General features: G+C 68.5%; 108 protein-coding genes and 2 pseudogenes (2 of these 110 running past the window's edge). 48 read left to right on the top strand and 62 right to left on the bottom strand.

The window, feature by feature from the left end:
* Positions 1-233: the 5' end (the start) of a YggS family pyridoxal phosphate enzyme gene (locus tag F784_RS0101200; RefSeq protein ID WP_019584859.1), read on the bottom strand. 412 nt of this gene lie to the left of the window's left edge; 233 of the gene's 645 nt are visible here — the first part of the coding sequence; its start codon is at positions 231-233; the stop codon falls past the left edge of the window.
* A gap of 207 nt (positions 234-440) precedes the next feature.
* Here F784_RS0101200 and F784_RS0101195 point away from each other — a divergent pair, with 207 nt between their 5' ends.
* From F784_RS0101195 to F784_RS0101170, 6 genes are all read left to right on the top strand, one after another.
* Positions 441-2,990, top strand: coding sequence for a BamA/OMP85 family outer membrane protein (locus F784_RS0101195; protein WP_019584858.1), 2,550 nt, complete (start codon positions 441-443; stop codon positions 2,988-2,990).
* A gap of 183 nt (positions 2,991-3,173) precedes the next feature.
* Positions 3,174-4,724: an Rqc2 family fibronectin-binding protein gene (locus F784_RS0101190; RefSeq protein ID WP_019584857.1), complete on the top strand. Its 1,551-nt coding sequence runs from the start codon at positions 3,174-3,176 to the stop codon at positions 4,722-4,724.
* 29 nt (positions 4,725-4,753) lie between these two features.
* Positions 4,754-5,116 (top strand): aspartate 1-decarboxylase, encoded by a 363-nt coding sequence (gene panD, locus F784_RS0101185; RefSeq protein WP_019584856.1) that lies wholly within the window; start codon positions 4,754-4,756, stop codon positions 5,114-5,116.
* A gap of 119 nt (positions 5,117-5,235) precedes the next feature.
* Positions 5,236-5,586 (top strand): roadblock/LC7 domain-containing protein, encoded by a 351-nt coding sequence (locus tag F784_RS0101180; RefSeq protein ID WP_019584855.1) that lies wholly within the window; start codon positions 5,236-5,238, stop codon positions 5,584-5,586.
* A complete protein-coding gene (locus F784_RS0101175) occupies positions 5,583-5,924 on the top strand; it encodes a roadblock/LC7 domain-containing protein (RefSeq protein ID WP_019584854.1) in 342 nt (113 codons plus the stop codon). The genes F784_RS0101180 and F784_RS0101175 overlap by 4 nt, the downstream gene beginning before the upstream one ends.
* A complete protein-coding gene (locus tag F784_RS0101170) occupies positions 5,921-6,220 on the top strand; it encodes a roadblock/LC7 domain-containing protein (protein WP_019584853.1) in 300 nt (99 codons plus the stop codon). Before F784_RS0101175 ends, F784_RS0101170 begins: the two co-directional genes overlap by 4 nt.
* A 214-nt stretch (positions 6,221-6,434) precedes the next feature.
* On the opposite strand, the gene F784_RS0101165 is transcribed toward F784_RS0101170, so the two are convergent.
* From F784_RS0101165 to F784_RS0101150, 3 genes are all read right to left on the bottom strand, one after another.
* On the bottom strand, positions 6,435-7,406 hold the full coding sequence (locus F784_RS0101165) for an ion channel (RefSeq protein WP_019584852.1): 972 nt from the start codon (positions 7,404-7,406) through the stop codon (positions 6,435-6,437).
* Between the two features lie 37 nt (positions 7,407-7,443).
* On the bottom strand, positions 7,444-8,274 hold the full coding sequence (locus F784_RS0101160) for a PIG-L deacetylase family protein (RefSeq protein WP_019584851.1): 831 nt from the start codon (positions 8,272-8,274) through the stop codon (positions 7,444-7,446).
* Between the two features lie 254 nt (positions 8,275-8,528).
* On the bottom strand, positions 8,529-8,756 hold the full coding sequence (locus F784_RS0101150; protein ID WP_019584849.1) for a hypothetical protein: 228 nt from the start codon (positions 8,754-8,756) through the stop codon (positions 8,529-8,531).
* A 31-nt stretch (positions 8,757-8,787) separates the two neighbouring features.
* On the opposite strand from F784_RS0101150, the gene gluQRS reads away from it, so the two are divergent.
* The 3 genes from gluQRS to trpA are packed head-to-tail and all read left to right on the top strand — an operon-like array spanning position 8,788 to position 11,837.
* Complete coding sequence (gluQRS, locus tag F784_RS0101145; protein ID WP_019584848.1) at positions 8,788-9,705, top strand: tRNA glutamyl-Q(34) synthetase GluQRS; 918 nt, start codon at positions 8,788-8,790, stop codon at positions 9,703-9,705.
* A 57-nt stretch (positions 9,706-9,762) separates the two neighbouring features.
* The gene (gene trpB, locus F784_RS0101140) at positions 9,763-11,040 is read left to right on the top strand and encodes a tryptophan synthase subunit beta (protein WP_019584847.1); all 1,278 of its coding nucleotides are present in this window, start codon (positions 9,763-9,765) and stop codon (positions 11,038-11,040) included.
* Entirely contained in the window at positions 11,037-11,837 is an 801-nt protein-coding gene (gene trpA, locus F784_RS0101135; protein ID WP_019584846.1) for a tryptophan synthase subunit alpha, read from the top strand. The genes trpB and trpA overlap by 4 nt, the downstream gene beginning before the upstream one ends.
* Before the next feature lie 59 nt (positions 11,838-11,896).
* Here trpA and F784_RS0101130 read toward each other — a convergent pair whose 3' ends face one another.
* Both F784_RS0101130 and F784_RS0101125 read right to left on the bottom strand, forming a co-directional pair.
* Positions 11,897-12,406: a YciE/YciF ferroxidase family protein gene (locus F784_RS0101130; protein WP_019584845.1), complete on the bottom strand. Its 510-nt coding sequence runs from the start codon at positions 12,404-12,406 to the stop codon at positions 11,897-11,899.
* A 102-nt stretch (positions 12,407-12,508) separates the two neighbouring features.
* Positions 12,509-13,738, bottom strand: coding sequence for a sugar efflux transporter (locus F784_RS0101125; RefSeq protein WP_019584844.1), 1,230 nt, complete (start codon positions 13,736-13,738; stop codon positions 12,509-12,511).
* Positions 13,739-13,788: 50 nt separating this feature from the next.
* Between F784_RS0101125 and F784_RS0101120 the strand changes: the two genes are divergently transcribed.
* Positions 13,789-14,637: an MBL fold metallo-hydrolase gene (locus F784_RS0101120; RefSeq protein ID WP_019584843.1), complete on the top strand. Its 849-nt coding sequence runs from the start codon at positions 13,789-13,791 to the stop codon at positions 14,635-14,637.
* Positions 14,638-14,713: 76 nt separating this feature from the next.
* Here F784_RS0101120 and F784_RS0101115 read toward each other — a convergent pair whose 3' ends face one another.
* Positions 14,714-17,797, bottom strand: a complete 3,084-nt coding sequence (locus F784_RS0101115) for a hypothetical protein (protein WP_019584842.1) — start codon at positions 17,795-17,797, stop codon at positions 14,714-14,716.
* Between the two features lie 332 nt (positions 17,798-18,129).
* Between F784_RS0101115 and F784_RS0101110 the strand changes: the two genes are divergently transcribed.
* The 9 genes from F784_RS0101110 to F784_RS0101070 all read left to right on the top strand — a co-directional run bounded on the left by F784_RS0101110 (position 18,130) and on the right by F784_RS0101070 (position 27,738).
* Entirely contained in the window at positions 18,130-19,431 is a 1,302-nt protein-coding gene (locus F784_RS0101110; RefSeq protein ID WP_026332171.1) for a 3-isopropylmalate dehydratase large subunit, read from the top strand.
* Between the two features lie 50 nt (positions 19,432-19,481).
* The gene (locus tag F784_RS0101105; RefSeq protein WP_026332170.1) at positions 19,482-20,735 is read left to right on the top strand and encodes a hypothetical protein; all 1,254 of its coding nucleotides are present in this window, start codon (positions 19,482-19,484) and stop codon (positions 20,733-20,735) included.
* Positions 20,736-20,770: 35 nt separating this feature from the next.
* Positions 20,771-21,280 (top strand): 3-isopropylmalate dehydratase small subunit, encoded by a 510-nt coding sequence (locus tag F784_RS0101100; RefSeq protein WP_019584839.1) that lies wholly within the window; start codon positions 20,771-20,773, stop codon positions 21,278-21,280.
* Complete coding sequence (gene leuB, locus F784_RS0101095; RefSeq protein WP_019584838.1) at positions 21,273-22,328, top strand: 3-isopropylmalate dehydrogenase; 1,056 nt, start codon at positions 21,273-21,275, stop codon at positions 22,326-22,328. The genes F784_RS0101100 and leuB overlap by 8 nt, the downstream gene beginning before the upstream one ends.
* A gap of 136 nt (positions 22,329-22,464) precedes the next feature.
* Positions 22,465-24,306 (top strand): N-acetylmuramoyl-L-alanine amidase family protein, encoded by a 1,842-nt coding sequence (locus F784_RS0101090; protein WP_019584837.1) that lies wholly within the window; start codon positions 22,465-22,467, stop codon positions 24,304-24,306.
* 11 nt (positions 24,307-24,317) lie between these two features.
* Complete coding sequence (locus tag F784_RS0101085) at positions 24,318-24,662, top strand: VOC family protein (protein ID WP_019584836.1); 345 nt, start codon at positions 24,318-24,320, stop codon at positions 24,660-24,662.
* Between the two features lie 135 nt (positions 24,663-24,797).
* The gene (locus F784_RS0101080; RefSeq protein WP_019584835.1) at positions 24,798-25,316 is read left to right on the top strand and encodes a hypothetical protein; all 519 of its coding nucleotides are present in this window, start codon (positions 24,798-24,800) and stop codon (positions 25,314-25,316) included.
* A gap of 11 nt (positions 25,317-25,327) precedes the next feature.
* A complete protein-coding gene (locus F784_RS0101075; RefSeq protein WP_019584834.1) occupies positions 25,328-25,843 on the top strand; it encodes a hypothetical protein in 516 nt (171 codons plus the stop codon).
* Positions 25,844-25,908: 65 nt separating this feature from the next.
* Positions 25,909-27,738 (top strand): arginine--tRNA ligase, encoded by a 1,830-nt coding sequence (locus F784_RS0101070; RefSeq protein ID WP_019584833.1) that lies wholly within the window; start codon positions 25,909-25,911, stop codon positions 27,736-27,738.
* A 319-nt stretch (positions 27,739-28,057) separates the two neighbouring features.
* Here F784_RS0101070 and F784_RS0101065 read toward each other — a convergent pair whose 3' ends face one another.
* Genes F784_RS0101065 through F784_RS0101045 form a run of 5 tightly spaced genes read right to left on the bottom strand, consistent with a single transcriptional unit; the run spans position 28,058 to position 32,766 of the window.
* Complete coding sequence (locus F784_RS0101065) at positions 28,058-28,915, bottom strand: alpha/beta hydrolase family protein (protein ID WP_019584832.1); 858 nt, start codon at positions 28,913-28,915, stop codon at positions 28,058-28,060.
* A gap of 53 nt (positions 28,916-28,968) precedes the next feature.
* Positions 28,969-30,060 carry an acyltransferase gene (locus F784_RS0101060; RefSeq protein ID WP_019584831.1) on the bottom strand — a complete coding sequence of 364 codons (1,092 nt, stop codon included), beginning with the start codon at positions 30,058-30,060 and terminating at the stop codon, positions 28,969-28,971.
* Positions 30,061-30,114: 54 nt separating this feature from the next.
* Positions 30,115-31,227: a prephenate dehydrogenase gene (locus F784_RS0101055; protein WP_019584830.1), complete on the bottom strand. Its 1,113-nt coding sequence runs from the start codon at positions 31,225-31,227 to the stop codon at positions 30,115-30,117.
* 10 nt (positions 31,228-31,237) lie between these two features.
* Positions 31,238-32,047 carry an aminoglycoside adenylyltransferase domain-containing protein gene (locus F784_RS22115; protein ID WP_040382225.1) on the bottom strand — a complete coding sequence of 270 codons (810 nt, stop codon included), beginning with the start codon at positions 32,045-32,047 and terminating at the stop codon, positions 31,238-31,240.
* Positions 32,048-32,106: 59 nt separating this feature from the next.
* Positions 32,107-32,766 carry a glycosyltransferase family 2 protein gene (locus tag F784_RS0101045; RefSeq protein ID WP_019584828.1) on the bottom strand — a complete coding sequence of 220 codons (660 nt, stop codon included), beginning with the start codon at positions 32,764-32,766 and terminating at the stop codon, positions 32,107-32,109.
* 189 nt (positions 32,767-32,955) lie between these two features.
* On the opposite strand from F784_RS0101045, the gene F784_RS24345 reads away from it, so the two are divergent.
* Positions 32,956-33,414 (top strand): SRPBCC family protein, encoded by a 459-nt coding sequence (locus F784_RS24345; RefSeq protein WP_019584827.1) that lies wholly within the window; start codon positions 32,956-32,958, stop codon positions 33,412-33,414.
* Positions 33,415-33,659: 245 nt separating this feature from the next.
* Here F784_RS24345 and F784_RS0101035 read toward each other — a convergent pair whose 3' ends face one another.
* The 7 genes from F784_RS0101035 to rpsB all read right to left on the bottom strand — a co-directional run bounded on the left by F784_RS0101035 (position 33,660) and on the right by rpsB (position 40,413).
* Entirely contained in the window at positions 33,660-34,778 is a 1,119-nt protein-coding gene (locus F784_RS0101035; RefSeq protein WP_019584826.1) for a M50 family metallopeptidase, read from the bottom strand.
* Positions 34,775-35,941 (bottom strand): 1-deoxy-D-xylulose-5-phosphate reductoisomerase, encoded by a 1,167-nt coding sequence (gene dxr / locus F784_RS0101030; protein ID WP_019584825.1) that lies wholly within the window; start codon positions 35,939-35,941, stop codon positions 34,775-34,777. Before dxr ends, F784_RS0101035 begins: the two co-directional genes overlap by 4 nt.
* A 91-nt stretch (positions 35,942-36,032) precedes the next feature.
* A complete protein-coding gene (locus tag F784_RS0101025; RefSeq protein WP_026332169.1) occupies positions 36,033-36,863 on the bottom strand; it encodes a phosphatidate cytidylyltransferase in 831 nt (276 codons plus the stop codon).
* A 358-nt stretch (positions 36,864-37,221) separates the two neighbouring features.
* Entirely contained in the window at positions 37,222-37,773 is a 552-nt protein-coding gene (gene frr / locus F784_RS0101020) for a ribosome recycling factor (RefSeq protein WP_019584823.1), read from the bottom strand.
* An 86-nt stretch (positions 37,774-37,859) separates the two neighbouring features.
* Entirely contained in the window at positions 37,860-38,582 is a 723-nt protein-coding gene (pyrH, locus tag F784_RS0101015) for a UMP kinase (protein WP_019584822.1), read from the bottom strand.
* A 141-nt stretch (positions 38,583-38,723) separates the two neighbouring features.
* The gene (gene tsf / locus F784_RS0101010) at positions 38,724-39,527 is read right to left on the bottom strand and encodes a translation elongation factor Ts (RefSeq protein ID WP_019584821.1); all 804 of its coding nucleotides are present in this window, start codon (positions 39,525-39,527) and stop codon (positions 38,724-38,726) included.
* A 91-nt stretch (positions 39,528-39,618) separates the two neighbouring features.
* A complete protein-coding gene (gene rpsB, locus F784_RS0101005; protein ID WP_019584820.1) occupies positions 39,619-40,413 on the bottom strand; it encodes a 30S ribosomal protein S2 in 795 nt (264 codons plus the stop codon).
* Positions 40,414-40,973: 560 nt separating this feature from the next.
* Here rpsB and F784_RS0101000 point away from each other — a divergent pair.
* The gene (locus tag F784_RS0101000; RefSeq protein ID WP_019584819.1) at positions 40,974-41,807 is read left to right on the top strand and encodes a hypothetical protein; all 834 of its coding nucleotides are present in this window, start codon (positions 40,974-40,976) and stop codon (positions 41,805-41,807) included.
* A gap of 12 nt (positions 41,808-41,819) precedes the next feature.
* Here F784_RS0101000 and F784_RS0100995 read toward each other — a convergent pair whose 3' ends face one another.
* A complete protein-coding gene (locus tag F784_RS0100995; RefSeq protein WP_019584818.1) occupies positions 41,820-42,647 on the bottom strand; it encodes an aminoglycoside phosphotransferase family protein in 828 nt (275 codons plus the stop codon).
* Positions 42,648-42,728: 81 nt separating this feature from the next.
* Here F784_RS0100995 and F784_RS0100990 point away from each other — a divergent pair, with 81 nt between their 5' ends.
* From F784_RS0100990 to tsaD, 5 genes are all read left to right on the top strand, one after another.
* A complete protein-coding gene (locus F784_RS0100990; protein ID WP_019584817.1) occupies positions 42,729-43,553 on the top strand; it encodes an undecaprenyl-diphosphate phosphatase in 825 nt (274 codons plus the stop codon).
* A gap of 30 nt (positions 43,554-43,583) precedes the next feature.
* Positions 43,584-44,594 (top strand): heme-dependent oxidative N-demethylase subunit alpha family protein, encoded by a 1,011-nt coding sequence (locus tag F784_RS0100985; protein ID WP_019584816.1) that lies wholly within the window; start codon positions 43,584-43,586, stop codon positions 44,592-44,594.
* 35 nt (positions 44,595-44,629) lie between these two features.
* Positions 44,630-45,073, top strand: a complete 444-nt coding sequence (locus F784_RS0100980; protein ID WP_245557731.1) for a guanyl-specific ribonuclease — start codon at positions 44,630-44,632, stop codon at positions 45,071-45,073.
* On the top strand, positions 45,073-45,468 hold the full coding sequence (locus F784_RS0100975) for a barstar family protein (protein WP_019584814.1): 396 nt from the start codon (positions 45,073-45,075) through the stop codon (positions 45,466-45,468). The genes F784_RS0100980 and F784_RS0100975 overlap by 1 nt, the downstream gene beginning before the upstream one ends.
* Positions 45,469-45,744: 276 nt before the next feature.
* On the top strand, positions 45,745-46,746 hold the full coding sequence (tsaD, locus tag F784_RS0100970) for a tRNA (adenosine(37)-N6)-threonylcarbamoyltransferase complex transferase subunit TsaD (RefSeq protein WP_019584813.1): 1,002 nt from the start codon (positions 45,745-45,747) through the stop codon (positions 46,744-46,746).
* A 231-nt stretch (positions 46,747-46,977) separates the two neighbouring features.
* On the opposite strand, the gene F784_RS24340 is transcribed toward tsaD, so the two are convergent.
* Together F784_RS24340 and F784_RS22100 are read right to left on the bottom strand one after the other, a co-directional pair.
* On the bottom strand, positions 46,978-47,166 hold the full coding sequence (locus F784_RS24340; RefSeq protein WP_019584812.1) for a PIN domain-containing protein: 189 nt from the start codon (positions 47,164-47,166) through the stop codon (positions 46,978-46,980).
* Positions 47,166-47,417: a type II toxin-antitoxin system Phd/YefM family antitoxin gene (locus tag F784_RS22100; RefSeq protein WP_083939138.1), complete on the bottom strand. Its 252-nt coding sequence runs from the start codon at positions 47,415-47,417 to the stop codon at positions 47,166-47,168. The genes F784_RS24340 and F784_RS22100 overlap by 1 nt, the downstream gene beginning before the upstream one ends.
* A gap of 133 nt (positions 47,418-47,550) precedes the next feature.
* On the opposite strand from F784_RS22100, the gene secA reads away from it, so the two are divergent.
* The 4 genes from secA to F784_RS0100940 all read left to right on the top strand — a co-directional run bounded on the left by secA (position 47,551) and on the right by F784_RS0100940 (position 53,759).
* Positions 47,551-50,160 carry a preprotein translocase subunit SecA gene (gene secA, locus F784_RS0100955; RefSeq protein WP_019584810.1) on the top strand — a complete coding sequence of 870 codons (2,610 nt, stop codon included), beginning with the start codon at positions 47,551-47,553 and terminating at the stop codon, positions 50,158-50,160.
* 318 nt (positions 50,161-50,478) lie between these two features.
* Entirely contained in the window at positions 50,479-51,738 is a 1,260-nt protein-coding gene (locus F784_RS0100950) for an ABC transporter ATP-binding protein (protein ID WP_019584809.1), read from the top strand.
* A 189-nt stretch (positions 51,739-51,927) separates the two neighbouring features.
* Positions 51,928-52,683 (top strand): ABC transporter substrate-binding protein, encoded by a 756-nt coding sequence (locus tag F784_RS0100945; RefSeq protein WP_019584808.1) that lies wholly within the window; start codon positions 51,928-51,930, stop codon positions 52,681-52,683.
* Between the two features lie 332 nt (positions 52,684-53,015).
* Positions 53,016-53,759, top strand: coding sequence for an amino acid ABC transporter permease (locus tag F784_RS0100940; RefSeq protein ID WP_019584807.1), 744 nt, complete (start codon positions 53,016-53,018; stop codon positions 53,757-53,759).
* 70 nt (positions 53,760-53,829) lie between these two features.
* Here F784_RS0100940 and F784_RS0100935 read toward each other — a convergent pair whose 3' ends face one another.
* On the bottom strand, positions 53,830-56,001 hold the full coding sequence (locus F784_RS0100935) for a TRAP transporter permease (RefSeq protein ID WP_026332165.1): 2,172 nt from the start codon (positions 55,999-56,001) through the stop codon (positions 53,830-53,832).
* Positions 56,002-56,079: 78 nt separating this feature from the next.
* On the bottom strand, positions 56,080-57,036 hold the full coding sequence (locus F784_RS0100930; RefSeq protein ID WP_019584805.1) for a TAXI family TRAP transporter solute-binding subunit: 957 nt from the start codon (positions 57,034-57,036) through the stop codon (positions 56,080-56,082).
* A gap of 274 nt (positions 57,037-57,310) precedes the next feature.
* Here F784_RS0100930 and F784_RS27740 point away from each other — a divergent pair.
* Together F784_RS27740 and F784_RS0100925 are read left to right on the top strand one after the other, a co-directional pair.
* Positions 57,311-57,769, top strand: a pseudogene (locus F784_RS27740) (HIT family protein).
* Positions 57,766-58,551, top strand: a complete 786-nt coding sequence (locus F784_RS0100925) for an amino acid ABC transporter ATP-binding protein (RefSeq protein ID WP_019584804.1) — start codon at positions 57,766-57,768, stop codon at positions 58,549-58,551. Before F784_RS27740 ends, F784_RS0100925 begins: the two are co-directional and overlap by 4 nt.
* A gap of 71 nt (positions 58,552-58,622) precedes the next feature.
* Here F784_RS0100925 and F784_RS0100920 read toward each other — a convergent pair whose 3' ends face one another.
* From F784_RS0100920 to F784_RS0100915, 3 genes are all read right to left on the bottom strand, one after another.
* Positions 58,623-59,861, bottom strand: a complete 1,239-nt coding sequence (locus tag F784_RS0100920) for an MFS transporter (protein WP_019584803.1) — start codon at positions 59,859-59,861, stop codon at positions 58,623-58,625.
* A gap of 202 nt (positions 59,862-60,063) precedes the next feature.
* Positions 60,064-60,336, bottom strand: coding sequence for a DUF4279 domain-containing protein (locus tag F784_RS27735; protein WP_157464930.1), 273 nt, complete (start codon positions 60,334-60,336; stop codon positions 60,064-60,066).
* A 17-nt stretch (positions 60,337-60,353) separates the two neighbouring features.
* Entirely contained in the window at positions 60,354-61,997 is a 1,644-nt protein-coding gene (locus tag F784_RS0100915) for a chloride channel protein (protein ID WP_019584802.1), read from the bottom strand.
* A 317-nt stretch (positions 61,998-62,314) separates the two neighbouring features.
* On the opposite strand from F784_RS0100915, the gene F784_RS0100910 reads away from it, so the two are divergent.
* Positions 62,315-64,117 carry a proline--tRNA ligase gene (locus F784_RS0100910; RefSeq protein ID WP_019584801.1) on the top strand — a complete coding sequence of 601 codons (1,803 nt, stop codon included), beginning with the start codon at positions 62,315-62,317 and terminating at the stop codon, positions 64,115-64,117.
* Positions 64,118-64,163: 46 nt separating this feature from the next.
* Here F784_RS0100910 and F784_RS0100905 read toward each other — a convergent pair whose 3' ends face one another.
* The gene (locus F784_RS0100905; RefSeq protein ID WP_019584800.1) at positions 64,164-65,621 is read right to left on the bottom strand and encodes an alpha-amylase family glycosyl hydrolase; all 1,458 of its coding nucleotides are present in this window, start codon (positions 65,619-65,621) and stop codon (positions 64,164-64,166) included.
* A 52-nt stretch (positions 65,622-65,673) separates the two neighbouring features.
* Positions 65,674-66,060, bottom strand: a complete 387-nt coding sequence (locus tag F784_RS0100900) for a MerR family transcriptional regulator (protein WP_019584799.1) — start codon at positions 66,058-66,060, stop codon at positions 65,674-65,676.
* 131 nt (positions 66,061-66,191) lie between these two features.
* On the opposite strand from F784_RS0100900, the gene F784_RS0100895 reads away from it, so the two are divergent.
* Positions 66,192-66,659: a DMT family transporter gene (locus F784_RS0100895; protein ID WP_019584798.1), complete on the top strand. Its 468-nt coding sequence runs from the start codon at positions 66,192-66,194 to the stop codon at positions 66,657-66,659.
* A complete protein-coding gene (locus tag F784_RS0100890; protein WP_157464929.1) occupies positions 66,656-67,123 on the top strand; it encodes a DMT family transporter in 468 nt (155 codons plus the stop codon). The genes F784_RS0100895 and F784_RS0100890 overlap by 4 nt, the downstream gene beginning before the upstream one ends.
* A gap of 3 nt (positions 67,124-67,126) precedes the next feature.
* Here F784_RS0100890 and F784_RS0100885 read toward each other — a convergent pair whose 3' ends face one another.
* On the bottom strand, positions 67,127-69,601 hold the full coding sequence (locus F784_RS0100885) for a phosphoenolpyruvate carboxylase (RefSeq protein WP_019584796.1): 2,475 nt from the start codon (positions 69,599-69,601) through the stop codon (positions 67,127-67,129).
* 3 nt (positions 69,602-69,604) lie between these two features.
* The gene (locus tag F784_RS0100880) at positions 69,605-70,396 is read right to left on the bottom strand and encodes a TIGR00282 family metallophosphoesterase (protein WP_019584795.1); all 792 of its coding nucleotides are present in this window, start codon (positions 70,394-70,396) and stop codon (positions 69,605-69,607) included.
* Positions 70,397-70,547: 151 nt separating this feature from the next.
* Here F784_RS0100880 and F784_RS0100875 point away from each other — a divergent pair, with 151 nt between their 5' ends.
* Positions 70,548-71,603, top strand: a complete 1,056-nt coding sequence (locus F784_RS0100875) for an HD-GYP domain-containing protein (RefSeq protein ID WP_019584794.1) — start codon at positions 70,548-70,550, stop codon at positions 71,601-71,603.
* Positions 71,604-71,624: 21 nt separating this feature from the next.
* On the opposite strand, the gene F784_RS0100870 is transcribed toward F784_RS0100875, so the two are convergent.
* A complete protein-coding gene (locus tag F784_RS0100870) occupies positions 71,625-72,242 on the bottom strand; it encodes a hypothetical protein (protein WP_019584793.1) in 618 nt (205 codons plus the stop codon).
* A gap of 130 nt (positions 72,243-72,372) precedes the next feature.
* Between F784_RS0100870 and F784_RS0100865 the strand changes: the two genes are divergently transcribed.
* Positions 72,373-73,473, top strand: a complete 1,101-nt coding sequence (locus F784_RS0100865) for an N-acetylmuramoyl-L-alanine amidase family protein (protein ID WP_026332164.1) — start codon at positions 72,373-72,375, stop codon at positions 73,471-73,473.
* A gap of 85 nt (positions 73,474-73,558) precedes the next feature.
* Here the strand turns inward: F784_RS0100865 and F784_RS0100860 are convergent, their stop codons facing one another.
* From F784_RS0100860 to F784_RS0100835, 6 genes are all read right to left on the bottom strand, one after another.
* Positions 73,559-74,131, bottom strand: a complete 573-nt coding sequence (locus F784_RS0100860) for a cob(I)yrinic acid a,c-diamide adenosyltransferase (protein WP_019584791.1) — start codon at positions 74,129-74,131, stop codon at positions 73,559-73,561.
* Between the two features lie 75 nt (positions 74,132-74,206).
* Positions 74,207-75,721: a 4-alpha-glucanotransferase gene (gene malQ / locus F784_RS0100855; RefSeq protein ID WP_019584790.1), complete on the bottom strand. Its 1,515-nt coding sequence runs from the start codon at positions 75,719-75,721 to the stop codon at positions 74,207-74,209.
* Positions 75,722-75,925: 204 nt separating this feature from the next.
* Positions 75,926-76,396, bottom strand: a complete 471-nt coding sequence (locus F784_RS0100850) for a transcription elongation factor GreA (protein ID WP_019584789.1) — start codon at positions 76,394-76,396, stop codon at positions 75,926-75,928.
* Positions 76,397-76,457: 61 nt separating this feature from the next.
* Positions 76,458-77,534, bottom strand: coding sequence for a type IV pilus twitching motility protein PilT (locus tag F784_RS0100845; protein WP_026332163.1), 1,077 nt, complete (start codon positions 77,532-77,534; stop codon positions 76,458-76,460).
* Positions 77,531-78,385: a pantoate--beta-alanine ligase gene (gene panC, locus F784_RS0100840; RefSeq protein ID WP_019584787.1), complete on the bottom strand. Its 855-nt coding sequence runs from the start codon at positions 78,383-78,385 to the stop codon at positions 77,531-77,533. The genes F784_RS0100845 and panC overlap by 4 nt, the downstream gene beginning before the upstream one ends.
* Positions 78,386-78,393: 8 nt before the next feature.
* Complete coding sequence (locus F784_RS0100835) at positions 78,394-78,762, bottom strand: phage holin family protein (protein ID WP_019584786.1); 369 nt, start codon at positions 78,760-78,762, stop codon at positions 78,394-78,396.
* 102 nt (positions 78,763-78,864) lie between these two features.
* On the opposite strand from F784_RS0100835, the gene F784_RS0100830 reads away from it, so the two are divergent.
* A complete protein-coding gene (locus F784_RS0100830; RefSeq protein WP_019584785.1) occupies positions 78,865-79,314 on the top strand; it encodes a GNAT family N-acetyltransferase in 450 nt (149 codons plus the stop codon).
* Between the two features lie 51 nt (positions 79,315-79,365).
* On the opposite strand, the gene F784_RS0100825 is transcribed toward F784_RS0100830, so the two are convergent.
* From F784_RS0100825 to F784_RS0100815, 3 genes are all read right to left on the bottom strand, one after another.
* A complete protein-coding gene (locus F784_RS0100825; RefSeq protein ID WP_019584784.1) occupies positions 79,366-80,976 on the bottom strand; it encodes an alpha-amylase family glycosyl hydrolase in 1,611 nt (536 codons plus the stop codon).
* Positions 80,977-81,042: 66 nt separating this feature from the next.
* On the bottom strand, positions 81,043-81,402 hold the full coding sequence (locus F784_RS0100820) for a hypothetical protein (protein ID WP_019584783.1): 360 nt from the start codon (positions 81,400-81,402) through the stop codon (positions 81,043-81,045).
* Between the two features lie 59 nt (positions 81,403-81,461).
* The gene (locus F784_RS0100815) at positions 81,462-82,061 is read right to left on the bottom strand and encodes a septum site-determining protein MinC (RefSeq protein WP_019584782.1); all 600 of its coding nucleotides are present in this window, start codon (positions 82,059-82,061) and stop codon (positions 81,462-81,464) included.
* 187 nt (positions 82,062-82,248) lie between these two features.
* On the opposite strand from F784_RS0100815, the gene F784_RS0100810 reads away from it, so the two are divergent.
* The 3 genes from F784_RS0100810 to F784_RS0100800 all read left to right on the top strand — a co-directional run bounded on the left by F784_RS0100810 (position 82,249) and on the right by F784_RS0100800 (position 85,789).
* On the top strand, positions 82,249-82,635 hold the full coding sequence (locus F784_RS0100810) for a S1 RNA-binding domain-containing protein (protein ID WP_019584781.1): 387 nt from the start codon (positions 82,249-82,251) through the stop codon (positions 82,633-82,635).
* Positions 82,636-82,783: 148 nt separating this feature from the next.
* A complete protein-coding gene (locus tag F784_RS0100805) occupies positions 82,784-84,445 on the top strand; it encodes an FAD-binding dehydrogenase (RefSeq protein ID WP_019584780.1) in 1,662 nt (553 codons plus the stop codon).
* Between the two features lie 57 nt (positions 84,446-84,502).
* Positions 84,503-85,789, top strand: a complete 1,287-nt coding sequence (locus F784_RS0100800; protein WP_019584779.1) for a S1C family serine protease — start codon at positions 84,503-84,505, stop codon at positions 85,787-85,789.
* Between the two features lie 52 nt (positions 85,790-85,841).
* On the opposite strand, the gene F784_RS0100795 is transcribed toward F784_RS0100800, so the two are convergent.
* From F784_RS0100795 to F784_RS0100770, 7 genes and pseudogenes are all read right to left on the bottom strand, one after another.
* Positions 85,842-86,120 carry a hypothetical protein gene (locus F784_RS0100795; protein WP_019584778.1) on the bottom strand — a complete coding sequence of 93 codons (279 nt, stop codon included), beginning with the start codon at positions 86,118-86,120 and terminating at the stop codon, positions 85,842-85,844.
* Between the two features lie 264 nt (positions 86,121-86,384).
* Positions 86,385-87,188: a [LysW]-aminoadipate kinase gene (locus F784_RS0100790; RefSeq protein WP_019584777.1), complete on the bottom strand. Its 804-nt coding sequence runs from the start codon at positions 87,186-87,188 to the stop codon at positions 86,385-86,387.
* Positions 87,189-87,263: 75 nt separating this feature from the next.
* Positions 87,264-88,460: an MFS transporter gene (locus F784_RS22095; RefSeq protein WP_051086914.1), complete on the bottom strand. Its 1,197-nt coding sequence runs from the start codon at positions 88,458-88,460 to the stop codon at positions 87,264-87,266.
* Between the two features lie 70 nt (positions 88,461-88,530).
* The gene (locus tag F784_RS0100780) at positions 88,531-88,842 is read right to left on the bottom strand and encodes a GNAT family N-acetyltransferase (RefSeq protein WP_019584775.1); all 312 of its coding nucleotides are present in this window, start codon (positions 88,840-88,842) and stop codon (positions 88,531-88,533) included.
* A 16-nt stretch (positions 88,843-88,858) separates the two neighbouring features.
* Positions 88,859-89,203: a DUF84 family protein gene (locus F784_RS22090; RefSeq protein ID WP_019584774.1), complete on the bottom strand. Its 345-nt coding sequence runs from the start codon at positions 89,201-89,203 to the stop codon at positions 88,859-88,861.
* A gap of 82 nt (positions 89,204-89,285) precedes the next feature.
* Positions 89,286-89,357 (bottom strand): annotated as a pseudogene (locus F784_RS27460) (DUF84 domain-containing protein); the annotation flags it as partial.
* Between the two features lie 80 nt (positions 89,358-89,437).
* On the bottom strand, positions 89,438-89,848 hold the full coding sequence (locus F784_RS0100770) for a DinB family protein (protein ID WP_019584773.1): 411 nt from the start codon (positions 89,846-89,848) through the stop codon (positions 89,438-89,440).
* Positions 89,849-89,975: 127 nt separating this feature from the next.
* On the opposite strand from F784_RS0100770, the gene F784_RS0100765 reads away from it, so the two are divergent.
* Positions 89,976-90,422: a response regulator gene (locus F784_RS0100765; protein WP_019584772.1), complete on the top strand. Its 447-nt coding sequence runs from the start codon at positions 89,976-89,978 to the stop codon at positions 90,420-90,422.
* Between the two features lie 7 nt (positions 90,423-90,429).
* Here F784_RS0100765 and argC read toward each other — a convergent pair whose 3' ends face one another.
* Positions 90,430-91,479: an N-acetyl-gamma-glutamyl-phosphate reductase gene (gene argC, locus F784_RS0100760; protein WP_026332162.1), complete on the bottom strand. Its 1,050-nt coding sequence runs from the start codon at positions 91,477-91,479 to the stop codon at positions 90,430-90,432.
* Between the two features lie 269 nt (positions 91,480-91,748).
* Positions 91,749-93,662: a malectin gene (locus F784_RS22085; RefSeq protein ID WP_019584770.1), complete on the bottom strand. Its 1,914-nt coding sequence runs from the start codon at positions 93,660-93,662 to the stop codon at positions 91,749-91,751.
* A 255-nt stretch (positions 93,663-93,917) separates the two neighbouring features.
* On the opposite strand from F784_RS22085, the gene F784_RS0100750 reads away from it, so the two are divergent.
* Entirely contained in the window at positions 93,918-94,547 is a 630-nt protein-coding gene (locus F784_RS0100750; RefSeq protein ID WP_019584769.1) for a LysE family translocator, read from the top strand.
* A gap of 39 nt (positions 94,548-94,586) precedes the next feature.
* Here F784_RS0100750 and purB read toward each other — a convergent pair whose 3' ends face one another.
* Positions 94,587-95,894: an adenylosuccinate lyase gene (purB, locus tag F784_RS0100745; RefSeq protein ID WP_019584768.1), complete on the bottom strand. Its 1,308-nt coding sequence runs from the start codon at positions 95,892-95,894 to the stop codon at positions 94,587-94,589.
* A gap of 172 nt (positions 95,895-96,066) precedes the next feature.
* Here purB and F784_RS0100740 point away from each other — a divergent pair, with 172 nt between their 5' ends.
* A complete protein-coding gene (locus F784_RS0100740) occupies positions 96,067-96,612 on the top strand; it encodes a hypothetical protein (protein ID WP_019584767.1) in 546 nt (181 codons plus the stop codon).
* A gap of 54 nt (positions 96,613-96,666) precedes the next feature.
* Here F784_RS0100740 and F784_RS0100735 read toward each other — a convergent pair whose 3' ends face one another.
* Complete coding sequence (locus F784_RS0100735; RefSeq protein WP_019584766.1) at positions 96,667-97,314, bottom strand: hypothetical protein; 648 nt, start codon at positions 97,312-97,314, stop codon at positions 96,667-96,669.
* 36 nt (positions 97,315-97,350) lie between these two features.
* Here F784_RS0100735 and F784_RS0100730 point away from each other — a divergent pair, with 36 nt between their 5' ends.
* Complete coding sequence (locus F784_RS0100730) at positions 97,351-98,142, top strand: inositol monophosphatase family protein (protein WP_040382274.1); 792 nt, start codon at positions 97,351-97,353, stop codon at positions 98,140-98,142.
* Complete coding sequence (locus tag F784_RS26530) at positions 98,143-98,319, top strand: hypothetical protein (RefSeq protein ID WP_019584764.1); 177 nt, start codon at positions 98,143-98,145, stop codon at positions 98,317-98,319.
* Here the strand turns inward: F784_RS26530 and F784_RS0100720 are convergent.
* A complete protein-coding gene (locus tag F784_RS0100720; RefSeq protein WP_019584763.1) occupies positions 98,316-99,011 on the bottom strand; it encodes an HAD family hydrolase in 696 nt (231 codons plus the stop codon). The two genes, F784_RS26530 and F784_RS0100720, sit on opposite strands and share 4 nt — an antisense overlap.
* A 90-nt stretch (positions 99,012-99,101) precedes the next feature.
* Between F784_RS0100720 and F784_RS0100715 the strand changes: the two genes are divergently transcribed.
* Positions 99,102-99,899: an SDR family NAD(P)-dependent oxidoreductase gene (locus tag F784_RS0100715; protein WP_019584762.1), complete on the top strand. Its 798-nt coding sequence runs from the start codon at positions 99,102-99,104 to the stop codon at positions 99,897-99,899.
* A gap of 86 nt (positions 99,900-99,985) precedes the next feature.
* Here F784_RS0100715 and F784_RS0100710 read toward each other — a convergent pair whose 3' ends face one another.
* The 9 genes from F784_RS0100710 to F784_RS0100670 all read right to left on the bottom strand — a co-directional run bounded on the left by F784_RS0100710 (position 99,986) and on the right by F784_RS0100670 (position 111,955).
* The gene (locus tag F784_RS0100710; RefSeq protein WP_019584761.1) at positions 99,986-100,423 is read right to left on the bottom strand and encodes a disulfide bond formation protein B; all 438 of its coding nucleotides are present in this window, start codon (positions 100,421-100,423) and stop codon (positions 99,986-99,988) included.
* 12 nt (positions 100,424-100,435) lie between these two features.
* Entirely contained in the window at positions 100,436-101,125 is a 690-nt protein-coding gene (locus F784_RS0100705) for a DsbA family protein (protein ID WP_026332161.1), read from the bottom strand.
* Between the two features lie 64 nt (positions 101,126-101,189).
* Positions 101,190-101,897 carry a hypothetical protein gene (locus tag F784_RS0100700; protein WP_019584759.1) on the bottom strand — a complete coding sequence of 236 codons (708 nt, stop codon included), beginning with the start codon at positions 101,895-101,897 and terminating at the stop codon, positions 101,190-101,192.
* Entirely contained in the window at positions 101,894-104,905 is a 3,012-nt protein-coding gene (gene uvrA / locus F784_RS0100695) for an excinuclease ABC subunit UvrA (RefSeq protein ID WP_026332159.1), read from the bottom strand. The genes F784_RS0100700 and uvrA overlap by 4 nt, the downstream gene beginning before the upstream one ends.
* A 399-nt stretch (positions 104,906-105,304) precedes the next feature.
* Positions 105,305-107,287, bottom strand: a complete 1,983-nt coding sequence (locus tag F784_RS0100690) for a beta-galactosidase (protein WP_019584757.1) — start codon at positions 107,285-107,287, stop codon at positions 105,305-105,307.
* A gap of 25 nt (positions 107,288-107,312) precedes the next feature.
* Positions 107,313-108,206: a carbohydrate ABC transporter permease gene (locus F784_RS0100685; protein ID WP_019584756.1), complete on the bottom strand. Its 894-nt coding sequence runs from the start codon at positions 108,204-108,206 to the stop codon at positions 107,313-107,315.
* Positions 108,203-109,066: a carbohydrate ABC transporter permease gene (locus F784_RS0100680; RefSeq protein WP_019584755.1), complete on the bottom strand. Its 864-nt coding sequence runs from the start codon at positions 109,064-109,066 to the stop codon at positions 108,203-108,205. The genes F784_RS0100685 and F784_RS0100680 overlap by 4 nt, the downstream gene beginning before the upstream one ends.
* A 123-nt stretch (positions 109,067-109,189) precedes the next feature.
* Positions 109,190-110,500: an extracellular solute-binding protein gene (locus tag F784_RS0100675; RefSeq protein WP_019584754.1), complete on the bottom strand. Its 1,311-nt coding sequence runs from the start codon at positions 110,498-110,500 to the stop codon at positions 109,190-109,192.
* A 342-nt stretch (positions 110,501-110,842) separates the two neighbouring features.
* Positions 110,843-111,955, bottom strand: coding sequence for a BMP family lipoprotein (locus tag F784_RS0100670; RefSeq protein ID WP_019584753.1), 1,113 nt, complete (start codon positions 111,953-111,955; stop codon positions 110,843-110,845).
* 231 nt (positions 111,956-112,186) lie between these two features.
* On the opposite strand from F784_RS0100670, the gene ligA reads away from it, so the two are divergent.
* Positions 112,187-112,207: the beginning of an NAD-dependent DNA ligase LigA gene (ligA, locus tag F784_RS0100665; protein WP_019584752.1), read on the top strand. 2,016 nt of this gene lie beyond the right edge of the window; only the first 21 of its 2,037 coding nucleotides appear in the window; the start codon lies at positions 112,187-112,189; its stop codon lies off the right edge, out of view.

Raw genomic sequence — 112,207 nt, 5'->3', positions numbered from 1 at the left:
ATGTAATGCCACTCCACCTCCGGCATCTGCGCCGCCTTGTCCCGCAACTCCTGCGCCCGCCCCTCGCCCAGCGGAAAGCCGCCCGGCTGGAGGCCCGCGTGGGCCAGCACGTGGGTGCGGATCGCCTCCAGGTCCTGCCCCTTCGTCACGGCGACCAGGCGCACGCTGCCCGGGGGGCGGCCCGCCTCCGTTTCAGCGGCGCGGATGCCCGCCAGAACCTCCGGCAGACTCAAGGCCCCCTCCTCCCTCTGCGTCTCACGCCGCGCATTGTGGCACCCCAACTTTGAAAGAGGTAGCCAGGGCAGGTGAGCCCTTCAGGTGGAGACTCCGTCAAGTTTCCTTCACTCTTCTCAGGGCGGAAACGAGAAAGGTTATGGGCAGCATTCGGAGCTGGTGTTTTCCAACGGGAGTCCCCAGCTCTGTGCCACACTAGGAGACGCATGCGACACCCTCATACACTCGCGCTGACCCTCCTGCTCGCTGCCCCGGCTGCCCTCGCGCAGCAGGCCGGAACGGTGCAGGACGTGGTCGTCAACGGCACCACTGACGTGCTTTCGAACTTCGTCAGGGCCACGCTGAACGTGCAGCCCGGCACCGCGCTCTCGGGCGTGAACCCGCGCCAGGTCGAGCAGGAGGTGCTGGCGACCGGCTACTTCCGCACGGCGAGCGCCGAACTGCGGACGGTCGGCGGGCGCGATACCCTGGTCATTACTGTCACGCCAAACGCCACCATCAAGACAGTGGACGCCACCGGCCTGACCTTCCTGCCTGCCGAGGCCTTCAAGAAGAGCATCGCCGAACTCCTGAACATCGCCCCCGGCGCGACCCTCAACACCCAGCGGCTCGACCAGGCCAAGCAGGCCCTGTCGCAGAACTACCGCACGGAGGGCTTCCCCTTCACGCCCAGCATCAGCACCCAGACGAAGACGAACGCCGACGGCACCGTGGGCGTGACCTTTGTGGTGGACGAGACGGCGCCGATCAGCCGTGTGGAGGTCGAGGGCGTGACCCTGCTGCCCACCGGGACGGTCACCAACCTCTTCAAGCCGCTGTACGACGCCAGGAAGTTCACGACCGCCGCCTACTACGGGGCGGTGGAGGCCCTCCAGCAGGCCTACGACGAGGCCGGGTACGTCCAGAGCGGCGTGGACGTGCGGGCGACCACCCTGCAAAACGGCGTGCTGAAGGTGCGCGTGATCGAGGGCCGCGCGGCCAGCGTGAACTTCCAGGGGATCGAGGGCGCCGGGGTTCCCCTCCAGACGCGGGTGGGCCAGCCCCTCGCGCTGGAGCGCCTGCGCGCCGACGTGCGGACGCTCTCCAACCGCACGGGCAAGCCGGTGGGCTTCGCGCTGCAATCCGACCCGCAAAACCCCGCCCAGGTCGCGGTGTTCTTCGGCGTGGCGGACGCGGCGAGCGGGCCGGTGCGGACCATCACCTTCGCGGGCAACACCCAGGTGCCCACCGCAACGCTGACCGCCGCGGTCAGGACCAAGGTGGGCGACGTGTACTCGCCCCAGCTCGCGCAGGAGGACTTCCTCGCCATCCGCGACGCCTACCGCAAGGCCGGGTACGAGATCAGCACGCGCGACGCGGTGACCTTTAACAACGGCACCCTGACCTTCAACATCCGCGAGGTGCGCCTCGCCGGGTACGAACTCCAGTGGCAAGGCAAGCACCGCACCCAGGACCGGGTGATCCTGCGCGAGCTGCCCGCCGCCGGGGGCCTCTTTAACCTCAACGAGCTGCGCGCCGGTTTGAGCCGGGTGAGCCGCCTGGGCTTCGTGCAGGTGGTCGGCGAGAATGTCCGCAGCGATCCCCAGAACCCCGAGAACGTGACCTACGTGCTCACGGTGGCCGAGAGCAGCCAGGGCATCCCGGTCAGCCTGGGCCTGGAGTACGACACCCTCAAGGGCTTCGCGGGCGACGTGCAGTATTCCAACCCCAACGTCTTCGGGCTGGGCCAGAACCTCAGCGTCAGCCTGGGGGCGCAGCAGAACGACGCGAGGCAGAACTTCGTGGGGAGCGTGTCGTACACGATTCCCTGGCTGGACCTGAACTTCCTCGACTTCCGCACCAACCGCACGAGCTTCAGCACCAGCATCGGCACCTCGGTGTCGGGCAACTTGCCCCTGACCACCGGCAGCGGCAGCGCCACCGCGGACACCGGCCGTCAGTACACCGTCCGCAACACCGGCTTCAGCGTCAGCGCCGGGCGGAACATCACCACCAACCTGGCGGCCTCGGTCGGCGTGGGCTACTCCTACCGCACGTACTACCTGGAGCCCCTCAAGGGTGACGAGACGAGTGCCAGTTACCCCGACACCCCCGCGGGCAACGCGGCGGCGGCGGCGCTCCTCACGCCCACCACCCGCACCACGAGCGTGCGCGGCAGCCTGAACTACGACACGACCGACAACGCCGAGTTTCCCAGCCGCGGCGTGCGTGCCAACACCGAACTGTCCTACAACTTCGGTGCCTCGGGCAGCACGCCCGTCGCCTGGACGGACACGCAGGCGGGGGCGAGCACCTACTTCGGCCTGGGCCGCACGCTCGACAAGGGTCAGGGTGTTCAGACCCGTCAGCAGGTCTTCGCGGTGCGTGCCAACGTGGGCACGATTGCGGGCAGCCCCCCTGCTGGCACCGGCTACGCCATCGGGGGCGGCTCCACCCCCATCGCGGCGTACCAGCTTCGTGGCTTGGACAACAACCAGCTTTTCGGCACGAAGTACCTGACCGCCAGCGCCGAGTACCGCTACGACTTCAATCTCAGCAACTCCTTCACCCAGGGCCTGTACGGGGTGGCCTTCATTGATGCGGGCGATGCCTGGAACGACAGCAAGGACTTCGGCCTGAACTACGGCGTGGGCGCGGGTCTCCAGCTCAACCTGGGCTTCGGCGGCGCCCGGTTGCCCAGCCTGCGCTTCGACTACGGCTACAGCCCCCAGAACGGCAACGGCAAGTTCTACTTCCGCATCGGGAACTTCTTCTAAGTCAGGGCAAAAGGGGAGAGGTGGGCCTTTCGGGGCCTGCCTCTCTGCTTTCTGGGGATGGGGAACGCGCCCCACTTTTGGCTGGACAGCCGGTGGGGGTGGTGCGAGGCGCGGTTTCTGAACAGCCACAACCCGCTACCATGCCTCGGTGAACCGCCGATGCTCCCCCCACAAGGACCACCCATGGAAGGGCTGATGCTCGCGCGGGTGCTGCGGGACCTCTCGGGGCACCTGCCCGCCCGCACCCTGGGCTGGGCCTTTCCCGACGAGACGACCGCCGCCCTGCTGCTCGAAGGGGTGGGCAACCTCGTTCTGTCGTACCGCCCACCGCAGCCCGTGGTGTTCGTGTCGCGCGAGCGGCTGCGGGGCGAGCCGCATAACCCCTTCCAGCGTTACCTGGCGAACCGGGTGCGCGGCGACCTCGTGAAGGCCGAGCAACTCAAGCTTGACCGGGTCTTCGCGCTGCACTTCGGGGGCGAGACGGGCTTCGTGGATCAACCGCCCACGCGACTCCTCTTTGAGGTGACGGGCCGCAACGCCAACCTCCTGGTGCTGGAGGCGGGGGGGGGGTTCGAGGGCCGCATCCTCCAGGCCGCCCGCGAGATTACGGGGAGCCGCAACCGCTTCCGCACCGTTCGGACGGGGGGTGTGTACACCCCGCCGCCACCCTACGAGAAACTCGACCCACGCAGCATGACCGAGGAGGAAGCCCGAACCCTCGCCGTCCTCCCCATCGGCAAGTGGCGCGAGCGGGTGGACGGGATCGGGCTGCTGCTGGGAGCGGAACTCGCGCGCCGGGCAGGGGTGGCCGCGAACGAGGCACCAGGCGACCGTTGGCCGCAGGCGTTCGCCGCGCTGCGCTCTCTGGTCGACGACCCCACCGTCTCCGAGGGCGTGATGCAGGAGGGGGCGCGCGAGGCGGCCCGGGCGGAAAAGGCCGCGCAGCTTCGCAAGGCGCTGCGCGAGCCGCTGGAAAAACGCCTGACCCTCGTCACCAACCAGCTTGCCGATGTGGCCCGTGCCGAGGCCGGGCTGGACGCCGCCGCCCAGGACCGCACGGAGGCCGACCTCCTGATGGCCTACGCGCACACGGCCCAGCCCGGCACCGCCTCCGTCCTCCTGCCCGCCTTCGACGGTAGCGGGGAGGTCCCGGTCAGCCTCGACCCGCAGCTTTCGGCCGTGCAGAACGCGGAGAAACGCTACACCCGCGCCCGCCGCCGCGAGGAGGTGTACGAGCGGCTGGCCGAACGCGAACCCGCCCTGCGCGCCGAGCTGGCCGAGGCCCAGGAACGCCTGGCCCAGCTCGACGCTGCGAGCCTGGAAGACCTCGAAGCCCTCTCGGAGACCCTCCAGGCCGAGCGGCCCGAGAAGAGCCCGTACGGGACGCGCTTCACCACCCCGGGCGGCTTCGAGGTGCTGGTGGGCCGCAACAACAAGGAGAACGCGACCCTGACCCACCGCGTCGGGCGCAGCCTGGACTACTGGTTCCACGCGCAGGGCTACCCCGGCAGCCACGTGCTCGTCCGCTCGGGGGGGCGCGACCTGGCCCTGCCGGACATCCTGTACGCCGCGCGGCTGGCGGCGGCCCACTCCCGGGCCCGCGGGAGCAGCAACGTGCCGGTGGACTACACCCGCGTCAAGCACGTGTGGCGGCCCCGGGGCGCCCCCGCTGGCCAGGTGCATTACACCGACCAGAAGACGGTGTTCGTGGACGGGACGCTGCCGGAGGGGTAGCGTCTTTCTCCCGAGTACAATGCCCCGCTGTGGAACGCATCATGTTCAGGGCCAAGATCCACCGCGCGACCGTCACGCAGGCGGACCTCGATTACGTCGGGAGCGTCACCATCGACCAGGACCTGCTGGACGCGGCGGACATCCTGCCCCACGAGCGGGTGGACATCTACAACATCACCAATGGCAACCGGTTGAGCACCTATGCGCTGAGGGGACCGCGCGGCAGCGGCGTCATCGGCATCAACGGGGCGGCGGCCCACCTCGTGCAGCCGGGCGACCTGGTGATCATCGCCGCCTACGGCCACTTCACCGAGGAGGAGGCCCGCACCCTGGAGCCGCGCGTGGTGCTGGTGGACGCGGGAAACCGGGTGCTGGACCTGCAACCGGCCTGAGGGCTCGACCATATTCCGCCCCTCCCCGGGCATGGGAAGGGGCGCCCTGTTGCCCGCGGGGAAGGGCTCCTCCCTTCTGTGAGAGTTTTGCGTGACCCCGCCGCCTATCATCGGCGCTGATGCTGCCTCATCTCACACAACTGGTGGCCGACGTGGACGGCGCTTGGGCCGCGGCCATCGGCGGGCTCGACGGCCTGCTGGTCGAGGGCCACACCGCCACCGCCACCGACCTGAACCTTCTCGTCGCCGAACACGCAGGCCTGCTGCGCGGGGCGAACGCCGCCTACGGCGAGACGCTGGGGGGCGGACAGGCGCGCGAGCTGTACCTGCGCGGCGAGCGCCTCAGCGTGTACCTGCACCCCATCACCCCCGAATTCTTCCTGCTGCTGGCCCTGGACGGCCGCAGCAACCTGGGCCAGGCCCGGCTGTACGGCCGCGACGCCGCCCGCAAACTGGAGAGCTACCTGTGAGGCTCGACCCCCTGCGCGCCGTGCCGGGCGTCGTTGCCAGCGCCCTCGTAGGTCCCGACGGCCTGTTCATCGAACTGATCGGCGAGGCGGGCGACGCGCTGGCCGCCGAACTCGCCGCTCTGCGGGTGGTCCTGGACCGTGTGGGCCGCCGCCTGGGCGCGGGCAACGTCACCCGCGTCGCCTTTACCAGTGAGCGCGTCGAGGTGGTCGCCGTGACCAGCGGTGACTTCGTCCTCGGGGTGGCGTTGACGCGCGGGCACGACACCCGGGCCGCCCAGCAGCTGCTCGCCCGCCTGGCGCTGGAGCTCACCGATCTGCCCCGGCCGGAGGTCGCATGATCGTGCAACTGCTGGAGGTGCGCGGCATCCGCCACGTCGCCCTGATCGACGCGCAGGGCGGCATCGTGTCGAGTGCCGGGGGCGGCTCGGATATCAGCGTGGTGCAGGCGGGGCGCGCTGTGATCGGGAGCCTCCAGGCCGCGCTCGGCCAGAGCGGATGGCAGGACCTGCTGCTCGACGTGGGGGACGGTCCGATTCTGCTCACTCCCCACGGCGACCAGGTGCTGCTCACCGCCTTCGACGACGTGGCGAGCCTGGGCCGCATTCGCTTCGCCGTGAGGCGGCTGCTCAGCTAACGCGCAGTTCGGAGGGCCGTGGTGGCGAGCGCCCGCTTATCCTGCGGATGGGCCCTGAATCGGCTCCCGATTGGCCTCTGACGCCCGGCCCGTTCACCCCCTCTGCAAGCAGCTCTGCGAGTCCCAACCTCCCCCCTCCAGGGGGAGGAGCTTTTTTGTCGTCTCAAACAGCTTTTCTTTTGGAGCCTCCCGTGCATCGCCCAGGCCGAAGGGCTCAGGTAGAGGGTACAGGCTCGATCTGGCTCAGGCGCCGGACATCGACCGTGACCGGGCGGCCCGGCCGCCGCACGAACATGTCGGTGAAGCGGGCGTGCCAGCGGATATCGTCCACCTGGTAGCTCGTCCGCGCCCGCACGGTGCCGTACACCACGTCGTCCAGTCCCCGGATGTTGACCATCACCTCGCTCTCGGCGGCCCGCATCCGCTCGGGGGTGACCTGCCACAGGGGGCTGTCCTGGGTGATGGGGTGGACCACCGTCCAGGCCAGGGGAAAAAAGGCCACGTTGTCGCGCTCCAGCTTCAATCGGGTGAACTGGCGCACCGGCCGCCCCTTCACGTCCCGGAAGTAGGCCAGCGTGACCTCCGCCTCCAGCTCGATGAGCTGGGTGCGCTGGCCGTTGACGAGCCGGAACATCAACCCCCAGCCGCCCCGGTACGGCGCGACGACCGCGCACTCGCTGAACAGCACCCGGGGCTTGGGCCGGGAGAAGCGGGCGAAGATCATGCCTGTCGCCAGCGCCACCCCCAGCAGCCCGACGAATGCCTCCAGCGTGACGATCACGTCCGCCGCGAAGCTTTTGGGATATACGTGCCCGAAACCGATGGTGCCGAAGGTCTGCACGCTGAAGAAAAAGCAGGCCCAGAAGCGCCCGGCAGGGTCGGTGGGCATATCGGACAGGGCGCCCGGCCCCGCCGCCAGGTAGGCCAGGGCGAAGGCGGCGTTGAGCAGCAGGTACGCCACGCCCAGCAACGTGACGAACACCGGCCACGAGATGCCGATCAGGTCGTAGTACAGGTTCAGCGAGTGCCAGAACCCCAGCCCGCTGCGCTGGAGGTTGAAGCTCCCGTCCCGGTTCACCACCCGCTGGTGGCTCTCCTGCGACACCACCCGCCCCAGCCCCAGGTCATTCCCCAGCGGTTCGACCGGCCCCTGGGCCTGCTCGCTGCCGGGAGAAGGAGCCGTCATGAGGAGAAGTTTAACAGCGTGCGGCAGAGCTTTTCCCTCAGTCCAGTTCCTCGAACCCCGGCACCCCGTCGAAGAGGCCGCGCAGGGGATAGCTCGCCAGGGCCGTACGCGTGCCGCCGATGCTGAAGTTCTCCGTGCCCAGCAGGCGGCTCTCCATCGCCTCGCGCTCCTCCGGGGTCATGCGGCCCAGCAGGCTCTGCTCGCCCGTCTGGGTGCCGTGGGCCCGGAGCGCCGCCCTCTTGTTCTCCGCGTAGGCGGCGACGTTCATGCGGACCGCGACGGTCCCCTCGCTCACCCCATACACCAGGGGGTCGAGGTTCTGGCCCATGCGCGAGATCCCCTCGGCGGCCTCGTGGGTCAGGGCCGTGTAGTACAGCCGCTGCGGTCCGCCGCCCGGCAGGTGCCCAGTGCTGAAGAAGGCCGCCACCGCCGCCCGGTGAATCTGGAGGTGGTCGATATGCCCGTAGGCGCCGTGCGGGTCGAAGGTGATCATGACCTGCGGCTGAACGTCGGCGATCAGGGCGCGCAGTTTCACCTCCACGGCGAGCGGGTTCACGTTCATTAGCGCGAGGGGGTCGTCGTAGCGGGTGCGCTCGAAACGGCCGGAGTCGTGGTAGTCCAGGAAGATGGGCTCGGAAATCTCCAGGGCGCGGCAGGCCTCGCGCAATTCATGCTCGCGCTGCTGCCCCAGGTCGTCGACCGTCATGCCCGGCACGGTGATCTTGCCCGCCTCGCCGCGGGTGGCACAGGCCAGGAGCACCCGCACCCCCTTGCGCGCGTAGTGCGTCAGGGTACCGCCGACGCCGAACGCCTCGTCGTCGGGGTGGGCGAACACGGCCAGGAGGGTGGGCTGCTGCGGGGAAGTCATGCGCGGCAGTGTACGCCGGGAACGGCTGGGTCTGGCGCACGTAACGGCAGCATGAAAGCGATGCCGGGGGCGCTCTGGACCCTGCTCGTCCAACTGTTCCTGGGGGTGATCAGCCAGCCCGTGCCGGGTCGGGCGGCGGAGGACCGGGCGCGTAAGCTCAGCTAAAGCGAGCGGATTCGGGCCGGGACCGAACGGGCCGGAGTCCTCGCCGCCCTGCGAGCGGTGACGCGCGAGGCGTTCCTCGCCCCGATCGGTCAGCCCTCGCCCGAGCCGCGCTCCGCCTCCTCCAAACGGAGGCCGCGCTTGTAGAAGTCCCAGAGTTCGTCCGTCCATGTGAGGTAAATGCGGCGGCGGTTGGTGAGGTCGGCGGCTTCCAGCGCGTCCCCGAGCGCCCGGTAGAAGCGGCTGCCCTGCTCGCGCATCGCCAGCACCGTCCAGTACGGCTCGGAGTGGAGGAGGGTTGGCAGGCGGTCGTCGGTCACGGCGTCATGATGCCGCGCTAGCCTGGGCGGCATGACCTCCCCGCCCGCCCCGGTCGTGGGCCGCTTCGCCCCCAGCCCAACCGGGGCGATGCACCTGGGCAATGCCCGGACGGCGCTGCTCGCCTGGTTGCACTCGCGGGCGCTGGGCGGGCGGCACCTCCTGCGTTTCGAGGACCTCGACACGGAGCGCGTTCGTTCCTGGGCCTTCGACACCACCCGGCGTGACCTGGAATGGCTGGGTCTGGACTGGGACGCCGAATATGTCCAGTCGCAGAGGCTTGACGTGTATGCGGACGCCCTCATGCGGCTGACAGCGGCGGGGGAGACGTACCCCTGCACCTGCACCCGCCGCCAGATCGTGCAGGCGATTCAGGACAGCGCGGGTGCGCCCCACGGAGCCGAGCCCATCTACCCAGGCACCTGCCGCGTGCATCCGGCCCATCCCGGCCGTCCCGCAGCCATTCGCTGGCGTGTTCCGGACCGAGTCGTCTGCGCGCACGACGCCCTGACGGGGGAAACGCTCTGCCAGAATCTCCCCGCCGAGGTGGGCGACTTCGTGTTGCGGCGCAACGACGGGGTGTTCGCCTACCACCTCGCGGTCGTGGTGGACGACGCCATGACTGGCGTGACGGACGTGCTGCGCGGCGCGGACCTCTGGCCCGCCACACCCCGGCAGGTCGCCTTGCAGGGGGCGCTGGGTTACCCCACTCCACGATATCTGCATGTCCCGCTGATGACAGATTTCCAGGGACAACGGCTCGCCAAGAGAGGAGGCGCGCCACCCGTGCAGGCGTTGCGGCAGGGGGGAGAGGCGGCGGGCCGGGTCCTCTCCTCCCTCGCCCGTTCTCTCGGCTGGGACGTGCCGGAGGTTGTCACGGTCAATGATCTGCTGCCACTATGGCGTCTCCGGCTGGCCCAGGCTGAATTCCTCCCCACCTCACAAACTTAGACCGCTTGTCTAAGTTTACCCAGCCGCCGTTCAGGCTGGCGCTCTACCCTGAGGATCATGTCCCTCAACCTCCCCAGCTACCCGCAGCCGGACGGACGCGGGCGATACGGGCGCTTCGGCGGGCGGTACGTCCCCGAGACGCTGATCCCCGCGCTGGATGAACTCGAACAGGCGTATGGCGCCGCGAAGCAGGACCCGGAGTTCCTGAACGAACTCGACCGCCTGTTCAAGGAATTCGTGGGCCGCCCCAGTCCCCTCTACCTCGCCCAGCGCCTTACCGACCATGCGGGCGGCGCGAAGATCTACCTCAAGCGCGAGGACTTCAACTACACTGGCGCGCACAAGATCAACAACTGCCTCGCGCAGGCCCTCCTCGCCAAGCGGATGGGCAAGCAGCGGGTGATCGCGGAGACGGGCGCCGGGCAGCACGGGGTCGCCTCGGCCACCGCGGCCGCCCTGCTGGGCCTGGACTGCATCGTGTACATGGGCGCCGAGGACATCCGCCGCCAGGTGATGAACGTCTTCCGCATGAAGCTGCTCGGTGCCGAGGTCCGTGAGGTCACCTCCGGCACCAGCACCCTCAAGGACGCCACGAACGAGGCTATCCGCGACTGGGTGACCAATGTGCGCGACACCTTCTACATCCTGGGCAGCGTGGTCGGCCCGCACCCCTACCCCGCGATGGTCCGCGACTTCCAGAGTGTGATCGGCGAGGAGGTCAAGGTGCAGCTTCAGGCACTGGAGGGCCGCTCGGCACCCGACGCCATCGTTGCCTGCGTGGGAGGAGGTTCCAACGCCATCGGCATCTTCGCACCGTACGCCTACCTCCCGGAGGACCAGCGCCCCCGACTCATCGGCACCGAGGCCGCCGGGGAGGGTGTGGAGAGCGGCAAGCACGCCGCCTCCGTCGCGGGGGGACGAATCGGCGTCCTCCACGGCTCGATGATGTACCTGCTCAACGATGACGAGGGCCAGATCGTCCCCCCGCACTCCATCAGCGCGGGCCTGGACTACCCCGGCATCGGCCCCGAGCACTGCCACTACTCCCAGACGGGCGTGGCCGAGTACGTCCCCGTGACCGACGCGCAGGCGCTCGAAGCCCTGCAACTCCTCACCCGCCTGGAGGGCATTATCCCCGCCCTGGAGAGCGCCCACGCCGTCTACCACGCGGTCAAGCTGGCGAGGGAACTTGGGCCGGACGGGATCATCGTCGTCAATCTCTCCGGGCGCGGCGACAAGGACGTGGCGGAAGTCATGCGGCTGCTGGAGATGGAGCGGGATGAGGGGCTGCTGGACAAGGACCCGGAGCGGGTCATCGAGGGGGTTCTGGCATGACGGCGACGCTGACCAGGGGAGCCGAACGCATCCACGCCGCCTTTGACCGGGCGAAGGCAGCGGGCCGCGCCGCCTTCATCCCCTTCATGACGGCCGGGTATCCGACCGCAGAGGCCTTTCCCGCCGTGGCCGACGCGCTGCTTGAGCACGCGGATCTCCTCGAAGTCGGCATCCCCTACTCCGATCCCCTCGGCGACGGCCCCACCATCCAGCGGGCGAGCGAGCAGGCGCTGGCGGGCGGCACGAGTACCCGGCGCACGCTGGCGCTCGTGAAGGAACTGCGGGCGCGACATGACACGCCCATCGTGATCATGACCTACGTCAACCCGATCTACGCCGTGGGTCCCCGCGAGTTCATGCGCCTGGCGGCCGACGCCGGGGTGGACGGCCTGATCCTCCCCGACCTGCCGCCCGACCAGGACATCGAGATCGCGGACCTCGCCGCCGAGTACGGGCTGGCCGTCACCTTCCTGATCGCGCCGACAAGCACGCCGGAGCGGGTGAAGCTCGTGGCGCAGGCCTGCACCGGCTTCCTCTACGCGGTCAGCGTGACGGGCGTGACGGGCGCCCGCGAGGGCGCGGCACTTGGTGAGGTGCCCGCCATGCTGGCCCTGGCCCGTGAGCATGCGCAGGTGCCCGTCGCTGTCGGTTTCGGAGTGAAGGACGCGGCGACGGCGCGGCAGGTCGCGCAGGTGGCGGACGGCGTGGTCGTCGGGAGCGCCTTTATCAATGCCATCCGCGAATGGCGGGATGTGGGCGCCCTGGCAGTGGAGATCGCGCGGGGCTGCCAAAGATAGGAACGGCGAAGAGGAGGGGCCGTGGGTGACTCGCTCACGGCCCCTCCTCTTCGCCTGCCTCAGCTCATCGCTTCCATGTTGATGGAGCGCGCCAGACCCGTCAGCTTCAAGTCGTTGGCCTTTTCCTCGTCCTCGCTCGTCCGCAGGAGGTCCATGTCCTGTGAGCGGCCCAGGATTTCCGCGTAGGTCCGCAGGGTGCCGTAGGCCGAGATTTCGTAATGCTCGGCACGCTGGGCCGCCGCGAGCAGGCTGGCGTCGCGCACGGCAGATTCGCTCCCCTTCTCGATAATCTCCTGCCCCTCGGCGATCAGGCCCTGCATCCCCTTGCAGGGCTTGCCGCCCGGCTGCGCGCCCAAGTCGCCCAAAATCTGCTCCAATCGCCCGATCTGCCCCGCCGTCTGCTCGCGGTGCTGCTCGAAGCCCTGGCGCAGCCCGGAGTTGCTGACGGCCCCCGCCATCTGTGATAGGGCCTCCAGCTGTTGCTCCTCGGCGGAGTACATGTACTGGAGCCCTTCCAGATAGAGGTCTTGCAGGTCCGTCATCCTCATGCTCATGCCGCCTGACGTCATCGGTCCCCTCCTGCGCCCACCCCGGTTCGGTGGGATGCCCCGTCAGTGTTCGCTCCCGCCTCCCACAGGGGATGGGGCACCCGTGAACCCCACTTCATCCGCTCAGGCGTTCGCTGAAAGCGTGCGCCGCCGGGCAAAACTCTGCATCACCAGCCAGGCGCCCAGGGTGAGCAGCCCGCATAGCAGGAACACCGCCCGGTAGCCGAAGAGCTGCGCGCAGGCTCCTGACACGATCCCGGCGAGCATCGACCCGACGTTCGTGGTATTGGCGAAGAGGGTGGTGGCGGCCCCGATCCGTCCCGGCATCAGCTCCTGGAAGTACGCCATCCCCAGCCCCGCCGTGACCGCGAGTACGGCCGCCCGCACCGCCTGCGTCACCACCAGGAGCGGCATGCCCTGCGACAGGTACACGAGCGCGAAGTGCAGCGCGAACAGGGCGAGAGCGTACTTCACCATGCGGGCCAGCGGGGGCAGCCGCCGGGTCACCGCGAAGGCCAGCATGAACGGGATTTCCAGCAGGGCACAAAGTCCTACCAGGAACCCGACCTGACTGTCCGTGCCGTGCAACACTTTGGTAATGAACAGCGGAAACATGCTCATGCCCATGCTCATGCTCATGCCGTAGAGAACAAAAGCGAGCGCCGGGCGGAAGAAGGGTTGCCGGGCCGCCGTCTCCTCCTGCGGATCGGCGGGCGAGGGTGGAGCCGGTGCCTCCACAGGGGCGCGTGGCACCCGCAGGATGGGCAGGACCGCCAGCACGAAACACCCCGCCGCCAGCAGGAACAGTCCCCGGAAATCCAGCCGCGCGAGAACGAGCGCCCCCACCCCCGGCCCCACCACCCAGGCGAGGGAGAAGATGGAGCGCAACACGGTGATGGCCCGGTCGGGCAGCGCGCCCGCCACCCCCACGAACTGCGCCCGCGCAAAGGCGAACACCTGCGGAAAGGCGGCGGCCCCGGTGCCCAGGAACACGGGGCCGATGAGCAGCAGCGCCGGGTAGGACCGCGCGACACTCAGCAGGCTGTACCCCACCATCGCGGCCCCTAGCGTCAGAAACACCAGCGGCTTGCGGTCGGGCAGGCGGTCCGACAGGCGGGCCAGCCCGGTGCTGATGAGCACTCCACTCACCGCGTTCACCGTCAGGAAGATGCCCAGTTGCAGCGGCGTCATGTGGACCTGGTTCACCCCGAACAGCGCCATATACGGGAAGGCCAGGGACGTGGCGAGGCCCAGGAACAGCACCGAGACGGCCAGCCCGAGCACGTGCGGCAGCCGCCAGACATCCGCGAGCCGGACGGAGGGGGGATTGGAAGTGGGGGCGAGTTCCGTCACCGCGCCACCCTACCTCTCCACGCTCCCGAAGTATGGGTATTCTCCCCTTTATGTCCTGGACCCGGCACCTGAAAGTCGGCGACGCCGACGTATATTCCCTCACCGACGGCCAGTTTCGCCTCGACGGCGGCGCGATGTTCGGCTCCGTCCCCAAGGTTCTATGGGAGCGGGTCGCCCCTGCCGACGACCTCAACCGCATTCGCCTCCGCATCAATCCCCTCCTGATCCGTTTGGGAGGCCGCAATGTCCTCGTTGAAACCGGCTTCTGGGATCAGGGGGGCGAGAAGTTCGAGGGCATGTACGCGCTCGACCGTGACGAGACGATCTTCCGCGGCCTCTCGGACCTGGGTCTCTCGCCGGACGATATCCACCTTGTCGTGAACACCCACCTGCACTTCGACCATGCGGGGCGGAACGTCACCCTGTTGGGCGAGCCGACCTTTCCGAACGCCCGCTACGTGGTGCAGAAACAGGAACTCCACGACGCGCAGCACACCCACGAGCGCAGCCGGGCGAGCTACGTCCCCGGCTCCATCGACCCCATCCTTGACGCGGGCCTCTTTGAGATCGTGGACGGCGAACATGAGTTGCTGCCCGGCCTGAGCGTGCTGCCCCTGCCCGGCCACAACCTCGGCCAGCAGGGGGTGGTGCTGCGTCGTGGCGGTGAGGTCCTCGTGTATGCCGCCGACCTGCTCCCCACCCTGGCCCACACGCCCTACCCGTACATCATGGGCTACGACCTCTACCCAGTAACCACGCTGGAAACGCGCAGGAAATACCTCCCCCAGTGGTTCGAGGAGGGAGCGGTGATCTGCACACCGCACGACCCCGAGACGGCCTTCGCGCGGCTGGAGGAGGGGAAGAGGGGGGGGTTTGTGGGGGTGCCCGTCGAGCCTTGAGGCTGAGGTAAAGCAGACAGCAGGACCGCGGGCTCGTTTTGGAAGCCCGCGGTCCTGCTGCATGAGTGGAGAAGACTTACCGAATCAGGCTGGTGTAGGAACTCCTCACCGTGCTGTCCGCCCAGGTCTTCCAGATGCCTCCAGACAGATTCAGGACGAAGTTCTGGGCGCTCCCGTAGCCCAGTTCCAGGCTCCTAGATGTGGTTGCCGTCTTCGGATCGAAAGCCTTGACGACATTGTTGTAGTTGCCCGCGCCCCACAGCAGCCCCTGGTCGTCAAAGCCGAAGGTGAGCACCGAGTCGCCGAACGAGAAGGGATACAGGCTCAGGGTCCCGTCCCCGTTGACCCGGCCAACCTGCATGTTGTAGTCCGAGCTGCGGCCATAGACCCAGGGCGTCCCCGAGGCATCAACTGCAACGGCTGTAATGCTGCTTAGGCCGGGGAGGGGCAGGGGCGTCACTATTCCGCTGGCTGTCTCCACCCGGAGGAGGCGAGCATTGCTGCCGTCGTACAGGAACAGGGCCGTGCCGTCGGCGTTGCGGACAAGGGGCGCGTAGTTAGCGTTGGTGGGCAAACTCACGCCCGGCAGGGTCTCGACCTTGCCGCTGGCGGCGTTCAGCCGCTTGAGGCGGTATTGGTTACTTGCGCTGTCGTAGCCCACGAAATACAGGCGCTGCTTGTTATCGGCGGCGACAGGGGAAGTGCTGCCTTGGTCCATGGACCAGCTCTGCACCTGCCCGCCACCATAGAGATAGGCCCGCCCTCCCCCGAGTACCCATACTTCCCCACTGGGGGCTGTGGTGAGCGGCCAGGAGTAATAATAAGAATAGGCGCCGGGCAGAGTGACCTCATCCACCACATTCGTGCCGTCGAAACGGGCCAGCTTGATGCTCGCCCCGTATTGTTCGTAAGCCTGGCTGGTAAACCAGAACCCGCCGTCCCGCGCGGGGGTCGTGGACTGGACATTCACCTGGCCCAGCAGGAAACGCTTGGGCTGCAAGCTGATGGTCGTCGTCCCACTCGCGCTGACGTTCGTGCCGCTCGCGGTCAGGGTAATCTGAGTGGAGGGGACGATCCCCAAGTTCTCGGCGCCGCTCAGCGGCAGCAGGGCGCTGACCGCCCCACCACGCGGCACCGTCACCGTCACGGGCATGGCCGTCACCCCTACGGGGAGGTCCGCCGCCGTCACCGTCATGGGTCCCTCGAAACCGTACTCGCTCGTCACCGTTACGGGCAGATTCGCCGTCTCGCTGCCATAGAGCGTCACCGACTGGGCCGCGACCTTGACGGACGGGGCTTTGACCACCACGCTGAGCGACCCCACCCGTTCGGTTCCGGCGGCGTGCGTGGCCCGAACCGTGAGGTTATAGGTACCGGGAGCCGTGCTGCTCGGCACGGTGACCGTGAAGGGCACGCTCCGACTGTCCGTCCCCAGAGTGACGGGACTACTTTCACCCGAGATGCCCGACGCGGCGTCGCTCATACTCAGGCGCACCTCGCCGGTGAAGCCACCCTCCGGGGTGACCAGAGTCGTCAGTGTGCCAGTATCCCCGACACCCAGAGTGATGCTGGACACGTTGTAATAGCTGTCGCGGAAGTCCGTACGCACACCGGGGCCAGTGACGTTGACGTACACCGTTGCCTCCGTCTGCTGCTCACCGTATTTGAAGCGTAGGCGCAGCGCTTGGGGGCCGCGGTAACCGGTATTGGTGCGCTCAGCCTCCAGAGTGGTCTGAATGGTGATGTTCGCGGAACGGGTGGACTCGGGGTGAACCGAAATGCTGCTCGGCTGACTGCCCAGGGTCCGGCCACGCTCCAGAAGCCGCACCACGCCGGACTTCTGCGAGACGGCATTTCCCACTGCACCGGTAGGAAGACTGCTGGTACTCAGGCTGAAGCCCACCGGGGGATCAACTAGCTCCACCCCAACATCGCTGCCAGCGTCATCCGGCACGGTGACTTGCACCCCGACCGTGAAGCTCTCGCCACGTTTGACCTCGGCGTAGCCCGTGTTCAATTGCACGCGGAGGGGCTGCGCTATAAGGGAGAACTGGATGGTGGGGGCGCCGCCCGTATACGTTCGCAGGGCGCCCGCCACTACTTGCCCGTTGCTCACCGTGTCGACCGCGAACTCCACCGCGTTCCACCCGGCTTTAAGGTTTAGATCGACCGTGATGTTCCCCCCATTGCACACGAGCTGCCCGGTGACCCGCGCGGCGGCGGAAGCGTAGAACCGCATCAGCTCACGCCGCCCGCTGCCGTCCGCCGCGCCCTCCTGCACCACCTCTTGCACGGTACCCAGCGTGTCGCTGCCCTGGGTGACGGGGTAGATATTCGTGTACACAAACCGGGTATCAGCCGGGCTGACCGTCGGTTGAACCCGGCAGCCCTCGCCCGGGAAGGCGAAAAGTTGGCTGGCCGGGAGGGTGGCGGGCAACTGGAGCCTGAACTGGCCGTCCGCCGTCACGGCAGCTTGCGCCAGACTCGCCCCATAGGAGAGGCCGTAGGCAGAGATGATCGCCGGGCCGGATTTGTAGGGCGTCAGTGTGCCCGCCACCACTTCCGGGGGCAGGGCAGGTGCAGCTGCCGTGTACGTCAGCGTCACCATCTTGTCCGCATCCAGCGTGACTGTCTGGGCCGCAGGGGCAGTAAAGCCATTCGCCGTCCCCCCCTCGATCTTGAACACGTCCCCCGCCGTCAGCCCGCCGAACGTCTTGCTCCCCTCCAGCATCCCCTGGAAAAGCTGCGTGTTCGTGGTCGTGTTCGTGACTGTCATGGGTACGCTGCTGGCCCCCTCCACCTTGACTGTCAGGCTGTGGGAGGTGGTAGGCGATTGAGCCGCCTTGTATGTCAGCGTCACCGTCTTGTCTCCGTCCAGCGTGACCGTCTGCACGGCAGGAGCAGTTTGACCGTTCACCGCGCCGCCCTCGACCTTGAACACGTCCCCCGCCTTCAGGTCCCCGAAAGCTTTGCTGCCCTCCAGCGTGCCGCTGAAGATCTGCGCTTTTGTGGTGGTGTTTGTCACCGTGACAGATGCAATAGTCACGCCTTCCAATTTGATGGTGAGCGTGTGGGTGAGCGTAGGAGTGTCGTTCCCCCCGCAGGCTGTGAGCAGGGCCGTGAGGCCGAGAATGGCGCCGAATAGATGAGGCTTCTTCATGTCCGCTCAGAATTCTAATGGATGCTTTCTGCCCTGTTCTGCGAGAATGAGGTGCTCTTCCCCTTCATTAAGCCTGCGTCAGGTTAAGAGCAAGAAAAGTTGCCTCTCATCCCGCCGCCCCTGCCCGTCTACACGTCTGCCCCTCCCGTATGACCCGTGCGCTAGACTTCCCCCGATGTTCACCCTTCCCTACGGAACCGAGAACGCCCGCGTGGCGCTTCTTCTTCGTTGGGGGCGGTGAGCGCAGCCCGGCGTTCGCTCATCCGCCCCCGAAGCTCCCCACGGCTTCGGGGGTCTTGTTTTGAAGGGCAGTTCAGAAAGGGGACAGGCAGATGGGAATGACGATTGCGGAGAAAATTCTGGCGGCCCACTCGGGGCATGAATCGGTGGTGCCCGGCCAGCTCATCGAGTGCGAGACCGACTGGGTGCTGTGCCACGAGATCACCACGCCCGCCGCGCTGCGGATGCTGGAGGAACGCGGCATGGACCGCGTGTTCGATCCCTCGCGTATCGTGGCGGTGCCCGACCACTCCGTCCCGGCCATGAACATCAAGGCCGCGAAGATGTACCAGAAGCTCAAGTCCTGGGTGCAGGAGAAGGGGATCGAGCACTTCTACGACGTGGGGCGCGGCGGCATCGCCCACGTGGTGCTGGAGAACACCGGCCTGATCAAGCCCGGGCAGACGCTCGTGAGCGGCGACTCGCACACCTGCAACGCGGGCGCGCTGGGCTGCTTCGCCACAGGGGTGGGCAGCACCGACCTCGCCGGGGCGATCTACGCGGGTAAGGTGTGGTTCAAGGTGCCCGAGACCATGCTCATTCGCGTGACGGGCCAGATGCAGCCCGGCGTCACGCCCAAGGACCTCGTGCTGGAGGTGATCAAGCGCATCGGGGCGGACGGCGCGAACTACCTCGCGATGGAGTGGGTGGGTGACACCATCGACCGGATGGACATGGAGGGCCGCTTCACCCTCACGAACATGGCGATTGAGGCGGGCGGCAAGACGGGCATCGTGGCCGTGGACGACACGACGCGGGCCTACCTCGCCGAGCGGGGTGTCACGCGGGATCAGTACACCGAGTACACCTCTGACCCCGACGCGAACTACAAGGTGGTCATCGACCTCGATGCCTCCGCAGTGGAGCCGACCGTCGCCTACCCCCACATCCCCAGCAACGGGCGGGTGGCGGGGAGCGACCGTATCGCCGTCACGCATGCCTATGTGGGAAGTTGCACGAACGGGCGCATCGGTGATCTGCGCGATGTGGCCCGCATCCTGAAGGGCCGCAAGGTCGCCGACGGCGTGCAGATGATCGTCGTCCCCGCAACCCAGGCGATCTGGAAGCAGGCGGCGCAGGAGGGCCTACTGGAAATTTTCGTCGAGGCGGGCGCGAGCGTCAGTTACCCCAGTTGCGGCGCCTGTCTGGGGATGCACTCGGGCGTGCTGGGGCCGGACGACGTGTGCATCTCGTCGAGCAACCGCAACTTCGTGGGCCGCATGGGCGATCCCACCGCCCAGATTTACCTCGCCTCCCCCGCGACGGTGGCGGCCAGTGCGGTGGCTGGATACATCTCCGACCCGCGCCAGTACAACGCGGAGGGGCCGGGCGGCGAGACGGAGGCGGCGGACTAAGGGTCCAGCCAGACCTCCTCCCGCCACTTCCGTGATTGACTAGTGCTGCTATGGGTGAAGCCAAAAGGCGCAAACAACTCGGGCTGATGCCCACCATTCACTCCTTCGAGGCGCGGATGGACGTGGACGGCAACGTCACGGTGACGCATGGGCCGGAGGACGGGGAACTGCGCGGTCGGATCGGGGCGGCGCTCCGGGACTCGCAGCCCTCTGGAACAGGATGGGAGAGCGCGTACCGCACGGCCTATGTGATGGCGGGGCGTCCCGAGCGCCGCTTGGAGACGCTGGAGGACGTGCAGGCCATTCCAGTACCCCCCTACCGGCGTTTTACCGGCGACCTCGTGCTCGGGCAGGCAAGCAGTGCGGCCCTGAGCGTCCCGGCAGGGGAGGGCGGCAGCCTGCGCCTGCGGGAGCAGCTTCACTCCTTCGACGGCTTGCGCTGGGAGGGCTTTGCCACCGACCGCGACCCCCAGGAGGTGCTGAGGGACCTGCTGTCCCACCCGGCCGCGCGGCTGCGGGGCGAGGAATTGGGCGCCTTCCGGGTCGAGCAGTGGCAGGAGGGCCGCATTGACATCGAGCCCGAGCCGCCCGAAGAGTTACTGGAGCCCATCGAGGCCGTCGCGCGGGAGTGGCACGGCGCAACGCCCGAGGAGTGGGCGCAGGGCCACCACGACCTGCTGGAGGAGGAAGGGGAGGACGTGCCCGTCGCCCGCCGCCTGCTGCTCGAACTGCGGCGACCCGCGCCCCTGCAATCGCCCCTCAACCCCGCCTTCGCCATCGTGGGCGACGTGGAGTTCTATCCCAACCCGGACGGCTCCAGCTACACCCTCGACGGCGAGACCTGGCTGCCCTACGGTGACCCGGACGCCGCGCCGGAGGATGAGAACGGCGACCTGGGCGACCTGATTGCCCAGATGCTCGACGTGCAGACCGTGCCCGTGACCGTCTGGCAGGACGGGCGGGTGGAGTGGGAGGAGGGAAGCGTGCCGGACGAACACGCCGAACGTCTGCGCTCGGAGTTGCTGGCCGCCACCGGGGCTGGCGAGCCGCAGGAGTGGGCGGAATGGACCCGCGCCCTGCTCGCCGAGACCTTCGCGGACGAGGCGCCCTATCTGGTGGACGTGCCGAACCTGCCCCCCGTGCAGGGGGTGCGCCTCGACATCCCGACCGACGCCCTGACCGACCCTGACGACCCGGCCCAATACTTCATGGAATCGGAATTCACCCTCGACGGCGAAACCTGGCACGACCTCTACGGCGAGGAAGTGCCCGAGGAACTGGAGCGGCTGCGGCCCTCGAACTGATCCCCCGCTCGCCGCTCAACCATTCAGGAGGACCCATGCCCACCGTTCATGTCTTCGCCCGCGACCACATCAACACCGACGAGATCATCCCCGCCCGCCACCTCACGACCGACGTGGAGGCCGAGTTGGCGAAGTACGCGATGGAAGACTACGACAGGGATTTCGTGCGCCGGGTCAAGCCGGGCGACATCATCGTGGCGGGGGCTGACTTTGGGTGCGGCTCCAGCCGCGAGCATGCCGTCTGGGCACTGCGCGGGGCGGGGGTGGCCGCCGTGATCGCCCCCAACTTCGCGCGCATCTACTACCGCAACTCGATCAACAACGGCTTCCTGGCGCTGGAGTGCGAGAACGTTGTCGAGACCTTTATGGACGGCGACGAGGCCAACCTCGACCTGGGGGGCGGCACGATCACCAACGAGCGCACCGGGCAGACGCTGACCTTCGTGCCCGTGCCGCAGTTCGCGCTCGACATCCAGAAGGCCGGGGGCTGGCTGGAGTACATGAAGGCCCGGGAAGAGGCCGTGAAGGAGGAGCAACATGCCTAAAGTCGTCAGCCTGCCGGGGGACGGGATCGGCCCGGAAGTCACTGCCGCCGCCGTCGAGGTTCTGCGTGAGGTCGCCCCGGATGTGACCATTGAGGAACACGCCATCGGGGGAACCGCCTACGACAACTACGGTGATCCCTTCCCCCAGGTCACCCGCGACGCCGTGAAGGAGGCCGACGCGGTACTGCTCGGCACCGTGGGCGGCCCGCAGAACAGCCCCTGGAACAGCCTCCCGCGCCACCTGCGCCCAGAGAGCGGCCTGCTCGCCCTGCGGAAAGCCCTCGGTTGTTACGCGAATCTGCGGCCTGTGCGTGTACAGCCCGGCCTGGAACACCTCTCGCCCCTCAAGCCCGAGCTGGCACGTGGGGTGGACATCCTGATCGTGCGCGAGCTGCTGGGTGGCCTCTACTTCGACGGGGACCGCCAGATCGAGGGAAACACCGCGTACAACACCATGCGCTACACGACCCCCGAGGTCGAGCGGGTGGCGCGGGTCGCCTTCTGGGCCGCTGAGCAGCGACGGGGCCGCGTGACGAGCGTGGACAAGGCGAACGTGCTGGAGGTCTCCGAGCTGTGGCGGCGCGACGTGCAGGCCCTGCGGGACCGCGAGTACCGCAACGTCCACCTGAACCACGAGTACGTGGATTCCGTCGCCATGCTGATCGTCGCCAATCCCAGCCGCTACGACGTGATCGTCACGGAGAACCTGTTCGGCGACATCCTCTCCGACCTCGCCGCCGTGATTCCGGGCAGCCTGGGCCTGATGCCCAGCGCCAGCCTGGGCGACGGCCCCGGCCTCTTCGAGCCCATCCACGGCAGCGCCCCCGACATCGCCGGGCAGGGGATCGCCAACCCCGCCGCCGCGATCATGAGCACCGCGATGCTGCTGCGGCACGGCCTGGACCGGCCCCAGGTCGCCAACCAGGTGGACCGCGCGGTGGCCCTGGCCCTGCGAGAACAGCCGACCCGTGACCTGGGCGGGAAGGCCGACACCCGGACCTTTACCCACGCGGTGCTGAACGCGATGGGCAGCCCGAGCGTGGGGTAGGGTAGGGAGCTGGAGGGGAGGGGGCCGGGGCCATGACGTGCCCGGCCCTTCTCGTTGGGGGAAGGCGGGACGGCCCAGGACCACGCCGGGCGGCGCCGCTCATCCCCCCTCCCAGACCCCCGTGCTAGACCTCGCTATGCCGCCCCGCCGCGCCGCCTTTGCCCTCTCCCTGCTGACCGCCTCCGCCCTGGCCGGGGCAGGGGCCACTCCCCAGGTGTTCGTCGCCTACCCGCCCGAGGGGCACCGGGTGGCCTTCGACCACGTTCTCCTGGAAGGCAGCGTGCCGCCCGGCGCGGGGCTGAGGATCGGGGGAAAGGCGGTGCCGGTCGGTTCGGACGGCCTCTTCATCCTGTGGTGGCCGCTCAGGGTAGGCACGAACGACCTGCGCCTGAGCGCCACGCTGGGGGGACAGACGGGCACCCGGACGCTGCACGTGACTCGCACAGGGGTGGCCCTCCTCCCTGCCACCCCCACGCGGATCGACCGCGAGAGCCTGACGCCCCGGGAGCCGCTGGAATTCTGGGACGCGGCGGGGGACACGCCTGCTGAACGGACGGTGACGGTAGCCTTCCGGGGATCGCCCGGCGGACGGGCCGCGGTCAGAGTGGCGGGAGGTTCCCCCCAGCTCATGCGGGAAGTGAGCGCGGGGTGGTACGAGGCGGCCTACGAGGTGCCCGTCCCGGCCCGGCTGGAGGGAGCGCCCGTGGCCGTCACCCTCAGCGGGCGTGATGGCCGGACCGTCACGGCGACTGCCCGGGGAACCCTCTCCAGCACTGCCTCTGGCACACGTGCAGGCATCCAACGCCCCGGTACCGTGCCCGGACTTGGCCTGAACGACTCGGGCAACGTGACCACGGCGCTGGACGGCGCCCCCTTCCTGCACCCCCGGGGCGGCATGACCTTCAGGCTGGTGGGTCGCCAGGGGGGGGACGTGCGCGCCCGCCTCGCGCCGGGGGTCAGCGTGCTGATCTCGGAATCGCAACTCGACGTGCTGCCGGGAGTGCCCCTTCCGGGAATGGGCGGGGTGGTCCATCTGGATAGCCCGGTCGCCGCTTTGTCTCCCCTCGCGGCGGCCCTGGTGGCGCGGCCCACCACCCTTCCCGCGGACGACCTGCGGGTCAGGGTGCCGCTGGGCGGGGCACGGGTGCCCTTCACGTTGACTCAGGACCAGGAGGGCCGCCGCCTCACACTCACTCTGTACGGGCTGGAGACGGCGCCCACCCTGCCCGTTCCCCTCGCCGACCCGCTGCTCGCCGGGGCCGAGGTGCAGCCGGTCGGGCTGGGCGTGACCCGGCTGACCCTGGATCTCACCGCCGCCCAGGCCTGGGGCTACACCGCGAACTATGACGGGGACGACCTGCTGCTCACGGTGCGCCGCCCACCCACCCTCGACCCGGTGCGCCCCCTGGCCGGGCGGGTCATCGTGCTCGATCCGGGGCATGGGGGAACGCAACTCGGGGGGGCGGGCGGACTGCGCGTGCCGGAAAAGAACCTGACCCTGCCCATCGCCCGGCGCGCCGCCGAGCTGCTGCGCGCGCAGGGTGCCCAGGTCGTCCTCACCCGGGAGGCGGACGTGACCCTGGGCCTGTACGAGCGGGGCCTGACGGCCGAGGCGGTGCACTCGGATCTGCTCGTGTCCATCCACGCCAACGCCCTGCCCGACGGGCGCGACCCTCGCGGCATTCGCGGACCCGAGGTGTACTTCACGCACCCGCAGGCGCAGGCTCCAGCCGCCGCCATCCTGGCCGCGCTGCGCCGCACCCTGCCCGACCTCGGCCCCGGGGCGGGCCTCAGGCCGGGCGCTGACCTCGCCCTGACCCGGCCCACCACCCAGCCCAGCCTGCTCGTCGAGACGGCCTACCTGACCGACCCCGGCAACCTCCGCGTCCTGATGGACCCCGGCGGCCGTGAGCGCCTCGCGCAGGCCATCGCGGCGGGCATCGCCGACTTCTACGTGGGGCAGGTGGGCGGACATTGAGAGGAGAAGCCATGCCCACCAGTCTCCAGCCCCTGTTCAGGAAGGTGGACTGCCTTCAACTTCCCGTGCCCGGCCTGGAGGCTGGCCTGGGGTTCTACCAGGGCGGTCTAGGCCATGAATTGCTCTGGCAGACAGCCGCTGCCGGATTACGAATGCCGGAGACCGACACCGAACTCGTCCTCCAGACCCAACGTCCCGAGCCCGAGGTCGATCTGCTCTTCGTCTCCGCCGACGCCGCGGCAGACTCGATCCGGCAAGTCGGGGGACAGGTCGTGGAGCCGCCCTTTGACGTTCAGGTGGGCCGCTGCGCCGTCCTGCTGGACCCCTGGGGAACCCCTTGGTGGTGCTGGACCTGAGCAAAGGCCTCCTGGTGACCGATGAGCGGAAGAACGTGACGGGGACCGAACTCTACTACTGCCGAACCATCAACCCGCACCCCATCCCCCGCAACTGTTCAGCCTCCCGTCATGCCCACCGGGTACGCTCACCCCATGTCCTCCCGCGTTCTGGCCCTCGCGGCCCTGCTGGCCCTGCCGTTTTCCGTCGCCGCGCAGCAAGTTCCGCCCGGCTCCACGAACAGCACGGGGACTTCTCCGGCGACGACGCTCACAACCACGCCTGCCCCGCTGAGCGGCGTGACCGCCACGCTCGCCGCTCCCCGCAACGTGACCGGGTCCATTCCCCTCACCCTGACGCTGAAGAGCAGCCTGGCCGGCCCAATCACATTCGGCGTGGGGCGTGACAATGACCAGAACTGCGCCTTTGCGCCGACCGTGCGCGTCCTGCGGGTGGGCACCCGCGAGGTGGTGTACCCGGCGCCCGGGGCGGAACCCCGCATCTGCACGCAGGAACTCATGACCAAGACCGCCCCGGCGAATGGCAACGTGGTCTTTACCCGTGACCTCGACCTGCCCGCTGGGGACTACATCATCGAGGGGTGGTTCGGGGGCTTCGCGGATGACACGCGCGTCAAGGTGCCCGCCCAGCCTGTGCGCGTCACCGTCCAGTAAGGAGGTCCGAGATGAGGCGTGTGCTCCTGGCCTTGCTGCCGTGCCTGCTGGGAAGCTGCGCGCTGCTCGGCACGTTTCCTGAACGCCATCCTGCGCCCTCCTCCCCGGGCCAGTCCTCTTCTGCCGCCACGACCACGGAGGGTGGAGCCCCCCTCGCCGCCCAGGCGGAGGCGACGGCGACCGGGCGGGGTGTGACGGTGGCCCTCACCCTGATCAACGTGGACCGGCGGCTCCTGACCCTGCGGTACGCCGCGGAGGTCAACTGGGGAGCCTGCGGCCTGCCTCCCTACGTCGCCCTGTCCCGCGAGGGAGGTCCGGCCGTCGCGGGTCCCGCCCCCAAGGGCCGCCTGAACTGCCCGGAACTCCAGTTCACCCGCACCCTCCGTCCCGGCGAGACGTTGACGCTGCGGCGCACCCTGCCGTCCCTGCCGCCCGGCGCCTACACCCTGACCGCCTGGTTTGACGGGGAGGTGGGCGGCAAGACCGTGCGCGTGCAGGCCCCGGCGGTGGCGCTGGAGGTGCGGTAGTCGGCCCGGACAGGACTGACCCCTAACTCCCCACCCCCTCCCGCTCGCTGTTAGAATTGCCCGTTATGGACCTCAAGGCCGAACTCAAAGCCGCCGTCGAACGGGCCGCCGCTGACCTCGGCGCTCCTGTGGACGTGGCGATTCAGGAAACCCCGGCGAACAAGCCCGGCGACTACGGTACGCCTGCCGCCTTTCAGATCGCCAAGGCGCTGGGGCAAAACCCCGCGCAGGTCGCGGCACAACTGGCCGAGAAGGTCGAGCTTCCCCAGGGCATCTCCCGCGTGGAGGCCGCCGGGCCTTTCCTGAACTTCTTCGTGGATGTGGGGACGTTCGTGCGTCAGGTCGTGGAGGAGCCGACCCTGATCCCGGCCAAGGGTGGCAAGGTCGTCATCGAGCATACCTCCGTCAACCCCAACAAGGAACTGCACGTCGGTCACCTACGGAACGTGGTGCTGGGCGACTCCATGGCCCGCATCTTCCGGGCGGCGGGGCATACGGTCGAGGTGCAGAACTACATCGACGACACCGGGCGCCAGGCCGCCGAGGCTCTCTTTGCAGTTAGCCACTACCACCGCGTCTGGGACGGCGTGCAGAAGTACGACCACTGGCTGGGGGAGGGCTACGTGCGCCTGAACGCCGACCCGGAGAAGCCCAGCCTCGAAGAGGGCATCAGCGCCGTCATACACCGTCTGGAGGCCGGGGAACTCCGCTCCGAGATTGAAAAGGTCGTCCGCGCGCACCTGGAAACCTGTTTCCGGCTGGGTGCCCGCTACGACCTGCTGAACTGGGAGTCGGACGTGGTGGGCAGCGGCTTTCTCGCGCAGGCGATGAACATTCTGGAGGAGAGCCGCTCCACCTCGCACCCCACCGAAGGCAAGTACGCGGGCGCCTTCGTGATGGACGTGTCCGAGTTCATGCCTGGCCTGGAGGAGCCGAACGTGGTGCTGATGCGCTCAGACGGCACGGCGATGTACGCGGCCAAGGACATCGGCTACCAGTTCTGGAAGTTTGGCCTCTTCGAGGGGATGCGGTTCAAGCCGTTCATCCAGGACCCCGAGGGCAAGACCGTCTGGACGAGTGCCCCCGACGGCCAGCCCGACACCGAGCGCCGCTTCGGCCACGCGCAGGAGGTCATCAACGTGATCGACTCGCGCCAGGAGCACCCGCAGAAGATCGTGAAGGCGTCCCTGGGCGTGGCGGGCCACCCGGAGGAAGAGGAACGCAGCATCCACCTCTCCTACGCCTTCGTGACCCTGGAGGGGCAGACCATCAGTGGGCGGAGGGGCATCGCCGTCAGCGCGGACGAGGCGATGGACGAGGCGCAGAGGCGGGCGCTCGTCGAGCTGGAAAAGCTCAACCCTGAGCTGGCGGGACGGGACGACGCGGGGGAAATCGCCCGCCGCATCGGCATCGGCGCCATCCGCTTCGCCATGCTCAAGGCCGAGCCGACGCGCAAGATCGACTTCCGCTGGGAGCAGGCGCTCGCGCTCAACGGCGACACGGCGCCCTACGTGCAGTACGCCGCCGTCCGCGCCGCGAGCATCCTGCGAAAAGCCCAGGAAGCCGGGTATGCCATTGATGGGACCGGGGCGGATTGGAACGCGATGCCCGACCTCGACCTCGCCCTCGCCAAGATGGTCGCCAAGCTGCCCGAGATCGTCGAGCAATCGGTCCGCATCCACTCGCCGCACGTGATTGCCCAGTACGCTCTTGACCTCGCCACCGCCTTCAATGCCTGGTTCAATGCCCGTGACAAGGCCGGGAAGTCCGCGACCAACGTCCTCCATAGCCCCGAGGGACTGCGCGAAGCCCGCCTCGCCCTCGTCGGCCGCCTCAGGAAGGGCTTTGAGGAGACCCTGGCCCTGATCGGGATTGAGGTTCCAAGCGCGATGTAAAGGGCGTGCAGGAGGAATAAAAAGTCCCTCCTCTTGAGGGGGGCTGGGACTCGCAGAGCTGCTTGCAGAGGGGGTGAGCAGTCTCGACCTGCGGCGCGGTGAGGAGATGAGGCAAGCCCTCTTGCCAGCGGTGAAGCTACTCACGCGCCCCCTCACCCCGGCCCTCTCCCGCGGAGCTGTACCAGGCTGCAAGCAGTTCTGCGAGTCTCCCACGAGGGGAGAGGAGAAAGGCCGCGCCTCCACTGGGTTTTGTCTTGTTTCCAACAACCAACAGGCTCCGGGAGGCACGTTTCCCGGAGCCTTTGCCTTTGCCCCCGACCTACCGCCGGGCCTGCTCCTGCGCCCGGACCTCCAGCCGCTCGAAAAAGGCGGCGAGATGCCGGGCGACGGTGGGCGAGAAGCGGTTGCCCCCCAGGTGCGGGCCGCTGACCTTCACGAACTCGCTGACGCCGGGCTCGGCATGGGTGAACAATGGCTCGCCGTTGCTGCCCATGGGCACGACCTTGTCGTCGGGGCTGGCGACCACGAACAGGGGGAGGGGGGACCTGGCCCGGAGGAGCGGCAGCGGATTCAGGGTGGCGAGGTTGCTCCCCGAGCCGTAGGCATCCTCCACCTCCGTGCGGCGGCCGTCCCCGGTGTTCCAGGCGCCCTCCAGGTCGGCCCAGGCGTCGATCAGCGCCACGCCCGAAACGCGGTAGGGGCTGCCGGGCAGGGCGCTCCTCAATGCGAGCAGGCCGCCCATGCTCAGGCCCAGGGCGTAGGTGCGGCCGTTCCAGGCGAAGTTGCTCACGGCCTCCTCGCGCAGGCCCGCGACCTGTTCGAGCGCGGCCGGGCTGCCCCAGGTGTACGGCCCCCCGTCGTTGCTGAGCAGCACCGCGAAGGGGGCGGCCAGCAGGGCGTCCACCAACGACCCGACGAAGGGGCTGGCGTGCAGCCGCTCGCCGCTCTGGCCGCGCGGGTGCGACACGATCACCAGGGCGCACTCGCGCCGGTAGCACTCGGGCGGCACCCGCAGGAACGACGGGCCGCTGATCCGGTCGAGCCGCACCGTGTCGGCCGCGCGGGGCAGTGGCAGCACCCAGGCGGGCGGGGTGGCCGGAATCGAGGCGGCGGCCCGCGCGGTGACGGGTAGGGCGGCGAGCAGCGTGCAGAGCAGGAACAGGGGGGCGAGACGCATCGGCGGGCCGCACTCTAGCGTCTGGGCAGTGACGGTGACCTGACTCGGCGGGATCAGCGCCCGAACAGCAGCAGCCCCAGCTTCTTGCCCAGCAGCCTGCGCCCGATCAGCGCGGGCACCACGAGCGCGATCAGCGCGTACAGCAGCACATTGAAGGCCAGCTCAAGGGGCTCTCCTTCTGGCGCCCGGTAACGTTCCAGCGCCTGGAGCAGCGCCGGGTGCAGCAGGTAGATGGGGAGGCTGACCGTGCCCAGCGTGGCGATGACCCGTTTGAAGGTCCGGCCTTGCGCCCCGCGCTCCAGCCAGTACGCCACCCCCAAGAGCGCGAGCGCGACCAGGGCCGTGTAGCTCCAGCTCAGGCCGTTGTAGACCACGGGGACCACGGGCGTTCCCCGCACGTAGGCGACCGCGACGGGCAGGTAAACGGCATAGGTCACCGCCAGCAGCGGCAGCAGCAACCGGCGCCGCCGTCGCCACCACGTCTGGAACTCGTCCAGCCGCGCCCCCACCGCGAGCCCCAGGCTGACGGGCAGGGCGTACCACAGCACGGTGCTCGCCGGAAAGGGGAGGTGCAGCACCTGGCGGTTGAGCAGGTACAGCCCGAGCTGCACCGCCAGCCCGCCGACGAGCGCAGCGGTGATGGATGGTCTGCGCCGTGCCAGCGGCAGCAGGAACGGCAGCACGACGTAGACCTCCAGCGCCACCAGCAGGAAGTACAGGTGGTAACTCGCCTTGCCGTACAGCAGCCAGTCGCGCCAGCGCCCCGGGTCGGTCAGGGTTCCCGGGTCGCGTTGCCCGGTCCACACGTACCATCCCGCGTACAGGGCGGTCCACAGCAGGTAGGGCCAGCCCCCCCGCGTCAACCGCCGCCAGAGGTAACGCCCGGGCTGAAAGCGTTTCAGCAGGCTGCGTGTCAGCACCAGCGCCGACAGGAACACGAAGGCCGGGACCGCGAAGTGCAGCGTGCGGTTCAGGATCAGCAGCAGGTCGTGGCTGGTCGAGCCGACATCCGCGTGCCGCAGCCCCATCCCGGTCGCGTGATGCCCCACGACTTCCAGAATCGTGAGGCCCCGGAAGGTGTCGATGGCGGTAAGCCGCGAGGCGGCGGGGATGGGGACGGAGGAGGGCACGGACGCTTCGGACATGCAGTGTTCAACTCTAGCTGTCCGGGACGTGAGCTTGTTGGAGGACCGCCAGGACTACCCCCGCCCCCGCACCTCGAGGCCCGCCGCGCTCAGGATCTCGCCCGCCCGGCGCACGTCCTCCGGGCTCTCCAGACCCAGGCGGATCGCCCCCCCCTCCTCACGGATGGCGAGCACCTCGATGTCCTTGATGTTCACGCCCGCCGCCCCCAGCGCCTGCGTGACCGCGCCGATCTGGTTGGGTTTGTCCGGTACCGCGACGACCAGATCGTGCTTGGGGGGCAGCAAGCTGCGCCTCACGACAGGCAGACTGTCGCGCGTCCGCTTGCCCTCCTGCGCGGCGGCGAGCAGTTCGTCGGGCTGGTCGAGGTCGGCCTCCAGGCGCTCCAGATGACGGCGGAAGCGGGCCAGGGCCTCGCGCAGGGCCGCGCGGTTTTCCACCACCATGTCGCGGCTCATGCGGGGGTCACCGCTCGCCACCCGGGTGAGGTCGCGGAAGCCCCCGGCGGCGAGCAGGCTGAGGCGCTCGTCCCGCGCGACGAGGTGCGTCAGGGCCAGGCTGGCGAGGTACGGCAGGTGGCTCACCGTCGCCACAAGCTGGTCGTGCGCGTCGGGCGGCATCACGACCGGGGCGGCACCCAGCGCCTCGACGAGCGTTCGCATCCGGCTCAGTGCGGTCAGCGGCGTGTGGTCGGTGGGAGTCAGCACCCACACCGCGTTTTCCAGCAGGGCGGCCCGCGCGTGGGTCACGCCGCCGCGCTCGGAGCCCGCCATCGGGTGGCCCGGCACGAAATTCCGCACGCCCAGCGCCTCCAACTCGGCGGCGATGCCCGCCTTCACGCTGCCCACGTCGGTGACCAGGGCTGCCGGGGAGAGGAAGGGCGCCAGCTCCCGCGCGAGGGGCGCCAGCGCCCGCATGGGGGCGGCCAGCACCACGAGGTCCGCCTCCCGCAGCCACTCGCCGGGCGCGGCCCGCACCTCGTCCACCACGCCCAGCGCCTCGGCCTCGCGCAGCACCTCGACGCTCGCGTCGTACCCGATCACCCGCCGGGCGAGCAGCCGCTGGCGCAACCCCAGCGCCACGCTGCCCCCGATCAGCCCCACGCCCGCCACCACGGCCTGCTCGAAGGGGGGGCGGGGCGACGTGGAGCCGGGAGCGGGCGCAGTCATGAGGGCGAGGCTAGCATGCGCCCCCGGAGGGACCGGAGGGCTGTCCGCGCAGGTCATGCCCGCCCAGAATCCGGCTCCTCACCTCCCCCACGAAGCCCACGACCTCATCGAAATGATCCTCGTCGGGCGTTTGCTGCCCGCCCCCGTACCACCAGCCCGCAGCCCAGTCGATCAGGGGCGCCCAGCCTGGCAGCAGCGGCCGGACCTCCCCCGCCGCCCGCCTCTTGGACACCTGTTCGCCGTGCCGGGTGGAGTACAGGGCGCGGCAGAGAGTCAGCACGGTGTAGGCCTGTCCGCCGGGGTGCCGCATCTCCGTCACCCACTCCCCCCAGGAACCCGCGTGCTGGCGGACGGCCTCGACAAACTCCGTGCGCGTGACCTCCGGGAGCACCTGATCTGGGGGCGGCCCGAGCAGCGCCACTCCCCGCCGCGCCGTGGACCAGTTCAGGAGGTAGTGCCGGTTCGCCTCGGTCAGGTGCAGCGCTTCCCCCGGGCTGATCCTCGCCATGAGGTGCGGCCGCGTCCTGAAGTCCCGCAGCGCCGCCTCCGACACGTACTCGACCTCGACGCGGTCCTGCCACGCGGGGAAGTCCCCGGCCAGCCGCGCGTGCATCTCCCGCAGCCCCTCGACCTCCCGCTCGTGCAGGTCCGTCTGGAGAAGTGCCAGCAGGTCGAGGTCACTGCGCCCCGGGTCAAAGTCCCCGGTCACGAGCGAGCCGTGGAGGTACAGGCCGATCAGGTTGTCCCCGAGGTGCTGCCCGACGTCCTTTGTCAGGCGGCTCAGCAATCGGCCCACTTCGGCGTTCGGCGGGCTGAACATAGCAGGAGTGTAGGGGCTACGGAGCGTGGAGGAAGAAGCTTCCCCTGCCCACGGCATCTTCAGGAACTCCCCCGCTCGCCCCGCTTCCGCCGCCTGCGGTACGTGAGGAGGTCGGCGTACATCTTCGTGCGGGCCCGCGCGCCCCGCCAGAAGCCGCGCTTGGTCTCCTTGAGGACCTGGCGCACCTGGCCCAGCTCCACGTAGTCCCAGCGCGCCCCCGTCACCTTGAGGTAATGGGTGATGGGCGGCTCGGGCCAGCGTTCCTCGCCCAGATGCGGCACCCCGAGCAGCCAGTCGCGGCGGCAGGCCCGCTGCCCGCTGAGGTGCGGCGTGAGCTTGTTGCCCCAGTCGCTGGCGAAGCTGCCGCCCTCGAACACGCCGATGGCCATATCCAGCTCACCCGCCACGACGGGCCTCAGGAGCCGCTCCAGGTGCTCGCGCGTCAGGCCCACCAGGTCGGCGTCGAGCATCACCACGTACTCGGCGTCCGTGGCCTCCAGGGCGGCCTTGAGCGCCGGTCCCTTGCCCGCGTTCTCGCTGAGTTCCACGACGGTGGCCCCGGCCTCCCGCGCGGCCCACGCCGTGCCGTCGCTGCTGCCGTCGCTCGCCACGACGACCTCGGGCGTGAGGGTGCGCGCCGCCGCGACCACGCCCCCCACCGTCTCCTCCTCGTTGAAGGCGGGGATCACGACCGCCACGCGCGCCTGTGGGCCTTGCATCGGGGCCTATGGTAAGGCTTTCGGGCTGGGACCGTCCGTGCCCGGCGGTACGGCATGACCCGGAGCCCGCCTTCTCCTGCCCAACTAAAGTCTGCCGTTGCCGTTCCTTCACGGTCCGGGGGAACGGCGCACGTACGCTGACCCTGACCGTTCCGGCACCGCTCGCCCGCATTCCCCCTGGAGACGCGTATGGAGTACCAAGGCACCCAGATGATTCAGGCCACCCCCGACCAGGTCTTCGCGTTCGTCTCGGACGTTCGCAACCTTCCCCAGTATCTGCCCACCACCAAACGTGCCGAGCCTCAGGATGGCGAGCGGGTCGAGGTCGAGGGTGAGGCCCAGGGCCACCACTACCACGCGGACGGCCACTTCCGTCAGGACCCCCGGAACCACCGCCTGGAGTGGGGCAGCGACGGCGAGATCAGCTACTCCGGTACCCTGGAGGTGAGGTCCAACGGCGACAGCGCCTCCGAGGTGACCGTGCGCCTGCGCTTCGAGCCCGACCCCCAGCGCGCCCCCAATCAGGACATGCCCGGCCAGGCCCCCTCCGACAACCAGATTCAGGAGGGCATCGACAAGGCGCTGGAATCCATCCAGAACTTCGTCGAGGGCCGCGGCGGCAAGGAGGAACCCAGCGCCGCGACCTGAACGGCGAGTTCAAGGGGTGCCCCCAGGCAGGTTGGTGGGCACCAGGCTTGGATCTTCACCGAGGACCACTTGCTTGTGCCCCCGTCCTCTTGAGTGGTTCTGGCCCTCTCCCCTCGTGGGAGAGGGCCGGGGTGAGGGGGCGCGCCACGGGCATCATCGGTCCATCAGCGCAGCTTCCAGGGGAGGAACCGAGTGGAGATCCTAGCCTGGGTGGACCCCCCCGTCCTTTCTGACCGCTGACCCCTCTAGAAAAACCGGCTCACGTCCCGCACCACCACGAACACCATCAACAGCATCACGAACGCGAAGCCCGCGAGGTTGATCGCCTGCTCCTGCGAGAGCGTGAGGGGACGACCCCGCAGTGCCCCCACCAGGACGAGCAGGATGCGCCCGCCGTCCAGCCCGGGAATCGGGATCAGGTTGAAAAAGGCGAGCGAGAGGTTGAGCAATATGGCGACCTGCACGAGCGCCCAGGGGCTCAGCGCGGCGGCGCGGCTCACGACCTCCGCCGTGCCGATGGGGCCGCTCACGTTCTGATCCTGTGAGAAGTCCAGGCTGAAAAAGCGGGTAAAAAGGCCCCCGAAGGCGCGCAGAATCTGCGGCACCGCCTCGGCAGTCGTCTGAAGGGAGGTTCGGAAGGCGACGGGCACGCTGGCGGGCTGGACGTCCGGCCGATAACTGATTCCCAGGAGTTGCCGGGTCCCGTTCACCTGCGGCTGCCAGTCGAAGGCGATGTCCCGCGCCGCCCCGTTCCGCTCGACGGTCAGCGTCTTGCGGCCCGCGGTGGCGAGGACGTCGCGCAGGCTCTCCCAGCCGGGACGGGCAGCCCCGCTGGCCGTGACGGTGTCGGGAATGTCCCGCCCGTTCAGCGCCGTGATGACGTCCCCGGGCTGGAGGCCGAGCGCCTGAGCCCGCGAGTTGTTCCTCACCGTCTCGATGCGGACGCGGTCGAGTGCCGGGATACCCTGCGAGCTGAAGGTGACTGTCATCAGCCCAATCGCCAGCACCAGGTTCATCAGCGGTCCAGCAAGCAGCACCGCGATCTTGCCCCACGCGGGTAGGGCCGCGAAGCCGCGTGTGGGCTGGCGGTACGTGCCGCCCGGCCCCTCCTCCGGCGCCATGCCGTCAATCTCCACGTAGCCGCCGATGGGCAGCAGGCTCAGGCGCCACTCGGTGCCGCGCCAGGGCCGCTTGAGCAGCACCGGTCCCATCCCCACGCTGAAGGACTTGACCGCCACCCCCTGCCAGCGGGCCAGCGCGAAGTGCGCGAGTTCGTGCAGGAAGGTCGCCACCCCGATGATGAGCAGCGTCCACAGCAAGCCCGCGGGGGTGAGGGCCGCCGCGATGCTCTGGAGGAGGTTCACGCCCGCACCCCGGCACCCACGAGTTCGCGCGCCCGCGCAGTGGCCCAGGCCTCCATCTGGGCGAGGGCGTCCCAGGACAGCGCACCCCGTGGCGTCTCGTCCAGCACCCGCTCGATCAGCCGGGGAATATCCATGAAACCGATCTGCCCGGCCAGGAAGGCGGGCACGGCCACCTCGTCCGCCGCATTCAAGGCAGCGGGGAGAAGGCCGCCCGCCTCGCCTGCCCGGTAGGCCAGGCCCAGGCAGGGGAAACGGGCGGCGTCGGGCTCGCGGAACTCCCAGTTGCCCCGCAGCGGCCAGCTCAGGTGTCCGGCGACCTCAGGCCCACGCCGCGCGCCGAGTACGTCGCCGGGGCGGCGCATCCCGCTCGGCGCCGCGTCGATGGCGTAGGCGATGGCAAGGCGCATGTCGGTCGGCCCGAACTGCCCCTTGAGGCTGCCGTCCCGGAAGCGCACCGCAGCGTGGACCACGCTCTGCGGGTGAATCACCACGCTGACCTGCGAGAGGGGCAGGCCGTACAGGGAGGCAGCCTCCATCACCTCCAGCCCCTTGTTCATCAGGGTGGCGGAGTCGATGGTGATTTTCGGTCCCATGCTCCAGGAAGGATGCCGCAGGGCCTGCTCGGGCGTGACCCCGCTCAGGTCCGCCGGGCCCTCCCGGAAGGGGCCGCCGCTCGCCGTGAGGATCAGTTCGGCCACGTCCCCCAGGTGCTCGCCGGTCAGGCACTGGTACACGCCGGTGTGTTCCGAGTCCACCGGAATCACCCGGCCACCACCCCGCGCCGCCGCCTCCCAGATCAGGTCCGCCGCCGTGACCATCGCCTCCTTCGTCGCCAGCGCCACCGCCCGCCCGGCCTCCAACGCCGCCCGCGTCGGCGGGAGCCCGGGCAGGCCGCTCATCGCGTTCACCACGACGTCAGCAGGGAGCGCGGCGAGTTCGGCCGGGTCCGCGATCACGCGCGTCCCCGGGAAGCGGGAGCGGGCCTCACCCAGCACCTCCCCCGCCACGCTCACCACCCCCGGGCGGAACTCGCGCACCTGGGCTTCCAGCAGGTCGAGGTTGCGCCCCGCCGCCAGAGCCCCGATCAGCCACCCCCGCCCCCGCGCCACATCCAGCGTCTGCGTGCCGATACTGCCCGTACTGCCCAGAACCGTGAGCTTCATTAGAAGACAGGATGGCGCAAGACGGGCAGGAGATGTGGGACGTAGGTCGGAGGTTGTGGGAAAAGAGGCCATTCCCCTACAGTTCACGGCCCTACCGCGTGAACACGCTGATATTCAGGAACAGATACGTCGCCGGGACCGCGAACAGCAGGCTGTCCAGCCGGTCCAGAAAACCCCCGTGTCCCGGCAGGCTGGTGCCGCTGTCCTTCGTCCTCAGCGCCCGTTTGAGCAGGCTCTCGGCCAGGTCGCCCAGTTGCGAGGCGCTGGCGACCAGGATGGAGTACAGCAGGGCTTCGAGCGGGGACCAGATGTGGGTGAACTGCGAGAGCAGCAGCACGATCAGGAAGCTGAAGGCAAAGCCCCCGATGGCCCCCTCGACTGTCTTAGCCGGGCTGATCTCCGGCGCGAGTTTGCGCCGCCCGAAGAAGTACCCGCCGAAATACCCGCCGATGTCGGCAGCGAAGGTGGCGAGGAGCGGCAGCGCGAAGTACAGCAGGCCGTCCCCGGCATTGGGGGTGTAACGCAGCATCAGGAAGTAGCCCAGCAGCCACGGGATATACAGCAGCCCGAACAGCGAGTACACGATGCGCTCCAGCGGGCGCTCGCCGGGCCGCATAACCTCCATCACCAGCATGTAGCCGACGGCGACGGTCAGGACCGCCTCGCGCCAGGAGCCGCCGGGCCAGGGGGTCTGCGGCCACATGGGCAGGCTCGCCACGATGATCGCCGTGCCGAACACCGCCAGGCTGATTCGCCGCACGTCGATGTCGTTGCGGTCGAGCATACGGATGTATTCGAAGAGGCCCATCACCGAGAGCACCACCAGCGTGGGCAGCAGCGTCACCCAGCCGATCCACACGATCACGCTGATGATGGTGAACCCCACGACCGAGGTCAGGACGCGGGAGCTCAGGGACTCCACGGGGACCTCCACGGGAAAGGCCGGGCGTCTCCACCGTCCACGAGCCACTCATCGTGGGTTCCAACAACGCGTCGCCGGGAGCTGGCGAGGGGACGCCTCATACGGATTCCGGTTGAACAGTGTTTGTACCTGTTCAACCCGAGCAGCGCGAGCAGGAACAAAACGGTTGCCGGGAAAGGAGTTCCCCTGTCGGCGCTTTCCCGATTCGATAACGGATGGGACCGAAACCGTATCAGACGGACTTGCGGTGAGTCGAAGGCGAACCCGAGCAGAGCGAGTGGCAAAGAATACCGGCCTGCGGCGATGAAAGAACATCCGGTGTCTTGTCCGGATGTTCTGGAATCAGGGCAGGCCAGTATCACCCGAGGATTTCCTGCTCCTTCTTGTGGAAGGTCGTGTCCACCCGGCCGATGAACTCGTCGGTGAGTTTCTGCACCTCGACCTCGCCGCGCTTGATGTCGTCGCTGCTGATGCCCTCAAGCTTCTTGACCTCGTCGAGCGCCTGCTTGCGGATGTTGCGGACCGCCACCCGGGCGTCCTCGGCGTAGTTCTTCGCGTTCTTCACCAGGTCCCGGCGCCGCTCCTCGGTCAGCATGGGCAGGCTGATGAAGATGGTGTCGCCCTTGTTGTTGGGGTTCAGGCCCAAGTCACTGTCGCGGATCGCGCGCTCGATGGGGTTCAGCGCCCCCCGGTCCCAGGGCGTGATGACCAGGGTGCGCGCGTCGGGCGTGGTGATGCTTGCCACCTGGTCGATAGGCATGGTGGAGCCGTAGTAGTCCACCATGACCTTTTTGAGGATGCCGGGGTTGGCGCGGCCCGTCCGCAACACGCTGAGGTTGTTCTCCAGCGCCTCGATGGCCTTGCCCATGCGCTCGCGCGCGTCCGCGTTGATGGCTTTCATGTCCGCCATGGGGGTCTCCTTTGGGGCAGGGAACTTGGAACGGTTGAATTGTAGCGGGGATCGTGGGAACGGGGGAAATAGTCTCCCCCCACGTCCTAACTCTCGATCAGCGTGCCCACCCGCTCGCCCGCGAGGAGACGGCGCAGGTTCCCCTCCTCGAACAGGTCGAACACCACGATGGGCAGCCCCTTGTCCATGCACAGGGTCAGGGCGGTGGCGTCCATGACCTCCAAGCGGCGCTCCACGACCTCCCGGTGGCTGAGATGGTCAAGTTTTTGCGCGTCTGGGTTCTTGCGTGGGTCGGAGTCGTACACGCCGTCCACCTTGTTCTTCGCCATCAGGACCACGTCCGCGCCGATCTCCAGCGCCCGCAGGGTGGCCGTCGTGTCCGTCGTGAAGAAGGGCGCCCCGTTGCCGCCGCCAAAGATCACCACGCGGCCCTTTTCCAGGTGACGCATCGCCCGGCGGCGGATGTAGGGCTCGGCGACCTGCGCCATCTGGATAGCGGTCATCACCCGGGTGGGCTGCCCCGCCGTCTCCATCGCGTCCTGAAGGGCCATCGCGTTCATGACCGTGCCCAGCATTCCGATGTAGTCGGCGGTGGCGGGGTCCATCCCGTTCCCGTTGCGGGCGCCGCGCCACAGGTTGCCGCCGCCGATCACTACGGCCAGTTCCACCCCGGTGCCCTCCAGGGCACCCGTGATCAGCCGGGCGAGCCCCGCCGTCGTCCCGGGGCTGATGCCGAAGCCGGACCCGTCATCCGGAGTTTGGCCTGCGAGAAATTCGCCGGAAAGTTTGAGCAAGACGCGTTTGAACATGAACGTTGACCTCGCAGGGTGGGGGAGAGCGGCAAAACGCCCAGCGAACCCGGGGAGGGCCGCTGGGCGCGGAGGAGGAAAGCGGCCTGTGAAAAGGGCGGCCCGGTGCCCCTGGAGACACAGCGCCGCCCCGTTCCGTATTTACGCGCCGATCTCGAAACGCACGAAGCGCTTGATCGTCGCGTTCCCCAGGTACTGCCCCACAGTCACGCTGTTGTCCTTCACGAACCGCTGCTCGGGGAGAACCTTGTCCTCGTAGAACTTGCCGATCTGGCCGGAGACGATCTTCTCCACGATCTGCTGGGGCTTGCCCTCGTTGAGCGCCTTGTTGGTGAGGATCTCGCGCTCCTTCTCGATATCCTCGGCGTTCACTTCCTCACGCGTCAGGTACTGGGGACGCTCGGCGGCCACGTGCAGTGCCACGTCCTTCGCCTGCGCCTCGCTGCCGCCCGCCAGGTCCACCAACACGCCGATCTTGCCATTGGAGTGGACGTACCCGGCCACGTTCTCACCCTCGCCCGCCTCGATGTAGGCGACACGGTTGAGCACCAGGTTCTCGCCGATCTTGCCCGCCGCCGCCGCGACAGTGTTGCCCACGGTGTCGCCGTTCAGCGTGAAGTTGCGAAACTCCTCCACGTCGTTCGTCCCCGCCTGGAGCGCGGCCTGGGCCAGTTGCTCGACGAGCGCCTGGAAGTCACTGTTGCGCGCGACGAAGTCGGTCTCGGAGTTCACCTCGACGATGGCGGCCTTGTTGCCGTTCACGACGAAGCGCACCAGGCCCTCCTTCGCCTCGCGGTCGGCCTTCTTGGCGGCCTTCACGATACCGCGCTCCCGCAGCAGGGCGATGGCCTTGTCCTCGTCGTTGCCCGCGTCGGAGAGGGCCTTTTTCACGTCCATCATGCCCGCGCCGGTCAGCTCGCGCAGCTTCTTGATCGATTCCATCATGGTTGCATACCTCCTGGAGTGGATTTTCGGCTCGAAGAGGGGGCGGACCGAGCCTCGCTCCGAACGCCCCCGGGGAGAAGGTGATCGGGGTTTAGGAGCGGCCCTGGCTGCTCGTGAGCTGGGTGGTGTCGCCTTCCTCGCCCTGCTCCGCCGCGTCAATGTCAGCGTTGTCGGCCCCGACGCGCTCACCGCTCACGTCCTCGCCGCCGCCGCGCGCCTCGACCACCAGGTCACCGATGCGGTGCGTGATGAGCTGGATCGAGCGAATCGCGTCGTCGTTGCCGGGCACGATGTAGTCGATCACGTCGGGGTCGGAGTCGGTGTCGGCGAGCGCAATCACGGGGATGCCCAACTTGTTCGCCTCCTGCACGGCGATGACTTCCTTGGTGGGGTCCACCACGAAGATCGCGTCGGGCAGGCGGGTCATCTTGCGGATGCCGCCGACGAAGCGCAGCAGCCGCTCGCGCTCAGCGCTCAGGGCGATGCGCTCGGCCTTGGGGCGGTCATTGATGCGGCCCGACTCGAACATGTCGTCGAGTTCGTTCAGGCGGTCGATGCGGGTCCGCATGGTGCGGAAGTTGGTGAGCATCCCGCCCAGCCAGCGGCTCGTGACAAAGGGCATGCCGGTGCGGCGGGCTTCCAGCTCCACGATCTCCTGGGCCTGCTTCTTGGTGCCCACAAAGAGGATCACGCCCCCGCGCTCGGAGAGGTCCTTGATGTAGTCGAAGCTGCGGTCGATCTGCTTGAGGGTCTTTTGCAGGTCGATGATGAAGATGCCGTTGCGCTCGGCGAAGATGAAGCGCTTGAACTTGGGGTTCCAGCGCTTGGTCTCGTGCCCGAAGTGGACGCCCGCTTCGAGGAGCTGCTTCATGGAGATGTACGACACGTTGACTCCTGAACGTTGGTCGGGAAAAAGTTTGCCGTCCTCGCGCCAGCCGCACGCCCGGTGAGACGCTTCTGCGGCCAGGCCCGCACGCGACGTTCCAGCACGCGCAGGCAGGGTCACGGGGGCACCCAAACGGGGAGTATAGCAGGTCGGAGGAAGGCGGAAACCAGACCGCTCGGGCAGGTGAAGAAGGACGGGCGGTTCCTGACTCATCATTGAGACCTCGGTGAGAAGTACCTTGGAGTATGAAAAACTTCACAGAAACGGTGGCGCGGGCTGGCCGCCGCTGGCTGCTGGGGGTGGTTGCCCTGGCCGGGCTGAGCGCGTGCGGATCATCACCGGACCCGGCGCCCGCCACGCCCTGTGAAGAATCAGGTTGCCCCGCACCCCAGCCGCCCCCACCCTGCACGGTCAGCGACACCTGCCCGCCACCGGCTGCCGAAGACCCTCTGAAGTCGGGTCCAAGGTCACCCGGAAACATCAACAGGTTCCCGCGGAATCTCTATCCGGCGGCGACCGTCACTGCTCCCGCCCCTGGTCCGGCGCTGGACGAGGCGAGCATGCTTGCCCAGCTCACCGGGTATCTGGACGTGGAGTACTTGAATGATCCCCAGGGCAAGCAGGCCATGCTGGCGTTGTTCGGCGACCCGAAGCTCCGGCAGAAGATCGCCGACCCGACGTTGCGGGCCAGCCTGGTCGCCTACACCGCCACGGCCCGCGACCCGAAGGTGGCCGATTTCATTGTGGACGCCAGGACCGAGTCCGGCCAGGACAAGGTGCAGGCGGTCGCCTTTCTGAAGTTCTCCGGCTCGGAGGACGCCGCCGCCGCGAGGGTTCGGTTGACGACCCGGGGGCAGATGTATATCGATTTCAACGATGCCCGGCGCTTCGAGCATTTCGCGCTGAGCGCCTGCAACCTGTTCCACGAGGTTCTCCATCAGGATGCGGCGGTGGCGCTGATGGAGGAGGCGGCTCTCTACCTTTCCGGCGTGGCGTGTGAGGTTAAGTTGCTGGCAAGGCACCCGGAGTTGGCCGCTCTCGATACACAGGACGCTCGTTTCTTCAACGCTAGGGTCGCTTTTTTATTGAATAGCCGGGACCCGGCCAGCGGGAAGATCGATATGTTCGCCGAACAGGGCAGGCCGCTCATGCCGGGAAGCACGATTCCCAGCACCCAGTGGTGGGCCCATTTCACCCGGTATGTCTACACCATGTTCCCGCCCGAGGACCGGACGGCGACGCCCGGGAATAACCTGCTCCAGTCTTATTACCCCGAGTGCGATGCCCGGGAATTCGACGTGGCCTTCCTCCAATGCGTGAATGCCCATCTCGGGGTAACGCCGGAGGAGATGCTCGCCGCGATGAAAGCCCTGGAACTGGACATCGGGAAGTAGGGGAGTTCTCCCCTACGCCCGCCGCAGTTCCGCCGCCGCAATTCGGGCGACTTCCAGCACAGGCTCGGCCTCGTCGTGCCTCCCGTCCTCCAACCACCACGACACCGAGAGGCCCGCGTAAGCGAGGACCCACTGGAGCAGGCGACCGCGGTCTAACCCTGCCGCCTCGGCCACGACGTGAGCCTGACGCGCGAGGCGTCCGGGTGCGGCAGCCACCTTCAGATCGGGATTGCAGAAGATGTTGGCGTGGTCGAAGCCGCGTTCCCCGAGCAGCCGCTTGGGGTCAATCGCCAGCCAGCCGCGCCCCCCCTGTGCCTCAGGGCCGCCGTCCAGCACGTTCTCGTGGTGCAGGTCGCCGTGCAGCACACTCAGGTCCTGCGGGGCTGCGAGCAGGTGCCGGGCCGCGGAGGCGGAGTCCACCAAGATGCCCCCGTACTGCCGCGAGGCGGGTTCGAGGGCGCGAAACCACGTCTCCAGCGGCACGAGTTCGGGAAGCGGCGCCGGGCGCGGGGCGTGGAGCCGGGCCGCCACCGCGCAGAGGATGCGGGAGGCCCCGTCGTCCTGGCCCTCGTGAACCATCCGCACGAGTGAACGCGGCCCGGTCACACGTTCCAGCACCAGCGCGCCCGTCGCCTCGTCGTGATCGAGCACTCGGGCAGCCCCGTCACCGTTCCACCACAGCATCAGCAGGCCGCCGAAGCGTTCCTCGGCGCCGCGCGGCAGCTTCAGCATGGCGGGCTCTCCCGCGAACTTTACCGGCAACAGGTCGCTGCTGTGGGTGTGGATGGGGTCACCGTCGGGGGTCAGGTTCCAGCGGCGCAGGTATTCGCCGAACATCATGGCCACAGTCTCCACTTCAGGCCCGCCTCCACCTTTGTCATGAGGTACACCATGTTCCCGAGGTGCTAGCCTCCCCCGGACATGGACTGGTTTTACGCCATCATCTACGGGATCGTCGAGGGCATCACTGAATTCCTGCCCATCAGCTCCACCGGGCACCTGATCGTGGCCGGGAACCTGATGGGCGTGCCGTGGAGCAAGGAGATCAAGGACACCTTCGAGGTCGTCATCCAGGGCGGCGCGATCCTGGCGGTGCTGGCGCACTACTGGCGTGATTTCGTGCAGCAGGGGCGCGACATCGGCCGGGACCAGCCGACCCAACGGCTGTGGCTGGGCGTGATTGTGGCCTGCATCCCGGCGGTCATTCTCGGGCTGCTCTTCGGCGACACCATCAAGGCGAACCTCTTCCGGCCCAGCGTGGTCGCCTGGGCGCTCATCGTGGGCGGCGTGCTGATGTGGCTGATCGAGAGCCGCAAAAGCACGCCCACCGTTCACGACCTCAAGGGGATCGGGGTGGGCCGCTCCTTCCTGATCGGCGCCTTGCAGTGCCTGGCGATCCTGTGGCCCGGCTTCTCGCGCAGCGCCAGCTCCATTCTGGGCGGCATGGCCGTGGGCCTGGACCGCCCGACCGCCACGAAGTTCTCCTTCTACCTGGGGGTGCCCACGCTGGGCGGCGCGGCGCTCCTCGACTTCATCAAGAGCCGGGACCTGCTGGGGCAGATCGGCCTCTTGAACGTGGTGCTGGGGGCCGTCGTCAGCTTCGTGGTTGCCTACCTCGCCATCGGGTGGCTGCTGAGGTTCGTGTCCACCAACAACTTCAAGGGGTTTGCTGTCTACCGCGTGGTCGTCGGCGTGCTGATCCTCGTCCTCGTGGCGACTGGGCGGCTGGCGAACGGGGGACTGTAGGCCACGCCCCCCTTTTGCCAGAATAGGGCCGTGTTCGACAGCCCGCCGACCCTGTACCGCCCCTTCCTGAACGGCGTCTACAGCGTGTCGGCGGGCCTCTTCCGTCTGGGGGCACAACGGGTGCCCTGGGCGGAGGGCGAGCCGGTGGAGACCCACACCTTCGCCCTGGACCGCGAGTACGGGCGCTTCGTGGCGACCAAGGTGGCCGCGCACCGCCGAGCCCTGTACGAGTACGTGGGGGAGGCGGGCCTGGCCCCCGAACTCCGCCGGGTCGCGCTGACCTTCATCGCCCGCACCCTCGCCGCCGAGAGCGGCGGGGTGATGACCTGGGACGGGCGAACCTTCCGCAATGCGCTGCTGGGCTGGGCTGCCCAGCTTGATCCCTTCTGGGGAGGCGTGGAGGGATTGGAACGCTTTCCCGCGCCCCTTGCCCCTCTTGTCGCGGACGTGACGCCCGTGAACACGCTCGATTTCCTGGGACTGAACGCACCCGAGGACCTCGCGCTGGTCGCCCGTGATCCCCGGAGCGGGCGCGACTGGCTCGCCGCCGTCCATGTGCTCTCGCCCCAGCACTGGGACCCGCGCGACAAGCTGGGCCGGGACTTCGTGGCGGTGCATCTGCCGGTGGCGGGAAGCGGCCCGATGAACAGGACGGCTCCGAAACTGGTGGACGCGGTCATTACCCGCGGCCCGTTCGTCCGTTTCGCCTGGGGTGTGGCGATGAGTGACCGCCTCGACCACCACCCCGCCGCGCCGCCCGATGAGGACCGCGCCACTTCCACCCCATTCGACCCGGATGAGGCCTTCCTGCGTGTCGAACGGCAGACGCTGACGGGTTTTCCAGAGTCTCAGGGGGCACTTTTCACCATCCGGCCCTACATCTACCCGCTGCGAGAGGCTGTGGCGGACCCGGACCACGCTCATGCCCTAGCCGCCGCCCTGCAAACCATGACCCCCGAGCAGGTGACGTACAAGGGGCTGACCTTCTTGCTGGCCGACCTCCTCGCCTGGCTGAATGAAAAGGCCGCCGGGGAAGGTTAAGGAGGAGTCGGAAGGAGCGCCGTACACTCCTGAACGTGAGGTTGCGCCGCTTCCTGTCCAGCGTCCTGTGTCCGGCCCTGCTGCTGGGCGTGCTGACCGCCTGTGACACTCCCAGTTCGGACAACCAGGCGGGGCAGGCGCAGACCCGGACCTCCACGACCGCCCGCGCCACCCGTGATCCCCAGAGTGGCCTGCCCTTCATCGCCGCCGCCGACCTCCCGCCCGAGGGCCGGCGCACCCTGCGCCTGATCCGCGCGGGCGGCCCCTTTCCCTACCGCAAGGACGGCAGCGTCTTCGGCAACCGGGAGGGCATCCTGCCCCGGCGGTCAAGTGGCGGCTACCGCGAGTACACCGTGCAAACGCCGGGCGAGGGGGATAGAGGAACGCGGCGCATCGTCTGCACGGCCGTCACTCCACCCGATGCCGAGTGCTATTATAGCGCCGACCACTACACCTCTTTCCGGAGAATCCACCCGTGATGAACGTTTTTAGGGAAGCCCCCCAGGGCATCCAGACGGCGCCGCACGACCCCCGCATCGTGGCCGCCGGGTATCTGGTCTCGGTGCGCGAGGTCGATCTCTCGCGGGTCCGCGACAAGGAGAGCCTGATGCTCGCCTTCCTGCGCGGCCTGGCCCTGACCGAGAGCTTTGGACGCAACTGGGACGCCCTGTATGACGTTCTGACCGATCCCAATGCCCGCCCGGCCCGCTTCGCGCTCGTGCTGTGCGACTACGAACACTTCCGCAAGCGCCACCGCCAACTGGGAGCCGAACTGGAGCGCGTCCTCCTTGACGCTCAGCGCGAGGCCGCCGCACAGGGCCGCTCGCTGTGGCTGCTCGCCGAGGAGCGGGAGAGCGACCCCCGGCACTGGTAGCCAGGCGGGTCGGAGGACGGCGACGTACGTCATGCTTTGTCCCAGCGGAACTTCCGGGTGGTACACGCCCGCCTGGGGGTCATAGGCCCCGCCGGGCCATACTTCCTCCAGTTTTAAACCCGTTCCCGTCAGCAGCAGGCGCAGATCGGCGGGGCTGTAGCAGCGGCTTTAACGCAGACGCATGGGCAGCGGTCTCCTTGGGATGAGCCCACCCTACGCCTGCTTGGTGCCTTCCCGCCCCGTCCGCCTGGCCTACCCCTGCTAGACTCCCGCGCGATGAGCGGTCCCCTGCGAATCCTTGGCATCGACACCTCCTGCGACGACACGGGGGTGGGCGTGGTGGAACTCGCGCCGGACGGGGGGGTGCGGGTGCTGGCGAACCGAGTGTGGTCCCAGACCGTCCACGCCCGGTACGGCGGCGTGATGCCCGAGATGGCAAGCCGCGAGCATGTGGAGCGCATTGATGCCGTGACGGGGGACGCGCTGGCCGAAGCGGGGTTGACGATTTCGGACCTCGGTGCTGTCGCCGCCACCTCCGGTCCCGGCCTCGTCGGTGCCCTGCTCGTCGGCCTGATGTACGGCAAGGGGCTGGCGCAGGCGCTGGGCGTGCCCTTCTACGCCGCTCATCATCTGGAGGGCCACATCTTCGCGGCGGCGAGTGACGCGGAGTTGAAAACCCCGTACCTCGCCCTGGTGGTCAGCGGTGGGCATACCCACCTCTTCGACGTGCCGCGCGACGGTCAGTACATCCTCGTCGGCGCCACCCGCGACGATGCGGCGGGCGAGGCGTTCGACAAGATCGCGCGTCTGGCGGGACTGGGGTATCCGGGCGGTCCGGCGATCAGCGAGGCGGCTTTGAAAGGAGACCCGGACGCCGTGGGGTTCAAGGAGCCGCTCCAGGGGCAGAAGGGCTTCGACTTCTCCTTCAGCGGTCTGAAGACGGCGGCGCTCCTCGCCCACCGGGCCGGGGCGAAGCCGGAAGACCTCGCGGCAGGCTTCGAGCGGGCCGCCGTGCGTTTCCTGGTCAAGACGACGCTGCGCGCCGCTCAGGCCTATGGGCGGGACACGGTCGTCGTCTCGGGCGGTGTGGCAGCGAACCGGGCGTTGCGGGAAGCCTTTGCGGCGAGCGGCGTAAGGACCGTTTTCCCCGGCAAGGGCCTGAACACCGACAACGGGGCGATGATCGCGCTGGCGGGGGCGGCATCAATTAGGGCGGGGCGTTCCCCGAGTCTCCTTAATGAGGGCGCGGTGGCGTATGCGCCGCTGGCGAACGCCTGAGGGTCAGGCTTCCCAGGGGTTAAGCAGCGGCACGCCGAAGCTCTCAGAATTCGCAGGGTTGCGCATACCTAGGGTGAGGCCGTGGTGCAGGGCGGTGACGGCGAGGAGGGCGTCCATCCTGGGAAGCTGAGCGGGCGTTTTGCCGCTTCGGGGGACGAGTTGCGCCCACGTGACCTCCTTCGTGACAGGCAGGATGCGGCCTGCATAGTCCAGGTCGAGCAGCCCGTTTGCCTAGGCACGGAGCTGGGCACGGCGTGCAGAGTCATCCAAGCGTTCGACGCCGGACTCGATCGCCCCGGCGGTAATGGCGCTCAGGTACGTCTCTGGCAGAGGCACCGAGGCGAGAAACCCCATCAGGCCGGGGTTAGGGCGAAGCTTGGCCGTCTCGCTGACCGTGTTGGTATCGAGAAGGTAGGGCATCAATCGAAGTCCAGTTCGATGTCACCCCAGGGCGTCCTGTCCCGCTCGAACTCGATGTCGTCCCCCTTGGGAATATTGCGGAACGCCTCAATCGCGATCCGAATCGGCTGCTCCTCTTCCGGCGCGATGGGAAGCAGCCGTGCGGCCGGTTTCCCGTGCTGCGTCACGATCACCGTGTCTCCCGCCTCCACCTTGCGAATAAGCTGGCTCAGGTTTGCCTTGGCGTCCTGCAACTTGACCGTCTTCGTCATTCTCGCCCCCTTCTGGTCGTTCTGACCAAATTCCACCATGCCAAAATTGAGCCTCCTCAAATCAACTTCCTTGCGCTGTTCTCACTGAAATTGTTAGGCGAGCGTCAGGTCTGTCGCGCTATACTCCAGTGTCATGTTCCGTGTCCTGAACAAAGTGTTCGATAACAACCAGCGCGACGTGGCGCGCATCGTGAAAACGGTGGTGCAGCCCGTCAACGCGCTGGAAGAAGAGACGATGAAGATCGAGAATCTCGCCGAGGCCTTTATGGCCCTGCGGAAGCGGGTGCAAGAGGGCGGCGAGTCCCTGGACGACGTGCTTGTCCCGGCCTTCGCCCTGATCCGCGAGGCGGGGCGCCGCTCTATCGGCAAGCGGCACTACGACGTGCAGCTTATCGGCGGCGTGGCGCTCCACCAGGGCCGCATCGCCGAGATGCGAACCGGCGAGGGCAAGACGCTTGTGGCGACGCTCGCCCTCGCCTTGAACGCGCTGGAGGGCAAGGGCTGTCACCTCGTCACCGTGAACGACTACCTGGCCCGCGTCGGTGCGGAGGAGATGGGCCTGCTGTACCGCACCCTGGGCCTCACGGTGGGGCTGGCGAGCCGGGACCTCCAGCCGCACCAGCGCCAGGCCGCCTACGCCTGCGACATCACCTACGTCACCAACTCGGAACTCGGCTTCGACTACCTGCGCGACAACATGGCGCAGAGCCGCGAACAGCTCGTGCTGCGGGCGGACACTCCCCTGAACTTCGCCATCGTGGACGAGGTGGATTCCATCCTGATCGACGAGGCGCGCACACCGCTGATCATCTCGGGCGCCGCCGAGAAGGCGACCGACCTCTACTACGTGTATGCCAAGCTGATTCGCCGCCTGCAACGGGGTGAGCCCGCCGAGCCCGGCAAGCGCACCGAGCCGACCGGCGACTACACCATTGACGAGAAGGGCAAGCAGGTCCACCTCACCGAGCAGGGGATCTCCAAGATCGAGCGGCTGCTCTCGCTGAGTGACCTCTACAGCCCCGAGAACATGGACAAGGCGCACATGATCACCCAGGCGATCCGCGCCCGCGAGCTGTACCACCGCGAGAAGGACTACATCGTGAACGCCGAGGGTGAGGTCATCATCATCGACGAGTTCACGGGCCGCTCGATGCCGGGCCGCCGGTACGGCGAGGGGCTGCACCAGGCCATCGAGGCCAAGGAGGGCGTCAAGATCGAGAACGAGAACCAGACGCTCGCCACGATCACCTACCAGAACTTCTTCCGCCTGTACACCAAGTTCGCGGGCATGACCGGCACCGCCAAGACCGAGGAAAAGGAATTCCTCGACATCTACGGCTCGGACGTGCTGGTGATCCCGACGAACAAGCCCGTGATCCGCCAGGATGCCGACGACCTCGTGTACCGCAGCCGTCTGGGCAAGTACAACGCGGTCGTGCAGGAAGTCAAGGAGATGCAGGCGACGGGCCGCCCCATTCTCATCGGCACGGCGAGCATCGACACCAGCGAGCAACTGAGCGCCCTGCTCCAGCAGGCAGGCATCCGCCACTCAGTCCTGAACGCCAAGTACGAGGCTCAGGAGGCGAGCATCATTGCCCAGGCGGGCCGGTCGGGCACCGTTACCATCGCCACCAACATGGCGGGGCGCGGCACCGACATCATGCTGGGTGGCAACGCGGAGTTCATCCTGGGCGAGTCCATCGAGCAGAACTTCGGCATCAGCCGCTTTGCCCCCGAGGCCGAGGCCTTCATCAAGGCGATCAGCCGCGAGGACCCGGAGGCTCAGCAGCTTGGGATGCAGATTCCTGGCATGACCGCCGACTTCATCCAGCAGGCGCAGCAGCTCCAGAAGGACATCGTCGCCGACCGCGCCCGGGTGCAGGAACTCGGCGGGCTGCACATCATCGGCACCGAGCGCCACGAGTCGCGCCGCATCGACAACCAGCTTCGCGGGCGCGCGGGTCGTCAGGGCGACCCCGGAAGCAGCCGCTTCTACGTCTCGTTCGAGGACGACCTGATGCGACTGTTCGCCAACGAGCGCGTGGTGGCGATGATGGACCGCCTGGGCATGGACGACTCGCAGCCCATCGAGGCGAAGATGGTCACTGGGGCCATCGAGCGCGCCCAGGCCCGCGTCGAGGACCGCAACTTCGGCATCCGCAAGCAGCTCCTGGAATTCGACAACGTGATGAGCAAGCAGCGCGACACCATCTACGCCCAGCGCCGCGAGGTGCTGCTCGGTGCCGACGAGGACGTCGAGGAATCGACCGAGGGCATGATCGCCGACTTCACCGAGATGCAGCTCGCCTACTATGCGCCCATCGACCAGGCTCCCGAGAGCTGGGACCTGGAGACGCTGCGGACGAACATGCTCGACGCCGTGCCCCAGCTCGAAACCTATGACTTCGAGGCCCTGCGGTCGATGACGCCGGACGCCGCCCACGCCCACCTGATGGAGGCGGTGGCCGATACCTTCGACGCGCGCAAGGATGAGCTCAGCCCCACCATGCTCAACAGCCTCAGCCGCTACGTGCTGCTTCAGGTCGTGGATCAGCACTGGAAGGAGCACCTGCACGGCATGGACGTGCTGCGGCAGGGCATCGGCCTGCGCGGCTACGGCCAGCGCGACCCCTTCACCGAGTACAAGTTCGAGGCGACGAACATGTTCAACGACATGATCGACAACCTCAAGGGCGAGGTGACCAAGTTCATCTTCCGCATGCAGTTCGGCCAGGCGAGCTGAGAGAAGCGGGGAGGGGAGGGGGCGTGGGCTACGGCTCGCGCCCCCTTCGCGCTTGAGGCAAGGGACGATCCCACGCGTCCGCCCGGAAGCACCAGGGCCACCGAAACGCGAGCGTCCTCACCTTGTTCAGCGGTTCAGCGTGGTCCCCGCCTTCCTGCTCAACCTGTCCAGCGCATTCTGCGGGCCGAGCTTCCAGACGTGGTAAACTTCACCCGTCAGCCCAGCGTCAGCGTAAACCCCGGGATTCTCGTTCTCGTACCCCGGTTGTCCGACTCCCCCCTTTCCCGGACAAGAGCAGGGGCGAAAGGTAGGCTACTCATGGCGGAAGTCATTCTGGAGAACATCAACAAGCGCTACGGCACGAAGCACCACGCGGTGAAGGACTTCAACCTCCACATCGCGGACCGTGAGCTGATGGTGTTCGTCGGACCCTCGGGCTGCGGCAAGAGCACCACGCTGCGGATGATTGCGGGGCTGGAGGACATCTCGGACGGCGTGTTGCGAATCGGCGACCGCGTCGTGAACGACGTACCGCCCAAGGACCGCGACATCGCGATGGTGTTTCAGAATTACGCGCTGTACCCGCACATGAACGTCTACGAGAACATGGCCTTCGGCCTGAAGCTCCGCAAGACCCCCAAGGAGGAGATCGACAAGCGCGTGCGTGACGCGGCGCGCATCCTCCAGATCGAGCACCTGCTGGGCCGCAAGCCCAAGGAGCTCTCCGGCGGTCAGCGCCAGCGCGTGGCGATGGGCCGCGCCATCGTGCGCGAGCCGAAGGTCTTCCTGATGGACGAGCCGCTCTCCAACCTGGACGCCAAACTGCGCGTGGAGATGCGCTCGCAGATTTCTCAACTTCACCGCCGCCTGGGCGCCACGATCATCTACGTGACCCACGATCAGGTCGAGGCGATGACGCTGGGCAACCGCATCGTGGTGATGCGCGACGGCCTGATCATGCAGGTCGACACGCCCATGAACCTCTACGACTTCCCGCAGAACAAGTTCGTGGCGGGCTTTATCGGCAGCCCCTCCATGAACTTCCTGTCGGCCCGGGTCCAGAACGGCGAGTTCGTGGTCGGGGACAGCCGCATCTCGGCGATGGGCCGCCTGGCGCAGAGCCTGAGGGCCTACGAGGGCAAGGACGTGTACATGGGGATTCGCCCCGAACACATGGGCGTTTCCGGCCAGACCGACATCCCGCGCGGCAGCAACGTTCTGCGCGGTAAGGTCGTGGTCGTCGAGCCGCTGGGCGCGCAGACCGACCTGATCATCGACGTGAACGGGCAGCAGCTCGTGGCGAAGGTGGAGGGGCAGGCCGTGGTGGACCCGGGCGACGACATCGAGCTGCTGCTTGACCAGACGCGCCTGCACGCCTTCGACCACGCCAGCGAGGAGGCCATCGACCGCGGCACTCCGACCGGCACGCGCGGCCAGGCTGACACCCTGGGCCTGGGCTACGAGTACCCGGGCATGGGAGCTGGGACTGCTGCCGCGGCCAGCGCCCCCCGGGCCGCCGCCACCTCCGGGGTGAACACCGCTCCCAACTCGACCACGGTCATCTCCGGCGACGACTGAGCCCCGTCTCTGCACGCGCTGCCTCTCCCCGAGGCGGCGCGTTTTCTTGTGCCAGTTGTCCTGTTCCTCATCCCGGTCTCCTTTACCTGTCCTTTACGCGACGCTAGAGTGGCCCATCACCCCATCCCGCTGCCATCCGCCAGAAGTCCACAAGTCGGAGGGCCGGAAGCCATCACCGGAGGAACACGCATGAAGAAAGTCCTGCTGACCCTGAGTACCCTCGCCCTGCTTGCCAGCACCGCTGAGGCCCGCACCTGGGCTGACATCAAGCAGAGCGGCACCATCAAGATCGCCACCGAGGGGGCCTTTCCCCCCTTCAACTTGATGAAGGGTAATCAGCTCACCGGGTTCGAGGTGGACCTCGCCAACGCGCTCGCCAAGGGGATGGGCCTGAAGGTGCAGTGGGTGACCCAACCCTTCGACAACCTCCTGATCGGCCTGAACCAGGACCGCTACGACTTCGTGATCGCCAGCCATGGGATCACGCCCGAGCGGCAGAAGGCGGTCGATTTCTCCAGCCCGCACTACTGCACGGGCGGCGCCATCGTGACCCGGCCGGGCGGCCCCCTGACGGCCGCGGCCCTGAAGGGCAAAAAGGTCGGCGTGCAGGTGGGCACGACCTACCTGGAGAACGTGAACAAGGTGCCCGGCGTGGGCGAGGTCAAGACCTACCCTAAGGACACCGACGCGCAGGCCGCCCTCATGGCGGGCCGGGTGGACGCCTGGGTGGGCGACAAGTTCACCGGCCTCGACGTGGTGAAGGCGCAGAAGGGCAAGCTGGTGCAGGGCGACCTGCTGTTCAACGAGCGCATCGCCATGGCCGTCAAGAAGGGCAACAGCAGCCTGCTGGGCCAGCTCAATGCCGCGCTCGCCACGGCGATGAAGAATGGCACCTACGCCAAGATCAGCAAGCAGTACTTCGGCCAGGACGTCCGCTGCCGCTGAACACGGCTGGACGCGCGGCGGGGAAGGCGAGCGGGAGAGCCTTCCCCGCCGTTTTGGGGGCTGCTTGGGGCCGTGGGCATCAAGACACTGTCATGCCCGAGGCCTCCCGCGCGCCTCGCGGGAGGCCCCGCACTGCCCACAGAGCGACAAGATTTCTTGCGTCAAAGGCTCTGAGCCCGTTTGGCCTGCCTGAGCACCGACTACCCAGAAAGTATCTGTGACATGATCGGCAAAATGAAAAACGAGAGGGATTCACAGTTGACGGCCCTGCCTCGGGAGGCGGCGTGACCGCTCCGAGAGCCGCGCCGCGTCAGCCGCTGGGCGGTCTCCCGATGCTGGGGTGGCTGGTCGGGGCAGCGGCCGCTTTCTACCTGCTGTTCCTGCTGATCACGCTCATCCTGCGGCAGATCCCCGAGCCCATCGGCCCCCGCGCCGACCTGTTCGTGCAGGGCGCGCGGATGACCCTGCAACTGACGCTGGTGAGCGGGCTGATCGGGCTGGCCGTCGGGATAGTCGCGGGCATCATGCGGACGAGTCCCCTGTGGCTCGTGCGGGCGCCCGCTGGCCTATATATCTGGCTGGTCCGCGGCACGCCCCTGCTGGTGCAGATTTTTTTTGTGTACAACGCCCTGCCGCCCCTCCTGCAGGCCCTCGGCCTGCGGGTGGAGCTCAACGAATTCTGGTCGGCGGTGATCGCTCTGGCCCTAAACGTCGGAGCCTACAACGCCGAGGTGGTTCGCGCGGGTATCCTCGCCATTCCGCGCGGGCAGACCGAGGCGGCGCGCAGCCTGGGCCTGAGCGGTGGGCAGACCATGCAGACGGTGGTGCTGCCCCAGGCGCTCCGCATCGTGGTGCCGCCCCTGGTCAACAACATCGTCGCGCTCCTCAAGGATTCCTCCCTCGCCAGCGCCATCTCGCTGCTGGAACTCACGCTGGCCGGAACGCGGGTCACCGCCGAGACCTTCCAGCCCGTGCCGGTGCTGACCACCATCGCCGCCGTCTACCTCTCCCTGACCACCGTGATGACCTTTTTCACCGATCAGCTTGAGCGGCGGGTGAAGATCGCCACGAGGTAGGCCGTCAGCAAGAAGAGACCCCCGGCCAAGTAGACCGGGGGTTTTGCTGATGACTGACTGCTGATCGCTCCTACACCGCGGGCACGGCGGGCGGCCCACTCCGGCTCCCCGCCTTCTGCCAGAAGTACACCACGGCGATCAGAACCAGCGCGGCGAGGTTCCAGAGGATGTGGGTTGGGATGATCAGGATGAACGACGCGACGAGCAGCAGCAGCGTTTGCAGGAGGTTGGTCCGGCGGTGCAGGAAGCGCAGGGTGGCGGCGCTGAAGGCGACCAGGCCGATAAAGGCGAAGAGGATCATCGGGACGGCCTCCGACCAGGGCAGTCCACCCAACCTGTTATTCGCAATGAGCAGCAGCGACGGGTTGAAGAACATCATGTAGGCGAGCAGGGCCGTCCGCAGCTCGTACTGGAAGGCCTGCACGCCGGTCGCCACCGGGTTGCCCCCCGAGATCGCCGCGGCGGCGAAGGCGGCCAGCGCGACGGGGGGCGTGGAGTCGGCCATGATCCCGAAGTAGAAGACGAACATGTGGGCGGGAAGCATCTGCGCCGGATTGCCCGTGTCCAGCCCCGCGATCTTGGCGATGATGGGCACGATCAACGCGCTCATCAAGATGTAGTTCGCGGTGGTAGGCAGGCCCATCCCCAGGATCAGGGCGATGAGCTGGGCCATAAACAGCACGATCAGGATTCCGCCGAAGGTGGCGATCGAGGCCGCGTTTACACCGGGCAGCAGCCCCGCCAGCCCCGTCAGCAGGTCGCGGAACCCGTTGCTCACGAGCTGCACGATATCCGCCAGCCCGAAGCCCAGCCCCGTGATGGTCACGATGCCGACTATGATCCCGGCGGCGGCGGTGGCTATGGCGATGCCGATCATGCTCCGGGCCCCCGCCTCGAAGGCCTCCACCAGCATCCGCCCGCCGTCGAGCAGCCCGCGTCCGGCGCCGCGCCTGTCCCGGCCCGCCCGCCAAACCTCCTGCACGAACATCATCCCAATCATCAGGAGAATGGTGTTCAGCGCGATGCGCTCGGGGGTGGCGTCCGGGTTGATCGTCAACGTGCCGATCAGATATCCCAGCGGGATGAGGTAGTACCAGCCCGAGAGCAGCGTCTGCCGTACGCGCGGGAGTTCACTGCGGGGCAGGCCGCGCAGCCCGAGTTTCAGCGCCTCGATGTGCGTGACGACCAGGAGCGCCGAGTAGCACAGGAAGGCGGGAATGGCCGCCGCGAGGATCAGGGTGCGGTACTCGATATTCAGGTTCTGCGCCATGATGAAGGCCGCCGCGCCCATCACCGGGGGCATTAGTTGCCCGTTGGAACTGCTTGCCACCTCAATGGCCCCGGCCTTCTCCGCCGAGTACCCCACCCGCTTCATCGTGCCGATGGTGATGTTCCCGCCCGTCACCACGTTGGACACCGCCGAGCCGCTGATGATGCCGTTCAGGGCACTGGAGAGGACGCTCGCCTTGGCGGGGCCGCCCCGGAACGCGCCCAGCAGGCCCTGCGCCACATTCATGAACCACTCGCCCGCGCCCAGCTTGTCGAAGATCGCCCCGAACAGCACGAACAGGAAGACGATCTGCGCCGAAACCCCGATGGCCGTGCCGAAAATCCCCTCGGTGTTGGCGAAGAGCTGCCCCACCACCTGCGGCCAGGTCTGCCCGGCGTGAAGCTGGAGTTGCGGCCCCAGGTCCCCCCGGATCAGGCCGCGCGGCCCGGTGAGGGCGTAGAGCATGAACACCAGCGCCACGATGGGCATCGCTATCCCAATGGTGCGCCAGGCCGCCAGCAGCAGCAGGATGACCATCGCGCTGCCGACCCACACGTCCGTCGAGTTGAGCACGCCGCCCTGAACATTGGCGATGGTGGGATACTGGGTGATCAGGTAGACCGCCGTGCCCACCGCCACTGTCCCCAGAATCCAGTCGAGCCAGGGTACGCGTGTCTCCGGTCGGCCCGGCTTCTTGCGAAAGGGAAAGACCAGGTAGGCGAGCGCGAAGGCGAAGGCCAGGTGCGTGGCGCGCAGCAGCAGCGTGTCGATGGTGCCCACCTGCGCGGCGTACATCTGAAACAGGCACCAGGCAATGGCGATGGCGGTCACCAGCCAGCGCGGGAAGCCGGACAGCTTGCGGCCCCCGGTTTCAGCCGCCTCCACCATCTCCAGGGCTCGCCGCTCGCCCTCGGTCATGCCGGTATGGTCGAACGCAGAATCGCTGGACACCGGTCTCGTCGGGTCACTCATGGTTTGCTCATTCCTCCTTGAACAGAAGGGGCCAGCCGCAGGGTGTAGGCGGCTGGCCCCGGCGAGCCTCAGCGGCAGTTACTTGACGTTCAGGCCCTTCTCCCGGAAGAACTTCACGGCGCCGGGGTGGAGGGGGGCGGGCAGACCCTTGACGGCCTTGGCATAGCTGAAGTTGCTCGCCAGGCTGGGGTGGATCGCCTTCAGCTCCGTCTCGTTGCCGAACGCGGCCTTCATCGCCTTATAGACGGCGTCCTCGGACACGCCGGTAGTCGTCACCAGGGTCGCCTGCACGGCGACGCTGGGCACGGTGGCGCCCACGCCCTTGTAGCTCCCGGCAGGGATGTTGTAGCGCACGTAGAAGGGGTACTTCTTGATCAGGCTGGAGGCCTGGTTGCCGCTCACGGGTACCATCTTCACGTCCACCGTCTGCGCGATCTGCGAGATGGCACTGGCGCCCACGCCGACCGTGTAGAAGAGGGCGTCGGCGCGCTTGTCCTGCATCAGCGAGATGCCCTGGGCGGGCGAGACGCGCAGCGCCTGCCCCAGGTCGTCGAGGCCCAGGCCGTACGCCTCCAGCACCTGCCGCGCCGTCTGCTCGGTGCCCGAGCCCAGGTCCCCGATCACCACGCGCTTGCCCTTCAGGTCGGCGATGGAGTTGATCCCCGCGTCCCGGCGCGCGACCACGTGCAGCACCTCGGGGTACAGTACGGCCATCGTCCGCAGCTTGCCATTCGCCTTGCCCTGGAACGCCTGGAGACCGGTGCCTTTGTAGGCGTAGTACACGATGTCGTTCTGCGCGATGGCAGCGTCAAGTTCCCCGGTGGCGAGGGCGTTCACGTTGAAGACGCTGCCCCCCGTCGAGCGGGCGTTGGCGCGCACCCCGGCCCCCGCGTCGTTGATCATCTTCGCCATGCCGGTGGCGACGGGGAAGTACACACCCGTGGTCGAGCCCGACCCGATGGTCAGGAAGGTCGTGCCCTGGGCCAGGGCGATGGCGGCGGTGCCGAGCAGCAGAACGGTGGTGATTCGTTTCATGGAGGCTCCTTGTGGCGCTGAGGGAACGGTGTGTAAGGTCCGGGGAGTTTACCACAGGCTCCCATCGAGGCTGATTTCGAAAGTCGCCCCTCCTGTGGACGGGCAGGAGCTGTTTTGGAGTGCCTGCCTCGGCAGGCTTAAACAGCTCACCCCGGCGCTCTAACGGTCGGGTGGTCACCCTGGACATATTGCATCACGCCCCCGCCGATTACTTCCGACCCTTCTGGAGGTCATCTGGGGCGGTCGGCGGGCACGGAGTCAACCCGAGGATGTTGTGCTTCGGACGGGGAAAGTCACTGCTCTCGTCTCCGCAGACTGGTGGCCGAACAACCCGGGGCACGTCCTTGCCATTCCTAACGCGCACTTCGAGAACATCTACGATCTTCCCGCGGAATGTGCGGCAGAGATTCACTAGATCGCCCGGCGGGTCGCGCTCGCCCTCAAAGCCGCGTACGGTTGTGATGGCACCTCCACACGGCAGCATAACGAGCCGGGCGGCGGGCAGGACGTGTGGCACTATCACCTGCACGTTTTTCCGCGCTATGACAGGGATGACCTGTACACCCTCATCAACCAACGCCGAACAACCGCACCGGAGGAACGGGTGCCCTATGCCCAGACAGACGTTGAGGGCCGCCTTACAGGCTCAGCTCGGGCAGGAGAAGGGCGTGAGGTAAGCCGCAGCTACCACTCAGGTTCCCCTCTTCCCGCACCCTGTACACTCCCCCCATGACCCAGAGCAGCACCGGCACCGTCTCCCGGAGTACCCGTGCCGGGACGGCGGACCCCATCATCGTCGCCCGTGACGTGCAGAAGCATTTCGGAACCTTCCAGGCGCTGCGCGGCGTGAGCCTGACCGTCCATCCCGGCGAGGTCGTCGTCATCATCGGGCCTTCCGGCAGCGGCAAGAGCACCTTTATTCGCACCATCAACGCCCTCGACCCGCACGACGGGGGCAGCATCGAGGTGGACGGCATTCCGCTCGACGGCGCCCGCCACCTCGACGCGATTCGCCGCGAGGTCGGGATGGTGTTCCAATCCTTCAACCTCTTCCCGCATCTCACCGTGCTGGAGAACATCACCCTCGCCCCGACCCGCGTCCGCAAGACGAGCAAGGCCGAGGCGGAGAAGCGGGGGCTGGAACTGTTGCGCCGGGTGGGCATCGAGGAACAGGCGCACAAGTACCCCGCGCAACTTTCCGGCGGCCAGCAGCAGCGCGTCGCCATCGCCCGCGCCCTGGCGATGGACCCCAAGGTGATGCTCTTCGACGAGCCCACCTCCGCCCTCGACCCCGAGATGATCAAGGAAGTGCTCGACGTGATGAAGGACCTCGCGCGGGGCGGCATGACCATGCTGGTCGTCACGCATGAGATGGGCTTCGCCCGTGAGGTCGCCGACCGTCTCCTCTTCTTCGACGCGGGCACCGTCGTGGAGGACACCACGCCCGAGGCCTTCTACACCAACCCGCAGCACGAGCGGGCGAAGGCGTTCCTGAGCAAGATTCTGGGGCATTGAGGGGAAAGCCGTCAGCGATCAGCTTTCAGCCTGCCCTGTCTGACGGCTGATCGCTGATGGCTGACCTCTTTTCAGGCGTCCCGCCGCAGCTTCCCGCACTGCCACCAAGCGGCGGCGAACAGGGCGATGCTGAGCCCGAAGAGCAGACGGTATCCGGCGGCGTCGGCGAGTAGGCCACCCAGGACCGGGGCGAAGAGCGCCGCGCCGACGAGCGTGTTCAGCGTCCCGATGTAGCGGCTGCGGGCATCCGGCGGGGCGAGGTTGAGCAGGTGGTTGGTGTGCCCCAGGTTGAAGCCCTGTGCCGCCACGCTGGAGAGGATGAAGACCAGCAGGTAGGCTGCCGCTGGCAGCCCCAGCGCCCCCACCGCGAGGGCCGCCAGGGGGGCCAGCCCCGCGAAAAAAGTGGCGTAGCGGATGATGCGCCGCGAGCCCTTGCGCTCGGCCACCCGCTGCCACACGATATTTGAGAGGGGCGCGGCCCCGGTCAGCGCCATCACGAACACGCCCAGGGTCGCCGCCGGGTAATGCAGGTCGCGCAGGGCGTACACGGCATAGAAGGGCTCACTCATGCTCGCGGCGGCGAGCAGCAGCCGCACGGTCAGGAAGGCGCGGAAGTGGCGGTCGGCCAGCGTGGTCGGCACCGACCGCAACTCCTCCCGGAAGTTGCCGGGGGGCAGGGGGGTGTCCGCTGGCTCCTTCACCTGTCCGAAAATGCCGTACCCCACGGTATACGCGACCGTGCCCAGCAGAAAGATCAGCGCGTAGTTGAGGGGAAAAGCGAGGTCGGAGGCCAATACGCCGCGCACCACCAGCCCCGCCCCGAAGGCGAGCAGGCCGCCGTACAGGTTGCGGATGCCGAAAAAGCGGGCGCGGCGCCCTGGCGGCACGATCTTGCTCACGACCTCTAGGAAGGGGAGGCCCGCCACGCCCGAGGCGATAGCGTTCGTCAGCATCGCCAGGACGAACAGAGTCAGGCACAGCGCCGGGTGGTCCGCCAGCGTCGCCGCGACGAGGACCATCGCCAGGTAGCTCAGCATCCGCACGAGTGCTGCTGAGCGGTAGACCGGCAGTTTGTACGCCAGAGGCCGCACCCGCGCCGCCACCAGCAGTTGCGGCAGCATCCACCCGCCCCCCGCTATGGCCGGAAGCAGGCCGATCACCGCATTCGGTGCCCCCAGCCGCGCCGCGAAGCCCGCGACGACCACCGACACGCTCAGGAAGCCGTCGCCCAGGAACACCAGCCACCCGTTGAGGATGCCCAGGCGTTCATCGCGGTTCCAGGCCGGGCGGGAGGAGTGGGTAACTGTCACCCGGGCATTATCGGCAAGGGGGACGGCGGCCGTTCAGGATGAGGAGACGACAGGTCTAGACGCTCACCTGGACGAAGTACAGGGAAATATTGAAGGAGATATTCAGCTCCTTGAGATGGACTATTGTTACTTCAGAGAGATAGATGCCTGGTGAAGGACCCTCTGCATCCAGTCACAGGACGCAGGCCAGAACTCCACCCACCTATACAATCCCTCGCAGCCTGTTCAACTTTTTGGAGACAACAACCAGATCGTCGAGAAAATCATCTATACACTTATTTGTCCTAGAGTGATCTTGATAGGTCCTGCTTAATTCCCAAATGTCTTCTGCAACCTTATGTATCCCTTGACGACCCTCTCGTCTTACCGCAGTCCGTGTCGGTGCGAATTGGAGACGGTCTGTCACAAAATCGGGATCGAAAGTCCCCAGAAGAGCGAAGGACAAACGCAGCCGTTCAATTTTACCTTCGACCATAAAATTTCCCAATCGCTCTACGCGCCCGGCAGCCTCAGCACGCCCTCCAGCGCGGCGTAGGCGTCGGGCCGCGCAAGGAAGACCAGCTCGTCCTCGGCAGTCAGGCGCAGTTCGGGGCGCGGCACGCGGACGGTGCCGTCGCGGATGACGCCCACGACCTCCACGCCGGGGGGCAGGGAGAGGACGGAGAGCCGCGCCCCCTGCCAGCTGGAGGGAACGCCCCGCCTATACAGCTCCTGCTCGGAGGCGAGGGGGGTCGGGCTGCCCTCGCCCTCGGGAAGGACGGGGTCCAGCGGTGTGCCGGGCGCTCCGGCGGGCAGGCGGCGCGCAACAAACCGCACCCCCTCGGGCAGGAGGGGGAGGCTGGGGCCGGTGTGAACGGCGCTCGCCGCGCGGGAGCGAACCTGACCGGGCAGCAGGCCCGACTCCCCACTCAGCAGGTGGGCCAGCCCCGCGGTGAGGAGCGCGACGGGCAGCAGGGCGTCGCCGCCCCAGGCCACGGCGAACAGGGCAGCGGCCACCGGCACGTTGAGGGTCACCGTCAGAAAGGCGACCGCGCCGACCAGCGTGGCGACCGCCGGGTCCACCCCCAGCGCCGCGCCCAGTCCCGCCCCCAGCAGACCGCCCACCCCGACCGAGGGCAGCACGCCCCCCCCGAAGGCCAGCCGGGCACCGACGGCGAGCAGCAGCCAGCGCCAGCCCCCGGCGAGCAGTGCATCCGACCCCAGGAAGCCTGACAGGCCCAGTTGCACCCAGCCCGCCCCGTCGCCCAGGACGGCTGGGGTACTCCAGAAGGCGAGCGCCGCCGTGAGCCCCCCGAACAGCGCGCCCGCCACGGGGCGCCACGGCCCGTCGGTCCACCGCTCCGGGATCACCCGGCAGGCGAAGAGGGATACCCACCCCGCCAGCGTGACGGCCAGGGCCACCCCCAGGAAGGCCGGAAGTTGCGGGGACGCGGGCACCGGCAGGACTTCCACGCTGAAGAGCGGCGAGAACCCGAAGGCGAGGCCGTACACCGCGTATCCGCTGACGGCGGCGAGGACGCAAGGCATCAGCACCTCGAACTCGAACTCGAAGCGGCGGTACAGCACCTCGGCGATCAGGACGGCGGCGGCCAGCGGCGCGTGCAGCACGGCCCCCAACCCCGCCGCCGCGCCCGCCAGCGTCAGGGTGCGGGTCTCCACCGCGTCCAGCCGCGTCGCCTGGCGCAGCAGCCGGGTGCCCAGCCCGCCGAGCGCCGTGAAGGGCGCGTCCCGCCCCACGAGCAGCCCTCCCGCGTGGCCGAGCAGCGTGCCCGCCAGCGTGCGTGCCTGCACCGTTAACCCTGGCCCCAGCCCCCGCGTGTGGTAGCCGCGCACAAGCTGGGTGAGGGGGTCCCCCGCGTCCCGCGGCACCAGCCAGGCATAGGCGGCCCCCACCAGCGGCAGGACGAGCAGGCCCCAGGGCAGTGCCTCGCCAAAGGCCATCAGCAACCCGCCCTCGCCCGGTGTTCCGGGGGGAGCGTACCCGATCACCTGCGAGGCGAGGTCGAGCAGCGCGTTCAGCGCCAGCCGCAGTCCCACGCACAGGCCCCCCACCAGCAGGCCCAGCAGCACGCTCAGCACGACCAGCCGCCCGGTCTCCAGACGGGTCAGGACGGCGCGTGGCAGTGGGGAACGCATTCGAGAGCATGGTAATGCAGGGACAGAGGCCAGGGATTGCAAATGAAGGACTGGCTACGGCGGGCGAACGCTGGCCGTCCGGAACGTCTGGCCTACGTGGCCTGAAGCGGGAGGCGGAGCCCGTGGGCTTGACCCGCCGCCCTCCCGCCTGTAGCCTCCCCGATATGAGCGGGCAGACGTTCCCCCACATGCTGCTGCGTGTCGGCGCGGGCCTGCCCGTGCTCCCGCCGCCCTCCGGGGTGTGAACCGGTCACCTGAAACTTCGGTGCGTGTTTCTGACGCGCTGGCCTGACGTGTTCACAACCTGAGGGAAAAACATGCGAGTGTCGCAGGGACTGTTCGTGACGTGGCGCGAGGCGCCGTCGGACGCGGAGACGCGGGGCATCGCCATGCTCACGCGGGCGGGTTTTGTTCGGAAGCTGGGGAGCGGGCTGTACGCCAACCTCCCCCTGATGCAGCGGGTGCTGCACAGGTTGGAAACCGTGATCCGGGAGGAACTTGACGGTGTGGCTCAGGAGGTGAGCTTCCCGGTCCTCCAGCCCGAGGGCCTGTGGCGCGAGTCGGGGCGCTGGGAGGCGTACACGCAGGCCGAGGGGATCATGTTCACCGTGACCGACCGGGCGGGGCGGCAGCTTGCCCTCGGGCCGACGCACGAGGAGGTCGCGGTGGCGGTGGTGCGTGAACTTGCCCGCAGCTACCGGGACCTGCCCATGAGCGTGTACCAGATCGGGCGCAAGTTCCGCGACGAAATGCGGCCCCGTTTTGGCCTGCTCAGGACACGGGAATTCACCATGAAGGACGGCTACTCCTTCCACGCCTCGCCGGAGGACCTGAGGGCGCACTTCGAGGTCATGAGCGAGGTGTATTCCCGCATTCTCACCCGGCTGGGCGTCCAGTGGCGGGTGGTGGAGGCCGATAGCGGGAACATCGGTGGGGCGGACAGCCGCGAGTTCATGGTCCTGACCGCCGTGGGCGAGGACGAGGTGCTGTACACCGGGGATGGGCAGTACGCCGCGAACGCCGAGCGGGCGGTGTCCCCTGCCGCCGACGCGGGGCCGGGTCCCTTCCACACCTTCGGGCGGCGCCACACTCCGGACACGGCGACGGTGGCGACCGCCTGTGCAGCCCTGGGCTGTCAGCCCGCCCACATGGTCAAGACTGTCCTGTACGACGCGGTGTTCTCGCGTGGAGGGGGAAGATTGCTCGTCCCGGTGCTCGTCAGCATGCGCGGGGACCACAGCGTGAATCCGGTGAAGCTCTGGAACGTGGTGCAGGCACGGGCCGTACAGGTGGGCGGTGGGACGCTCCTCTCCCTAGAGGTGGCCCAGCCGGAGACGTGGGCAGCGGAAGAACTGCCCCTGGGTTACCTCGCGCCCAATCTTTCTGATGACCTGATTGCCCGGCGGGAAGGGATACACTCGGCCTTCCTCCGCCTGTGCGACGAGGCGGCGGCGACGGCGCGAAACTTCACCACGGGCGCGAACGAGACGGATTGGCATGTCACGGGGGCGCACTGGGGCGTCCAGTATCTGTTGCCGGAGGTGGTGGAGGTCCGGCAGGCCCGGCCAGGAGACGCTTCCCGGCATGACCCCGGGCAGGTGCTGCACTCCGCCCGCGGCATCGAGGTGGGGCACGTCTTCCAACTGGGGACGAGGTACGCGCGGGCGATGACCGCCGGATTCACGGCAGCGGACGGCAGTACCCAGCCCTTCCACATGGGCTGCTACGGCATCGGCGTGACGCGGCTGGCCCAGGCGGTCGCCGAACAACTTTCGGACGAGCGGGGGGTGATGTGGCCGCCCGTGATCGCGCCCTATCAAGTCATCCTGACCGTCGTGGATGCCCAGGACGAGCGGCAGATGGGGGCAGCCGAAACTTTATACGCGCAACTTCGAGCGGCGGGTGTGGATGTGCTGCTGGATGACCGTGCGGAGCGCGTGGGCGTGAAGTTCGCGGACGCCGATTTGACTGGCATTCCCTACCGGGTCACCCTGGGCCGCGCGTTGGAGCAGGGTGAGGTGGAGGTCAAGGTGCGCCGAACGAGTGAAGTCACCAGGCTAGCCGTATCAGAAGTGGAATCCTATCTGCGGACGCAGCTCGCTTCCCCAGGCATGCGTTAGGGCAGGGCTCGGGGCGGCCAAGACGGGGAACCGCCGCCCCCTCCCCCTACTTCACGCTGAAGACCGCCGCGTCCTCCCCCGGCAGGCTGAGGTGCAGCCAGCCGCCGCTCACGCTCATCTTCGCGTCCTGCCCCACGAAGAGGCTGCGCGTCACGTCCTGCCTGTCCGAACTCAGCCCCAGGGTGTTCAGGCGGATGCTGTACGTTTTGCGGTCCTTGCCGTTATGCCACGCGATGAGCACACGTTCATTCCCGGATTGCCGGGTGAGGAGCAGCAGGTCGTCTTGCAGGCTGGCGGGCACGGGCAGCAGCTTCTGATCACCCACGCTCAGCGCCTGGCTGGCCTTGCGAACCGCGATGGCGTCCCGGGCCGTCTCGAACACCTGGCGCTCGGCGGGCGTCCACTCGTTCTCGAAGCGCATATCGCGGCGGTTGTCGGGGTCGGCGCCGCCGCGCATGGCGATCTCGGTGCCCTGCCAGATCACCGGAACGCCCTTCAGGGTCATGAGCGCCCGCAGGCCATAGCGGGTGCGGGCCTGCCCCACGTCCTCAAACAGACTGCCCTGGGCAAAGCGCGGCACGTCGTGGTTGTCGAGAAACAGGGCGACCTCGCCGGGCCGGGGCAGTTCGTTCTGGCGTGACAGCACGTTCGCCACGCCGCTCAGGCCCTGGCCGCCCATGATCCCATTTCGCATCGCCGCCTGAAGGCTGAAGAGGAACAGGCTGTCAAAGCCCGCCCGCTGCCAGTCAGCGACCGTCCCAGTGTCGGCGTCGAACCACTCGCCCAGCGTCCAGGTCCCGGCGGCGCGGTCCTGGGCCAGCAGGTCGCGCAGGAAAGGTCCCTCGACATGCTTGATCGCGTCGTAGCGGAAGGCGTCCACCCCCTGCCCCCGCCAAAAGGCGTCATTGCCCAGCAGCAGCGCCCGCACCTCGGGGTTGGACTGCTTCAGGTCGGGCAGGCCGGAGAGCGGGCAGTCCACATCCTTGTTCTTCGTGGCGTCGCACTCTGCCTGGCCGTTAAACCACGTCGGATGCTCCTTCACCGCCGGGGCCTCGTACCCGAAGTGGTTGATGACCTGATCGAGCACCACCCGCATCCCCGCCCCATGCGCCGCCTTCACGAAGGTGCCGAAATCCGCCAGCGTCCCGAAGTGAGGGTCCACGTCCCGGAAGTCGGCGGGCCAGTATCCGTGGTACGCCGCGGTGTCGAAGGAGTTCGCCGCCTGCTGCCGGTAGATCGGCGTGAGCCACACCGCCGTCGCGCCGAGTTTCTGGATGTAGGGCAGCTTGCCCGTCAGGCCTGCCAGGTCGCCGCCGTGCCAGGCCCGCAGGTTATTGCGGTCGATACCCGCGTCATTCGCCTTGTTCCCGTCCGCGAACCGGTCGGGCATGACCTGGTAGATGATCTGCCCTTCCCAGGAGGGTAAGGCGGCAGGAGTGGGCGTCGAGGTCTGCGCGCCCGCCACAGAGGCGAGCAGCGCACCCAGAAGGGTCAGGCGGCGCATATGGGGGATATGGTAGGCCAAGAGTCAGCCGTCCGGGTGGCGCCAGGGAGGCTCAGGCGCGGGTGTCGGCTCCACCCTCCTGGCGCGGGCGCACGACCTCCAGGTAGGCATTCAGGGCGTCCAGATTGCGTTGCAGGCAGGAGATGCGGGCGGCGATACGGTCCCGCTCGGTCTCCAGGCGATCCAGCATTTCGGGCTGGGTCCCCCTGGGGTGAATCGTATGGGGGGTGTCCAGACAGGGCAGCACCTCCTTGACCAGGCTGATGGGAAGGCCCGCCCCCAGGAGCCCGCGAAGTTGGAGGACGTGCGCTACCACCGCTTCGGGGTAGTCCCGGTAGCCGTTGGCCCGGCGGCTCGCCGTGAGGATGCCCTGCTCCTCGTAGTAGCGCAGCAGGCGGGGGGAGACGTTCACGCGCCGGGCCAGTTCACCTATTCTCATCGGACTTCCTCCGGGGCCTTGACCCTCACATCAGTGTGAAGGTTTCAGGATGGGCGCATGCCGATCCCGCCACACCGCCCGCGCCGAACGCTCATCCGGTTTCTCTATTCTTCTTTGCCCGGAGGACAAACATGCTGAGTCGCCCGAGCCACGAGCGGCCACTCCTCATCCTCGTGGCGGTCCTCGCGGGGGGCCTCCTGCCCGCGCAGTTCGCCACGAATGGGGCGCTGGCCACGGCGTTCCAGTCGGTGACCCTCACAGGCGCAACCTCGTACCTGGTGGGAAGTGTCCTTCTGGTCGGTCTGCTCGCGGCGCGGCGCTGGCAGCCCACATGGGAGGCCGCGCGGCGAGCGCCTGCCTGGAGCTGGCTGGGCGGGGTGGTAGGCAGCGCCTATGTGGTGGGCAGCGTCGTGCTCACCCGTGAACTGGGGGCTGCCCTTGCCACCACCCTGGTGATTGCCGCGCAGATCATCACGGCGATCCTGCTGGATCACTTCGGTGTCCTCGGGTTGCCGCAGCGGCGGCTCAACCGGGCGCGGCTGCTCGCCACCGGGCTGGCCCTGGCCGCCCTCGCCCTGCGGCTGTGGGGGCTGAGGTGACCCTCCTGACGCTGCTGGGCACGGTCGGCGCGGGCCTGGGCCTCGCCGCGGGACTTGCCTTCAACCTGCGGCTGGCCGCCGCGCTCGGTCTGCCGCTGGCGGCCACACTCGTCAACTTCGTCGTGGGGGCTGCGCTCCTCCTGACGCTGTGGGTCCTGGGGGTGGACCGTGCCCTCCCCGCGGGCCTGCCGCCGCTCTGGATGTTCCTGGGTGGCGCGTTTGGGGCGAGCTACGTCGCGCTCAGCCTGACTGTGGCCGCGCGGCTGGGTGCCGGGGTGAGCACGGTCGCCGTGACCCTCGGGCAGGTGCTCGGCGCCCTCGCCGTCACCGGCCTGGGCTGGCTGGGGCAGGCGCAGCAGTCGGTGGGCCTGCCCGCCGTCCTCAGCGCGTTGTGTCTACTCGGCGCGGTCGTCGTCCTGGCCCGTGATCGGGAGCAGACGTCCGTGAAGCCGCCGGGGAGGTAGTCCTCATCCCGTGTTCCGCACCCCCGCCGCAATGCCCTGAATGCTCAGCAGCAGGGGTCGCTCGTACTCGTCCAGGCCGCCCTCCGCACTCCGGGCGCGGCACAGCATCTCGACCTGGATGCGGTGGATCGGGTCGATGTACGGGTTGCGGAGTTTGATGCTCTCGCGCAGCCGGGGCTCGTTCGCCAGCAGTTCCCCGCCGACGACCTCCTGCACGAGGCCCACGGTCTCGTCGTAGGTGGTGCGCAGGTGCCCCGCCAGCCGGTGTTCGCCCGAGAGGCGCAGATACTCCGCGAAGATCAGGAAGTCGCTCTTGGCGAGGCTCATCTGCGCGTTGTCCAGCACCGTGCGGAAAAAGGGCCACTCGGCGTACATGGTGCGGGCGAGGTCGGGGCCGATCTCGCGCAGCCCCTCGCACAGGCCGTACCAGCCGGGGAGGTTTGCGCGGTTCTGCGTCCAGCTCATCACCCAGGGGATGGCGCGCAGGTTGGTGAGGGTGGGCGCTCCCGGACGGCGCACCGGCCGCGAGGCGATGTTCAGCCGGGCGATCTCGTGGATGGGCGTGACGGCCTCGAAGAAGGGGAGGAAGTCGGGGTCGTCCACCAGGGAGCGGTAGGCGGCGGCACTCGCGCGGGCGGCGCGGCCCATCGCCTCGGTCCACCCCTCGGGCGGGTTCTGCGCGGGGCGGGCGGCGGCGAGGATCATGCCGTACAATGCCTGCTCCAGGTTGCGCCGGGCGAGGACCGGGTGGCTGTACTTGTCCGCCAGTGCCTCCCCCTGCTCGGTGATGCGGATGCCCGCGTCGATGGTCCCGGCGGGCTGCCCCAGGATCGCCCGCGAGGCCGGGCCGCCCCCCCGCCCGATGGAAGTGCCCCGGCCGTGGAAGAAGCGCCACGGCACCCCCGCCCGGCGGCACACGTCGCTGATCCGGCGCTGGGCCTCGTGCAGCGCCCAGTTCGCGGCCAGAAAGCCGGTGTCCTTGTTGGAGTCGGAGTAGCCCAGCATGATCTCCTGAACGTCCGTGCCCAGCATGGCGCGGTACTCGGGCACGCTGAGGAGTTCCCACACGACCTGCGGGGCGCGTTGAAGGTCGTCCAGCGTTTCGAAGAGGGGCACCGGCAGCACCCGGAAACCAACTTCCCGCGCCAGCAGCAGCGGCTCCAGCACGTCACTGACGCTCTCGCTCATGGAGATGATGTAGCGGCCAAAGGCGCGCGGGCCGCTCAGCCGGGTCGCCGCCTGCACCTCACGGATGGGGCCGATGGCGTTTTCCAGCTCCTCGGGTAGCACCTCCCCGGCGGGCCAGAGTGGGCGGCGCGAGCGCAGCTCCCGGGTCAGCACCTCCTGCTTGGCGTGCTCGGGCAGGGCCAGGTAGTCCGGCTCCACCCCCGCCTCCGCGAGCAGCCGCGCGACCGCCGCCCCCGTCTGCCCGGAGTGCTCGCGGACATCCAGGCTGACGAGGTGGATGCCGAACACCCGCGCGACCGTCAGCAGCGGCGTGAGCAGGAGGTCCGCGGTGCGGTGCTGCCCGTTCGCGTGCAGCCGCTCGCGTAGCGCCTCCAGCCGGGGCAGGAGGTCCACCGGCTGGCCGTCGCGAAGAGCGTCGTGCAGGGCGCGCAACTCGGCGCGGTAGGCCTCCCCGTCCTCCGGGTCCTCCTGGCTGAGGTCGGCGTAGGCCTGCCGGATCGTCCCCAACAGCAACTCCCGCGCCCGCTCGCGGTGCAGGCTCAACGTCTCGCGGGTTGCCTCCGGGGTCACGAAGGGGTTGCCGTCGCGGTCCCCACCCATCCACGAGGAGAAGGAGAGGGGCAGCCGCGCTGCGGTCTCCCGCCCGTATACATGGCGAAACGCCCGCGCGAGGTCCCGTTGCAATACGGGGAGCGCCTGCGCGATGGAGGAGACGTAGTTCAGCCCGCCCTTCACCTCGTCGAGAACGGTAGGTTTCAACCGGCGCAGCTCCGGCGTGCGCCACAGCGCCTCGACGTGAGCGGCCACCCGCTCCTGCCCCTCGCCTTCCAGGTTCGGGATGTCGCGCGCGATCTCCACGAGGTGGCTGCGGACCGTGCGGCGGCGCATCTCGGTGGGGTGGGCGGTGAAGGTGAGGCCCAGGTCCAGCCGCGCCAGAAGAGCCTCGGCCTCCTCCGCGCCCACACCCTGGGCCTTCAACTCCACCAGGGCCTGCTCGATGCTCTGGGGCCGCACCCCCTGGGTGCCCGAGAGCACCCGCACCCGCTCGTACTCCTCAGCCAGGTTAACGAGCTGGAAGTACCAGGTGAAGGCCCGTGCGAGGTTCCCGGCCACGTGCGCGTCCAGCCCGCTCAGCAGCCCGCGTAACTCCGCGTCGTCACCACCGCCGCGCACCTCACGCACCAGCGCCCGGGTCCGCTCAACGAGCTCGAAGAAGCCCTCGCCCTCCTGCTCCCTCAGCACCTGTCCCAGCGTGCGGCCCAGCACGTTCACGTCCGCCTTCAGGCCCATGCGTCAGCCCTCCTCGGCGTAACGGTAACGCTCGGCGGCCAGGGCCTTCCCTCCCGCCATCTGGACAATCACCCCGTTCAGCTCCGCAAGGCCCCCCGCCACCCCGAAACGGTGCGGGCGTTCAGTCAGGAACTTCTGAATGGGTCCCTCCGGGTCCGCCCCGATGATGCTGTTCAGGGGGCCGGTGAATCCTGCGTCCGTCTGGAAGGCCGTCCCACCCGGCAGAATGCGCGTGTCCGCCGTCGGCACGTGCGTGTGCGTCCCGATCACGGCGGCGACCCGCCCGTCCAGATGCCACGCCAGTGCCGCCTTCTCGCTCGTCGCCTCGGCGTGGACGTCCACGAAGACGTTGCCCAGCCCCTCCCGCTCCAGCAGCTCGTCCATCGCCCGGAAGGGGTTGGCGACGGCCTCCATGAAGACCCGGCCAAGCACATTCACGACGGTCAGGCGCTCCCGGGTCCCGTCCGCCCCCCGCACCTGGAACGTCCGCCAGCCCACGCCCGGGGTACCGGGGTCGGCATAGTTCAGCGGCCGCACGATGGGATAATGTTCCTCATCAAGCATTAAGGAAAACACATCCTTGTGGTGCCAGGCATGGTTGCCGAGAGTGATACAGTCCCCCCCGGCTTTCAGGATCGCGTCGGCAGCCTCGCGGTGCAGCCCGAAGCCCCCGGCGGCGTTCTCGCCGTTCACGATCACGAAGTCAAAGCTCCGACGGATGGTTGGCAGATGATTCGCCAGCACCCGGCGGCCGGGTTGGCCGTACACGTCCCCCACGAACAACACACGAAGCATGCCCCACCCTAGCGTGATCCCCCAGGTGGGGGAGGCCGTGTGAGGATTTCTCCTCACATCCTTATCACACGGCTGAGCTTAGTCTGTGCCGGTATGAGGCCCGGCCCCTGCCAACACGCGCGCGTGACCTCCCGGGGGCGGCGGAGGGCGCGTGTTTGAGGATCTGGACTTCTTCGATTACCCCCTCACCCCGGCCCCCGGCCGCCCCGCCACCCGCCCCGCCGTTCCCCAGGGTGAGCGGCCCGGGCTGGCCCAACTGCTGCTGGAGACGCAGCCCGCGGCCCTGTTCTTGCTGGACGGGGCCGGGCTGATCCTGGAGGTGGGCGGGGCCTGGGAGGCCGTGACCGGCATTCCCCCCGCCGAGGCGAGCGGTCAGCCACTGCACCGCTGGCTGCGCTACGACCGTGCCCGTCACCCCGGGGTGCTGCGCGGCGCCGGGGGCGTGCTGGAGGAAGTCACCCTGACTACCCGCCAGGGCAGCCAGGTGGCCCGCGTCGCCTGGGCCAGCCGGGGCGGGTACATCGCCGGGTCGCTGGAACCGCTCGCACCCGCCGCGCAGCACGCGTTTCGCACCGCCGAACGCCTCCAGGACACCGAGCGCGCCCTGGATGAGGTGGTGCGGCTGCTGGGTGTCAGCCAGGACGCCTGGCAGGCCGACCACGTGCGCCGCATCGTCGACCTCGCCGAGCGTCTGGCGGCGGCCGCCGGGCTGAGCCCCGCCGAGGTCCGCGCGGTTCGCTGGGGGGCGGCGCTGCACGACGTGGGCAAGGCCCGGGTGCCGCAGGCAATCTTGCAAAAGCCCGGCCCACTTGATCCCCTGGAACACGCGGTCATCCGCCAGCACCCTGCCTGGGGCGTGCAGCTTCTCGCGGACCTGCTGTTCCTGCCGCTCCAGACGCTGGACGCCGTGCGCCACCACCACGAGCGTTGGGACGGCCGGGGCTACCCCATCGGCCTGAGCGGCCACCACATCCCGCTGGGCGCCCGCATCGTCAGCATCGCGGACGTGTTCGACGCCCTGCTCAGCACCCGGCCCTATAAGCGCGCCTGGAGCTACCAGGAGGCCGTCGACTACCTCATTACCGAGGCGGGCCGCCAGTTCGACCCGCACCTCACCCGCATCTTCGTGTGCCAGGTGTTGGGTTTCACCCACCTGGAAGACCGCTTCGGCTGTGGCGACACCGGCCCCGAAGAGTCAGAAGAGTAGGGGTGCCGGGCACCCGCCGCCTCACTTCAGGTAGGGCGTGAAGCGGGCGAGGTTGGCCGTGTCAGGCCGGACGGCCCGCAGCAGTCGGTTGCCGCCGAAGGTCAGCAGCAGATGATCGTTCGCGTCCCCCTGCGCCTGGCCCAGCCGGTAGGGGCCGGAGACCAGAATCTGCGCGGTGCGGAGATCGAAGGCCAGGGCGGTCCCGCTGAGGGCGGGCGTCTGGGCCTTCACTCCGCCCAGGGCGCTCACGAACCCGGTCTTCAGGTGAATCACCATCTGGTTCGCCGTGAGGTTTTTCAGCCGCGCGTCCCCGTAGGTCACGCCGCCCGACGCGGTGACGGTGCCCCGCCCCAGGTCGTAGGTGACGTTCGGTGCGCGCAAGGTGCCCCCCTGCCGGGTGGTGAGCGTGGCCTGCTGGGCAACCAAGCGGGTGCCGGGTTCGAGGTGCAGCCGGGCAGCCGTCAGCCGCAGCCCGGTGCGGGCGTCGGCCACGGTGCCGCCCTGCGGGAGGTCGGTCGCCCCCGTCTCCAGGTTCAGGTTCTGGGGACCCCGCGGCGTGATGTTCAGCCCGCCGAAGTTGACGGCGCCCCCCGCCCCCAGAAAGAGCGAGGCCAGCAGCGGAAGGAGCAGGCGGTTCATGCCCCCCACCCTAACCCGGCCCCCCTGAGCGGCATGAGCAGGCGCGTCAGGTGAGCTTCAGGTGGGGCGGCCCCCCCGGCTCATCTTTTGTGATTCCTTCACGGTGCGGCGGGCGCTACACTTCGTCCCGGTGAAGCGTCTCCTTCTCCTCCTCCTGCTCGCCGCGTCCACCGTCCTCGCCGCCCCCCGCGTGGGCACGCACGACGGCTACACGCGGGTGGTGTTCGACCTGCCGCGCACCACGTCCGCCAGCACCAAGGTGAGCGGCCAGAGCGTGACGGTAAAACTCGGGGTCAGCCTCTCCGCCGCGGGGGGGAAGTTGAGTGCCCCCGGCGTCACGGCCTACACAGTGAAGGGCAGCACCGTGACCATCAAGCTGGCGAAGGACCACGCGAGCGCCAAGGTGAGCGTGTTACCTCCCAGGGACGGCCAGGGCGCCCGGCTGGTGATCGACGTGCCGACGAGCGCCGCCGCCGCGAAGGTGCCGTCCACGCCCGTCCGCACGGCACCCGCCGCGGTGACCCGTCCCACCGGCACCCGGGCGCCGGCCCGCCCGCGCGTGGTCCTCGATCCCGGGCACGGCGGCGTGGACCCGGGCATGCGGAGCCGCTGGGTGCAGGAACACGAGGCCACGCTCGCCGTGGCCCTGCGCGTGCGTGACGAGCTGCGAAAGCACGGGGTGGACGTGGTCATGACCCGCGAGACGAACACGGACCTGAGCGCGGACAAGGCCACGGACCTCGACATGCGCTCCCGGCTGGCGACGACGGGCAAAACGAGCGCCTTTGTCAGCATCCATGTCAACGCCTCCACCAACCCCGCCGGGCAGGGCATCGAGACGTATTACTTCGGGCAACCGCTCGACGCCAGCCGCAGCCGCGCCATCACGGAAAACGGTGGTGGGAGCGTCGGTGCGGAGCTGACACGCCGGGCCGCGAACAGCGCCCAAAGCCTGCTCGGAGACCTGCTCGCCCAGGCCAAGCTCGCCTTCTCGCGCCAGCTCGCCCAGAAGGTCCAGGCGAACCTGATCTCCGCGACGGGCGCCGTGAACCGGGGCGTGCAGACCGACGCCTTTTACGTGATCCGCAACCCGACCACGCCCGCCATCCTGATCGAGATCGGCTTCGGCTCCAGCCCGGTCGAGGGTCCCCGCCTTGCCCAGCCCGCCTACCGCGACCGGGTGGCGACGGCGATTGCACGGGCCATTCTGGACTTCCTGAATATGAAGTAGGAAAGGGTCTCCCACCCGCTTCCGGCAGAAGACCCCTCACCGCGTTTTCGTGACAGGACCAGCGTCGTGACCCCGGTTGCGGCTCCTACCGCCGCCCCTTCACCAGCCAGGCGTGTTCGCTCACGCCGGACCGCTGGTTGACGGCGCGGGCCATCACGAACAGCAGGTCGGAGGTGCGGTTGAGGTAGACGAGGACGGCCGGGTTGATCTCCTCGACCTCCGCGAGCCGGATCACCTCGCGCTCGGCTCGGCGGGCGACCGTGCGGGCGATATGGAGGGCGGCGGCGGTGAGGGTGCCTCCCGGGTGGACAAAGCCCCTGAAGACGGGCGCGACCTCCTGGTAGCGGTCGATCATCGCCTCCATGTGGGCCACGTCCTGGTCGTCCAGGCGGCTGATCTTGCTCGCCGAAACGCTGCCCTGGCGGGTGGCGAGGTCGGCGCCCACATCGAAGAGAGCGTTCTGGAGGTATTCGAGGTCGGCCTCCAGCTCGCCGTCCGGCGACTCACTGGCGGCATTGTGCGCCCGGGCCAGGCCCACCGCGCTGTTGAGTTCGTCCACCGTGCCGTAGGCCTCGACCCGCACGTGCGTCTTGCTGACCCGCTCGGGGCCGTAGAGGCCAGTGGAGCCGTCGTCGCCGGTCTTCGTATAGAGCTTCATGGGAGACAGGGTAGTGGGTTGTGGGAAGGGGGGAGTGGGATAAGGCTCAAGTCCACTGCCCCTCCTCCTCACCCCTTACAGCTGCGCCAGGCGGCCCGACCGCTCGGTCACTTCCCGCAGCCTCGCCGCCAGCTCCGGGCGCAGTTCGCCTTCCCGGTAGCGCCAGGTCCAGTTCTGCGGGCCGGTCGTGCCGGGCAGGTTCATGCGGAACTCGCTGCCCAGGTTCAGCACGTCCTGAAGAGGCACGATGGCGAGGTCCGCCCGGCTCCCAAAGGCCAGCTCGATCAGCTGCCACGCGAACGTCTCCTCGGTGGGGTGGCTGTGCGTGTACGTGCGGAAATTGTGCCGCTCGGCCTCGTCGGCGTTACGCCACCAGCCGCGCGAGGTGTCGTTGTCGTGGGTGCCGGAGTACACGACCTGATTCACCCGCAGGTTGTGCGGCAGGAAGGCGTTCACGCTGAAGTCGCCCCCGCCGAACGCGAATTGCAGCACCGCCATGCCGGGCAATTCGAAGTCGTCGCGCAACTTCTCCACGTCGGGGGTGATGACCCCCAGGTCCTCGGCGATGATGGGAATGCTGCCCAGCGCCTTCTGCACGGCCTCCAGCATCTCGTGGCCAAGGGCGGGGACCCACTGCCCGTGGATGGCGGTCTCGGCCGGGAAGGGAATCTCCCAGTAGCCCGCCAGCCCCCGGAAGTGATCGATGCGGATGAGGTCGTACAGGTGCAGGCTGCCCCGGAAGCGCTCGATCCACCAGCGGAACCCGTCCGCCTTCATCACGTCCCAGCGGTAGAGCGGGTTGCCCCAGAGCTGCCCCGTCTCGCTGAAGTAGTCCGGCGGCACACCCGCCACCACGGTGGGCTGCCCCTGGTCGTCAAAGTAGAACTGCTCCCGGTTCGCCCAGGCGTCGCTGGAATCCATCGCCACGAAGATCGGGATGTCCCCGATGACCTGCACCCCCCGCTCCCGGGCGTACCCGCGCAGGGCCGTCCACTGCCGGAAGAACAGGAACTGGATGAACTTCACCCGCTCGATGTCGGAGGCGAGCCGCCCCCGCGCCGCCGCCAGCGCCCCCGGCTCGCGGTCGCGCAGCCCCGGCTCCCAGGCGTTCCACGGCAGCCCGCCCTGCTCGTCCTTGAGGGCGGCGAAGAGCGAGTAGTCGTCCAGCCAGGCGGCCTCCTCCGTCTTGAACGTCTCGAAATCGGCCTTCAGATGCCCCGCGCTGCCGCCCAGGAAATGCGCGTAGGCCCGCCGCAGCATCCCGTTCCGCCACACGTACTGGAGCCCGAAATCCACCCGGTCCGGGCTGAAGGTCGGCAGGTCGGCAAAGTCCCCATCTCCCAGCAGCCCCTCCTCCCGCAGGGTGGCGAGGTCGATCAGGTAGGGGTTCCCGGCGAAGGCGCTGAAGGCCTGGTAGGGACTGTCCCCGTACCCGGTGGGGCCGAGCGGCATCACCTGCCAGTAGGTTTGCCCGGCCTGCGCCAGCCAGTCCACGCAATGCCGCGCCTGCGCCCCGAGTTCACCGATGCCGTAGGGGCCGGGAAGGCTGGTGGGATGCAGCAGCACGCCGCTGGAACGCTTGATGGTCATGAGGTGGTCCTCCGGTGGGTGAAATAGGCTTGGAAGTGATTCCAGAAGGCGCCCGCATTGTACCCATTCGGGCTGTTGACGGGTTCGTCTGTTGGCGCTCGGTGAGGGGGGTTCCGGGAGGACGCGAGCCCCAAGCCGCCTCACCTCAGCCCTAAAAAAGAAGACGGAGTTTCCCCCGCCCTCTCCCGTTCGCCCTTCGGCGCCTTAGCTGTAGCTGACGTCCAGCACCTCGAATTTTGCCGTGCCCTTGGGAAGCTGCACGGTGACGGTCTGGCCGGGGCGGGCGCCGCTGAGCGCCTGGCCGATGGGGCTGGCGTCGCTGATCTTGCCCTTGAGCACGTCCACCTCGTAGGTGCCGACGAGCTCGAAGTTGTGTTCCTTGCCCTTCTCGTCGCGCACGCGGACCCGGGCACCCAGGCCCGCCCCGCCCGAGGCGTCCTCGGCGATGATCTGGGCGCGTTCGAGCTGGTCTTCGAGTTCGATGATGCGCGCCTCGTTCTCGCTCTGCTGCATGCGGGCCTCGTCGTAGGCCGCACTCTCGCGCAGGTCGCCGTCGGCGATGGCCGAGCCCATGTACTCGCTGATCTGCTCGCGGCGGGTGGTCTTGAGGTATTGCAATGTTTCCCGCAGCTTGTCGTAGCCCCGCTGCGTCATGGGAATGCGTGTCTTGGTCATGGCGGTCCAGTATAGGTCAGGTCGCCCGTTTGGTTCAGCGGGGTTGCGCCACGCACCGGCCTCAGGACGCGAAGCCCGCCCGGGTCACCATCAGGCGCACCTCGTGGGGGCTGGTCGCGTGGTCGAGTGCCTCGTCGAGCGTGATGAGGTGGTGGCGGTAGAGCTGCACGAGGTGCTGGTCGAAGGTGTGCATCCCGCGGATGTTGTCCTCGATCAGGGCGTCCTTGATGAGGTAGGTCTTCTCCTCGTCCTTGATGTACTCCTGCACGAGCGGGGTGTTCAGGAGGACTTCGGTGCCCAGCACGCGGCCCAGGCCGTCGGCGCGGCGCAGCAGCCGCTGGCTGATGATCCCCACGAGCGACTCGGCGAGCTGCACCCGGATCTGGTCGCGCTCGTGCGGGGCGAAGAAGTCGATGATGCGGTTCACCGTTCGCACGGCGTCCTGGGTATGCAGCGTGCTCAGGACGAGGTGCCCGGTCTGCGCGGCGGAGAGGGCGGCCTCGACCGTCTCCTTGTCGCGCATCTCGCCGATCATGATCACGTCGGGGTCCTGACGCAGGGCGTACTTCAGGGCGGTGCGGAAGTCGCGGGTGTCCGACCCCACCTCGCGCTGCACGACCAGGCTCTTGCGGTTGCGGTGCAGGAACTCGATGGGGTCCTCGACCGTGATGATGTTGTACGCGGACGTCTGGTTGATGTAGTCGATCAGCGAGGCGAGGGTGGTGCTCTTGCCGCTGCCCGTCGGGCCCGTGACAAGGACCAGGCCGCGCGACGTCTCGGCAAAGGCCCGCATGATCTCGGCGGGCAGGCCCAGCGTCTCGAAGCCCGGGATGTTGACCATCACCGTCCGCATCACGATGCCGACCGCGCCGCGCTGCCGGAACACATTGCAGCGGAAGCGGCCCAGCCCCGGCACGCTGTGCGCGAGGTCGAGTTCGTTGCGGTAGCCGAAGTCCTCCCACTGGTCGGGCGTCAGCAGGGCCTGCGCGAGTGCGGCCGTGTCGGCCGGACCCAGCGGCTGGGTCCCGAAGGGCAGCAGGTGGCCGTCCACCCGGCCCATCGGCGGGCTGCCGACCTGGAGGTGAACGTCCGAGGCGCGGCGCCCCACCATCTCGTGCAGCAGCTCGTCGAGGGTCACGCCGGGTCCCCCTCCGGCCACAGGGGCAGGTTGTCGATCAGCCTCACGCCGAACATCCGGGCGGCCACCAGCACGCGGGTCATGGGATCATTCTCCACACGCCCTCTTTCCCGCATGTCACCGTCCACGACCGTGAGGTAGTCGAGGTCCACCTCGGGGTCCTGCCCCAGCACGTCCAGCCCCGCCTGGCGAAGCCTCGCCGTATCGAGCTCACCCGACAGCGCGGCCTCCTGCACGGCCCCTAATGCGCGGGAGAGGATCACCGCCCGGCCTCGTTGCTCGTCGGTCAGGTAGGAGTTGCGGCTGCTCAGGGCCAGCCCCGACGCCTCGCGGACGGTGGGCACGCCCACGACCTCGACCGGAACGTTCAGATCGCCCACCATCCGCCGCACGACCGCGAGCTGCTGCCAGTCCTTCTCCCCGAAGTACGCTCTATGCGGTTGCACGAGGTTGAAGAGTTTGAGGACCACCGTCGCCACCCCGTCGAAGTGGCCGGGGCGCGAGGTGCCCTCGGGCGGGCCGGAGACGCCGCCCACCGAGACGGTCGTGGCGTAGCCCGGCGGGTACATCGTGTCTACGTCGGGGTGAAAGAGCAGGTCGGCGCCTGCCTCGCCCGCGACTCTCAGATCCCGGTCGAGGTCGCGTGGATAGCGGCCCAGGTCCTCGTTCGCCCCGAACTGCCTCGGGTTGACGAACACGCTGACGACCACCGTGTCGCACTTGGCCCGGGCACGCCGGATCAGCGTGGCGTGGCCCTCGTGCAGGTAGCCCATCGTGGGGACCAGACCCACTTGTCCGGCTCGCAGCAACTTCTGCCGGAGTTCGGTGGAGCTCTCCACCACGCGCGGCATCACTGAAGTCAACGCCGCCCCCCGTCCAGCCCCAGCGCGCTGACACCCGCGTCGAGAATCCAACTGATGATTGCCAGGATGATCGCCCCCACGATCGCGGCGCCGAAGCCCGCCACGTCCAGCGCCGTCACGCTCGCCACCAGCCACAGCACGATCCCGTTGACCACGAGCGTGAAGAGGCCCAGCGTGAGCAGGTTGACCGGCAGGCTGAGGAGCAGCAGCACCGGGCGGATCAGCGCGTTCACGATGCCCAGCACGAGGGCGGCGATCAGGATGCTTCCCACGTCCGCACCCGTCGCGAAGGAGACGCCCGCGTACGTCCGCGAGACCAGGTACAGCGCCAGCGCATTCACCAGCAAGCGAATCAGAAAGCCCATAGGGTGAGGATACGGCCCCGGGGTGTGGAGGGGGGTACCTGCGAACGATTCGCGCCTTGTTCGGCTGCAGGGGTGAACTCCAGGCAGCCCTAGACTGCCGTCATGTCCACGTTGCTGCTTCGACAGGCGCGCCACGACGACCTGCCGGGCCTTCAAACGCTCTACCGGCAATTCAGCCCGTCCTCCCCGGAACCGGACGAACCGGCGGCCCTCGCGGCCTGGCAGGCCCTGCTCGCTGATCCCAAGATTCACGTGCTCGTCGCGGAACGGGGCGAACTCCTGGGCACCGTCACGCTCGTGGTGGTGCCCAACCTCACGCAGGGGGCATGGCCTTACGCCCTCATCGAAAACGTGGTGACCCATGCGGACGCACGTGGGCAGGGCATCGGCACGGCGCTGATGTCACGCGCGGTGGACCTGGGCCGAGCGCTGGGCGCGTACAAAGTGATGCTGGTGACGGGACGCCGGGCGCCGGAAGTGCATCGCCTGTACGCCAAGAGTGGCCTCCGGTCGGGCGCGACCGCCTATTTTGCGCGGCTGGACAAGGAATAGCAGGAGCTGAGTCCGCCGGGTCTCGGCGTTCCCGCTCGCGTCCCGCGCCGTCTACCGCAGAATCCGCGCCTCGTTCGGCCTCAGCGCCGCGCCGCTCGCCGGGGTGTCATTCAGGCTGCTCAGCAGTGTCTCGCCCGCCGCGAGGTCTCCTGTCTCCCGGGTTTCCCCGCCGAAGTTGAGCAGCACGGTCAGCCGCTCGTCCCTCAGCCTGCGCTCGAAGGCGAACACGTCCGCGTGCCCGGCGTCCAGGGACCGGTACTCCCCGCCCACCAGCGCCGGATGCTCCCGCCGCAGCCGCGTCAGCGCCCGGAAGTAGTTCAGGTCGCTGCGCGGGTCCCCCTCCTCGGCCTGCACGTTCACCCGGTCGGCGTCGGGGGCGAGGGGCAGCCAGGGCGCGACACCTGCCGGGGCGAAGCCCGCGTTGGGGCCGCTGTCCCACTGCATCGGCGTGCGCTCGGGGTCGCGACTAGCGGCAGGCACGTCGGGCTGCTGAAGACCCGCCGGGTCCACCATCTTCTCGAAGGGGATGGATACGTTCTCCATGCCGATCTCGTCGCCGTAGTAGACGGTCGGGGTGCCGCGCAGGGTGAGGAGCAGTGTCTGTGCGACCCGGTACTGCGCCGCCCCCACCCGCGTCTTGAAGCGGTGCTGGTCGTGGTTGCCGAGCACCCAGTTCGGCCAGGTGTCGGCCAGGCGGCACGCGGCGTCGTACATGTCGGCGAACTCGCGGATCTGAACGGCGTCCCATGGAATCAGGATGAGGTGGAAGTTGAAAGGGAGGTGGACCATCTGGGCGTCCCGCGTGCCCGCATACGGGAGCAGCCGCTCGACCGGCAGGTAAATCTCGCCCACCATCATGCGGTCGTGCTCGGGGGTGGAGAATTCGTCCAGCACCTGCCGCAGCTCGCGGATGTACTCGTGCGTCTCCGGCTGGTCCTGGGTGTAGATGTGCTCCAGGCTCGCGTGCTCGATCTGGCCCGGCTGCCACTCGGGGTTCTGGGGCTCGTCCAGGAAGCGCTCGTCCTCGGCGAGCAGCCAGATCACATCCACACGGAAGCCGTCCACCCCACGCCGCATCCAGAAGCGCAGGACGTCGGCCATCGCCCGCCGCACCTCGGGGTTGCGCCAGTTCAGGTCGGGTTGGCTGGGCAGGAACTGGTGGAGGTAATACTGCCCGCTCGCCTCGTCCAGCGTCCACGCCCCGCCCCCGAAAAAGGACTTCCAGTTGTTCGGCGCGCCGCCAGCCGGGGCCGGGTCGCGCCACACGTACCAGTCGCGCTTCGGGCTGTCCTTGCCCTGTAATGCCTCCCGGAACCAGGCGTGATCCGAGGAGGTGTGGTTGGGCACGTAGTCCAGCATCACCTTCAGCCCCAGGCGGTGCGCCTCGGCGACCAGCGCGTCGAAATCCTCCAGCGTGCCGAAGAGGGGATCGATGTCGCAGTAGTCGGCCACGTCGTACCCGAAGTCGCGCATCGGACTCGTGAAGATGGGGGAGAGCCACACCGCCTCCACCCCCAGGCTCGCCACGTAGGGCAGCCGCACCGTGATGCCGCGCAGGTCACCCACCCCGTCGCCCGAGGCGTCCTGAAATGATCTGGGGTAGATCTGGTAGATGATGCCGCGTTGCCACCACTTCAGCTCGCCGGAGAGGCCCTGGGTCATGGGTCAGAGCGTAGCAGGAAAGCGGCGGGGCTGAATCGATTCAGGAAAGGTGGTGGGAGGCGGCTTTCACCCCAGCGGGCCGGGAAGAACCTCGCGCTCGCCCCGCGCCAGCCAGGCCCTCAGCTCGCCCAGGCCTTCGTCGCTCAGTGTGCTGGTCGCCCTGCCGTCCGCCGTCACGGTCCAGCCGCGTTGCTTGGCCTCGCCGGGCAGCCCGTGCAGGGCATATCGGCCCGGCCGCACCTTGCCGGACAGCCTCAGCGTGACGATCTGCCGGTAATACTCGCGCTCGAAGCGTTGTTGCAAGCGCTCCTCGCGGTTCCAGTCCGTGCCGGAAATGCCGAAGAACATGAAGAACGCCCCGAAGTCGGGCGTCGGCCACAGCCGCCTGCGCTTCGCGTTGAGATGGGTGATTTGCACCGGCTCCATTGCTCCCAGGGTAGCCAGCGCGACCCGGCCATTGGTCCCTCACCATCCCTCGGCCTGGCCTACCGGTGCGGCTCGATCACGATCACGCCGCCTTGGAGCCGGGCGAGCTCGGCGTCACTTGGCCCCTCCAGCTTCCGCATGGTGCTGAGGCTGCTGCCCTCGGGGGCGCGGGCCACGGCGTCGCCGATGCGAATCTGGGCGCTGGCGATGGGCCGGGCCCACACGATGGCGTCGGCGTTCCCGCCGTGGCCCGCGTGGACCACGCCCCGCAGCGCCCCCATCACGATCACGTCGCCGCCCGCCACCACCTCGGCGCCGGGGTTCACGTCGCCCAGGATGACCACGCTGCCCCGGTACTCACCGCGGAAGCCCGCGCGCACGCCGTGGGGCAGGATCACGGTGCGGGCGCTGCCCTCCTCGCCGCCCGGGCCGGTCACCGTGACGCGGGGGGCACGCACCCGGCCCGGCGTGCCGCCCGCCGCGCGGATGGCGGAAAGGGCCGTCTCCAGGGCGCCCGGGTCGGTGTCGCCCTGGATTTCCAGCGTCACGCTGGCGCCGAGAAGTTCCGTGCGGGGGGCGAGGGCCTGCGAGACGCTGCCCGCCGTGTCGCCCGGTTCGAGGAGGAGGTTCATGCCGCCGAGCGTGCCGCGAAGCTTCATCGGTCCCCACTCTACCCGGCCTGTCTCATCGGGAGGGCCTTCAGAACGCGCCGACGGTTTGCGGGCTTGGGGCCCGCGGCTTCCCCCGGTGTGGGCGGCTTGTCGTACACCCCCGTCTCATCTCGGCGCATGCAGCCGGGCCGGGCGTGATATAGAATGTGACTTATGCTGATTCAGGAGGGCACCCTTGGTGCAGCTTGACCCCGGCGCGGTCGTCGAGGGCCGCGTGACGCGCGTGACCGATTTCGGCGCGTTCATCCAGTTCGAGAACGGCGAGACCGGCCTCGTCCACATCTCGCAGATCGCGCACTCCTTCGTGCGGAACATCCACGACCACGTCCGCGAAGGCGAGAACGTGGAGGTCAAGGTGCTGGGCCGCGACGAGCGGGGCCGCCTCGACCTCTCCATCAAGGAGCTTTTGGAAGAACCCGAGGAGGTGCCGCGCCCCCGCGCCATCGGCCGCCAGAGCCCGCAGTTCGAGGCCAAGCTCCGCTCCTTCATGCGCGACGCCAAGGAGCGCACGGGCGGCGGCGGCGGTAAGAAAGGTCCCGCCCCCGCCAAGCGGAAGAAGTAACCAAAGTCCAGTCCGGCCTCCGGCCCCTGCCCTCCACGGCGGGGGCTGGCTTTTGTCTTGCTGAACGAGGGTGAGGCCCGCACGTTGCTTAGGGCGACAGACGGGGGCTGGAGCGGGCCTCCTCCCCTTTTCCCTGTAGTGTTGCCCCATGCCCACCCCCGATACAGACGTGATTGTCGTCGGCGCCGGACTGGCCGGACTTGTCGCCGCAGCCCAGATTGCCGACGCCGGAAAGCGCGTGCTGCTGCTGGACCAGGAAGGTGAGCAGAACCTGGGTGGGCAGGCATACTGGTCTTTCGGCGGCCTCTTTCTGGTGGACTCGCCCGAGCAGCGCAGGTTGGGCATTCGCGACTCGCGCGAGCTGGCCTGGAGCGACTGGCTGAACAACGCGAGCTTCGACCGCCCCGAGGACCACTGGCCGAGAAAATGGGCCGAAGCCTACGTGGACTTCGCGGCAGGGGAGAAGCGGGCGTGGCTGCACGCGATGGGGGTGCGCTGGTTTCCCGCTGTCGGCTGGGCCGAGCGTGGCGGACAGGGGGCGAGTGGGCCGGGGAACAGCGTGCCACGCTTTCACATCACCTGGGGCACGGGGCCGGGCGTGGTCGAGCCGTTCGAGCGGAGGGTAAGAGAACACGTGGCGGCGGGCCGTATCCGGTTCCGCTTCCGGCACCGTGTTCGTGGGTTGAACATGACGAACGGCGTCGTCCATGGTGTCCACGGGCAGGTTCTGGAACCATCCAACGAGGCGCGCGGCCAAGCGAGTTCCCGCGTGGTCGTGGACGACTTCAGCCTGAACGCGGGCGCAGTCGTCGTCACCTCCGGCGGTATCGGCGGCAACTTCGACCTCGTGCGGCGGAACTGGCCGGTCGAGCGGCTGGGGCCTCCCCCCGAGTTCATGGTCGCGGGCGTGCCGAGGTACGTGGACGGCGAACTTCAGGGCATCGTGAAAAACGCCGGGGCCAGCCTGACGAATCCCGACCGGATGTGGCACTACACTGAAGGGTTGCGGAACTGGAACCCGGTCTGGCCGAGCCACGGCATCCGCATCCTGCCCGGCCCCAGCAGCCTGTGGCTCGACCCCACCGGGCGGCGGGTGCCCTTCCCGCACTACCCCGGCTTCGACACGCTCGCCACGCTGACGCACATCACCCGCAGCGGGTATCCCTACACCTGGTTCCTGCTCAACCGTCAGATCATCAAGAAAGAGTTCGCCCTCTCGGGCAGCGAGCAGAACCCCGACCTGACGGGACGGAACGTGCAGTTAACCCTGCGCCGCGCCACCGGGCGCGTGCAGGGGCCGGTGCAGGCGTTTATGGATCACGGCGAGGACTTCGTGGTGCGGGACAATCTGCGCGACCTGGTGGCCGGGATGAATGGTCTCGTCGGCAACGACCTTCTCGACCCCGCCACCGTCGAGCGGGAGGTGCGCGAGCGCGACATGCAGCTCCTGAACGACGTGGGCAAGGACACCCAGCTCGCCCTGATCCGGGGGGCGCGGGGTCTCCGCAGCGAGCGGCTGTTCCGCGTCACTAAACCCGCGCCAATCCTCGACCCGGAGGGTGGCCCGCTCATCGCCGTGCGGCTCAACATTCTGACCCGCAAGACGCTGGGCGGGCTGGAGACGGACCTCCAGGGCCGCGTCCTGCGTCCGGGGGGCGAGGTCATGCCGGGCCTTTACGCAGCGGGCGAGGTCGCGGGTTTCGGCGGGGGCGGGATGCACGGCTACCGGGCGTTGGAGGGCACCTTCCTGGGCGGTTGCCTGTTCAGCGGGCGGAATGCCGGGCGGGCGAGCGCGGCGGCGGTGGGTTGAAGTTCATACCCCTTTCGTTTTAACCGCCGCGTAACCGAGGCGCGGCAGACTCCGCGTATGAACAAAAACCTTTCCCTCCTCGCCCTCTCGGGCACCCTCGCGCTGGGCGCGTTTGCGGGCTTTGAATTGTCGGAGCGGTCGAATGCCCAGGTGGCGAACACCCCGCCTGCCGTGACCGCTCAGGCCGCCACCCCCTCCATCACCACGACCTACGACTCGGGCCGTGCCCGCACCGAGTCGGAGGCCAACACCGTGCAGGTCGTCAAGGCTCGCCAGGACGGCTTGGTGTACGTCAGCGTCACCGAGAGTACCCAGGACAGCCCCCAGGCGCAGCTTCGCAAGCAGCTTCAGGACCAGTTCGGCTTCAACGTTCCCGGTGCCCCCGAGGGCGGCGGCGTGGAGCAGGGCACCGGCAGCGGCTTCTTTGTGAACTCGCAGGGCGACATCATTACGAACAACCACGTCGTCGAGGGCGCCAGCGAGATCACCATCCGTCTGCACGGCAACAAGCAGACCTACAAGGCCAAGGTCATCGGCCGCGCCCCCGACTTCGACCTCGCCCTGATCCGCGCTGAGGGGCTGCCGCAGGGCGCGATCAAGCCCATCCCGCTGGGTGACTCCTCGCAGCTTGACGTGGGCCTCAAGGCGATTGCGATGGGCGCCCCCTTTGGCCTGGACTTCAGCGTGTCCGAGGGCATCATCTCCAGCGTGGAGCGCACCGTGCCGGTCGGAACCAAGGAGGTCGAGCAGCCCGTCCTCCAGACCGACGCGGCGATCAACCCCGGCAACTCGGGTGGCCCGCTGCTGAACAGCGCCGGGCAGGTGATCGGCGTGAACACCCAGATTCTGTCCCCGGCGGGGGCCGTCAGCGGCGTGGGCCAGAACGCGGGCGTGGGCTTCGCCATCCCCGTGAACACCGTCAAGCGCCTGCTGCCGCAGCTCCAGGCGGGCGGTGTGATCCAGACGCCCACCCTGGGCATCCTGTTCAGCGACCTCAGCGCCCTGTCGCAGGATGAGCGCCAGAGCCTGAAGCTCCCGGCCACGGGCCTGCTCGTGCAGCAGGTGTACCCCAGCAGCCCCGCCGCACGGGCCGGGCTGAAGGGCGGCAACGTGTCCGCCGCGCAGGGCAGCGGGCGCCAGAACAGCCAGGACCAGATCGCCACGGGCGGGGACATCATCACCGCTGTGGACGGCCAGCCGGTCAGCGAGGGCGACGACCTGCGCCGCGCCGTGATTGACAAGAAGATCGGCGACACCCTGCGCCTCACCGTGCAGCGGGATGGGCAGACCCGCGACGTGACGGTGAAACTCCAGGCGTTCACCATTCCGAACAGCCAGCAGTAAACGGCAGCGGGTCAGGGGCTGGGCACAGGTGAGGTGTCCGGCCCCTCGCCTTTCAGCAGAACAGCGGCCCCAGGTCGGTCAGGACGCCGGTTGGCTCGGGTGCCCTGAATTCGTAGTTGCCGAACAGGTCCAGAAACGTCGCCTGGGAAAGCAGCCGCGTCTGTCCGCTTGGCCCGGTCGCCTGCACCTCGTCGCCGCGGGCGGTCAGGCGGTAGACGCCGACCTCGTGCAGCCGCGCCTTTTTCCCGCGCCCCTGCCGCATACAAGCGGTCACCGCGAACTCGCGCCCGCCACGCTTGGCGAGAAAAGAGAGCAAGTCGGCGGGCGTCATCGGGTGGGGAGGATAGCGCGGGTTAGGGTTTTCTCCCTCTCCCCTGGCGGGAGAGGGCCGGGGTGAGGGGGCGACCGGGCAAACGCCAACGCGGTCAAGAGGCCTTGTCGCCTCACCGCGCCGAGGGGCGAGGCCACTCACCCCCTCTGCGAGTCCCGGCCTCCCCCTCAAGGGGAGGGAGAAAGAACAACGTCTGGGAAGGGCAATTCAGGACCTGGCCCTCCACATCCTCCAAAATTCACCGGGCTGTCCCTTCACCCCGTCTCAACTCACCACCGTCCCCGCCCCCGCCAGCGCCGCGCTCACTGGCCGTCCGGTGCGGGCGTCCCCGAAGATCACGCGCTTCACGCCGCCCTGCACGGCTTCGGCAGCCCCCAGCACCTTCTTCTTCATGCGGTCCTGAGCGAAGTCGAGGTAGCTCTCCACGTCGTTCGCGGGAATGGTGGGAATCAAACTGCCCTCGTCCGGGTACTCCCGCAGCAGGCCGGGCACGTTGGAGAGCAGCAGCAGGGCGTCGGCCTTCAGGGCGACCGCCAGGGCGGCGGCGGCCCGGTCGCCGTCCACGTTGATCGCCACGCCCTCGTAGCTCGCGGCGGGGGGGGTCAGGACGGGCAGGTAGCCCGCACCCAGGAGCAGGTTCACCAGATCCACGTTCACCCGCTCGACGGTGCCGGTGTGGTCGCCGCGCAGCACCTTCACCTTGCCGTTCTCGACGGCGCGCACGCTGTCCTTGTGCCTGCCCTCAAAGATGCGCCCATCGAGTCCGCTCAGGCCAACCGCGTTCACGCCGAGGCGTTGCAGCCGCTCGACGATGCCCTTGTTCATCTTGCCGCAGTACACCATCTCGAAGATTTCGAGCGTCTCGCGGTCGGTGAAGCGCGACGTGTAGCCGCTGGGGCTCGTCACGAAGCGCGGCGGGTGGCCCAGGGCCTCGGCGACGCGGTTCGTCTCCCCGCTGCCGCCGTGCACCAGGACGAACCATTGCCCTTCCTTCCACAGTCCGGCTAGGTCGGCGCATACGGCGTCGTAGTCGATTCCGGCGCTTCCGCCCACCTTGACGATAATCATGGCTGGGAAGGTAGCATATGAAATCCAATGGGCGCAGAAGAGCAGCGAATGAAAAGAAGGAGCATTGCTTCAGCCTTAGCCTGTCCTGGCGGCCCGGCGCACCGCGAGCCGCCAGCCGGTGAGCGCCAGCCCCACCCCGACCAGGGCCGCGAAGATCGCGCCCGCCCCGAAGGCGTGGCTCACGTCATCGCCCCGCACGAAGGGCTGTGCGAGGAGCGGCGACAGGAACTGGCCCAGGAAGATGCTGGCGGAGAGGCCGCTCAACACCCGGCCCCGGGCGTGGGCGGGGGCCAGTGCGGCGAGGAAGGTGTTCAGGTTGGGTGTGACGAGCCCCGCGCCCGCCCCGCCGATCATCAGGCCCGGAACGACCCAGAGGGCTCCCGGGGCGAGGCTAACTAGCGTCCACCCGGTCGCCAGCGCGAGCAGGCTCAGGCCTGTCGTGAGGGCTGGCGTACGCGTCCCGCCCCGGCGCGAGAACCACAGCGCGGCGAGGGCGCCCGACAGGGTGCTGATTCCCATGACGAAGCCCACCCGCGCCGGGGCTACCCCCAGTCCCTCCAGCCGGTAGGGGAGCTGAGTCGGCATCAGGTAGAAGACGACCATGTACACGAGCGCCACCGCGTAGGCCGGGCCGACGAGCCGCCAGGGAATGCGCTCCGCATCCGAGGCCGCCACCCCCGGTCGGGCCGTCTCCCCCCGGGGCAGCCGCAGGGCCAGCGGCACGATCAGCAGGGCCGCCAGGTACACCGCGAAGGGGGCACGCCAGCCCACGTTCGCCAGCAGCCCACCCAGCGGGAGAAAAATCACACCTCCCAGGCTGGTAAAGGCACTCTGGAGGCCCAGGAAGCGCGCCCGCTCCGCCCCGGCGAAGAGGTCGGCCACGAGCGCCGAGCCTGCCGTCATGGTCGCCCCGACCGCCAGGCCCAGCAGCACCCGGCCCAGCATCAGGGTCCAGAGGTTGGGGGTGTAGAGCCCGCTTGATCCGGCCAGGGCATAGAGCAGCATGGCCGCCACCAGGACTGGGCGCCGCCCGATCCGGTCGGTGAGGTAGCCGCTGAGCGGGGCGCTGACCGCGATGGCGAGGCCGACCACCGTCACGGTCAGCCGCACCAGCACGTCGGCGTTGGGCACTCCGGCGAAGTGCGCCTGCATGGCGGGCAGCGAGGGCGCGATGGTCGCCCCGCTCATGATGGTGAGGGTCGCGGTGAGCAGCAGTGTGAGGCGCGTGACCCACGGCACGGCGGGGGAAGGGGAAGAGGCAGGAGCCGTCATGTCCCCGAGCCTGCGCCTCCGCCCACCCAGGTGTCAGGAAGGTAAGGCTGTTTCTGAACCAGGAACAGGGTCAGAGCCTGAACACGCCCCGCTGCCCCGGCTGCACCAGGTCCACGTACTCCCGGTGTTCGCGGATGTAGGCGGCGACGAACTGGCACATCGGCACGACCTGGCGGCCCTGCGAGCGCACGTCGTCGAGGGCGGCCCGGATCAGTTGCGAGCCGAGGCCCTGGCCCTCGTGGCCCTCCTCGACCTCGGTGTGGGTGAACATCACCGCGTCCCCGGCCGGGCGGTACTCGGCGATCCCGACCACGCGCCCGCCTTGCTTGAGTTCGTAGCGGCGTTCGGCCTCGTTGTTGCTGACCTCGGTGCCTTGCGTCATGCTCCAGGGTACAGTCCTAGCCGGAGTAGAGGCCCGCGCCCCCCGGCAGAGCGTCCCTTAAGGGAGCCGCGGCGAGTGCCACCGCCTGCCGCCACACGTCCGCGCGGGTGACCAGGCCACCGGTCACCGCCCCCACGCTGCCCACGCCGCGCTTGATGTCCGTCACGCCGAGGAGTTCGTCCATCACGACCCCGAGTTCTTCCCCGGTACGGACCCGGTCCGTCACCGCCGGGGGCAGGCGCAGATCGGCCGTGCGTGAGACCTCCACCCGGACCTGGCCGTTCCGGGCATGGGCAACCGCCACGATCCCGAACAGCCGTCCCTCCGCCCCGGCGAGCAGGACGCCGCCCTCCAGGCCCACGGCCCAGGCCCCGTCCCCCAGCCTGCGTGAGCGCCGCCCTTGCCCGGTTCACGGCGCCCTCGCGTGTCTGCGCTTCGCCAATGGGCTGCTCGGGCACGCCGCTGGGGACCATTACGCCCTCCACCCGTGCCCCCGGCCACCAGGCCTGGAACACCTCGCGGACGGGAGTCACCTTCGCCGGGTTGAGGCTGCCCACCCACACCCGGGGCGCCTCGTCCGTCCCTTCCGGTGGCGTCACTGCGGCCACTCGCCCAGCACCCGGCGCAGCAGGGCCACCTGGCCCCAGTGGTAGGCGCTGTGGGCGGCGAGGTCGGTGAGCAGGTCGCGCGCCCGGCCAGAGGGATCAGCCGCCAGCGCCTGAGCCTCGGCCAGGCCCAGCCGCAGGTCAGTCAGGCAGGCGTCGAGCGCCCGTTCGTCCGCCAGGCCCGGCCACAGGTCCAGCCCCTCCGGCCAGGTATCCGTCCGCCCCGCTGCGAGGTCCAGACTCGCGCGCTGCGTCACGGAAAGGTGCGCGAGCAGGTCCGCCAGGGTGTACGGAACGCCCGGGACGGTGCGGGTCGCCACCTCGAAAGTCAGGCCGTCCAGCAGGGTTTCGGGGTCGGGGAAAATCGCGCCGCCCCCCAGCGCGGCTTGCAGGATGTTCACGCGGCACAGGCTAGCCCGAGAAGCAGGCAAAGGGAGCCTCAAGGGACCGTTGTGGCCCGGTGAAGCGCGGTTCAGGGTTGGGTCAAGCTCATGCGTCAGACTGCGCTGAGAACGACGGGAGATACCGATGACCACGCCCACCCCCACCCCCATCGAGATCCTGCTCGTCGAGGACAGCGAACCGGACATCATCCTGACCGAGGAGGCGTTTGCCTCGGCCGGGGTCGCCAACCGGCTGCATGTCGCCCGGGACGGGGTGGAGGCCCTGGAGTTCCTGCATCACGAGCCCGGCTTTGAGGACGCCCCCCGCCCGGACATCATCCTGCTCGACATCAACATGCCGCGCATGAACGGGCTGGAGGTGCTGGCCGAACTCAAGCGCGACCCCGACCTGAGGAGCATCCCCGTGATTGTCCTGACCACCAGCCAGGCCGACGAGGACATCCTGCGTTCGTACCAGACGCACGCGGCGAGCTATGTGGTCAAGCCCGTGGATTTCGAGCACTTCTACCAGGCCATTCAGGCCTTCGGCCGCTACATGCTGAGCGTCGTGCGCCTGCCGCCGTCCGTCTGAGTCTGCCTCAGGCCGGGTGCAGCCCCGCGAATTCCAGCCCCGCCGTCTCGTCCCACCCGTGGGCGATGTTCAGGCTCTGGAGGGCGTGCCCCGCCGTGCCCTTCACCAGGTTGTCGATGGCGCTCATCAGGACCACCCGGCCCGAGTCCAGGTCCATCTCGAAGCCCAGGTCGCAGTAATTCGTCCCGTCCAGCAGCACGGGGTCGGGGTAGCGGTGAATCCCTTTGGCGACCTTCACGATGCGGATGAAGGGCTCCTGGCCGTACACCTCGCGGTAGGCGCTCCACACGTCGCGGTCGGAGTAGCCGTCGGGAATCCAGGCCTGGATGGTCGTCAGGATGCCGCGCACGTTGGGCGTGCTAATCGCGGTCAGGTGCAGCGGGAAGCGGCCCGGCAACTCCTGCTGCGCCTCGGCCGTGTGGCGGTGGCCGACCGGCTTGTACACCCGCAGACTTCCGGCCCGCTCAGGGTGGTGGCTCGCCTCGGTGGCGCTCGCGCCCGCCGCACTCGACCCCACCAGCCCGGTGGCGATGATGTCCTTGGGGAGTAGCACGCCCAGCTTCAGCAGCGGATACAGCGGCAGGATCACGCTCGTGGCGAAGCAGCCCGCGCAGGCGATGCGGGTGGCCGTCCGCAGCTCCTCGCGGTGCAGCTCGGGATTGCCGTACACCCACTCGTTCAGCCGCTCCGGCGTGGGATGCTCCTCGCCGTACGTCGCCCGGTAGACCTCCGGGTCCTTCAGGCGGAAGTCGGCGGACAGGTCCACGATCACCCGCGCCTTGCCCTCGAACTCAGCCATTCGCCTGGCGGCGCTCCCATGCGGCAGGGCCAGCACGAGGATGTCCGCCTCCTCCAGCTCGGCGGCCTTGCGAAACTTCAAGTTGGTGCGCCCCCGCAGGTTAGGGTGGACGAGGGCGACGGGCTGCCCCGCGCTGCGCTCGCTCGTCACTTGCGTGACGTTCAGGTGCGGGTGCCCCAGCGCCAGGCGCAGGAACTCCCCGCCCGCGTACCCGGAGCCGCCCACGATGGCGACGGAAAGACGGTCAGGACCACTCATGTTGCCCAGTACATCACAAGTAACAGGAGAAAAAGGAGAAGGGCTTTCAAACGTAAGGTAAGAGGCGTTACTGTCTGCCGCACACCCGCTCGGTCCCCCTGGTCGGGTCTCCTTTGGCAGGCCCTCCCGCTGTCACCTCCCTCCTCGGGGGACCCGACGGGAAGCAGCCCCGCGGTCTGAAGGCTCACGCTTTCCCTGGTCGCCCCACAGCCGAAGAACCATCCCCAAGAGCCAATGCTGCTTGGGGGCGATCTCCAGAGTTGGAACCCCTATCGCGAGACCTCGATGCCCGAGATGTTGGGGAAGTCCACGGTGGCCTTGAGCTGGATCGTCAGCTCCTTGTCCGTCACCTGCACGTTGGGCACGGGAATGACCAGCGCCCGGTTCTTCCCGCCTGCCTGGGCAAAGATGTCGAAGTTGTTCAGGATGGGCACGCCCTCCACGCTCAGATTGAAGACGCGCTTGCCCGCCGCGTTCCAGTTGATCTCGGCAAAGTGCAGCTTGACCTGATAACTGCCGTTGTCGAGCGGGAAATGGTACGTCATCACCCGCTGGTCGAGCGGCGTGTCGAGCCTGTTGTGACGGTAGGTGCGGTACAGTTGCGGGTTGTCGGTATTCGCAATGGCAACCGTGGTGGGAGTATTGGGCTGCGCGATAGCGTTACTCGGCGTGTAATAGGTGGCGAGCTTCTTGGCGCCATTCTGGTCCGTGTAGTTGTAGTTGTCTGCCACCCACACGTTGCCGTCAGGGGCAGTGAAGGTAGGACCGCCGACATTGACGAGCAGCGGCGCGGGCTTCATGTTGGAGATCAGGTACATGTTGTCGTTGTAGTCGTAGTTCACCCCCGCGTAGTCCATGATCATCAGGTACGTGTTCGGGAGCGGCTGCCCCGCGCTGTCCTTCACCGGCCAGAAGCGCATGTGGTGCCCGCACGGCTCCGCGCAGCCCGCCGCGAGGTCGGGGCCGTGCTTGTTCTTCGTGGGGTCGCTCCACTCGGCGCCGTCCACGTTGAGGCCGAAGGTGCCACTCGGCGTAAAGGTCGCCGTCGCCACGCCCGTCTCGCCCGAGGTCGGGAGCACCGCCTGAGCGTCACTGCCCGCAGTCGTGACGATGCGGTGGAGGTCGGACGCACCCTTGGGGAACCAAGAGAGGGTCGCGGGGTTGCCCTGGGTGTGAAAGGCGGCGAGCGGCGTGACGCTCACGGGCTGCGCCGGGTCGGCCTGCTGCCAGTGGGGGGAGATCACCTCGTCGCCGTTGGGGGCGACCCGGCCCTGGTGGTCGAGGCCGGGAATGACCTGATAGTCGCCGACCGGCGCCCCGGGGTCCACGAAGCTGAAGGTGTAGCCGAAGGCCCGGCGAATCTGGTCTACGCTAGGCTCCACGTTGTTCTCCGGCAGGCGCTGCCACAGCCCCGCGAGCTTCACCGCCATGTTCCCGCCGTCCGAGGTGATTGTCAGGCTGCCCTCGTGCAGGTGGTTCGCCACGTTGCCCGGCCCCTCGGCGACGAACCGGACGATGAGGTCCAGCGAGCTGCCCGGCGGCACTGTCAGGGGCGACGAGGCACTCGGGCTGGGCGTCACTGTCCACGGCCCCAAGACCGCCAGGTCCGTGATGTGCAGGTCTCCCGCGCCAACGTTCTTCACCCGCAAGGTGGCCCGGTCGTGGACGCGGTTGCTCGGCGGGTTGACGAGCGGCCCGATGCGGTTGAACACCATGCGGTCGCTCCCGGGCGCCGCCGTGAGGTTCTGGACCTCCACTTTGGACGCCTCGGCTGGCCGCGTCGCGCTCACGGTCGCGGCTGGAGACGCGGCGCCCGCAGTATCAACCGCGACCACCTGGTAATACTGCGTGGCGCCTTCGGGCGCGGAGGTGTCGGTCCACGTCGTCGCCTGGATGGGCTGCGGCGTCAGGAGTTGGAGGGGCCCGCCTTCCGCGGCTGCCCTGAACACCCTGTACCCGGCGAGGTCGCTCTCGGTGTTCGCGTTCCACTTCAGCACGATGCCGGATGGGCCGGGGGTGGCGGTGAGCCCCGTGGGCGCGGCGGGCGCGGAATTCTGCGGGGGAGTTTCGGTGGGGGGAGTCTCGGTCGGTGGCGTGCCGGGCGCGGGGCTGGAGCAGGCCCCCAGCACCAGGCTCAGCCCCAGCAGGATGGCGGCACCCCGCCGCCGGGTCGTAATGCTCATCAGGTCCTCCGTGGGAGACGAAAACGCACAAGAAATCGCCGGACACCGAAGGATGCGGCGGGGGGCGTAAACGTTTCGTAACGGAGGTGAGTGACGTGGCCCGAGCGCGGCCCGGGAGGCTCTGCCCCGATCGGCGTGGTGTCGCCGGGGAGTGTCTCCGGGTCCGCCGCTTGACACCTCCAGACGGAGCTGCATAACTGAGCCTCAGTCCCGTCGCGGAAACCCTCCCGACGCCGAGGTCAAGGAGGCTTCCCCATGCCCGACCCATCCACGCTCGCCCTCTTCGTCGTCGCCGCGCTGGCGCTGCTGGTCGTGCCGGGGCCGTCGGTGCTGTACATCGTCGCGCGCAGCCTGCATCAGGGGCGTCGGGCCGGACTCGTCTCGGCGCTTGGGGTGCAGACGGGCGGCCTGGTCCACGTCCTCGCGGCGACGGTCGGCATCTCGGCGCTCGTCCTGTCCTCCGCGCTGCTGTTCAGCGCCGTGAAGGTTCTGGGAGCCTTCTATCTCGTGTACCTCGGCGTCCGAACGCTGCTGGCCCGGGAGGAGGTCCACGCGCCCAACCTTCCCGCCCCCAGACGGCTGAGCCGGGTGTTCTGGCAGGGCGCCCTGGTGAACGCCCTCAACCCCAAGACCGCCCTCTTCTTCCTGGCCTTTCTCCCGCAATTCGTGAGGCCCGAACGCGGCCCGGTGGCCCTCCAGACGCTTATCCTCGGCGCGTTGTTCCTGCTGCTGGCGACCCTCAGCGACGGAACTTACGCCCTGCTGGCGGGCACGGTGGGGAAGAGGCTGCAAGGCAACCGGGTCTTCGCCCGCTGGCAGAAGTACGTGACGGGCAGCGTGTATATCGCGCTGGGGATCGGGACGGTGACGGCCGGGCATCGGTAACTCCGGCCCCAGTCCTGACCCACCCCGGGGCCCAGAGGCTTACAGCCCGAACCGTGCGTAGATGTCGTCCACGTGGCGCAGATACCAGTTCAGGTCGAAGGCGGCGTCCAACTCCGACTCGGTCAGCGGGTTGTCCGGGTCGGCGCGCAGCAAGTCGCGCAGGCCCTCGCCCGTCTCCCAGCTCCTGAGGGCGTTGCGCTGCACGAGGTCGTAGGCCGCCTCGCGGCTCAGGCCCTTCTCGTCGATCAGGGCGTGCAGGACGCGCTGGCTGAACACTAGGCCACCCAGGTCGTTCAGGTTCCGCAGCATCCGCTCGGGGAAGACCACCAGACCCCGCAGCACGCCCGTCAGGCGGCGGGTGGCGTAGCTCGCCCCGCTCGTGGCATCGGGCAGGATCACCCGCTCGGCGCTGGAGTGGCTGATGTCGCGCTCGTGCCATAGGGCCACGTTCTCCAGCCCGGTGACCAGAAAGCCGCGCAGCATCCGCGCGAAGCCGGTCACATTCTCCGTCAGGATGGGGTTTTTCTTGTGCGGCATCGAGGAACTGCCGGTTTGCCCCACGCTGAACGGTTCCATCGCCTCGCGGACCTCCGAGCGCTGGAGGTGGCGGATTTCCACCGCAATCTTCTCCAGCGTGGTCCCCAGGATGGCGAGGGCGGCCAGCAGCTCCGCGTGGCGGTCACGGGCGAGCGTCTGGTTGGTGACGGGCGCGGGCTGCCACCCCCACGCGGCGGCGACCTCCTCCTCGATGCGGGGCGAGACGTGCGCGTAGGTGCCCACCGAGCCCGAGAGCATGACCACCCGGACGCGCTCCCGGGCCGCGTGCAGCCGCTGGAGGTCCCGGTCGAGCGTCGCCGTCCAGTTCAGGAACTTGAGCCCGAAGGTCATGGGCTCAGCGTGGATGCCGTGGGTGCGGCCCACCGTGGGCGTGTGCTTGTGCGCCACCGCCTGGAGGCGGCAGACCTCGCGCAGCCCCCGCACGTCCGCCTCGATGAGATGCAGCGCCTCGTCGAGCAGGAGGTTTTGCGCCGTGTCTACCACGTCCGTACTCGTCAGGCCGTGGTGAATGAAGCGGGCCTCGTCACCGTAGCGCTCGGTAAGCGCCCGGGTAAAGGCCACGATGTCGTGCCGCGTGACCGCCTCGATCTGCGCGACCCGCTCGGCGAAGGTTTCGTCGAGGGGATCGGCGGCCGCGCGGGCCGTCAGGGCCTCGAAGGCCCCCCGGGGCACCTCGCCGTGCCGCGACTGCGCCTCCATCGCCGCGAGTTCCACCCGCAGCCACGCCCGGTACTTGCTCGCCTCACTCCACAGCGCCTTCATCTCGGGGGTCAGATAACGGTCGATCACGGCGGGCAGCGTACCACCCGGCGAATGCGGGGACAGTGGGGCCCCGGCTCCCCGCGTGCCCGTATGGAAAACCCGTCAAAAGGGCCAACGCCCCGTCAGGTCATGTCAGGCCAGCGTCAGTGGGGTCCACCTAAGATGCGGGGGCATTCCATTCAACACAGGAGGTTTACCCATGAAGAACTACATGATGACAGTGTTGGCCGCCGCAACCCTGGGAGTGGCCGCTGCCCAGATCGCCACAACCCCGACGACGAACGTGGCGCTGCCCGGGACCATCCCCGCCTCGGTCACCCGAACTCAGGATGACGGGGTGCAGGCCTTCCTGAAGTCGGGCGGCCAGGTCCAGCTCCTGGGTGCGGACGGTGCCGTAATCGGCACGCTGAACGCGGACGGAACGGTGGCGCTCGTCTCCGGTGCCACCCTGGCCGACGCCCGCACCGTGCGCGTCACGCCCCCGGCGGGGCAGGGCGACGCCACGACCTACACGCTGGCCCGTGACCTCTCCAAGCCCGGCGCGATCAAGTTCGAGGTGATGGGCCCGAATGGGAAGACGCTCTCCCTGCCGCTGAGCGCCGCCGTCAACCGTCAGGCGGGCCGGGGGGCGGACGACGCGGGCCAGCCCGGCAAGGCCGAGGAGGAGCACGGCGACCAGGCCGAGAAGCCGGAAAAGGCCGAGAAGGCGGAACACCCCGGCAAGGGGAAGGGCAAGGGCAAGTAGTCCCGGACGGAATGCGAAGAGGAGTGGGGGAGCCCCGCTCCTCTTTTGCCGTTCCTATCCCCCCCGCACCCCCACCCACAGCACCCGCGCGCCGGGCATCTTCAACGCATCCTGCGGCAGGTACAGGTTCCACGGGCCGTTGAAGGGCACCACGGCGGGCAGACCGAGGGCGTGCTGGAGGGCATTCTGGTAGGTCGAGCAGTCCAGGCCTCCCTCGCGGTCGAGGAGCCCGGCGACCCGGTAGGGCGTGCCGTTCAGCCGCGTCGCCTCCGCGCGCAGGGCGGGCAACTGCTCCTGACGCACGCCCACGTCGAGTACGATGACCACCTCGCGCGCCTCCAGCCGGGACGTAGACACGGTCTGCACGCCGCCGCGTAGCAGGCCCCCACCCGTAATACCCGGGGCCTCCGTCAGCAGGCCGGGAGCGAGTTTGCGCGACAGGTGGGTACACAGGCCCCAGGGCCGCGAGAGCCGCCACTGCCTGCCGCAGACCACGAGCAGGCTGCCCTCCGGCGCGCGGGCCACGGCCTCCTGAACGCTGACCAGGCGGCCTCGCGGCACCACCTGGTCGGTGAGCAGTCGGGACGCCAGGACTTCACTCCCTGCCGGTCCCTCGCGGAACTGCACTTCCCGAACCCCGCCGGGAACGCAGGAGGAGAGGGTCACGGCAAGGAGCAGGGAGGCGAGGACGGGCCGCCGCATCCCTCCATTGTGCCCGCACTCCTCTACACTCGCCGCATGACCGATCTTCATCAGGCCCTCGCGGTGGCGGTGGAGGCTGCCCGGAGCGCCGGGGCCATTCACCTTGCTCACCTGGGCCGGGACCTCCAGATTCGCAGCAAGACGACCTACAGCGACCTCGTGACCGAGGTGGACGGCGAGGCCGAGGCCGCCATCCGCGCGGTGATCGCCCGGACCTACCCCGACCACGCTGTGCTGGGCGAGGAGGAGGGGCTGGGGGGCGGTGTGGCGGACGCCCCCTTCCGCTGGGTCGTGGACCCGCTCGACGGCACCGTGAACTACGCGCACGGCTTCCCTGTTTTCTGCGCGAGCGTCGCCCTGGAGGCGCACGGGGAGCGGGTGGTCGGCGCGGTGTTCGACCCCAACCGGCAGGAACTGTTCACGGCGACGCGGGGCGGCGGTGCCTTCCTCAACGGGCAGCCCATCCAGGTCAGCGACACGCCCAGCCTGACCACGCCCGCGCTCGTGTCCACCGGCTTCCCGTACGACGCGAGCGGGGGGCGCAACCTCGACCTCGTCGCCCGGCTGCTGCGGCTGGGAATCCCGATTCGCCGTCCCGGCGCCGCCGCACTCGACCTGTGTAACGTGGCCTGCGGGCGCATGGACGCCTACTGGGAGATCGGCCTCAAGCCCTGGGACGCTGCTGCGGGCAGCCTGATCGTCCAGGAGGCGGGTGGCTCGGTGACGGACGCGAGCGGCAGGCCCGACCCCTATGGCGAGATGATCGTCGTCACCAATGGGCGGCTGCACGCCGACCTCCTCGCCCTGCTGGGGGAAGGGGCGGCCTGAATGCTGCCCGGCCTGCTCGTCGCCCTCCTCGCGCTGCTGAACCTCGGCGGGCTGGCGTCCGTCTTCCTTCACGCTGGACGTGGGGAATGGCTCCCGGCCCTCGGCTCGCTGGCGGTCGTCGCGCTGCTCGACGTGGTCGGCTTCCGGCTGCTGCGGGAACTGCGGGAGAACGGTTAGGACGTCCCCTCCAGCGCCTCCAGCAGCGCCTGCGGATCGTCGAGGACGAGGGCAGGCGCCCGCCCCAGCTCCTCGTCGCTGTCGCCGCCGCAGCGCAGCAGGACGCAGGGCACCCCTGCCTTGTGGGCCGCCTCGGCGTCGAAGGGAGTGTCGCCGACCATCAGCGCGGCGTCGGCGGGCAGGCCCAGTTTGTTCAGCCCCGCCTCCACGAGGTCGGGCTCGGGCTTGCTGCTCTCGACCTCGCTGCTGCTCACCCGGTCGAGGTTCAGGTCGTCCAGCCCCGCCTGCTTGAGCAACCCGTCGACAATCTCCGCCTCACCGCTGGTGGCGAGGGCCACCCGGAGTCCGCGGGCACGCAGCCCCTCGATCAGCGCCCGGTTGCCGCGTGTCGGCTGCAACTCCGGGATCAGCGGTTTGAAGTGCTTCAGCCAGCCCTGCGTGAGCCGCTTGCCAAGCTCGCTCTCGCCGTCCTCTCCCGTCAGCCGGGGGATAAGCTGGTCGCCGCCCATGCCGATCAGGGGCCGCACCTCCCCGAAGGAACGCTCGAAGCCCTCCTCCCGCAGCGCCTCCACCCAGGCGCGGGCATGGGCGTCGTTCGAGTCGATCAGCGTGCCGTCCACGTCCAGCAGCACGCCGCGCAGGCGGTCAGGGTTCAGGGCGGCGGCCGGATCGGCGGGCTGGAGGGCAGTCATCCGCCCAGGCTACGCGCCTCCCGGCGCACGGTCCTTGAGCCCGCCTTCACCTGCCGCACAGCCCCCGGTGCCGGGCCGCACACTGCGGGTATGACGCGTCAACGCCAGGGCAGAAACGGCCAGCCGAACCCCTCACCCGCCGCCCCACCGGGCGGAACGGTCGTCGTCACGGGGGCGGCGCGGGGCATCGGCCGGGCCATCGCGGAACTGTACGTCGAGCGCGGGCACACCGTCCTCAGCGTGGACCTCAATCTGCCGCCCATCCTGCGGGGCCAGGCCCGGGTGAAGGCCGATGTGGGCACGGCGGCGGGCCGCGAGCGCATCCTCCGCGCCGCCCGCGAACTCGGAACGGTGGACGTTCTCGTGAACAACGCCGCCTTCCAGGACGCGCCCGGCGGCGTCCTGGAAGTCAGCGAGCGCGGCTGGAGCCGCACGCTGGTCGTGAACCTCACCGCGCCGCTGATGCTCACCCGCATCCTGATCGACCTCATCCCGCGTGGCGGGGCGGTCGTCAACGTTGCCAGCGTCCAGGGCCTCTTCGCCGAGCAGGGCAACGCCGCCTACAACGCCAGCAAGGGTGGGCTGGTCAACCTCACCCGCGCGGCGGCCCTCGACCTCGCCCCGCGCGGCATCCGGGTGAACGCCGTCGCCCCCGGCGCCATCGCCACCGAGGCCGTCCTCGGCGCCATCGCGTCCAGCGAGAACCCCGAGCAGACCCGCCGCGACTACGAGGACCTCCACGCCCTGCGCCGCCTGGGCGAACCGCGCGAGGTCGCGCAGACGGTCTACTTCCTGGGGAGTGCCGAGGCGAGCTTCCTGACGGGCGCGATTGTGCCGGTGGACGGCGGCATGACGGCAAGTTTCATGATGGCGGGGAGGCCGGTGTAGGGAGCGGTCAGCAAAAGAAGCAAAGGAAGGAGGCCGTCACGTGGGCGGCCCCCTCTAGTGTTCTTTCTGACGGCGGGCCGCTTCCCCTACACCTGCTTCCCCCGCCCCCAGCTCAGCAGCGCGAGGATCAGCGTGAAGGCCGTCAGGGCCAGGACCGGGATGGTCAGCACCGAGTTGAGGTTGGCGAGCGGCCCGCCCCACAGCGGCCACTGCACGTCGCACCCGGCCGTCGTTTGCCGAACGCCGCAGACCTTGAGGGTCTGGATGATCCCCCAGTCCTCCAGGTTGTGGATCAGAGCGATGATCCAGCCGACGGCGGCGAGCGGCAGGGCGTAGGCACGGATGCTCAGGTCCCCGCGCAGGGCCGCGATGCCCAGCAGCAGGGCGAGCGGGTACATGGCGATGCGCTGGAACCAGCACAGCACGCACGGCACGAAGCCCCGCACCTCGCTGAACCACAGGCTGCCCAGCGTGGCGGCCAGCGCGACGACCCAGGCGAGGTACAGGCGATTGTCGCGGGTCACAGGGGGCGAACCTCAGCTCCCGGAGGCGGCGTCGATGGCGGCCCCCACGGTCGCGGCGTCATAGGAGGGCACCAGCTTGCCGTTCACGTAGATGGAGGGGGTGCCCGTCACGCCCGCGTTTTCCGCCTGCCGCTCGTCGGCATCCACCGCGGCGGCGGTCTCGTCGTTGTCGATGCAGGTGTTGAACTTGGCCTGGTCGAGGCCGTCCACGCTGCCCGCCAGTTCCTTCAGGCGCGATTTGGAGGCCCAGACCGCGTTCTCGGGGCCCTGCGCGCGGAAGAGGATGGCCTTCATGCGCTCGTAGGCGTCGTTGCCGCCCTGAACGAAGGCGCACTCGGCGGCCTGCGCGGCGAGCTTGCTGTCGTCCACCGGCAGGCCCGAGTTCTGGGCGATGAAGGGGAAGTTGAGGGAAACCAGCTTGGCCTTGCCGGTGTCGATGTACTTCGAGCGAATCTCGGGCAGGAAGTCATCCTCGAACCGCTTGCAGTTGGGGCACTTGAAGTCCTCAAACACGACGAGCGTGACGGGCGCGTCCGCCTGCCCCAGCACCGGCTGGCCGTCCAGATTGAAGCTCACGGTGTTTCCGCCCCCGGCGGGCTTCCCGCGCACGGCGAACAGGGCGAGGGCGATCAGCGCGGCGGCGATGAGGGTGCCGATCACCAGCACCGTGCGGTTCTGGTTGCTTCCCTGAAGTCTGGTCACGCCCAAAGTGTACCGCCCGTCCCCGGGAAAGGGACGGGCGGATGACCCGGGGAGGCGCAGAGGCTCAGGCCCGCTGCCCCGACTCGCCCGTTGTCGCCTGGCCCGTTGTCTCCTCGGTGGCGGGGACAGCCGTGATGACCTCCGTGGCTGTCGTCGTGGTCATGCTCTCTGCCGGAGATGGGACAACCCGCGCGGCGGCCAATGCGGCGGCTCGCGCGGCCCTTCTGCGCCTGCTATACCGCACCGCCACGCCCACAAGCTGCCGCACGAAGCTGAAGGCCAGGCCCGCCACCATCGCGCTCAGGGCGGCCCGCTGAAAGGTCGCGTTGCCGGGCAGGGTCAGCCCCGGGTCGAGTTTGGTGCCGTAGCGCCCCAGGGCGAGCAGCGGCAGGGCAAAGATCACGGCGGCGAAGGGCAGCACGAACGCGCCCCCCGAGTGTTTCACGAGCAGCAGCGCCAGCAGCGCCCCCCCCACCAGCGGCAGGATCACCGGCCACTGGGCGCCCAGTTCCCCCGGGGCGAGGAAGGGCAGCCCCCCCAGCAGCACCCCGAAGTACCCGAACCACCCGCCGAACTCGTCGGCCAGGATGGTGAGCAGCACCCAGGCGAGCAGCCGCTCGGCCCAGCCACCCCCCACCACAGGATTCCCGGGCGTCCATAGCAGGTACGCCAGCAGCGCCAGCAGCGCCCAACCCCCCAGCAGCCGCAGGACCGTCCAGGCGGGGGAGAGGCGCGGCGTGGCCGTCCCCACGGGCGCGAGGGTCCGGGTCACGCGCCGACCGCCTTCTTCGTCCGGCCCTTCCTCGCCGCCGTCGCCCCCACCATCTCGCGGTCCTCACTCCCGGCGGGGATGATGCCCGGCACCCGGCGCAGGTACTCGCCCGTGTAGCTCGTCGGGTGCGCGGCAAGCTGCTCGGGTGTCCCGGTGGCGACGACCGTGCCGCCCCGCACGCCGCCCTCCGGCCCCAGGTCGATGATGTGGTCGGCGCACTTCATCACGTCGAGATTATGCTCGATCACGACGAGGGTGTTGCCGCCCTCCGCCAGGCGGTTCAGGACTTCCATCAGCTTCCGCACGTCCTCGAAGTGCAGGCCGGTCGTGGGCTCGTCGAGGATGTAGATCGTCTTCCCGGTCGCCCGTTTCGAGAGTTCGGACGCCAGCTTGATGCGCTGCGCCTCACCGCCCGAGAGGGTGGTGGAAGGCTGCCCGATCTTCATGTACCCCAGACCCACGTCGCACAGCAGGCTCATCTTCTTCTCGATGCCGGGGATGTTCTCGAAGAAGGTGCGGGCGTCCTCCACGGTCAGGTCCAGGACCTCACTGATCGTCTTACCGTTGTACTTCACTTCCAGCGTCTCGCGGTTGTACCTGGCCCCTTTGCACACCTCGCACGGCACGTAGATGTCGGGGAGGAAGTTCATCTCGATCTTCATGACGCCGTCGCCCTTGCAGTGCTCGCAGCGCCCGCCCTTCACGTTGAAGGAGAAGCGGCCCGCCTGGTAGCCCCGCCGCCGCGCTTCCGGCGTCCGGGTGAAGAGGTCCCGGATCTCGGTGAAGACCCCCGTGTACGTCGCCGGGTTGCTTCTCGGCGTGCGCCCGATGGGGCTCTGGTCGATCTCGATCACCTTGTCGAGGAACTCCATCCCCTCGATACGGTCGTAGCGCCCCGGGTTCGTCTTCGCCCCGTTCAGCTCGCGGGCAAGGGTGGCGTGGAGGATGTCGTGGATCAGGGTGGACTTGCCCGAGCCCGAGGGACCAGTGACGACGGTCATCGTCCCCAGCGGAATCTCGATGCTCACGTCCTTGAGGTTGTGCTCGCGCGCCCCGATGATCTTGAGCCGTTTGCCGTTCCCTCGCCGCCTTGTCTCCGGCACCTCGATCTTCAGCTCGCCGCGCAGGTACTTGCCCGTCAGGCTGTCCTCGCTCTCCCGCACCTCCTCCGGCGTGCCGACCGCCACGATCTCGCCGCCGTGGACGCCAGCGCCTGGCCCCATGTCCACCAGGTAGTCGGCCTCCAGCATGGTGTCCTCGTCGTGCTCGACGACGATCAGGGTGTTTCCCAGGTCGCGCAGGTTCTTCAGGGTGCCGATCAGCCGCCCGTTGTCCTTGGGGTGCAGGCCAATGGAGGGCTCGTCGAGGACGTACAGCACGCCCGTCAGCCCCGAGCCCACCTGCGTGGCGAGGCGAATGCGCTGCGCCTCCCCGCCCGACAGGGTGTTCGCGGTGCGGTCGAGGGAGAGGTAGTCCAGGCCCACGTCTACCAGGAACTTCAGCCGGGTGCGTATGGCCCGCAGGATAGGGGCTCCGACTGCCGCCCCGAACTCATTCAGGGTGTACTCGTAGCGCCGGGGCGGATGGGCCTTCGCGGTGCCGCCTAGGTGCCCCTCAAGGTGCGGCTCAATGGCCTCGTGGTTTAGAGTGCCGTCCTGGAGCCCCTGGAAGAAGGCGTCCGACTCCAGCACGCTCATGCCGCTCGCCTGCGAGATGTTCAGGCCGCCCACGCGCACCGCCAGAATCTCGGGCTTGTAGCGGGTGCCACCGCAGGTCGGGCAGGGCCGGAGTTCCATCAGCTCCTCCAGCTTTTCCCGCATGAACTCCGATTCGGTGTCCGCGTAGCGACGCTCAAGGTTCGGGATCACGCCCTCGAACTCGGTCATGAAGCGCATGGTTTCCTTGCCGTTGCGGCGGTAGACGACCTCGAAAGGCTCGCCGGGGCCGTCCAGGATCGCCTTCTTCGCGTTCTCCGGCAGGTCGCGCCACGGGGTCTTGAGGTCGAAGCCTAGGTGCTCGGCGAGCGCCTTGAGCTTGTCCCAGTAGTACACGCCGCCGCCCGTGCCCTTCTTGCTCCACGGGAGGATGGCGCCCTCGGCGATGCTCAGCTTCTCGTCCACGATAAGTTCGGGCGAGAACTCGTTCTTGTGCCCCAGACCCGCGCAGTCGCCGCAAGCCCCGTAGGGCGAGTTGAAGGAGAAGGAACGCGGTTCCAGTTCCTCCAGCACGCTGCCGTGTTCCGGGCAGGCGAACTTCTCGGAGTACAACTCCTCGGTGCCGGTGTCGGGCATCAGCACGCGCAGCAGGCCCTCACCGCGCCGCAGGCCGAGTTCCACGCTCTCCGCAATACGGCTGCGGTCGTTTTCTCGCAGAGTTACGCGGTCCACGACCACATCGACGTCGTGCTTCTCGAACTTCTCCAGCTTGAGCTTCTCGGCCTCCTCCAGCTCGTAGAGGGTGCCGTCCACCCGCACGCGGGCGAAACCCTCGCGCCGCAGGTCGCCCAGCAGCTTGCGGTACTCGCCCTTGCGCCCGCGCACGACGGGGGCGAGCAGGATCGCCCGGGCGTCCGCGAACTGCGAGAGCAGCCGGTCGGTGATCTCGCTCGGCGACTGCTTCTCGATCTTGCGCCCGCAGATGGGGCAGTACGGGGTGCCGATGCGCGCGTACAGCAGGCGCAGATAGTCGTGAATCTCGGTGACCGTGCCGACCGTCGAGCGGGGGTTGTGACTGGTCGTCTTCTGGTCGATGGAGATGGCGGGGGAAAGGCCCTCGATGGCTTCCACGTCCGGCTTCTCCATCAGGCCGAGGAACTGCCGCGCGTAGGCGCTCAGGGACTCGACGTAGCGGCGTTGGCCCTCGGCGTAGATCGTGTCGAAGGCAAGGGTGCTCTTGCCACTGCCCGATACGCCCGTGATGACCACGAACTTGTCGCGCGGCAGCTCGACCGTTACGTTCTTGAGGTTGTGTTCCCGCGCCCCACGTACCACTAGGTTCTGGTTCTGCAAGCTCAAAGCTCCTTCGGGAAGCGGCGAGCGGACGGGCCGGGCGCCGCGAGAGGGGTTCTGCTCCGCGCAGAAGGAGGAGGGCCTCCTTCGCTCTTAAACAGGCCATTGTAACACCTCGAAGGGGATAGCGGTGACGGAAAACGCTTAGGTGTCGGGGCGTTCGGGGGCCAGCTCGGGGGCTCGCTCTTTCGGCACCGCGCAGAACCCCTCCGCTCCTCCCCTGGGAAGGGCGGCTTTGAAGTGCTGTCTCAGCAGCATTCCCAGGCTCCCTTTGAGGGGAGCTGTCGGCAAAGCCGACTGAGGGGTGATACGCCGTGAGGTTGCCCCCCGGCATTTATGAACGGGAGAGGGGAGGCAACCCCTAGAGGTCACCTCCCCGGCCCGGAACGACCCTGGTACTCAGCCCTCCGCCATCACCTCGAAGCTCACTGGCCCCAGCGTTCGGCCCTGCCACTCCACGGGCTGGCCGGTCCAGTTCTGGACGAGCGTGGCTCCCGCCCGGCGGCTGAGGCGCACACCTTCCGGAAGGTCGGCCGTCGTCACCCCCGCCGCCCCCAGAACCTCACGCAGCACGTCCGGAATCAAGGCTTCGCTGTGGGCCCCAATCACGGTCACGTCCCCATGCTGGATCACCGCGGGCTCCCCGTCGAGCGGCCCGCCCTCATAGGTATGCGTGGCTTGGGCACCTTCCAGCCGGTAGCTCTCTGCCCAGAACCGGGCCGAATAGCCGCCGCTGACCGCGTCCTCCAGGCCGGGACGCAGCGAGTCGTATTGCCGCAGGCGGGCGCCCACCAGACTGCTGAGCGGCCCGAACTGCCCGTCCGTCCACGTCTGACCGCTCGGGGTGCGGAAGGCGGTGCGGGGACCGCAGACGAGTCGCGCGCCTCCCCGCACCGCCTCGGCCCAACGCTCCGCGCGTTCCGGCATCATCAGCGTGATCGCCGGGGCGACGAGTACCCCGTACCCGCTCAAATCCGCGTCCGCGCTCACCACGTCCACGTCTACGCCGAGCGAGCGCAGGGCCGAGTAGTATGCCACCGTCTGCGCCCAGTAGCTCATGGAGGCGCTGTGGGGCTGGGCGTCGTACAGCCACAGGCTCTCGTAGTCGTGCAGCAGGGCGACGCGGGCGGGCACAGGGCCCACCGGGAACTGGCTCAGGTCCAGCGCCGCGACCTCCGCGTACCCCCGGGTGGGCCGCTCGTCGTGGCCCAGCAGGCCGGAGTGCATGACTTCCTGCGCCATTGTGGCGGCGCGCCAGCGGAAGTAGCTCACCACGTCGGCCCCGTGTGCCCAGGCCTGCGCGGTCCAGAGTTGCACCGCGCCCGGCGCGGGCTGCGCATTGTAGGGGGCCCAGTTCACCGGCCCGCACTCCTGCTCCATCACCCAGGGGCCGTTCGGCGTGCCTTTGCCCTCGCGGCCCAGGCCGTTGCGCCCCCCCAGCACGCCCCGGTAGAGGTCGTGGTTGAAGGCGATCAGGTCGGGGTGTCCGGTGCGGGCGTAGCGGGTCTTCACATCCTCCCCCGTGCCCGGCGGCGCGAAGAACTCCAGCATTCCGGTCGGATAGTTGTCCCAGGTGGCGAAATCCAGCCCCCGCGAGACCTCGTAGTGGTCGAAGCCCGACTCGAAGATCATGAAGTTGTGGGTGACGAAGCGCCCGGGCGACAGCTCCCGCAGGATCGCCACCTGCTCCGCCTGGAAATCCCGGATCAGGTCGGAGGCGAAGCGGTAATAGTCGAGGATGTGGCTGGGGTTGGGCTCCGTCACGGTCAGGACGGGCGGGCGGATCTGCTCCCAGTCGCTGTACTCCATGCTCCAGAAGACGTTGCCCCAGGCCTCGTTGAGCGCGTCCAGCGTGCCGTACCTCTGCCGCAGCCACTCGGGGAACGCCGCCGCGCTCGCCCCGCCGTAGGAGCGGCCCGTTCCGTGACAGGCGAACTCGTTGTCCGTCTGCCAGCCGACGACTGCGGGATGCTGTCCGTACCGCTCGGCCACGGCGCGGGTAATTCGCCGCGAGTGCTCCCGGTACACGGGGGACGCGAAGTCGTAGTGCCGCCGCGAGCCGAACTCCCGCACGCGGCCCTGCGCGTCGTACGGCAGGATTTCCGGGTGGGCGCGGATCAGCCAGGCGGGGGGCGTGGCTGTGGGCGTACACATGACCACCCGCAGCCCCTCGGCGTGGTAGGCCTCCACCGCGCGGTCCAGCCAGCCCCAGTCGTACTCGCCGGGGCGCGGCTCGATACGGCTCCACGCGAATTCGGCGATGCGGACGAAGGTCAGGCCCAGCTCGCGCTGCTGCTGGGCATATCCGGCCCAGCGGTCCTCTGGGACGTGTTCAGGGTAGTCGCAACTTCCCAGCTCTAAGTGGGCAGAGGGTTCGGTCATCGAAAGTCCTTGGAAAAAGGCACGTTCAGCCCTTCACGGCGCCGGTCGCCAGGCCGCCCTGCCAGTACCGGCCGAGCGTCAGGAAGGCGAGGAGCAGCGGCAGGATGGAGACGAGGGCGCCGAGCACGATCACGGTGTAAAGGGGTTCCTGCCCACTGGAACTGCTCGTCTGGTTCCAGATGCTCAGGCCCAGCGTGAGGGGGAAGAGTTCGCTGCGGTTCACCACCACGAGCGGCAGGAAGAAGTTGTTCCACGCGCCGACGAAGGCGAACAGGCCGACCGTGACCAGCCCGCCGCGCACCAGGGGCAGGCCGAGCTGCCGGAAGATCGTCCAGTCGCCCGCCCCGTCGATGCGCGCTGCCTCCATCAGCTCGCGCGGAAAGCCCGCATCCCAGAACAGCCGCATCAGGTACAGCCCGAAGGGGTTCACGAGCGCGGGCAGGATCACGGCCCAGTACGTGTTCAGCAGCGCCAGCTTCTGCATCATCAGGAAGAGGGGCAGCACGAGCGCGGTGCCCGGCACCATGATGGTGGCGAGGATCAGGGCGAAGAGGGCATTCTTGCCCCGGAAGTCGTACGCGCTGAAGGCGTAGCCCGCCGCCGCGCTGACGAACATGCTGCCAATGGCCGAGGCCCCCGCGTACAGCACGCTGTTTAGCAGCCAGCGCAGGAAGATGCCGTCGTCGCGGGTGACGAGCGTGTGCCAGTTCTCGGCGAGATGTCCCGGCGCGGCGAACCACAGCCCGAAGGTGGAGAACAGTTGCCCGTTGTCCTTGGAGATCGTCACCAGGACCCACCACAGCGGCAGCAGCGAGTACAGGGCGAACAGGCCCAGCGCGAGCAGTTGCAGCGCCGTGAAGCGCGGCGGGCGCAGGCGGCGGGAGGTGGGCCTGGCCTGTGTGGTCTGGGAGATCGTCATAGTTCACCTCCCCGGCGGGTGAAGCGCAGGAACACGGCGCTGAGCAGGAATGTGAACACCGCGAGCAAAATAGCGAGCGTCGCCGCGTAGCTGAAGTTCCCGTCGCGGCTCGCCACCAGGTACAGGTACGTGTTCGGCGTGATGTTGTCGGGCACGTAGCCCAGTGGCCGCAACACGAAGGGCTCCGCGAAGATCTGCATGGTCCCTATGATGGAGAAGATCAGGACGAGGAGCAGGCTGGGCTTCAGCAGCGGCAGCTTGATGTAGCGGGTCAGCGTCCAGCTCGACGCGCCGTCGATGCGCGCGGCCTCGTACAGGTCGCCGGGGATGTTCTGGAGGGCGGCGTACAGCGTAATCATGTTGTACCCCGTCCATGTCCACGTGACGATGTTGGCGATGCTCCACAGCACCACGCTGCTCGACAGAAAGTCGGTCTGGAGCCCAGTGATCTGGTTGAACGGCGAGAGGTTCTTAGAGTACAGGTAGCCCCACAGCAGGCCCGCAACCACGCTGGGGATCGTGTACGGCAGGTAGAAGGCGGTGCGGAAAAAGCCCTGCGCGCGGCCCTTCACCCCGTCGAGGATCAGGGCCAGGGCCGTGGCGAGCACAATCATCAGCGGCACCTGCACCAGCCCGAACTTGAGGATGTTCAGCAGGCTGGCGAGGAAATCGGAGTCCTGAAACGCGCGGACGTAGTTGGCGACCCCGCCGAAGACGTCGCGGGCCGGGCCGAACGCGCCGCGCTTCTTGATGAACAGGCTGAGGTATCCGGCGTACACGACTGGGGCCACGTAGAACGCGGTAAAGAGCAGCAGAAAGGGGGCCAGGAACAGCCAGGGGACGATGCGCGGTGCCTTCACGAGGCACCTCCTGAAACTGGGCGCATAGGGGTCAACCTCGGGTGCGGAGTGGGGGAAAGAAGAAAAGGAGGCGCCGGACGCACGCGCCTCCGGCCCTCCTGTGGTGCTGGCGCGGGGAGGCGCTCAGCGGACGGTATACCCCTGCTTCTTCGCCTCGGCGAGGCTCTCGCGCTGCCAGGCGTCGAGCGCCTGATCGGGCGTCAGGCGGCCCTTGAGCATCAGGTCCATTTGCTTGTTGAAGTTGTCGTTCACGAAGGGGAACCACGGGGCCCACTGGAAGTTCACATTCACCCCGCGGCTGGCCCGGGCGTACACGGAGCTGATGTCCTGCCCGCCGAAGAACTTGCTGGGGTTCTTCGTCTTGTCCCGCAGCACCGCGAGGTCCAGGCCCGCGTCGCTGGCGGGGAACAGGCCGCCGTTGGTCCAGTTGTTGGTGAGGGCGTTCTGCGACAGGTTGAGCCACAGGGCGAAGAGGGTCGCGGCCTCCTTGTTCTTGCTCTGGGTGGTCACGACGCTGGAGCTGCCGCCCCAGTTACCGCTGCGAATGGTGTTGCCCGCCGTCCACTGGGGCAGGTTGGCCGCCCGCCACTGCCCGGCGCTCTTGTCCTTCAGGCTGCCCGCGTATCCGCCTGGACCCCAGGCCGCTTCGAGGTTGGTAGCCACCTGTCCGGCGCCCGCCGCGTTCCAGTAGTCGGCGGTGAAGGCCTGGAGGGTGCCCACGTCGCCCTTCTTGATCAGGCGGTACCAGTAGTTCAGCACCTTCTTGGCGCTCGCGTTGTTCAGGGTCTGCACCCAGCCGTCGCCCTCGCGGCGGAAGAACTGTCCACCGTCCGCCCAAGCGAGCGCCATGAACCACGGCGCGTAGGTGGAGTAGAAGTTGCCGAACTTGACCTTGCCGCCGCTCTTCTGGCGAACGGTGTCGGCGGCCTTCTCGTACTCGGCCCAGGTCTTCGGCGCCGCCACGCCGTACTTCTGAAGCAGGTCCGCGCGGTAGACCATGGCGAAGGGGCCGGTGTCCTGCGGGATGGCGAACACGGCCTTGCCGTCAGGGCTGACCTGGCCCCAGGTCCAGGGCACGAAGTACTTCTTGTAGTTGTTCGCCCCGTACTTGCTCAGGTCCTCCAGGCCGCCCAGGTCCACGAAGGCGGGTAGGAAGCCGTACTCGATCTGCGCCACATCGGGGGCGCCGCTGCCCGCCTGAAGCGCGGTGCGGAGCTTGGTGTAGGTCTGCGGCCCGCCGCCCAGGTTGGTCACCTTCACGTCGATGTTGGGGTAGGTCTTCTCGAAGGCCTGCACGGTCTTGTCCAGGCCCGGCACCCACGACCAGACCTCCAGCGTCACCTTGCCGGTGGGCGCCTTGGGAAGGGGCGGATCGGCGGCCAGGGCGCCGGTGGCGAGGGCCAGGGTGGTCAAGGCGAGCAGCGTTTTCTTCATGGTTCCTCCGGGAACGTGGAGCGGGTGGCGCAGCTTGGGGAGCCAGGCCTCACCTGGCGGGTGAAGGGGTCAGCGAGGGAACAGAGCGGGGAACCGTACCCAGCACCGCCTTCGGGTGTCCCGAAGGCACTGAGCGGGGAGCGTCCAGGTGTCGCCATGCGGCTCTCGCCCCCGCGAGACTCGGCCTCATGTCCTGGCTGTCTGACTCCCGGAGTTTACTCGGCCTTTATTTGAACGGTCAATATGCGCCCGAATGGCGGGAGGTTCGGGTGGTGGAAACCGGGGGCCGCACCAAAGAAGGAAGGCGACCCATGGGGGCCGCCTCCCGGAAAGTCACTGGCTTTACTTCGTGGGCACCTTGATCTTGCCCGCGATGATCTGGGCCTTCGCGGCCTCGACCTTGGCGACCTGGCTGCTGGGGATCAGGGCGCGGTTGTACTGGTCCACCGCGTAGCCCACGCCGTTTTCCTTCAGGCCGAAGCGGCGCTCGCCGCCCTTGAACTTGTTGTCCTTGACGTCCCTGATCAGCGCGTACACCGCGTTGTCGACGCGCTTGAGCATGGAGGTCAGGCCGTGGTTGAGGGTGGCGGGGTTCTTGTCGAAGTCGCCCAGGTAGTTCTGGTTCGAGTCCACACCGATGAAGAACAGCGGGCGGGTGTTGCCCGCGCAGGCCTTCTGGTAGCTGGCGCTCTTGGTCACCTTGGCGAAGTTGTTGGTGTTGAACTTCACGCCCGACGGGAGGTTGGCCGCCTTGAGGCACTGGGTCTGCTTGACGTAGTCGATCACGCCGTTGCCGCTCGCGCCCGCCGCCGCGAAGATGATGTCGGTGCCGCGCGCCCGCATGGAAGCGGCGATCTCCTTGGCCCGGCCGGGGTTGTTCCACGCATCGGGGGTGGTGCCCACGTACTGGGCGATCACGCGCGCCCTGGGGTTGGCAGCCTTCACGCCCGCCGTGTAGCCCGCCTCGAACTTGTGGATCAGGGGCACGTCCATGCCGCCCACAAAGCCCACCACGCCCGTGCTGGAGTTCAGCCCGGCCAGGTAGCCCACCAGGTAGCTGCCCTGCTCCTCGGAGAAGACCAGGCTGGCGACGTTCTTGGCGGGGGACACGTCGTCCACCAGGCCGAAGTACAGCTCGGGGTTCTCCTTGGCGACCTGGGTGATCGAGGCGTTGTTGGCAAAGCCCACGCCGATGGTCAGGTCGAAGCCCTCGTTGGCAAACGAGCGGATGCCCTGCACCGTCTGGCTGGGGTCGCTGGGCTCGAAGTCCTTGACCTGCACGCCCAGGGTCTTGCTGGCGCGCTGGGTCCCCTCGTAGGCGCTCTGGTTGAAGCTCTTGTCGAACTTGCCGCCCGCGTCAAAGGCGATGCCGACCCGCACGGCGCCCTGCGCGGCGGCGAGGGTGGCGGCGGCGGTCACGGCGGTGGCGAGGGCGAACGTCACGAATTTCTGCATGTGTCTTCCTCCGGTGGAGTGGTGTTCTGAAAGGGGGGGGCACGAAAACCCAAAACAGAGTATACGGAAATCTGCCCGTGTCTAGACCCGGTTCAACATGATGGGCGGCTGACGTGGATGAGAAGGGTCTCCATGAGCTGTCCGACCTTTCTTCATCCAGCCTTTGTCCCGCGGGGTCCATCGTCTGGGATAAGCCCGTCCCCGGCGAAAGGCCGATGCTACGCTGCCGCCATGAGTCAGCCCGCCCAAGGC

It is taken from the genome of Deinococcus apachensis DSM 19763, assembly GCF_000381345.1.
GTDB classification, from domain to species: Bacteria; Deinococcota; Deinococci; order Deinococcales; family Deinococcaceae; genus Deinococcus; species Deinococcus apachensis.
Note: the sequence above shows the minus strand (reverse complement) of the source record. Positions and strands in the feature narration are given on the sequence as shown.

Excerpts from the sequence above, each read along its gene's own strand:
- F784_RS0101195 (WP_019584858.1), top strand. The coding sequence starts at position 441 with ATGCGACACCCTCATACACTCGCGCTGACCCTCCTGCTCGCTGCCCCG.
- F784_RS0101190 (WP_019584857.1), top strand. The coding sequence starts at position 3,174 with ATGGAAGGGCTGATGCTCGCGCGGGTGCTGCGGGACCTCTCGGGGCAC.
- F784_RS0101180 (WP_019584855.1), top strand. The coding sequence starts at position 5,236 with ATGCTGCCTCATCTCACACAACTGGTGGCCGACGTGGACGGCGCTTGG.
- F784_RS0101170 (WP_019584853.1), top strand. The coding sequence starts at position 5,921 with ATGATCGTGCAACTGCTGGAGGTGCGCGGCATCCGCCACGTCGCCCTG.
- F784_RS0101165 (WP_019584852.1), bottom strand. The coding sequence starts at position 7,406 with ATGACGGCTCCTTCTCCCGGCAGCGAGCAGGCCCAGGGGCCGGTCGAA.
- F784_RS0101160 (WP_019584851.1), bottom strand. The coding sequence starts at position 8,274 with ATGACTTCCCCGCAGCAGCCCACCCTCCTGGCCGTGTTCGCCCACCCC.
- gluQRS (WP_019584848.1), top strand. The coding sequence starts at position 8,788 with ATGACCTCCCCGCCCGCCCCGGTCGTGGGCCGCTTCGCCCCCAGCCCA.
- trpB (WP_019584847.1), top strand. The coding sequence starts at position 9,763 with ATGTCCCTCAACCTCCCCAGCTACCCGCAGCCGGACGGACGCGGGCGA.
- trpA (WP_019584846.1), top strand. The coding sequence starts at position 11,037 with ATGACGGCGACGCTGACCAGGGGAGCCGAACGCATCCACGCCGCCTTT.
- F784_RS0101130 (WP_019584845.1), bottom strand. The coding sequence starts at position 12,406 with ATGACGTCAGGCGGCATGAGCATGAGGATGACGGACCTGCAAGACCTC.
- F784_RS0101120 (WP_019584843.1), top strand. The coding sequence starts at position 13,789 with ATGTCCTGGACCCGGCACCTGAAAGTCGGCGACGCCGACGTATATTCC.
- F784_RS0101115 (WP_019584842.1), bottom strand. The coding sequence starts at position 17,797 with ATGAAGAAGCCTCATCTATTCGGCGCCATTCTCGGCCTCACGGCCCTG.
- F784_RS0101110 (WP_026332171.1), top strand. The coding sequence starts at position 18,130 with ATGGGAATGACGATTGCGGAGAAAATTCTGGCGGCCCACTCGGGGCAT.
- F784_RS0101105 (WP_026332170.1), top strand. The coding sequence starts at position 19,482 with ATGGGTGAAGCCAAAAGGCGCAAACAACTCGGGCTGATGCCCACCATT.
- F784_RS0101100 (WP_019584839.1), top strand. The coding sequence starts at position 20,771 with ATGCCCACCGTTCATGTCTTCGCCCGCGACCACATCAACACCGACGAG.
- leuB (WP_019584838.1), top strand. The coding sequence starts at position 21,273 with ATGCCTAAAGTCGTCAGCCTGCCGGGGGACGGGATCGGCCCGGAAGTC.
- F784_RS0101090 (WP_019584837.1), top strand. The coding sequence starts at position 22,465 with ATGCCGCCCCGCCGCGCCGCCTTTGCCCTCTCCCTGCTGACCGCCTCC.
- F784_RS0101085 (WP_019584836.1), top strand. The coding sequence starts at position 24,318 with ATGCCCACCAGTCTCCAGCCCCTGTTCAGGAAGGTGGACTGCCTTCAA.
- F784_RS0101080 (WP_019584835.1), top strand. The coding sequence starts at position 24,798 with ATGTCCTCCCGCGTTCTGGCCCTCGCGGCCCTGCTGGCCCTGCCGTTT.
- F784_RS0101075 (WP_019584834.1), top strand. The coding sequence starts at position 25,328 with ATGAGGCGTGTGCTCCTGGCCTTGCTGCCGTGCCTGCTGGGAAGCTGC.
- F784_RS0101070 (WP_019584833.1), top strand. The coding sequence starts at position 25,909 with ATGGACCTCAAGGCCGAACTCAAAGCCGCCGTCGAACGGGCCGCCGCT.
- F784_RS0101065 (WP_019584832.1), bottom strand. The coding sequence starts at position 28,915 with ATGCGTCTCGCCCCCCTGTTCCTGCTCTGCACGCTGCTCGCCGCCCTA.
- F784_RS0101060 (WP_019584831.1), bottom strand. The coding sequence starts at position 30,060 with ATGTCCGAAGCGTCCGTGCCCTCCTCCGTCCCCATCCCCGCCGCCTCG.
- F784_RS0101055 (WP_019584830.1), bottom strand. The coding sequence starts at position 31,227 with ATGACTGCGCCCGCTCCCGGCTCCACGTCGCCCCGCCCCCCCTTCGAG.
- F784_RS22115 (WP_040382225.1), bottom strand. The coding sequence starts at position 32,047 with ATGTTCAGCCCGCCGAACGCCGAAGTGGGCCGATTGCTGAGCCGCCTG.
- F784_RS0101045 (WP_019584828.1), bottom strand. The coding sequence starts at position 32,766 with ATGCAAGGCCCACAGGCGCGCGTGGCGGTCGTGATCCCCGCCTTCAAC.
- F784_RS24345 (WP_019584827.1), top strand. The coding sequence starts at position 32,956 with ATGGAGTACCAAGGCACCCAGATGATTCAGGCCACCCCCGACCAGGTC.
- dxr (WP_019584825.1), bottom strand. The coding sequence starts at position 35,941 with ATGAAGCTCACGGTTCTGGGCAGTACGGGCAGTATCGGCACGCAGACG.
- frr (WP_019584823.1), bottom strand. The coding sequence starts at position 37,773 with ATGGCGGACATGAAAGCCATCAACGCGGACGCGCGCGAGCGCATGGGC.
- pyrH (WP_019584822.1), bottom strand. The coding sequence starts at position 38,582 with ATGTTCAAACGCGTCTTGCTCAAACTTTCCGGCGAATTTCTCGCAGGC.
- tsf (WP_019584821.1), bottom strand. The coding sequence starts at position 39,527 with ATGATGGAATCGATCAAGAAGCTGCGCGAGCTGACCGGCGCGGGCATG.
- F784_RS0101000 (WP_019584819.1), top strand. The coding sequence starts at position 40,974 with ATGCTTGCCCAGCTCACCGGGTATCTGGACGTGGAGTACTTGAATGAT.
- F784_RS0100995 (WP_019584818.1), bottom strand. The coding sequence starts at position 42,647 with ATGATGTTCGGCGAATACCTGCGCCGCTGGAACCTGACCCCCGACGGT.
- F784_RS0100990 (WP_019584817.1), top strand. The coding sequence starts at position 42,729 with ATGGACTGGTTTTACGCCATCATCTACGGGATCGTCGAGGGCATCACT.
- F784_RS0100975 (WP_019584814.1), top strand. The coding sequence starts at position 45,073 with ATGAACGTTTTTAGGGAAGCCCCCCAGGGCATCCAGACGGCGCCGCAC.
- tsaD (WP_019584813.1), top strand. The coding sequence starts at position 45,745 with ATGAGCGGTCCCCTGCGAATCCTTGGCATCGACACCTCCTGCGACGAC.
- F784_RS24340 (WP_019584812.1), bottom strand. The coding sequence starts at position 47,166 with ATGCCCTACCTTCTCGATACCAACACGGTCAGCGAGACGGCCAAGCTT.
- F784_RS22100 (WP_083939138.1), bottom strand. The coding sequence starts at position 47,417 with ATGACGAAGACGGTCAAGTTGCAGGACGCCAAGGCAAACCTGAGCCAG.
- secA (WP_019584810.1), top strand. The coding sequence starts at position 47,551 with ATGTTCCGTGTCCTGAACAAAGTGTTCGATAACAACCAGCGCGACGTG.
- F784_RS0100950 (WP_019584809.1), top strand. The coding sequence starts at position 50,479 with ATGGCGGAAGTCATTCTGGAGAACATCAACAAGCGCTACGGCACGAAG.
- F784_RS0100945 (WP_019584808.1), top strand. The coding sequence starts at position 51,928 with ATGAAGAAAGTCCTGCTGACCCTGAGTACCCTCGCCCTGCTTGCCAGC.
- F784_RS0100940 (WP_019584807.1), top strand. The coding sequence starts at position 53,016 with ATGCTGGGGTGGCTGGTCGGGGCAGCGGCCGCTTTCTACCTGCTGTTC.
- F784_RS0100935 (WP_026332165.1), bottom strand. The coding sequence starts at position 56,001 with ATGAGTGACCCGACGAGACCGGTGTCCAGCGATTCTGCGTTCGACCAT.
- F784_RS0100930 (WP_019584805.1), bottom strand. The coding sequence starts at position 57,036 with ATGAAACGAATCACCACCGTTCTGCTGCTCGGCACCGCCGCCATCGCC.
- F784_RS0100925 (WP_019584804.1), top strand. The coding sequence starts at position 57,766 with ATGACCCAGAGCAGCACCGGCACCGTCTCCCGGAGTACCCGTGCCGGG.
- F784_RS27735 (WP_157464930.1), bottom strand. The coding sequence starts at position 60,336 with ATGGTCGAAGGTAAAATTGAACGGCTGCGTTTGTCCTTCGCTCTTCTG.
- F784_RS0100915 (WP_019584802.1), bottom strand. The coding sequence starts at position 61,997 with ATGCGTTCCCCACTGCCACGCGCCGTCCTGACCCGTCTGGAGACCGGG.
- F784_RS0100910 (WP_019584801.1), top strand. The coding sequence starts at position 62,315 with ATGCGAGTGTCGCAGGGACTGTTCGTGACGTGGCGCGAGGCGCCGTCG.
- F784_RS0100905 (WP_019584800.1), bottom strand. The coding sequence starts at position 65,621 with ATGCGCCGCCTGACCCTTCTGGGTGCGCTGCTCGCCTCTGTGGCGGGC.
- F784_RS0100900 (WP_019584799.1), bottom strand. The coding sequence starts at position 66,060 with ATGAGAATAGGTGAACTGGCCCGGCGCGTGAACGTCTCCCCCCGCCTG.
- F784_RS0100895 (WP_019584798.1), top strand. The coding sequence starts at position 66,192 with ATGCTGAGTCGCCCGAGCCACGAGCGGCCACTCCTCATCCTCGTGGCG.
- F784_RS0100885 (WP_019584796.1), bottom strand. The coding sequence starts at position 69,601 with ATGGGCCTGAAGGCGGACGTGAACGTGCTGGGCCGCACGCTGGGACAG.
- F784_RS0100880 (WP_019584795.1), bottom strand. The coding sequence starts at position 70,396 with ATGCTTCGTGTGTTGTTCGTGGGGGACGTGTACGGCCAACCCGGCCGC.
- F784_RS0100870 (WP_019584793.1), bottom strand. The coding sequence starts at position 72,242 with ATGAACCGCCTGCTCCTTCCGCTGCTGGCCTCGCTCTTTCTGGGGGCG.
- F784_RS0100860 (WP_019584791.1), bottom strand. The coding sequence starts at position 74,131 with ATGAAGCTCTATACGAAGACCGGCGACGACGGCTCCACTGGCCTCTAC.
- malQ (WP_019584790.1), bottom strand. The coding sequence starts at position 75,721 with ATGACCATCAAGCGTTCCAGCGGCGTGCTGCTGCATCCCACCAGCCTT.
- F784_RS0100850 (WP_019584789.1), bottom strand. The coding sequence starts at position 76,396 with ATGACCAAGACACGCATTCCCATGACGCAGCGGGGCTACGACAAGCTG.
- panC (WP_019584787.1), bottom strand. The coding sequence starts at position 78,385 with ATGCCGCGCGTGGTGGAGAGCTCCACCGAACTCCGGCAGAAGTTGCTG.
- F784_RS0100835 (WP_019584786.1), bottom strand. The coding sequence starts at position 78,762 with ATGGGCTTTCTGATTCGCTTGCTGGTGAATGCGCTGGCGCTGTACCTG.
- F784_RS0100830 (WP_019584785.1), top strand. The coding sequence starts at position 78,865 with ATGTCCACGTTGCTGCTTCGACAGGCGCGCCACGACGACCTGCCGGGC.
- F784_RS0100825 (WP_019584784.1), bottom strand. The coding sequence starts at position 80,976 with ATGACCCAGGGCCTCTCCGGCGAGCTGAAGTGGTGGCAACGCGGCATC.
- F784_RS0100820 (WP_019584783.1), bottom strand. The coding sequence starts at position 81,402 with ATGGAGCCGGTGCAAATCACCCATCTCAACGCGAAGCGCAGGCGGCTG.
- F784_RS0100815 (WP_019584782.1), bottom strand. The coding sequence starts at position 82,061 with ATGAAGCTTCGCGGCACGCTCGGCGGCATGAACCTCCTCCTCGAACCG.
- F784_RS0100805 (WP_019584780.1), top strand. The coding sequence starts at position 82,784 with ATGCCCACCCCCGATACAGACGTGATTGTCGTCGGCGCCGGACTGGCC.
- F784_RS0100800 (WP_019584779.1), top strand. The coding sequence starts at position 84,503 with ATGAACAAAAACCTTTCCCTCCTCGCCCTCTCGGGCACCCTCGCGCTG.
- F784_RS0100795 (WP_019584778.1), bottom strand. The coding sequence starts at position 86,120 with ATGACGCCCGCCGACTTGCTCTCTTTTCTCGCCAAGCGTGGCGGGCGC.
- F784_RS0100790 (WP_019584777.1), bottom strand. The coding sequence starts at position 87,188 with ATGATTATCGTCAAGGTGGGCGGAAGCGCCGGAATCGACTACGACGCC.
- F784_RS22095 (WP_051086914.1), bottom strand. The coding sequence starts at position 88,460 with ATGACGGCTCCTGCCTCTTCCCCTTCCCCCGCCGTGCCGTGGGTCACG.
- F784_RS0100780 (WP_019584775.1), bottom strand. The coding sequence starts at position 88,842 with ATGACGCAAGGCACCGAGGTCAGCAACAACGAGGCCGAACGCCGCTAC.
- F784_RS0100765 (WP_019584772.1), top strand. The coding sequence starts at position 89,976 with ATGACCACGCCCACCCCCACCCCCATCGAGATCCTGCTCGTCGAGGAC.
- argC (WP_026332162.1), bottom strand. The coding sequence starts at position 91,479 with ATGAGTGGTCCTGACCGTCTTTCCGTCGCCATCGTGGGCGGCTCCGGG.
- F784_RS22085 (WP_019584770.1), bottom strand. The coding sequence starts at position 93,662 with ATGAGCATTACGACCCGGCGGCGGGGTGCCGCCATCCTGCTGGGGCTG.
- F784_RS0100750 (WP_019584769.1), top strand. The coding sequence starts at position 93,918 with ATGCCCGACCCATCCACGCTCGCCCTCTTCGTCGTCGCCGCGCTGGCG.
- F784_RS0100740 (WP_019584767.1), top strand. The coding sequence starts at position 96,067 with ATGAAGAACTACATGATGACAGTGTTGGCCGCCGCAACCCTGGGAGTG.
- F784_RS0100735 (WP_019584766.1), bottom strand. The coding sequence starts at position 97,314 with ATGCGGCGGCCCGTCCTCGCCTCCCTGCTCCTTGCCGTGACCCTCTCC.
- F784_RS0100730 (WP_040382274.1), top strand. The coding sequence starts at position 97,351 with ATGACCGATCTTCATCAGGCCCTCGCGGTGGCGGTGGAGGCTGCCCGG.
- F784_RS26530 (WP_019584764.1), top strand. The coding sequence starts at position 98,143 with ATGCTGCCCGGCCTGCTCGTCGCCCTCCTCGCGCTGCTGAACCTCGGC.
- F784_RS0100720 (WP_019584763.1), bottom strand. The coding sequence starts at position 99,011 with ATGACTGCCCTCCAGCCCGCCGATCCGGCCGCCGCCCTGAACCCTGAC.
- F784_RS0100715 (WP_019584762.1), top strand. The coding sequence starts at position 99,102 with ATGACGCGTCAACGCCAGGGCAGAAACGGCCAGCCGAACCCCTCACCC.
- F784_RS0100690 (WP_019584757.1), bottom strand. The coding sequence starts at position 107,287 with ATGACCGAACCCTCTGCCCACTTAGAGCTGGGAAGTTGCGACTACCCT.
- F784_RS0100685 (WP_019584756.1), bottom strand. The coding sequence starts at position 108,206 with ATGACGATCTCCCAGACCACACAGGCCAGGCCCACCTCCCGCCGCCTG.
- F784_RS0100675 (WP_019584754.1), bottom strand. The coding sequence starts at position 110,500 with ATGAAGAAAACGCTGCTCGCCTTGACCACCCTGGCCCTCGCCACCGGC.
- F784_RS0100670 (WP_019584753.1), bottom strand. The coding sequence starts at position 111,955 with ATGCAGAAATTCGTGACGTTCGCCCTCGCCACCGCCGTGACCGCCGCC.